Raw genomic sequence first — 115,343 nt, 5'->3', positions numbered from 1 at the left:
AGTGCAGCAGCTGATAAAATAGTTGAGAGGATAAAAGCTATCATAAGCCAAGGTGAGTAGATATCATGTTAAAAAGATTATTTATCGAAAATATTGCTATAATTGATAGACTTGACATTGAGTTTGACAAAGGTCTTACTATACTGACAGGTGAGACTGGTGCCGGCAAGTCTATTATCATTGACTCTTTATCGTTACTTTTGGGAACAAAATTTAAAAAAGAGATTATAAGAACAGGATGTTCAAAGGCCTGCGTGTCTGCAATTTTTGAAATTGAGAAAAAAAATGTTCTTGATACACTAATTCAAATGGGAATTTCTCTTGAAGACAATTTTTTGATTGTTAGCCGTGAGGTGTACAGCAGTGGCAAAAACATCTGTAGAGTTAATAATCAGTTTGTATTGCTCTCATCTTTAAGAGAAATAACTAAGCACCTCTTTGAAATTCATGGACAGAATGAAACTCATCTTTTGAATGATAAAAAAATTCAACTTTTATACATAGATAGATTTTGCGGGAAAGAACTTGAAGAGTTAAAAACTGAGTATAAGGATTTGTACCGTGACTATCAAGAGAAAAAAAGGCTTTATGAGCAGATAATAACAAGAGAAGAAGAACGGGCAAGACAGCTTGATTTATTAAATTACCAAATAAATGAAATCGAAAATGTGAATCCTCAAATATCTGAGGATAAAGAACTTGAAAAAAGAAAAGAGATTATTCAAAACAGCTGGAAACTTAAGCACAACAGTGAAAAAATGCTTGATACTATTAATAATACAATTATAGACTCTCTTGAGATGTGTATCAGACTTGCTAACGAAAATTCAAGGTATGACAAAGAATTTGAGACAATATCTGAAAGACTTAACAACGTGTATTATGAAATCGAGGATATCTTGTTGTCTATATCCAAAAAAAGTCAGAGCTACGAAGTGAATAAAGATGAGATAGAACAAATAGTGGACAGACTTGATAAAATAAACAGATTAAAGAAAAAATATGGAAGTACAATTGAAAAGATATTAGAGTATAAAGAGAAATTATTAGAAGAGAGGGAGAAAATTAGAAATAATAGTAAGCAAGTTCTTGATTTAAAAGAGTATTTGAACAAAACTAAAGAAAAACTTGATGAAATTTCTGAGAAGATGTCGGATATTAGGCGAAGAAAATCTGAGGAGTTTGAAAAAAAGGTATTAGAGATACTTTCCCAGCTTGAAATGAAGAATGTAAGTTTTTATGTTAAATTTCTGGAAAGAGAGCTTTACGAAGAGGGAATTGACGAAGTAGAATTTTTGATATCAACAAATGTTGGTCAGCAACCAAGACCTCTTTCTTCTATTGCTTCAGGCGGGGAACTTTCGAGAATAATGCTTGCAATAAAGTCTATTGTGGCAGAAAAAGACGATATAGAGTTGATTATCTTTGATGAGATAGACAGCGGGCTGAGTGGAGTTGTTGCCAACAAACTTGCAAAGCTCTTAAAAGAGCTATCTAAAAAACACCAAATCATCTGTATTACACATCTGCCGCAAGTTGCTGCTGCCGCAGATACTCACTATTATGTATATAAAGAAGTTAAAGATAACTTGACAATCTCAAATATTAAAAAGCTGGAAGGAAATGAACAGCTAAGAGAAATTGCCAGAATGTTTTCAGGAGAAAATGTTACAGAAAATTCAATCCTTCATGCAAAACAGCTTAAATCTCAGTTTGTTTGAGATACCAAAGAATATTTTTAGTGAATAGTGGAGAGGATAATTTATTAGAAATTTTAATTTAAGGTGCAAATTAAATTGAAAAAATTGGCATGTGGACTTTTGCTTTTTTATATTTTAATTACCATCTTTTTTGTCATTTATCTTTATATTACTCCTGATTGCCTAACATGTTACAGCTCAGACAAAGCTATTACTATCAAAACACCTATTTTTATTAGCCTGAATCTAAGTCCCTCAAATGTTCAAAATAAAACTCAAACAAAATTTCTTTACAAAACAAATAAAATTTATATCCCAAAGAAGATTACATCAGTATTTTTTGAAATAAAAATTGGGGTAATACCGCTCAAAAGAGTAAAAATCTCTATTCTCGAATCAAATAGAGTTTGGGTTTCTGGAAAATTTGTTGGAATTAAGCTCATGACAGATGGAATACTTGTGATTGGATATTCTTATGTAAGTAGTAGTAATAATTCCACTTCACGAGTTCCTGCAAAAGAAGCAGGTATCCAAATAGGCGATAAGATTATATATGTAAATGGACAAAAGGTAAAAGACTGTAGTCAACTTTTTAGAATTATAAACTCATCAGGTGGTAAGTGCTTGACTTTTGTAATCAAAAGAGGTCGAGTGTACAAACAATATAAGGTAAAACCGCTTTTAAGTAACGAGGGTGTTTATAAAATAGGATTGTGGGTCAGAGATGGTACAAGCGGCATCGGAACAGTTACTTTTGTAGATAACAACAAAAAAGTATTTGGTGCTCTTGGTCATGGTATTTCAGACATAGATACAGGTATTCTCCTTGATGTAAAAGAAGGACAAATTTATTCAGCTGAAGTAGTTGACATAAGAAAAAACAATAGAAGTGAGATTGGCGAAGTTGTAGGCAATATCAATGAAAACTGTGTAGTTGGAGATGTAGTTGCTAATTCTATATATGGTATTTATGGTAAAGTAATTCAAAGTAATTTTTGGAATAATCTCAAAAGCATAGAGGTTGCACGTCTTCAAGATGTCCATAGAGGTAATGCATATATTTTAAGCGAGATTTCAGGAAATGTTGAAAGGTTTGAAATAAAAATAGAAAGAATTCTCCCTCTTTACAAGAATTCAACGAAAGCATTTGTTGTAAAAGTTACTGATAAAAGGCTTCTCCAAATTACATCTGGTATTGTTCAAGGAATGAGTGGCTCTCCAATTATACAGGATAACAAACTTATAGGAGCTATTACCCATGTTTTTTTGAAAGAACCAGAAAAAGGGTATGGTGTTTTTATTGACAATATGCTAAATATTACAAAAAGCATCAAATAATTTTATTGAAAAATACTAAAAGGAAGTTTAGGCTAGCTGTTGAATTTTTATGTATATAACACATCAAAAAGAGGGAGATATATGGAAAAGTTGAAGGTAGTGATTGCAGATGATAATAGACAATTTAACATGCTTTTAACAGAAGTTTTTAATTCCCAGCCAGATTTTTTGGTAGTTGGTAATTCATATGATGGTGTTGAAACCTTGAAAGTTGTGGAAGAAAAAAGACCAGACCTTTTGATGCTTGATATCATAATGCCATACCTTGATGGAATTGGTGTAATAGAAAATCTATCGAGTGTGGAAAAACGTCCAAACATAATTGTTATCTCTGCAGTCGGCCAGGAAAATATTTCACAAAAAGCAATTAACATGGGGGCGTTGTATTACTTTGTAAAACCCTTTGATTTGAATATTATGATAGAAAGAGTGAGACAACTTTTATTTAGCTCATCTTCGAAGTCAGAAGCTGTAGATATAAATTTTTCGAAATCTGTAGAGAAAAAATCTATAAATGAAGTAGATTTGGAAACAGAGGTCACGGAAATTCTTAAAGAAATTGGTATTCCTGCACATGTAAGAGGATATCAATTTTTAAGGGATGCAATTGTATTAGCAACTATGGATGCTGATCTTTTAAATGGGATTACAAAGGTTTTGTATCCAATGATTGCAGAAAAATATAACACAGCACCAACCAGGGTAGAAAGAGCAATAAGACATGCAATAGAGATTTCAGCAACAAGAGGTAAGGCAGAAACACTTTACAAATATTTTGGATATTCCACCTCACAGGATAAAGGAAAACCTACTAACGCTGAATTTATAGCCATGATAAGCGACAAGTTAAGGCTTAAGATAAAAAAGTCCTCCCAGGCAAAATAAAAAGAATTTAAAAAAGGATAATTTACATACACTTTTATAGAGCAATTATTTTGATATAGAAAGCTTTAGTTTATGAAAAAAGGATTAATATATTCAGCAATCATCTTGACAGTAGGTTCACTTTTTGCAAAGTTTGTTGGTGTATTTTTAAAACTTCCTCTTATAAATATTGTTGGTGACTATGGGATAGGGTTGTATCAGCTGCCTTATCCCATTTATACTACTGTTTTGACTTTTACAATGACAGGTTTTTCGCTTGCAGTTTCAAAACAAATTTCCTATTATCATGCTGAAAAAAATTACAGGGCTTGCAAAATAACATTTTACACAGGTTTGATTATTATATCATCTGTTTCTTTCTTATTTTCTCTTTTATATGTAGTTTTATCTAAAAAAATAATAGAAATCTTTAAATGGCCACAAGAGGCTTATGTTCCTTATTTGTCTTTGGCTCCTGCATTATTTCTTGTTTCTGTTCAAGCATCATACAGAGGGTATTTTAACGGTATCAAAAAGATGACTATTGTGTCGATATCCCAGATAATAGAATCTTTAGGACGAGTTTGTTTCGGACTTTTGTTTTGTATTTTGCTTTTAAAAAAAGGGGTGCAATTTTCAGTTGCAGGGGCACTTGCAGGTAGCAGTATAGGTGCTTTATTTTCTTTAATGTATCTTGTTTTTGCTTTGCAAGAGGATGAGGTTATAAACAGTTCAAAAAATGATGCCAAAAATAAAGAAGTTTCTCGAGATATAATCTACGAGTCTAAAAACATTCTTTTACTTACTATTTATTTTTCACTATCGTCTTTTTTAATGTCAATAATATCAATTGTTGACTCTTTGCTTTTTCCATATTTTATGCATCTGAGAAGATATGACGATAAAATAATTTCACAGCTTTTTGGAATATTTTCAGGCAAGGCAATGACTCTTATACACGTACCACTTACATTCAGTGTGTCGATGGCTGTTAGCATAGTTTCATATGTGGTAGCAACTAAACAGCAAAAAGAGAAAAGAGAACTCATTTGCACTGCTTTTGAGTACATCATTCTTGTGACAGTTCCTTGTTGTGCAGCATTTTACTTTTTCTCTGATACCATATTTAAAATTGTATTTTTCAACGCTGCTACAGGAGATAGTGTTCTAAAAATTTCTGCTTTTCTTACCATCTTAATCTCTCTTGTTCAGTTTACAACGTCGGTGCTGCAAGCAACTGGACATTTTATAGCACCTGTAAAAAGTATACTAACAGGTGTGATTATAAAGATTATATGCATGTTTGTGTTTGTCGTGATATACAATCTAAACATATCAGGGCTTGTCTTAGCTAATATCATATGCTACTTTATGGTCTTTGTGATAAACTTAGATAAGTTAAAATCTTTTGGTTTTGCCCATTTTAATATGTTAAAGATGTTTTATATTGTCCTTTCAAGTGCTATAATGGTTATTGTAGGCAAAGCAGTACTTAGCGTGCTCAAAACCTCTGTCTTTATCGAAGGTGTAGTTATGATAACTTGTTGTACATGTATATATTTCATGTGTACCCTTATGTTTGGTATATTGAAAGTTTCAACAATAAAAGAATTTATATTTGAGGTGAAAAGAAAATGAAGATAGGAATCATTGGCTGTGGGAACATGGCAAGTTCAATCGCACATTCAATTAAACAATCTATTGGAGCTCAGCTTTTTTGTTATGATATAGACACTGACAAGGCTAATAGATTTTCCCAAGTTTATGGTGCCATTAGGATGAATAATGAAATTGAGACTGTAGAAAGCAGCAGCATAATCATAATTGCTGTAAAGCCAAAAGACATCTTTGATGTACTTGAGAAAATAAAAGATGGCATCTCTGAAAAGATAATAGTTTCTATTGTAGCGGGGATTTCGATTTCAAAAATTAAAGAGGTTATAGGGGACAAAAAGATAGTGCGAGTAATGCCGAATATAAATATAAGCGTACAGAAAGGCGTTATGGGAATATGTTTTTCTGAGGAAGTGACTAATGATGAGAAAGAAAAAATAATAAACCTTTTTAAAAGTATGGGTGAAGTTATAGTTACTTATGAGAAATATATGGATGCAATAACAGCCATATTTGGGAGTGGTCCAGCATTTGTTGCTCACTTTATTGAAAGCTTTGTAGATGCAGCAGTTAAACTTGGATTTCCAAGACAAGAAAGTTTAAACTTAATCTTAACATTATTTGAAGGTACTGTTGTTAACATGAAAAATAATATGTTAACTACACAACAGATAAAGGATATGGTAACATCCCCTGGGGGTACAACAATTGAAGGACTTGTAGAGTTTGAAAGAAGAGCGGTAAAAGGAGCAATAATAGATGGAATACTCAAGGCATTTGAAAGATCTAAAAATATATTGTAGGTGTAAAAAGTGATGAAAGAAGTGACAATTTACACCGACGGTGCTTGCAGCGGAAATCCTGGACCAGGCGGATGGTGTGCTATTCTTATATATAAAGGAATCAAGAAGGTCTTAAAAGGCTTTGAAATGCAAACAACCAATAATCGAATGGAGCTCAAAGCGGTGGTAGAAGCTCTAAAGGCTTTAAAGGAACCGTGCAAAGTGATAATCTATTCAGACTCTGCTTATATTGTAAATGCTGTTAATCAAAATTGGATAGAAAAGTGGCAAAAGAATGGATGGAAGACATCTGAAAAGGAAGAGGTTAAAAATACCGATTTATGGAATGAGCTTATAGAACTTCTGAAAATTCACAAAGTAACTTTTGAAAAAGTAAAGGGTCATGCTGACAATGAACTAAATAATCTTTGTGATAGAATTGCAAGAAGTATGATAAAAGGGGAGCAATAAGATAAAGTGTTCGAAATAAAAAAAGGGATTGTGACAAGAAAAATAAATACCACAGAGTTTTGCCAGTATGTTGAAGTAAAATATCAAGACGGCGATGTTGGTATAGCTATAAATTTTTTAGATATAAATCACGATGTAAATGAAGGGCAGGAGATTTTAGTTAATACCACAGCAAGAATGCTTCAGCTTGGAACTGGCGGATATGATTATATTCTGCCTTTTGATACTTTTAAAAATAATTCAAAAGGTCATATCATGAAGCTCAGATATACACCATTGCAATTTTCTGTACTAACAGAAGAAGAAAAAAATCCTGACCTATTTGATAAAGTTCCAAATTTTAATGATATAATTGTTATTGTATGTGAGCTTCACAGCATGCTTTTGCCTCTATGTGTTTATCTTAAAGAAAAAGTAAAAAAAATTAATATTTCTGTTATATTAAATGACTGGGGAATGTTAAATGCAAAGCTTTCGCACAATTTAGAGTTTTTAAAGGAAAACAAATTCGCGGACTACATAATAACATGTCAAGAAGCATTCAATGGTGATTTTGAATGTATAAACGAAATAAATTCTCTAATTTTTTCCCAAAGCTTGGGATGCGATGTTGCTATTATTTCTCCTCTGCCTGGAATTGTGGGGACAGGAACAAAATTTGGATTTACAAGTTATAAAGCTGTACATGTTATTGAGGATATAGTTAGATTTGGCGGTAAAGTAGTGTTTCCTGTAAGAGTTTCAAAAAATGAAAAAAGACAGCGGCATAGATTTATAAGCCATCATTCTCTTACAATACTAAATTATGTGAATTGTTCTGTAGAAATTCCAGTTTTTGATTTTGAAGATAAAATCTTTTTTGCGAAAATCCATAAGACATTAAACAATTACCATGCAAAGCACAATGTGGTTGTTGTGAAAGAAATAGATAAAATGATAGTTGAAAGATATAAATCAATTATGCTCACAATGGGAAGAAGCTATGAGCAAGATTGTGAATACTTTTTAGAACTCTTTGCTACAGCAGAATATGTCTCAACAAAACTTAAAAGGAGATGAAGATTAAAGATGGAATTTTATGAAAAGACTATAGATTCTACATTGATATATGATGGTTCATTTATATCATTAAAAGTAGATAAAGTTTTACTTCCAAATGGCAATATCTCTCAACGTGCTATTGTACTTCACTCGGGTGCAGCTGTAGTAGTTCCTGTTGATGATGACAATAATGTCATCCTTGTAAAACAGTTTCGAAAACCAATTGAAAAGGTAATAATAGAACTTCCTGCAGGCAAACTTGATAAAGGTGAAGATCCACTTGAATGTGCCAAAAGAGAGCTTGAAGAAGAAACAGGTTATAAAGCAAGAGAATTTATAAAACTTACCGAGATTTATACAACGCCAGGATTTTCAAACGAAGTGATACATGTGTACCTTGCAACAGATCTTTACAGAGGAGAGGCTCATACAGATGCTGATGAGTTTGTGGAAGTACTAAAAATTAAAATGACTGATGCTATTCTGATGGTAAAAAAAGGAGAGATTAAGGATGCAAAGACAATAATAGGACTTCTTTTTGCAAATATGTATTTGCAGGAGCAAGGCTTGAAGAAATGAGGGTATATGCCGATTTGCACGTGCACATTGGATTTTCTAATGGAAGGTATATAAAGGTACCTTCTTCAAAAACCCTTACACTTGAAAACATTATAAAAACAGCAAAAGATGAAAAAGGACTCAATGTAATTGGTGTTGTCGATTTTTTATGCAAGGATGTAATTGATGAAACTGATAAGCTATTAGATAAAGGGAAGCTTGAATTGAAAGATGGAAACTTGTATTCTGAAGGGCTTTTGATAATACCTGCAGCTGAAATTGAATTGAGGTTTTGTTCAAATGATTTTCACTGTCTTCTTTTTTTTGATGACTATGAAAAATTAAAGGACTTTAGAAAAATAATTAAAATCTACTTTAATCAAATTGATTTTAGCTGTCCAGTTTTCAAAGGCCGAATTGATGATTTTGAAAAGATTGTATCATCATTTGAGATTTTAACTGTGCCTGCTCATGCATTTACACCATACAAAGGTTTTTATTCAGCAGCAAAAAATATTGAGGAAGTTTTTGAAAATTCAGAAATTTTTTCAATTGAACTTGGTCTTTCTGCTGACTCTTACATGGTAAATGCTCTTTTTGATGTTCATAGAAGGAGTCTTCTTTCTAACTCGGATGCTCATTCTTTAAAAAATATTGCAAGAGAATTTAATGAAATTGAAGTTGAAAATTTTTCCGCAAATGATGTTATAAAAAGTATAAAGGAAAACAAAATAATTGCAAACTATGGCATAAATCCTAAACTTGGAAAATACCACAAATCGTATTGCAAAGAATGCAACAGTTCATTTAATTTGAAAAGCCAAGATTTAATATTATGTCCATTTTGCAAAAGCAATGATATTGTAATTGGTGTTGAGGACAGGATTTCATGGCTTTGCAAAATAGAAAATCCTGTTGAAAAACCACCTTATTTTTACACTTTCCCTTTTGAACTTATACAGGGATTTGGACAGAAAACAATCCGAAAAATAATCGATGTTTTTGGCAATGAGATAAATTTTATTAAATCTCTAAATAATGGTGCTTTTAGAAGTTATAATATTGACAAAAATATAGCTCAAAAACTTGAAAGATTTATAAATCAAGACTACACTATTAAATTTGGTGCTGGAGGACATTTTGGAAGGGTCATATTTGAATAAAAATGGGTGATGATATTATGGTTGACAAAGAGATGCTTAAAAAGAATATTGAAGATGTAATGAACAGAATAGAAAAGGCCTGCATCAGAAGTGGTAGAAATCCCAGTGAGGTCAGTTTGCTTGGTGCAACCAAAGGGGTAGATGTCCAGACTATAAAGCTTGCGAACCAGTATGGTCTGAGAATTTTTGGTGAGAACAGGGTACAAGAATTTTTACCAAAGTTTCAAGAACTTCCTTATCTTGAATGGCATTTTATAGGAAGGCTTCAAACAAACAAGATTAAATACATTTACGATAAAGTAAGTCTCATTCATTCAATTGACAGCCCTAAGCAAATTGAGGAACTTGAAAGAAGATGTGCAAAAGCAGAAAAAATGTGCAGCGTGCTTATAGAAATAAACATAGGTGGTGAAGAGTCAAAGGGTGGAATTAATCCAGAAAAAGTAGATTATTTAATTGAAAAAATCATAGATTCTCCGCATATTATTCTCAAGGGTTTTATGACTATACCTCCAATTGAAGATGATGACATGAAATTGAGAGGTTATTTTAGAAAGATGAAAGAAATCTTTGAAAAATACAAGAAATTAAATTATAATAATGTTAACATTGAAGTGCTGTCGATGGGTATGAGTAATGACTTTGAAGTAGCAATAGAAGAGGGTGCTACCTTAGTTAGAATAGGAACCAAAATTTTTGGAGATAGACCAAAAAAATAATAAGGGGAGGTTCTTTGGTCATGTTTGATAACCTACAAAGAAAATTTTTAAACCTTATTGGCATTGAGATTGAAGAGGAGGACAAGCCTCAGGACATTTCAAAAACAAAAGAGGAAAATGCAAAACCAAAGCATGAGACTCCAAAGGTAGTAACAATCGGAAAAGCAAACCAGACAGAAGTTACAGTTTATAATCTCAAACTTTTTGATGAGGTTGTTAAAGTTTGCGATGCCCTGAGAGAAAACAAGATAGTCGTTTTCAATTTGGAACAAGTAGCAGAAGAGCATATTCAAAGAATAATTGACTTTGTAAGCGGGTCTGTTTATGTTCTGGATGCAAAGATTCATAAAGTAAGTAAGAAGATATTTGTTGTTGTTCCAAGGAGCATTGATTTAGAGGTTGATGAACAGCTCAAAGAAGAGTTCAGGTCAAAAGGTGTATTTGCATGGTTGAAATAATCAAGACAAAATTTTTGGGGGAGTTTTATGATAAGATTTTTATTTGGACTTGCAGACAAGGCAATTTCGTTTGTTGAATTTTGTATAATAGTTGATGCAATTTTGTCATGGGTAATAGTCGACCCATACAATAAATACAGAAGGATATTAGGTACTATTGTGAATCCCATTCTTGACCCTGTGAGAAGGGTAGCTTTACGGTACATTCGGATAGGTTTTATTGACTTTTCACCTATGATTGCTATAATTCTTTTAGAAGTTTTTAGATGGCTTTTGCGGCTACTTCTCATAATATTGATATAAAAAATGGGGCAGCAAGCTATGACTTATATTCCTGAAGAAAACAAATATGAAGTGCTGAAACTCAAAAACTTGATAGAAAAGTTACGCTGGGGAATTGAATATTCTGACTTTCTTACACCGTTTGCAATAAAGTACGCAGTCGAGGTCCTATTAAAAAATCAAAATCATATTCTACACAAAAGTTGGGGCGGGTATGTAGGCAGCGAAAGAAATATATTAGCTCTTTTTAGCAGAGATTTTGAAGAATATGTAGAAAATCTCACATACCCAATACAAAAAATTTTAATTGAAGCTAAGAATAATCTTTCTCACAGACAAATTTTGGGCAGTCTTATTGGAAACGGACTCAAAAGAGACAAGATAGGTGACATTCTTGTAAAAGAAAATAGCGCGCTTGTATTTGTAAAAGATGAAATTGCAACATATATTGTAACAAATATAGATAAAATAGGTAAAGTGAATGTAAAATGTAGTTTGATTGAAAACAATCAAATCGATATAAACTGGTTTATTAACAACAACAGTAAAAGAATTGTTTTTACTGTTGCATCACTCAGAGTTGACAGTGTAATAAGCCACGGTTTTGGAATATCGAGAGAAGAAGCAACAGATTTAATCAGACAGATGAAAGTGGCAGTAAACTGGATATACATTGATAAACCTTCATATCCTGTAAAAGAAGGAGACTTAATCTCTGTTGGTCACCATGGACGATTGAAAATAGATAAGGTATTGACCCAAACTAAAAAGGGAAGAATTAGTATAGAAGTTTTGAGATTTTCATAATTTTTATGCGGAGGTAAAATATTGATGTTAACCCCTCAAGATATTGAATCTAAGACCTTTAAAAGGGTATATATTGGTGGGTACAGTATCGAAGATGTAGAAGAGTTTTTGGACCAAGTTTTGAAAGATTATGAGGCTTTGTATAAGGAAAACTTAGAGCTCAAAGACAAGATTGCACTTTTGAATGAAAACATTCAAAACTATAAGACAATTGAGGAGACTCTTCAAAACACATTAATTGTTGCCCAGTCAACTGCAGAGGAGATTAAAAAGGTGGCATACCAAAAAGCTGAGACAATAATCAAAGAAGCCGAGATGAAGGCTTCTAAAATGATAGAAGAAGCAAATAGCAAAGTTTTACAAATAACATATGAATATGGTGAGCTTAAAAAGAGATATCAACTTTTTCTTAACAAGTTCAGGAATTTACTACAAACTGAACTTAGCGCACTTGAAATGGTAGACAAAGAACTACAAAACGACTAATATTTTTGGCAGGGGGATGAAACACAAGATGGACTGGAGTCAAACATTGAACTTACCAAAAACTGATTTTCCAATGAGAGCAAACTTGGCACAAAGAGAACCTCAATTTTTGATGTTTTGGCAGGAAAATGATGTTTTCAAAAAGATGCTCGAAAAAAATAAAAATAATAAAAAGTTTATTCTTCATGACGGACCACCTTATGCAAACGGCGACATTCATTTAGGACATGCCCTGAACAAAGTTTTAAAAGACATTGTAAACAAGTACAAATCATTGCAGGGCTATTACACACCATATATTCCTGGGTGGGACACACACGGTCTTCCAATTGAACAACAGGTTATCAAAAAGTTTGGTGTAAACAGACACGAAGTGGATCCAGTAGAGTTTAGGAAAAAGTGTAAAGAGTTTGCCCTCAGCTATATTGACATCCAAAGACAACAGTTCAAAAGACTTGGCGTGTTTGGTGAATGGGAAAATCCTTATATGACTTTAGATCCAAAATTCGAAGCAAGGCAAATTCGAGTATTTGGAGAAATGGCTAAAAAAGGATACATCTACAAAGGTTTAAAACCTGTTTATTGGTGTCCGTCGTGTGAAACTGCATTGGCAGAAGCAGAGATTGAATATCAGGAAGACAGGACATACTCTATTTATGTTAAGTTTGAAGTAGAAAATGACAAAGGATTGTTTTCAAATTTGCCCATAGGAGATAAAAAGGTATACATTGTAATTTGGACAACCACAACGTGGACCCTTCCAGGCAATTTAGCAATTGCACTAAACGCCGATTTTGATTACAGCTTGGTTGACGTTGGGAATGAAATCTTAATTGTGGCATCTGAGCTTGTAGAAAGAGTAATGAAGACAAATAAAATTGACCAATATCGTGAGATTGCAAGGTTTAAAGGCAAGGATTTAGAATATGTAAAATGCAAACATCCATTTTTAGGTAGAACTTCTTTAGTAATTTTAGGCGAACATGTAACTTTGGAAGCAGGAACTGGCTGTGTTCACACAGCACCTGGTCATGGTGAAGAGGACTTTGAGGTCTGTCAAAGATATAATATTCCTGTAATTGTTCCGGTTGACAATAAAGGATATTTGACAAAAGAAGCTGGCAAGTTTGCAGGGCTTTTTTATGAAGACTCAAACAAAGAAATTGCAAAGGAGTTAGAAGCTTCAGGTCATCTTTTAGGTGTTGAAAAGATAACTCACCAGTATCCTCACTGCTGGAGATGTAAAAATCCTGTTATATTCAGAGCAACCGAGCAGTGGTTTGCATCTGTTAAAGGGTTTAGAGAAGAGGCACTGAAGGCGGTTGATGATGTCAAATGGGTGCCAGAGTGGGGAAGAGATAGAATTTACAATATGATTGCAGACAGACAAGACTGGTGTATCTCAAGGCAGAGAATCTGGGGTGTGCCAATTCCAATCTTCTATTGCAAAAATTGCAGGAAAGAGCTAATAACAGATGAGACAATTGATTATATAGCAAAGATATTTGAGAAAGAAGGTTCTGATGCTTGGTTTTCTAAGGATGTCAAAGAACTTTTGCCAGAAGGTACAAAGTGCCCTGTTTGTGGATGCATGGAGTTTGAAAAAGAGACTGACATTATGGATGTGTGGTTTGACTCAGGATCTTCTCATGCTTATGTCTTAGAGAGCAGAGAAGATTTAGAGTGGCCATGTGATATGTACTTAGAAGGAAACGACCAGTACAGAGGATGGTTCCAGTCATCCCTTCTGACAGCTGTTGCAACAAAGGGAAGAGCACCATATAGAATTGTTCTGACACATGGGTTTGTTGTTGACGGCGAAGGGAAGAAAATGTCAAAGTCAGAAGGCAATGTAATATCGCCGTTTGATATCATCAATGAGTTTGGAGCAGATATCTTAAGGCTTTGGTGTGTCTCTGCTGACTACACAACCGATATGAGAATTTCAAAGGATATTATAAAACAGCTAACAGAAATTTATAGAAAGATAAGAAACACAGCAAGATTCTTGCTTGGCAATCTTTATGACTTTAATCCAAAGACAGATAAGGTAGGATGTGAAAACCTGAAAGAAATTGACAAGTGGGCATTACAAAGGCTATATAAGTTGATTGAAAAGGTGACAAAAGCTTACGAAGAATATGATTATAATCAGGTATATCATCTTGTTCATAACTTCTGTGTAATTGACATGAGTAATTTGTATCTTGACATAAACAAAGATAGACTTTATGCATCAAAAAGTGAAAGCCTTGACAGAAGATCTGCACAGACAGTCATGTACGAAATACTGGTTGCCCTCACAAAACTTATTGCACCAATTTTGTCTTTCACAGCAGAGGAGATTTGGCAAAATATTATTTTTAAAGAAGAAGACGCTGAATCAGTATTTTTGACAAGCTGGCCAAAGGTTAACGAAAGCATATTAAAAGATGAAACCTTGAAAGAAAAGTGGAACAAAATAATTGAAATAAAGGACATTGTTGCAAAACAGCTTGAGATTGCAAGAAATGAAAAGCTTATTGGAAGTTCTTTAGACAGCAAAGTAAAGATTTTTGCAAAAGGTGATGTAAAAAGATTCATAGAAGAAAACAAAGACATTATCCAGGAAGTGCTGATTGTTTCTCAACTTGAGGTTGAAGAAGGCGATAGCGACCAGATTAAAGTAGAAGTTTACAAGGCTGATGGTTCAAAGTGTGAACGATGTTGGAAATTCGATACAATGGTTGGAAAGAACGAAGAAAATTTAAATGTATGTCCAAGGTGCTATGAGGTCGTAAAGGGCAAATAACATAAAAAAGATAAAGCCGGTATTATAAGAAGTGCCGGCTTGTCTTTTATTTTATAAAATTTACAAAAAGGATGGGTAGGATGGAAGATAGGATTTACTTAAATTTGAAAAGGGAAGAAAAAAACATTCCTATTGTTTTTGTTGAGGAAGTTGAAAAAATTGGAGAACATATTGCATATTTTAACTACTCAAATCTTGTAATATTTACTGACAAGATGGTCTACAGACTCTACAAAGGTTTTATTGATAGCCTTAAACCTGCTTACCTTTACCTTTTTGATGAAGGTGAGGAGTCAAAGTCAATAGAGTCTTACCTGAAAGCCATTGATTATCTTTTGGATAGCAATGTAGACAGAAGAGCATTGTTTGTTGCAATTGGTGGAGGGGTTGTTGGTGATGTAGTAGGGTTTGTAGCATCTACATATAAACGTGGTGTGAGGCTCATTCACGTTCCAACAACTCTTCTTTCAATGGTTGATAGTAGTATTGGCGGAAAAACAGGAATTGATTATAAATCTTATAAGAACCAGATTGGAACATTTTATCAGCCTGAAATGATAATCATATGTCCTAAGTTTTTAGAAACATTGCCAAGAAGAGAGATTTTATCTGGTTTAGGTGAAATAATAAAATATGGTTTCACTTTAGATAAGAGTATATTGATTAAAAAAGATAAATTTGAAAACGACGTTTTTAAGATTTTTCAAGATAAAATACTTGCTATGCAGTTGATAAAGAAATCTATTAACTGTAAAGTTAAAGTTGTTGAAAAGGATGAAAAGGAATCACTTTTGAGAGAAGTTCTGAATTTTGGCCATACTGTAGGCCATGCATTAGAGACGTATTACAATTACTATTTTTCTCATGGGATATTTGTTATTTTGGGAATGATTGCTGAGATGATACTTTCGAATATGATATTTAATTTTGATTTGTCAAACGTAGATCTTTTAATAAGAATTTTTGAGAAGAATAGTATAAAACTTCCTCAAAGATTTGAGAAGAGCCAAATTATCTCAATTATGAAATATGACAAGAAGAATATTAATGCTTCTATAAGAATGGTTTTATTAAAAGATGTATGTGATTATGTTTTAGGTTACGAAGTTAATGAAGATATTTTATATGAGGCACTTGATAGGTTCGAAAAAATTGTTTTATCTTAAAATGCCTCAGTCTGACATAGTCAAGAAGAAGCTCCCTTGTCTTGGCTATATAGCTTACAAATTATAAAAAACAAATGCCAAGAAAAGGGAGCTTCTTTATGTGTTAATTCTGATTTCTGCATCGTTATAGATTGTCAAATATGAATCATATTTCTCTTATGACTCTGCGTCAAAAGTTTTAAAAAACTTTTCAAAAACCTCTTTACAAATTGGTTTTTACTATTGTAAAATATATGTGTAATCACAATTGTAAAAGGGGAGCGAAGTAAATGAAAAAGGATTTATTAAAGCCATCAGAAGCTGAGTTAGAGGTGAGGTTAAAAAAAGACATCAAATGGGTTTGAAAAAAGGTTTTATCAATAAAAATTGTTTTTATTAATAAATTTTAATAAAGAAAAGAAATTGAAATTAAAAGAATTGTAAATATGTTTAGCATAAATCACTATGTTTTGAAAATATATGTGCAAAAGAGGGATGATAGCTATGTTTTGTTGTAGCTTTGATACTTCTTAAACATCTAAAAAAAACACTGAAAGAGTATATTTTGGGTTTAGAAATTTGAATTAAAAAAATAAAAAAAAGAGTGTTTTCTCATAAAAATAAGAGATAAAATGGGAAAATTTTGCATTATATTATCTCTGCTGTTAATTTTTAACATTAATCTTTCATCAGATAAAAGCTTTTCTGAAATATCGAATTCCACAAAAGACACTAGCAATTTTTCAAATATCAACTCACAGTCTGAGCTACCCGATAAAGAACTATTAATTATATCTAATAAAAAATCTGAAATAAAATAATATAGATATATTAATTTGCTCCTCACTGAGTTAAACAATGTTAAAACAAATGTGGAAACAGCTAATTCACAATCAAAGATAGAAAACATAATAAAAGATTTTGTTAATGAAATGGAAGGAAATAAACTTATGGAAACCTCTCTCTTGGAAAGAATAAGATTATATTCAAAACAACCGTAGTTTTTCAGAATTTAAGCCAATGTCTCAAATATTAATAAATTCGACAATTATATCGCTAAATCCTGTTTCAGAGTTGCAAAAGAATGATTATTATTGTGGACCAGCTGCAGCCAACAATTGTCTTAAAGCTTCTAACATATATTATAAAAGAAGTAATCCGTCGATTGCTGTATCTCAAGATAATTTGGCTCAAGATTTGGGAACAACAACGGATGGTACACCATTTGACTCCCGCTGGGAAAGAGTTATGAGAGATTGGTCAGGTATTGTGCATGTAATAAAATGGTCTCCTTCAGAAATAGAATTATGGAATTACGTAACAAGTGATATTCTATTTGGATATGGTGTTATTGCTGATATTCATATGGTTGCAGGTAGCTATCATCTACCTGGTTATGATAGACAAAAAGAATATTGGCATTATATTGCATTAATTGGTTATGACCCAGTAAATCATCAAATTTATTATTCAGATTCCTCTAAATACAATAACGGTTGTAAATTGACTGATAATTATAGCGAATTCGTTAAGTTATGCAAAGACAGAGGTATTGTCTGGTAATTTTAAATTAGATCAAATAAATCACAGAAACGAGGAGAATTAAAAATGTTTAACATATCAAAAACTGCGAAAAAAATATTTATTTTAATAGCTGCTTTTATTTTACTTTCTTTTCTTAGATTCATTGGTAGTCAACCATTGTTGCAAATAGCATATAGTAAAGATCTTTTTGAATATCTGCCTAAAAAAGAAGAAAATTTTAATAGTATTCTTTTGAAAACATTTAAAAAGAAAAAAGATGAAAATTTGATTATTGCTATTGACTCAAACAGATTTATTGGGCTTTCTAATAATGAAGATGCATATTTTATTAAAGACTTAAAGAAAAGACATACAAAGTTGATACACAAAATTACTGAAAAGAACTTTTTGAGCATTTCTGAAAACTTTGATGGAAGATATTTCTATTGGATGGAAGGAGAAAGAAAAAAGGGATATTTATATCTAAGTTGTAATTGGAAGTTATATGGATATGATATTAATACCAATACAATCTGCTTGATTGATAAATGTAATGAAGCAAGTATTTCCGCTAATGATGATATAAGAGCTAAAGCAAGTGTTATGTGGAGAGATATATTTGCTCACAATGGCAAAGTTGTTTATTTAAACTATGAAAAGGATAAAATGGGAATTATCTATTTAGTTATAAAATTATTTGATATGAAAACAAAAAAATATTCCATAATTGAAAAAATACCTGAAAAAGAAAATAGATTAATATACCCTCCATCTATTTATGGTGATAATATAGTTTGGTGTATATCAAATATTATAGAAACTCATACAATGAGGACAGAAAGTGGAGAAATATACTTATATAATATCGAAAAAAAGAAAAAAATAAAAATCTCTCCAAATAACGAACTTGTAATGCCAAGGATTTATAAAAATTATGTTATTGCTCTTCGACATATAAACGGAATAATTTCTCAAGATCAAATAGTTTTATGTGATATATCAAAAGCTCCATTTAAATGGAAAGTAATAGTATATCCTGAATTGTATTCTATGAAAAAATCAAGTGTGGTTACATTTGCAGACCCATATATTTCTGGAGGATATTTATCTTGGTATGGTAATTACTTGAAAGATGGTATTTATATATTTTTATTAAAAGAACTAAAATATTACAAAATTCCTTATTTAAAACCTCAAAAAGGATATTCTAATTATGTTATGTTATATTCTGAAACTCCTTCTACTAATTTATTTATTAGAAACTATTTGAAAGACAATACTAACGACAAATATAGTGAGTATTTAATTTTGAATTGAATAACCAGCAATTGTAAATTGATAATGATAATTGGTTAAGATAATAGGGGCTGTCCAAAAAGATGAATGGACAGCCCCTCTATTTACACTCTCAATGGCATTTGTGTAAAAAATACACTTCCTTAATTTCTTAGGGTATTTCATATGAGCAAGATAAATACTCTGTTTTTTTTTCTAATATTGCTTTGATAAATCGAAGATATTTTGAAAGGTATTCATTTACAAAATTTTTTAAATTTCAATACAACTAAGATGTGTCATCTAAAAAATATAAAACATTAGTTAAGTTTAATCTTTTGAAAAAACTTAAAAACTTTCAAAAACCTCTTTACAAATTGGTTTTTACTATTGTAAAATATATGTGTAATCACAATTGTAAAAGGAGAGTGAAGCAAATGAACAAAGATTTATTAATGCCATCAGAAGCTGAGTTAGAGGTTATGAAAGTTTTATGGGAAGAAGGAAAGCCCCTGAGTGCACCAGAGATAGTGCAAAGGTTAAAAGAAAAAGACATCAAATGGGAAAAATCAACTATCTACACCTTGATTGACAGGCTTGTAAAAAAGAAAGCGATAAAGCAAGAGAAAAAGGATAAACTTTACCACTACAGTCCTTCTATTAGCAAAGAGGAATACGCAAAGATAGAAACAGCAAGGGTATTGAATAAGCTATTTAATGGCTCTGTAAAAGATTTAATAGCAGCATTAGTTGAAAGTGGAAACTTAAAAAAAGAAGAGCTTGAGGAGATTAAGAAGTTATTAGGAAAAGAGGAGTAGAGATGAGATGAATATAGAAGTTATATTCAAATGGATTTTAGTAATGACAGTAGGTGGTAGCATAGCTGTTTTGATATTTGCTATTTTGAGCAAAATCTTTAAAGAGCATTTGAGCGCAAGAGCAATGTATTATATTTGGATGATAGGGCTTTTTTGTTTTACCATTCCATGGAATGTATTGATTAAATTTTGTAAGAAAGATAGTAAAGTACTAAATCAGAGTATTATATTAGGCAACAGCAGTCATATGACCTCAAAATTAAATAACAACAATGCATTGAACTTACAACTAACAGAAAATACAGCACAAGGTGGGGCTTTAACTGCCCTGCCTTATAAAAATATTAGTTATTTTAACCCTGAAAAATTTGTAGAATTTATTGGTTATGTTTGGTTTGTAGGTGCCATAGTATTTTTTGCATGGTTTTTGATAAGGTATATTTGGTTTAAAATGATACTTACAAGAAGTTCTCGAGAATGTTCAAATGAATATTGCAGGAGAATGATTGAAAGGTATTGCAATTTAAGAAAAATTCCAAAAAAGATAAAGATATTAGAAAGTGATATTATACAAACACCTATGCTAATCGGAATAATTACTCCGATCCTAGTAATACCTACAAAGGACATAGTAAGAGAAGATTTAAGATTAATTATAAGACATGAACTTGTACACTTCAAGAGAAAAGATGTACTTGTTAAATGGCTAAGCAAATTAATAAATGCACTTCATTGGTTTAACCCCTTGGTATATTTTGCTGTTTTAAAGCTAAATAGAGAATGTGAATATTCATGTGACGAAGAAGTAATAAGAAAGCTTAAGAAGGATGGCAAAAGAAGGTATGCAGAGGTACTTTATAACACACTTTTGGTGAGTATAGGCAGTGGAGCCGGCGCGGCATTTGGTCTGGTAGGTAGAAAAGAAAGCATTGTTGAGAGATTTAGGTTTATTATGAGTTGGAAGGTAAGGAAAATGAGCAAAGGTGCTAAGGTTTTTGTTGTGGTGTTAGTATCAACAACAATATTCTTAAGTGCATTTGTTCAAATATGGGCAAAAGATATTTTGAGTTTTGATAGCGATGAGATAGAGGCAATCAAATCAACTATAGAAGGATTTTATGAAACACAGTACAAAGCTTATCTTCAAATGGAGTATATAGATATAACACCGTACTTGGATATGTCAAAGATACAGAATCATAATAAAGTTGTTGCATTAAAAATGTTAGTATTCAGAAGAAAATATATAGACGAAAAAAAGTACTGTTATGTTGAGAAGAGACATTTTCCATATGAACTTCATTATAAGAACATAGAGCTTGATGGCAACAAAGCCAAGGTAGTTATTGACTTAGAGATAAAACTAAAAGAAGCATATCCGCCGTTTATTTCATATGGAGAAAATATTTTTGAATTAGAAAAGCAGGATGGGACATGGAAATTAACAAAGCATATCTATGACAAATGGGCCTTAATGCATTATGAATTCTCTACTGACCAAAAATTACCAGAATCTGATTATGAGCAGATAAAAAAGCAAATAGATAGGGAGTTTGGAATTAAGTAATAATTTGTATGATATTAGATAAATGGAGGCGAAAAGTTATGTCGTACATTCTTATTTTCAATAGTTCCTGATTAAACAGAAAATAATAGTTTCAAAAAAATTTATTATTTAATTTAATCTGAAAATCATATAGAACTAAAAGAAGTGGGATATTTTAAATGAGAAAAATTGTATTGATTTTATTATGCTTCATTCTAATAATACCAAATTCCATTGCCTATGCAAACTTATATTTTTTAAAAAACTCTGAAGAAGATAACATAAAAAACATTATCGAATCTTTTTACAATACTCAGTACGATGCATATTTACAAATGGAATATAAGGATATAACACCTTACCTTGATATGACTAAAATACAAAATCAAAACAAAGTAATAGCTCTGAAAAATTTAACAGCAAGAAGAAAGTATATTTATCAAAAAGGTTACTGTTACATCGAAAAGAGACGATTTCCATTAAAGTTCAATTACAAAGCAATTGATATAAACGGTAATCAAGCAAGCGTCATATTAGAAATAAAATTAGATGGACAGAATGCATATCCACCTTTTATTTGTGGTTGCGAAAATATATTTAAGTTAATAAAAATGGAAGATGGCTGGAAAATTACAGAACATGATTATGAAGATCTAAGTTTCTATGAAATTTCAAAAGAAAAATTAATAAGAGAATTTCAACCGAAAGAATTAGCTGAAATGATTGATCAAGAATTTTCTCCTGATTTGAAAAAAGAATATAAAAACTTCAGTGATGTTGAATTGAAAAACAATGTTGGAATTCTCAGTTTGCCAGCAGTAAATCATTATTATAGTACATCAAGGGCTGTTGAATATGCAAACAAATATGTATTTAACCGTAATACCAAGTTTTATGATGCAACCGCTGGAGGAGGAGATTGCACAAACTTTGCATCTCAGGTTTTATGGTATGGATTTGGAGCAAATGATACTATGAATGATATATTAAACAAAGTGATGATGGTTCCTGGTTCATATGAAGAAGGGTGGTATGCAGGTCCTGGTGGAGGCTCACGAAATTGGGAGAGTGTTGAAGCTTTCTGGACTTATATGACAAGCTTTAAGTCCATTGATACACCTGGACCACGCGTAGTTGTAGTAGACAGTGTAAATTCATTAGATAATGGAGGAATAATGCAAATTGATTATTATAACGATGGGAGATTTGATCATACTGCAATTCTTGTAGACAAAATTACACGGAAATTTGCACAACATACTGAAAATTGTTATTGCTATTATTCTGATTATGTAGGTAATAAAAGATTTTTTAATCCATATTATTTTAGAGAAATAGAATAAGAATACAACAAATACAATCTTATTTCCCACTATCTTCAAAGATTGCACACCTTCAGAATAGAAATTTGATTATGAATATTTTCCACTGTTTATTAATGTTTTTCTGAAGGTGTGCTTTTATTAAGAAATTAAGAAATTTTAAAATGGGAGGCGAATACATTGAAGATAAAAAAAGTTATTCCATATATTTTATTATTCACACTAATGATGCTAAATATAAGCGGGTGCACAAGAAAGGATTTTACAAAAAAAGAAGATGAATACACTAAAGCTCAAAAAATAGCTGTTTCAGCATTGTCAGATGCTTTTTATATGGTTAAAAATAAGAATTTTAATGTACTTAAATATAAAAAACATGGTAATTGGTATCTATTTTTATTTTATATGACTACCGATAATTCACCCCAATATTTGTTATGTTTGGTTGAAAACAATAAAGCGTTATGGTATGCACCTGCTGATCCAGCAATGAGTATGGGATTTGGAGTAAATCGGGTCAAATACAAAGGTAAAAGCATTTATTTTTGTAACTTAAATACTTCCACTTGGATACCATCAACAGGCGCACGAAAGCCTACTAATTACACCAAAATTCTATTTGAATTTGAAAATGGGACAAAACTAATAGAAAATGTAAAAGGTGATAAGGGATATATTGTTATTGTAGACGGTTATAAAAAGCTAAAAGACTTAATCTTATATAACGCAAAAGGAGAAATAGTAAATAGATACGAAGATATAGGTTATGACTGTTATGAGTGTAAGGTAGTTGGGTTTAAATTAAAATAACTCTTACTTTTAGATTAATTACCAAAGTTTAAAATATATTCAGGGATACTTTTTAAAGTTTGTTTCATGTTTAAAAAAAAATCAAACTAAAGGATTATATATGAGGTTTTATATATATAGCTTTACAAACTAAATGATCTGAAAAATATTTTAAAACTTCTTTACAAGTTAATTTTTCAGATGTATAATATAGGTGTGACTACAAATGTAAAGTAATATCAAAATATGAGTAAAAAACATTCTTGCCATTAGGAGTTAAACTTGAAGACTTTGAAAATTTTGATTGTTTCAAATAACATAGGCTTTAACCTTCTTGAGCGCTTAAGAGGGTGTGCAAATAAAAATAAAGGAGGGCATTTACTATGAAAAATTTCAAAAAAATAATAACTTATTTGACAGTTTGCAGTCTGGTTCTATTATCGATTTTATCTTTTTCAACTGGCAAAAGCAAAGCACTTGGGAGTGGAGAAGAAAAAGACAAACTATGGTTTTCAAACTTTGAAAAAGTTGTTAGTATTCCAGTGTCTGAAAAAGGGATTGAATATGTTTCTGACATGACTGGGACAGGGGGACCAGATGCTTTTGATGTCAAAGGTGATAAAGTATATGTTGTTGATAATGCGCATCACAGACTTTTAATTTACAACAAGATTTCCGGTGAATATGTTGAAGAAGTTAAGCTTCCTGAAAGTATAATATGGGTGTCTGATATATCAGTTGATGAGAAAGGAGATTTATATTTATTGGGTGGAAGTTATAATGGAAACTATCTTGTAATGATAACAAATGGCAAAATTAGAATTAGTAGCTTGCCGGATACACAGCAAAGAGGTAGTTGTATAACAATTTCAGGTTTTGGTTCTGACGAAAATGGACCATATGTTGTATATGCAGATTTGAAAGAAACAAGAACATTGAAATTTGGGAATGGAACAGACAAGACAAATAGCTTGGATGCAGGAAAACCAGAGAGTGTTACAGTTGTTGAAGAGAAAAAAGGCTCTTTAGCACGTGACAAAGCTATATGGAAACTCAATATTCAAGGTATGAAACGTTTAGGTGGTCAGGTTATAACACCAAATGGAGAGGTCGTGACTGTTTCTTTTCCTTCACAATATCATTTAGGAACAAATAGTTATGTAGGAACAATTGGCAATATAGTATATTGGAAACTAGAAGATGGCAAAAGCTATGCAATTGTAGGTTATAATAAAAAAACTGGGGAGATAGATAGAGCCATTAAAATATCTTTAGATGTTTATAGTGCTATTCCTAAAAAGGGCTTTTTAATAGAAGGCAATGATGTTTATGTTTTAATACCATCTCAAGAAAATGTCTATGTACTTAAAGTAGCTTATTGGCAGTCAGCTGATGAATTCATAAAAGAATTAGAAGGAAATCATGATAATTTAAAAAATTCGTCAGGAGGAAATTTAAATGAACATGCGAAAAACTTAGCTACAATTGATGGAGAGAAAAAAATTACTTCTTCTGTTGTAACAGTACCAAGGTCTCAAATGATTTCAACAGCACAGAGCTATCAATGGCACCAGTGGTACTGCAGCATAGTAAATTATGATGGTTCTAATTTGAGTGCAAGCAATCGACAATATTGGCAAAGACCTTGCTTTATAACTAATTATAATACAAATTATTATCAAGTTCCTTATTGCTGGGGCGGTTTTAGTTCATTATCTGGTTTTGACAATGAAATTCAACAAGGATATGCAGCTGGAAATGTTAATACAAACGCACCCGGTTATATAGGTGGAACAACGGGTGTTGACTGTTCTGGATTTGTATGCAGATGTTGGGGGTTATCAAGGCATTATCATACTTCAGAATTCCCCAACATAGCTAGACAATTAAATAGTTATTATGAATTATAGCAAGGTGATATTTTATTAAAAAATAGTAGTGGTTCTGGGCATGTTAGATTATTCTACACGTCAAATTCATCTGGTCAATTTGTGGTTTATGAAAGTACTATATCGATAGTTAATGGCAACTATACTGATAGAGTTATATCTATGGGATATACGTTTAATGAGTTAGTTAGTAATGGTTATCAAGCATATTCACCCTATTAATTAAAAATTGATGATAGTATTCTTGGAGGAAAATTCATGAAAGAGAAATTAAATATGTGTGGTAAAATAAGTGTAAAGTTTAATATCTTTGTATATGTCTCTATATGCTTAATAATTATAGGCATGATTTTTTTTGTTATAAATGCTCTAATAAGAAATTCTTCAGAACATATATAGGCTATATTGAAAGGTTTGATAAAACCGAAAATGGAGATTTTTTTGCTTTATTTTATGGCAAAATCAGGCACAGTAGTGGCAAAGAAGATTTGCTTTTCAAAGTCAAAATGAGCCGCAATAAAATAAAAGGTTTAGATTATTTTCCTGTACGCTTATTTGCATGGGGAAGAAATCAGGTAGCTTATTGTGGTGAGGATTTGAAAGAGTTAATTTTGGTTGATTATAAAACCAAAAAAGAAGTTTATCGAAACCCAATGCCAGAAATGATAAAATATATCAGCGCTAATAAACAAACAGGTGAGTTTGTTATTGCCACTGAAAAAAGACTGTATCTTTTGAAATCAGAGTATGTTCCAAAAAACAAAATATATACTTTTTCACTAAAACAAGTTGCAAGAGGTTCATTTTGCTGGCCAGTTCTTTCACCAAACGGAAAGTATATTGCGTGTGGTGAGATGGATAACAAAGAAAATGATGCTGCTACATCACTGGTTGTAATTGACTTGAACAAAAACAGTAAGAAGAAGCTACTTTCCGAAAGATTTGGAGATTTACCAATCAATAATGTATATAGAATTATTTACTCTATTACATGGAGCAGGGATAGCAGATATGTTGCAATCAGTACTTCAACTCCTGCTGATCCATCATATATTTGGGTTTCAGTTGCTGACGTATTAACAGGGAATGTAACAGAGTTTACGAAAAATACAGGGCTGTGCTCTCCGCCTGTAAATTCTTTTTCAGAAGATAAATTTATTTTCTCACAGGGAAGTCCTGGATATAAAGAATTTGGTGACTATTCAAATATTAGAGACCCTTTTAGAGCAAAATTAGTGCTATTAAATATTAAAAATGAAAGTTTAGAATATATTAGCGAAATTCCAAAAAATATAAATACCTACTGGCCTGTTGTTGGTTTAAATGGAATATACTTTACTGATAAAGGCGGATACTTTTCAAGTCAAGAAGGGTGTTCAATATACAAGCTAAAAAGCAAAAGAGTAATTCAGTTACTTAAAGTTAGAGGAAATTTGGTGAGTTATGATACTATTCGAATATATTAGAACTGACAAACAACTATTATTAGTCGCCACTATTATTAATTGTTGCTTGAAAAATCGCTTATTATCCATTTGTTTTTAATTTTCTCAACCAAGAGAACCATTTTTTTAATATCACCATAAGGGTCAGCTGGATTTATGGTGTAAGAGTCTGTGAAGCAGTACACAAAATAAAAATATCCTTTTTTGTACCAAATAACGGTTTGCTTGGGGTCAGCAGGTTCTACCTTATAGTAACAGGTATAAGTATCTTGTGTAGGTTTGGGAAAGAGTATTTTTAGGACTTTCTCAGATACAAATGAATATATATCTTTGTTTGAAGCAAGGCCAAGGATGCTTTTGTGATTGGCTTCATTTAGCACAGCTTTAATAATTTTATAATGTACTTGCCTTTCTGCTTTTACTTTACTTATGTTGCTGTCCACAGTTGAGTTGTTTATATTCTTTTCTTCAACAACGGGTAAAACTGAGATGATATCTGCTATAAATTTCTTTTTGTTTTTTATAATATGAATTCTCTCGGAGCTATTGTCTTCTAGCTTATGCTTATTTAAGATTGTGTCAGCCTTAATGTGAGAGATTTTTAAACTAATACTTAATAATACCAATGATCCAATGAGAATTAAAGAAAATATTACCATTGAATTACGAAATATTTTTTGCATTTGGTTAATCCCCCTTAGTTTTACTTTATATTAATTCCTCGAAAACTTAGTTTATAAATATTATACTACATATGTAGATGAAATGCAATTGTAAGCAAAAAAACAAGAACATTATTTCAAGTACTAATTCTTTATAACTACAAAAAATAAACGGGGTACTCAATTCTTACAATACCCCGTTTTTTACAGACTACTTTTCTTTGAGTTTTGAGATATTCTCCTCAAACGGTGGAAAAATAATACCCTTATCTGTAATTATAGCAGTAATGTTCTCGGCCGGTGTTACATCAAATGCAGGATTAAAAACCTTCGATTCATCCGGAACAATCTTTTTACCATTGAAAAATCTTATTTCATCTTCGCTTCTCTCTTCAATAGGAATTTCTAAGCCTGATTTTATATTAAAATCAATGGTTGATACTGGTGCTGCAATGTAAAATGGAATGCCATGCTGTTTTGCCAAAACAGAAAGAGAGTAAGTTCCAATCTTATTTGCTGTATCTCCGTTTAAAGCGATTCTGTCAGCCCCTACTATAACACAGTCAATCTTTCCAAGTTTCATAAGATAACCTGCCATGTTATCACAAATAACTGTATTGGGAATACCATCTTCAGAAAGTTCAAATGCTGTGAGCCTTGCCCCCTGCAAATACGGCCGTGTCTCATCTACATAAACATGAATATTCTTGCCGGTAAAGTGAGCTTCACGTATAACACCAAGTGCAGTTCCATACCCACCTGTTGCTAAAGCTCCTGCATTGCAGTGAGTAAGGATATTTGCACCCTCTTTTATAAGTGTATTTCCATGCTCGCCAATCTTTTTATTGATACTTTTGTCTTCATCCTCTATTTTCCTTGCCTCTTGTAGCAGCACACTATAAATTTGACTTTGAGAAAGATTTCTTGCCTTTTCAAAAATCTTTTTCATCCTCTCAAGTGCCCAGAAAAGATTTACAGCTGTTGGTCTTGAGCTCGCAAGATAGTTTATAATCTCATAAATTTTAGTGGACTCCATATTCTTTTCAATTATCTCCTTAAAGCCTAAAACAACTCCATATGCAGCAACAATTCCAATAAGCGGTGCCCCTCTTATAATCATATCCTTTATTGCTACATATGCATCCTGATATGTGCTACAAACAAAATGCTCTTTTTCAAATGGCAGCTTTCTCTGGTCGAGCACAATGAGCTTATCATTTACAAACTCAAAGTGTTTCATTTTCTTCTTACTCCTCACAGACAAAATTTACATCAATCTTTTCAATCATTCTGTATATAAGCTTTTTTACTTTGTCATTGTTTTCTCTAAAGACTCTGTAAACTTCTTCTTCAGTCACAGGCTTTATATCATCTCTACCTTCAAGACCCGCATCATAATCAGTAATTAACGAGATGTTGACATAGCAAATCCCAAGCTCCTTTGCAAGAATTACTTCAGGATACTGTGTCATATTGATAATATCCCAGCCCATGCTTGAAAACCATCTGCTCTCAGCAGTTGTGGAAAATCTCGGACCTTGAATCACAACAACTGTTCCCTTTTCATGCACGGTAATTCCGAGCTCTTTTGCAGACTCAATTGCAATCTTTCGCAGGTATTCACAGTACGGCTTTGCAGCAGATATATGCCTTACTTCAGGTCCTTCAAAGAATGTGTCTTTTCTTCCCCATGTCCTGTCAACAAACTGGTCACACACAACAAAGTCACCAGGTTTTATCTTAGGCTTTAAGCTTCCTGACGCTGTTGGTCCAATTATCTTTTTGACTCCAAGCATCTTCATTGCCCAAATGTTTGCTCTGTATGGAATTAAATGAGGTGGATATTGATGATTTTTCCCGTGTCTTGGCAAGAAAGCTACTTTTTTGCCTGCAATCTCAACCAAAGAGATTTTGTCGCTTGGTTTTCCGTAGGGTGTTTCAAGTTCTATCTCTTCAACATTGTCTTCTAAAGAGTAAAAACCCGAACCGCCAAAGACTCCTATATCAGCTCTGTATTCCATCTCTTCTTACCTCCAAGAATAAAAACTTTTGCATTTCAAAAAAATTATATAAATAAAATGTGCAAAAATCAACAAAATAATTTATTGAGAAGGTGAGACGATGTCAAGAGATGAATTTGAGGAAAAGTTAAATGATTTTATCTTAAAGCTTGAAAGAATGAATTTTAGCTACTATATAGAATATTTGAAAAACCCGAAGAAGATAATTTTTACAAACTTTTTATCGGGTGCTGCACGGGGATTTGGAACAGCTTTTGGCTTTTCTATTTTGGGTGCTCTTCTTTTATATATACTTAACGCTATCGTAAAGTATAACCTTCCTGTAATAGGTCGGTATATTGCTGAAATATTGAAATTTGTAAAGTTTTATATGCATTAAAAAACTTCAGTAAAAGGAGAGATTTATATTGCAGCCAGCTGAGATTGAAATGCTGAAAAAATTGCTTTTAGAAAAAAAATCCGAAGTAGAAGAGTATTTAAAAAATACTAAAGAAAATCAGGTTGCAAACTTTAGCTCAATGTATTCAAATGAGGTATCAAACTATGACAATCATCCAGCTGACATTGCATCAGACCTATTTGAAGCGGAAAAGAACATGAGCTTGAAAGCTGACATGAAAAGGAAACTTAAGCTGATTGAAAAAGCACTCTCCAAAATTGAAAAGGGAAACTTTGGCTACTGTATGTCCTGCAAAAAAGAAATTCCTATAGAAAGGCTTTTGGCAATACCTTATACAGAATTTTGTATAGAATGCCAAAAAGATATTGAAAATCAAGAAAATTATCGAACAGACCAAAGACCAATCGAAGAAAAGGTGCTGGGCAAACCTTTCAATGACAAGTTTCCAAGTCAAGGGGAAGAAGAACATGATGGCACAGATATGTGGAGTATCCTTGAGATGCACTCAACAAGCAACGGTCCGCAGGATGAGCTTGTATCTGACGGAAGGAAGTTTTATAAAAAGATAAATGACATTGATGATTCAGTTGAAGATGTGGATAAAATCTCAACTGACGATGCTAAAAAATGGTTATAAAGCTTTTTGTGTTTTGCTTTTCAGTAGTTGATATATTATAATAAAAAAAGAATATTCACAGATACGCATTGATAATTAAAAAGGTGAGAAAGAATTTGGTTTACTGGATTATAATTGTGTTAACTTTTGTGTTAGACCAGTTAACAAAGGCAAAAGCTGAAAACGTTTTTGTAGATGGCTCTGTCAACTTACTGGGTGGAATTTTGTCGCTTACCTATGTGCAAAACAGAGGCGGGGCTTTTTCAATCTTAGAGGGAAAAAGAAGATTTTTTATAATGGTTTCAATCGTCCTTATTTTATTTTTGTGTTACATGATGTTCAAGTCAACAAACAACTTTTACAGATTTTCTTTTTCGCTGATAGTGGGAGGAGCGATAGGGAATCTCTTTGATAGGATTGCTAAGGGTTATGTGGTAGATTTTATAGATATAAAAGTCATACCTGTTTTTAATATTGCTGATTTCTTTATAACCTGTGGCGTGCTTCTTTTGATATTTTTGATACTAAAAGAAGGAGGCGAAGAGTTATTTCTGAAGAAAAAACCTTAACAGTAATAGATTTTGATGGACGACTGGATAGGTATCTTTCTGAGGCTCTTTCTAAAACCCGCAGTTTTGTACAAAAGATAATAGAAGAAGGAAATGTATTGGTAAATCAAAGACAAGTTTTAAAACCTGCATATAAAGTTAAAAGTGGAGATATAATCAAAGTTGTCATTCCTGAGCCTAAACAGCTATCCCTTGTTGCTCAAGATATAGATATTGAAGTTGTGTATGAAGATGAACACTTAGCGGTAATAAACAAACCGCGGGGGATGGTTGTACATCCCGGTGCAGGCAATTTTGAAAATACTCTTGTAAATGCACTTTTGCACAAGTTCAGTGGGAGACTTAGCAGTATAAACGGGGTTATAAGACCCGGGATTGTCCACAGGCTTGACAAAGACACATCGGGACTTTTAGTTGTTGCTAAAACAAATGAAGCACATATTAAACTTTCTGAAGCTTTAAAATCTCATCAAATAAAGAGGATATACTATGCTTTATGTGAAGGTGTGTTAAAAGAAGACAGTGGTGTAGTTGATGCACCGATTGGGAGGCATCCTGTAAATAGGCTAAAAATGGCTGTTGTTCCCAATGGGAAAGAAGCAGTTACTTACTTTGAGGTTTTAGAAAGGTTTGACAAATACAGTTTTGTCAAACTTAGACTAAAAACAGGAAGGACTCACCAGATAAGAGTGCATATGTCGTATATAGGTTATCCTTTACTTGGAGACAGTACTTATGGAAGAGCAAAAAATGAGTTTGGAGTTCAAGGTCAGGTTCTTCATGCAGGTGAAATTGAGTTTGTTCATCCAATAACTTTAAAAGCGCTGCATTTTTCGGCTGACTTACCAGAATACTTTGTAGAGATTCTAAATATGCTGAGGAACAGAAACAATAAATAGCATATATACTATTGATAACCATAGACAAACTGTACATTTTGGTGTTATAATAGCTAAGAAAAGCTAAGAAAAAATAAAAAATTAAATAGGTGGCTTGATGAGAATTTAAGACCTTTAAGCTGGCCCTGTGAGGCGGCAAGGTTTAAATAAGAGAGGTTGAGAGTATTAGCATGTAAAAAAAGCTTCTTGCCCATTCACAGGCAGGAAGCTTTTTTTGTGCCAAAGGAGGTGCTGTATTTTGGAAAAAATTAAAGAAATTATGGATGCAAATCAAATGCGAAGGGCTTTGGTCAGGATTTCTCACGAGATACTTGAAAAGAACAAGGGTGTTGAAAATCTTTGCCTTGTTGGAATTCAGCGAAGAGGTGTAACTCTGGCAAAAAGGTTACAAGAAAACATAGAAAAAATAGAAGGTGTAAAGCTTCCTCTGGGCATTCTTGATATCACATTTTACAGGGATGATTTGAGCCTTCTATCAGAACACCCTACGGTTAACTCTACAAGGATTGATTTTGATATAAACAACAAGAAGATAGTTTTAGTAGACGATGTTCTTTTTACAGGTAGAACAGTAAGAGCAGCAATTGAAGCTTTAATGGACATGGGAAGACCAAAAATGATTCAGCTTGCAGTGTTGATTGACAGAGGACACAGAGAACTTCCAATTAGGGCTGACTATGTAGGAAAAAATGTTCCAACTTCAAGAAAAGAGATTGTTCACGTTCTTGTTGATGAGTTTGACAACGACAACAGAGTAATAATTGAACAGCTTGATAGGGAAATATAACTTTAAAAGAAAGGAGAAAGCTTTAAAAATGAACAGAGTTGTTCAGGTTGAAGAAAAGCTCCCATTTTTAAAAACTTTGCCTTTGAGTCTTCAACATCTTTTTGCCATGGTTGGCGCAACAATCTTGGTTCCTATTCTGGTAGGACTTAATCCAACTGTTGCTCTCTTTACAAGTGGTGTGGGGACCATAATATATATTCTTGTAACAAAAAACAAAATACCTGCATATCTTGGATCTTCCTTTGCATTTATCAATCCTATTATCACAGTCTCTGCTTCGCTTGGAGGAAAAGAATATGCTCTTGCTGGATGCATTGCATCAGGTGTTGTATATCTGATAGTAGCATTTCTTGTTTACCTGTTTGGAACAAACTGGATTGACAGACTACTGCCACCCGTTGTTGTAGGTCCCGTTGTGATGATTATTGGACTTTCTCTTGCAAGAGCAGCAGCTGTGAAATCAGCAGGACTTTTTAAAGAGGTTATAAAAGATGGCCAGATTTTGGAAGTTGCTGTAAATGTCTTAAAAAGTCCTGTTTGCTGGGTTTCTATATTTACATTACTTGTTGCCGTGTTTGGCTCTGTTTACTTTAAAGGATTTTTTAAAGTCATACCTGTTTTGATTGGACTTGTAAGTGGATATCTTTTTGCATATGTGCTTGACTTGATTGGTATGAACACAAATCTTCTTAACTCGTTCTATCCAAATGGCAAATATATTCCGTTTTTGAACTATGAAGTTATCAAGAATGCAAAGTGGCTGGGGCTTCCTCAGTTTACATTTCCTAAATTTTCACTCTCTGCTATTTTATCAATTGCTCCAATTGCCATAGTTACAATAACAGAACATATTGGACATCTTCTTGTGACAAACAATGTTGTGGGAAGAGATTTTACAAAAAATCCAGGACTTCACAGGTCTTTAGCAGGAGATGGGCTTGCAACAATTGCTGCAGGTTTTCTTGGAGGTCCTCCTAATACAACATATGGTGAAAATATCGGCGTTATGGCAATAACAAAGGTGTACAGCACATGGGTAATCTTGTGGGCAGCAATACTGGCAATCTTGCTTTCGTTTGTCCAAAAGCTTGGTGCTCTTATTCAGGTAATTCCTTCACCAGTAATTGGGGGAATCAGCATCCTGCTGTTTGGTGTTATTGCTTCATCTGGTTTGAGAATGATGATTGAAAGCAAGGTGGACTTGTCTCAAACACGCAATCTTGTAATTGCTTCTGTGGTTTTAATAATTGGTGTTGGTGGAACAAGACTCAAATTTTTCAACATCGAGTTTGAAGGAATGGCTCTTGCTACATTTGTCGGAATAATTTTAAATCTTCTTTTGCCAGAGTCAAAAGAACTCAAAATTGCAAAGGCAAAAGAAGTTTTAGAACCAAATAATTAAGGGTAGGGGTATTTTCCCTACCTTTTTTGTAAACAGTTGGAGGTGGATAAATTGAAACATTTGCTTGGGCTAAGAGAGCTTTCAAAAGAGGACATAATAAAAATACTGAATCTTGCAAAAGATATGAAGACAATTTTAAAGAGCGAAACAAAAAAGACTCCTCATTTGCAGGGGTATTCAGTTGTAACTCTGTTTTATGAAAATAGCACTAGGACACGAACATCATTTGAACTTGCAGCAAAGTTTATGAGTGCAAATACAACATCAATCTCAGTGCAAACCAGCAGTGTGCAGAAAGGAGAATCTTTGCTTGACACTATAAAAACTTTGGAAGCTCTAAAAACAGATGTGTTAATTGTCAGACATTCTGTCTCTGGTGTGCCGCATTTTATTGCTAAAAACTGCTCATTTTCGGTCATAAACGCTGGTGATGGAATGAACGAGCATCCAACTCAGGCACTGCTTGATATGTTCACAATAAGAGAAAGGCTTAGAACAATTGAGAAGTTGAAGATAGCAATCATTGGCGATATTCTTCACAGCAGGGTTGCAAGGAGCAACATCTGGGGGCTTTCCAAGTTTGACAACCAAATCACAGTGTTTGGACCACAAACTCTTATTCCTCCTTATATTGAAAACTTTGCTTATGTTGCATCCTCTTTAGAAGAGGCAGTCTCAGGAAAAGATGTTATAATAGATTTGAGGATTCAGCTTGAGAGACAAAAACGGGGCTTTATAACCTCAAAACAAGAATATTATAAGTTTTATGGATTAAATGAAGATATAATGAGGTATATTTCAGGCAGCACCCTGATAATGCATCCTGGTCCTGTCAACAGGGGAGTTGAAATTTCTTCAGAGGTGATGCAGCTACCAAATTCTACAATTGAAGAACAGGTTACAAATGGAATTGCTGTTAGAATGGCAGTTTTATACCTTTGCACGCGCAAGGAGGGAATTTATAGATGATGATATTGATAAAAAATGCACAGATTATAAATAGTATTGACGATAAACTTGAAAAAGCTGACATACTGATAGTTGATGACAGAATAGAAAGAATTGGTAAAGACATAGAAGAAAATCCAGATAAGATGACTATAATAGATGCAAGCGGCAAGTACGTAATGCCAAGTTTTACCGATATTCACTGTCATTTACGAGAACCTGGTTTTGAGTACAAAGAAGACATAAAGAGCGGCAGCAGAGCTGCTTTAGCAGGAGGATTTACAACCATCTGCTGTATGCCAAACACAAACCCTCCTGTAGACAACAGAGCAATGGTTGCGTATATAAAATACCGTGCTAAAGAGGTCTCACCAATTGAGGTTTTACCTGTTGGGGCTATAACAAAAGGACTTTTAGGAGAAGAGCTTGCAGAGATAGGATTTATGAAACAAGAAGGGGCTATTGCTATCTCAGACGATGGAAAGAGTGTTATGAACGCAAACATTATGAGAAATGCTCTTTTGTACTCAAAAGATTTTTCGATACCTGTCATTTCACACTGTGAGGATACAAACTTATCTGAAGGAGGACAGATAAATTTAGGATATGTGTCAACAATCACGGGACTTAGAGGAATTCCACGCGAGGCAGAATCAACCATCGTTGCAAGAGATATTCTTCTTGCAAAAGAAACAAAAGCACATCTTCATATAACCCATGTGTCCACCAAAGAATCTGTTAGACTTATAAAAATGGCAAAAGAGTGGGGTGTAAATGTCACGGCTGACACATGCCCGCATTATATAAGTCTTACAGAAGATGAGGTGCTTGGATTTAACACAAACGCAAAAGTAAACCCTCCTTTGAGAACACAAGAAGATATTGAAGCTTTAATTGAAGGATTAAAAGAAGGTGTAATTGACTGTATAACAACAGACCATGCCCCGCATCATAAAGATGAAAAGAATGTCGAGTTTAACCTTGCCGCAAGCGGTACAATTGGGTTTGAGACTGCATTTTCTGTGCTGTTCACATACCTTGTCGAGAAAAATGGGTTTGATATTGGGAAAATAGTAGAACTTTTGAATCACAATCCTAGAAAAATAATTGGATTTTATCCATATTTTGTAAAAGAAGGTGAAAAAGCCAACCTTGTAATTGTGGACTTAAAGAAAAAGTGGGAAGTCAAAGAAGAAAACATTGTGTCAAAGTCGAAAAATAGTGTGTTTTTGGGAAAACTTTTGACTTCTTATGTTGAGACAGTAATATACAATGGGAAGATATTAAAAAAGGACGGTGTTTTAAGTTGTTGAACTTCTCTGATAGGCTAATTGAGATTATAAAAAAGAAAAGCAGTGTTCTTATAGCAGGAATTGATACGAGTATTGAAAATATACCAGATTATTTTATCAAAAGATTTTATGACAAAGAAAAAAGCGAGATTGACAATTTGAAAACTATCTTGTTTGAATACAATCGAAGAATTATCGATGCAGTGGAAGAAAATGTGGTTGGGGTAAAGTTTCAAGCAGCATTCTTTGAACAGTACTCTTACCATGGATTTGAGGTTTTGCATAAACTTTGTGAATATGTAAAAAACAAAAAGCTTGTTGTAATCTTTGATGGTAAAAGAAACGACATTTCAAGCTCTGCAAAAGGATATTCAAACGCTTACCTTGGCGAGACACTCATTTTTGGTAGAAAAATGAGATTTTTTGAGTTTGATGCAATCACTACAAACCCTTATCTTGGTCAAGACGGGATAAAGCCCTTTGTTGAAGACTGCGAAAGATTCAAAAAAGGTTTGTTTGTGCTTGTTAAGACTTCCAATCCTTCTTCTGCCGAGTTTCAAGACCTGATTGTAGAAGATAAATACCTTTTTGAACTGGTAGCTGAAAAAGTTTATGAATGGGGGAAAAACTGCAGAGGAAAAGAAGGTTACAGTGATGTTGGTGCTGTTGTAGGCGCAACCCAAAAAGAAGCTGCTAAAAGAATAAGAGAAATCTTGCCAAACTCTTTCCTACTTGTACCTGGCATCGGTGTACAGGGAGGAAAAGTAGAAGATTTGAAATATTTTGTAGATAGCAACAACATGGGCATAATAGTAAATTCGTCGCGTGATATAATCTATGCATACAAAAATTATCTTCATTCTGATTTTGAAAAGAGTAGCTATTTAGCTTCAAAGAGTATCAAGGAAAGTATAAACGCAGTAATCTCCTAAAGAAATAAAATCAAAAGAGGTGAGACTTTAAAGTGCCACTGAGAAAAGATATCAAAAAGGTTTTGGTTATTGGTTCAGGACCGATTATAATTGGCCAGGCAGCTGAGTTTGACTATTCAGGAAGCCAAGCTTGCAAGGCATTAAAAGAGGAAGGCATTGAAGTTGTCCTTATAAACTCAAACCCAGCAACAATTATGACAGACAAAACAATGGCAGACAGTATCTATATTGAGCCTATAACTTGTGAAATAATAGAAAAAATAATTCAAAAAGAAAAAGTTGACTCTATATTACCAACACTTGGAGGGCAAACAGGACTTAATACCGCTGTTGAACTTTACAAAAGCGGAATCCTTGACAAATACAATGTCAAGGTAATTGGAACAAACATTGAAGCTATTGAGTTTGCAGAAGATAGACAACTTTTCAAACAGCTGATGATAAAAATTGGCGAACCTGTGGTTCCAAGTGAGGTTGTAAACTGCGTAGAAGATGGTCTTGCGTTTGCAAAGAAAATAGGCTTTCCTGTTATAATAAGGCCGGCATATACCCTTGGGGGAACTGGCGGTGGTATTGCAAACAATGAAGAGGAGTTTGTAGAGATTGCAAGAAGAGGTCTTTCTTACAGTCCTGTACACCAAATACTTGTAGAGAAAAGTATAAAAGGGTGGAAAGAGATAGAGTATGAGGTTATGCGAGACTCAAACGGATGCCTGATTACCGTGTGTAATATGGAAAATATTGACCCGGTCGGAATTCATACAGGCGATAGCATTGTTGTTGCACCATCGCAGACACTTTCTGATAAAGAATATCAAATGTTAAGGTCATCTGCTCTCAAAATCATAGATGCTCTGAAGATTGAAGGAGGGTGCAATGTCCAGTTTGCCTTAAATCCTGATAGCTTTGAATATGCAGTGATTGAAGTAAATCCAAGAGTCAGCCGCTCATCTGCTTTAGCTTCAAAAGCAACAGGGTATCCAATTGCCAGAATTGCTGCAAAGATTGCGCTTGGCTATACACTTGATGAAATAGAAAATGCTATTACAAAGATGACATACGCAAGTTTTGAACCCGCTCTTGACTATGTTGTTCTGAAAATTCCACGCTGGCCGTTTGACAAGTTTACTTATGCAAACAGAAAACTCGGTACACAGATGAAAGCAACTGGAGAGGTTATGGCAATCGGAAGAACGTTTGAAGAAAGCCTTTTAAAAGGTATAAGGTCTCTTGACATAGGGCTGGACTACTTAGACCTTCCAGAACTAAAAAGTTTAGATAACGAATCTCTTTCAGAACTTATAATGGAGGCTGATGATAGAAGAATTTTTGCACTTGCTGAGGCTATAAGAAGAGGATATGAAGTAGAGTACCTATACCAAATCAGCAAAGTAGATAGATTTTTCCTCCACAAGATTAAAAATATAATTGAGATGGAAGAAAGAATAAGAAAAGAGAAACTAAACAGCAGTATACTTCTTGATGCAAAGAAGATGGGGTTCAGTGACAAGACGATTGCAAATATCAAAGGGATATCTGAAAATGATGTGAGAAGTTTGAGAAAAAACCTAAATATAACACCGGTATATAAAATGGTTGATACATGCGCAGCAGAATTTGAAGCAAAAACTCCATATTATTATTCAACATATGAAAGAGAAAATGATGTAGCAATATCACAAACATCAGATACACAGAGAAAAATTGTTGTTTTGGGCTCAGGTCCGATTAGAATTGGTCAGGGAATTGAGTTTGATTATACTTCTGTACACAGTGTTTTTGCACTCTCAAAGCTTGACATAAAATCTGTGATTATCAATAACAATCCAGAAACTGTAAGTACTGATTTTGATACTTCAGATATGCTCTTTTTTGAACCTCTCACAAAAGAAGATGTGTTAAATGTCATTGAGACAGTGAAGGCAGAAGGTGTGATAGTCCAATTTGGTGGTCAGACAGCTATAAAACTTTCTCAGCAGCTTGCAAAAGAGGGTATCAAGATTTTTGGTACAAGCGCAGAGGGAATAGATATTGCCGAAGACAGAGAAAGATTCGACAAAATCTTGAATAAGCTTAACATCAAAAGACCTCCAGGCTTTACATGTTATACACTGAAAGAAGCCCTTGAAATAGCAAACTCATTGGGATATCCTGTGCTTGTGAGACCATCATATGTTCTTGGTGGACAGGGCATGAAAATTGCCTTTGATGATGACGATATAGTAGAGATGCTCAGCTATGCAAAAAATCTCAATGATCATCCTATCCTCATTGACAAATATATCGTCGGGAAAGAAATAGAGGTTGATGCTATATCTGATGGCGAAGATATCTTAATTCCAGGAATAATGGAACATATTGAAAGAGCAGGTGTTCATTCGGGAGACAGTATTTCCCTGTATCCTGCAAGGAATATTTCAAAGTATATTGAAGAGAAAATTGTCGAATACACGCTCAAAATAGCAAGAGAACTTGAATGCAAAGGACTTATGAATGTGCAGTTTATTGTTCAAAACGAAGAACTTTACGTCATCGAAGTAAATCCAAGAGGCAGCAGAACAGTGCCGTTTTTGAGCAAGGTAACTGGCGTTCCCATGGTTGAGCTTGCAACAATGGTAAGTTTGGGATATAGGCTGAAAGATTTGGTAAACACAGTTGGGCTTTTGCCAAAAAAAGATTTCTATGCCTTTAAAGTTCCTGTTTTCTCATTTGAAAAACTTCCTGATGTTGAAGTATCACTTGGTCCTGAGATGAAGTCAACAGGTGAGGTTATGGGAATTTCGAAAGACTACTATGTTGCTCTTTACAAAGGGCTTGTTGCAAGCGGTACAAAGCTCCCACTAGAAGGTGGTGTACTTTTTACTGTTGCCGACCCTGACAAAAATGAAATCATCCCAATTGCTGAGAAGTTTGAAAAGCTTGGATTCAAGATATACGCAACATCAAAGACAGCAAAACATCTGAATTTTTATCAGGTTGCGGCAAATCATGTTAAAAAAGTGTCTGAAGGAAGTCCAAATATAATAGATCTGATTAGAAATGGAGAAATAAATATTGTCATCAATACTCCTACAAAAGGAAGGCAGCCGCAGAGAGATGGTTTTTTGATAAGAAGGTTTGCTGTGGAAAATAAGGTTCCAATCTTCACTTCAGTTGACACTGCAAAGGCTGTAGTTGAAATTATTGAATTTCTAAAACAAAAAAGAGAACTTGACATATTTAACATAGGAGAGATTGATAATGAAGCTATTAGACGTTGAAATTGAAGAAAATGTAAAGATTGCAAATGATATATTTCTTCTATCCTTTGAATCTGAATATTTAGCAGAAAATTTTAAACCGGGCAATTTTGTGAATATTCTAATTGATAAAGAGAGCATCTATCCTCTTTTGAGAAGACCTTTTAGCATCTCTTTTGTTGAGGGAAAAAGGGTTTATATTGGTTACAAAGTGGTAGGTAAAGGTACAAAACTTCTTTCTCAAAAATCAAAAGGAGAGGTTATTGATATCTTGGGTCCACTTGGAAATTCATTTTTGACAGACACATTCGACGGTAAGGTTGCTGTGATTGGAGGGGGGGTCGGGATTTTCCCTCTTCTTGTCCTCTGTAAAGAGCTCAAAAATAGAGGTAATAAAGTTGATGTATTTCTTGGATTCAGAGATTTAAACTCAATGTTTTTGGTAGAAGGATTTAAGGACATTTGTGACAATACCTTAATAGCAACAGATGATGGCAGTAGAGGTTATAAAGGGAGTGTTGTTGAGCTTTTTAAAGCCAATGTTTCAAATGAAGAATATAAGGTTGTTTTTTGCTGTGGTCCGAAGCCTATGTTAAAGGCGATTAAAAATCTTAATCTTCCTGTAAAATGTTATGCCTCTTTAGAGGAAAAAATGGCGTGCGGGATAGGCGCATGTCTTTGCTGCAGTATAAAAGGAAAAGATGACAAAATGTATCATGTGTGTTCAGATGGCCCTGTTTTTGATATAATGGAGGTTGAGATTGAATGAATTTAGAAGTTGAAATAGCGGGGATAAAACTCAAAAACCCTGTTATTGCAGCATCAGGCACATTTGGTTTTGGTCGTGAATATTCAAAGTTAATTGACATAAGTGAATTTGGCGCTATCTGTACAAAGGGCATCACCTTAAAAAAGAGAATTGGCAATCCGCAGCCAAGACTTTGTGAAGTGTATGCAGGAATAATAAATTCTGTTGGTCTTGAGAATCCCGGAGTTGAAGCATTTGTAAATGAAGAGCTCCCTTTTTTAAAAGGCCTTGATACCAAAATCATTGCTAATATAAACGGTTTTACCAAAGAAGAGTTTGTTGAGCTTACAAAAATATTAACTTCACTTGTAGATATGATTGAAGTAAATTTATCTTGCCCGAACGTGAAAGAAGGCGGAATGGTCTTTGGTAAAGACCCAAAAAAAGTCTATGAGATAACAAAGTCTGTAAGGAATGTGGCAAGCTGTCCAATAATTGTTAAACTAACACCAAATGTCACAGATATAACCCAGTTGGCAGTAGCTGCAGAAAATGCAGGGGCTGATGCAATTTCGCTTATAAACACTGTATCTGCTATGGCAATTGACATTGAAACAAGAAAACCCCTGATAAAGATGGTAACAGGTGGACTTTCAGGTCCTGCTATAAAGCCAATTGCAGTTAGAATGGTTTATGAGTGTTTCAAGAAAGTTAGAATACCCATTATTGGCATGGGAGGAATTATGAATTACAAAGATGCCATTGAGTTTTTTATTGCTGGAGCAACTGCCATTCAGATAGGTACTGTAAATTTTATAAATCCTAAAGCTGTTTGTGAAATAAAAGAGGGAATTGAGGCTTATCTTGAAAGAAAGGGTTTTAATTCCATAAAAGAGCTTGTAGGTAACATAAATATCTGAGGTGAAAACAAAATGTTAAAGACAGTTGTATATCTTATTCGCCATGCAGAGGCAGAGGGAAATTTTATAAGAAGGTTTCATGGTATTACAGATTCTAATGTAACAGAAAAAGGTAAATTGCAAGCTCAAAAACTTGCAGAAAGATTAAAAAATGTCCATTTTGATGTAATTTATTCAAGTCCTCTGAAAAGAGCCTTCTATACTGCAAGCAAAATAGGAGAGGGAAGAGATATAAAGATTATAGTAAGAGAAGATTTGATAGAGATAAACGGTGGAGATTGGGAAGACAGGTGCTGGGATGAACTTCCATTGCTTTATCCAACGGAGTATGAAATGTGGGAGAAAATGCCTCACAAGCACTGTATGCCAAATGGCGAAAGTATGTATGAACTTTTCTTGAGAGCAAAATCTGCTTTTGAGGACATTGTAAAGTCAAATGTTGGTAAGAGAATATGTATTGTAACCCACGGAACGTTAATCAGAGCTCTTCTGACCTATATAAAAGGATATGAATTTGAAAGACTCAATGAAATTTTATGGCAGGACAACACAGCTATAAATATAATTGAGTACAAAGAGGGAAAATATCACCTTGTTGTTGAGGGTGACTGGTCCCACCTTGGCGAGGAGCTTTCAACAATCGCTTACCAGGATTGGTGGCAACAGTTTTTAAAGGAAAGAGGAATTGAAAAACAAGATATTACTATTATTGAAAGGAGAGAGAGTTATGAATAAAGAAGCTTACATTCAAATGTTTAAAGACACAGATGCTCTTTTGGAAGGACATTTTCTTTTGTCCTCTGGAAAACACAGTGCAAAGTACCTTCAATGTGCAAAAGTATTGCAATACCCAAACTTAGCAGAAATGATCTGCAGGGACCTTGCACAACACTTTAAAGATCAACAAATTGACGTCGTTATAGGCCCTGCGTTGGGAGCAGTAACACTTTCATACGAACTTGCAAGACAGCTAAATTGCCGTTCTATCTTTGCAGAAAGAGAAGACGGAATAATGAAACTTAGAAGAGGATTTAAGATTGAAGAGGGAGAAAAAGTTTTGGTAGTTGAAGATGTCATAACAACAGGCGGGTCTGTAAGAGAGATAATTGAGATTGTAAAAGAATACAGTGGGGAAGTTGTAGCAGTTGCTGGCATTGTAGATAGAAGTGGCGGAAAGGTAGACCTTGGCTATCCTTTAAAAACCCTTCTTACACTGGAAATTGAAACTTTTGAGCCTGAAGAGTGTCCGCTTTGTAAAGAAGGTATACCTATTGTGAAGCCTGGAAGTAGGAAAAAATAAGTTGGGATATGCATAATTGAAATTATTAATCCAAAAAAGTAATATTGACAGTTAATTGATAAAAGTGATAGAATGTTATAAATATTAGTTGGAAACATGGAGGATATATAAAATTTGAGAATATGTCCAAAATGTAACGAGTTAAATGGTGAAAACAGAACAGAATGTTGGAAATGTGGAGCTATTTTAGGTCCAGTAGATAAGTACAAAAAAATTTGTCTGAAATGTGGGCGAATATACCCTCAGAGAGCAGAAATTTGCGATGAATGTGGAGGAAAACTGGCAGTATATAGTGAAGATACTAATTACAAATATAGTAAAACTAATAATAGTGTTTTTTGGTTATACATAGTTTCAATATTGTTTCCAATTATCGGTATTATATTGGGTTGCATCTATATAGCAAGAAGGGAAGATAATTTGGGAAAATCTTTGATTATAACAAGCATAGTCGTTATACTTATTTCAATCTTTATAAGTTTGCTCTTTGTCAGTTGTTCTCCTAACTTTTGATTTTTTGATAAAAAATCAGCATAATAAAAAATGCAGGGTCTTTTTAAAAACAACGTTGCTGGACAAGATAGCCCTGCATTTTTTTATTTTTAATATTTTTTCAAATCAACCACCTAAATAAGCTTTTTTAACCTCGGGATTTGCTGCAATCTCTTTTGCATCTCCAGATAAAACAATTTTACCTGTCTCTATTACATACGCCCTGTCTGCGATTGAAAGTGCCATGTGGGCATTTTGTTCAATCAAAAGTATAGTTGTACCTTGTGAGTTTATTTCTTTTATTATCTTAAAAATCTCAGTTACAAGTATAGGTGCTAAGCCCATTGAAGGCTCGTCAAGAAGCAGAAGCTTTGGTCTTGACATTAGAGCTCTTCCAATTGCAAGCATCTGCTGCTCTCCACCGGAGAGAGTACCTGCTAATTGGTTCTTTCTTTCATATAACCTTGGAAATCTCTCAAACACCTTTTTCAAATCTTCTTTTATTCCTTGCTTGTCTTTTCTCAAGTACGCGCCAAGCTCTAAGTTTTCAAGAACAGTCATTTCTGGGAATACACGTCTGCCTTCTGGTACGTGTGAAATACCAAGCTTGACTATTTCCATAGATGACTTTTTTGTTATATCAATATCTTCAAAATAGATTGAACCTGTACGAGGCCTAATAAGACCAGAGATTGTTTTGAGCAGGGTAGATTTTCCTGCACCGTTTGCACCAATTAACGTAACAATCTCACCTTTTTGAACATCTAATGATACTGAAAACAAGGCCTGTATGGCTCCATAGTAAACATCTATTCCATTTACCTTAAGCAAACTCTAAATCCCCCTCTCCAAGGTAGGCTTCTATCACACGAGGGTTGTTCTTGACCTCAATAGGAGTTCCGACAGCTATAACTTCTCCATAGTCAAGAACATAGATTTTCTCACATATGTCCATTACAACCGACATGTCATGTTCAATTAAAAGTATAGTCAAATCAAACTTCTCTTTTATAAATTTAATAAGATTCTTTAGCTCCTGTGTTTCTTGAGGATTCATTCCGGCTGCTGGTTCGTCTAATAAAAGGAGTTTTGGTGATGTTGCAAGTGCACGAACAATTTCAAGCTTCCTTTGTTCACCATAGGGCAGATTTTTAGCAAGTTCAAATCTTTTTTCATAAAGTCCAAAGATTTTTAGAAGTTCTTCAGCTTTTTTATGATTTTGTTCTTCTTCTTTCAAAAACTTTGAGGTTCTGAAAATTGCATCGAAAAGGTTATAACTAATGTTCTTATGAAAAGAAATTTTCACATTGTCAATTACACTGAGTTCCTTAAACAATCTTATGTTCTGAAAAGTCCTTGAAATCCCCAGCGCAGAAACCTGGTATGTCTTTTTATAAGTTATATCGTAGTTTGAAAATTCTATCCTGCCAGTATTAGGATTATATATACCTGAAATCACATTAAACACTGTGGTTTTCCCAGCACCATTGGGACCAATAAGCCCGATTATTGCACCTTTTTCAATATCAATATTGACATTGTTCAGCGCTACAATTCCTCCAAAATTGACTGTCACATTTTTTATCTTAAGCATTTTTCTCACCACCAATTGGTATAAGCTTTGAAAGTCTTATTTCTTTTGTCCCCATAAGCCCTTGAGGCCTAAATAACATAATTATTATCAAAATAAGAGAATATAAAACCATTCTCACTGCAGGATAATCTTGTAACAAAGCTGAAATTATTGTTAAAACTATAGCAGAGATAATTGAACCTGATATGCTTCCAAGTCCACCCAAAACAACTATCACTAATATGTCAATTGATTTAAAGAAGTTGAACATATCTGGCTGTATAAATCCAAAAGAACCGGAATAAATTGAGCCTGCAACACCTGCAAAAAAGGCACCTATCATAAATGCCAGAACTTTATATAAAGTTGTGTTGATTCCCATAGCTTCTGCAGCTATCTCATCTTCTCTGATGGCAATCATGGCTCTGCCAAACGACGAGTTGATAATATTTAATATAACCACTACACTTAAGACTGTAATGACAAAATATCCGGTCCAGTCAATTCCTTGTGGTATATCACTTATTCCACTTGCGCCACCCAAGTAATCTATATTTTGTATTATTACTCTTATAATCTCTCCAAAACCAAGTGTAGCAATTGCAAGATAGTCACCCCTCAACCTCAGTACTGGAAGGCCAATAATAAGACCACATATCATTGCAAATAACCCACCAATTAAAACGGTAAGATAAAAAGGCACCGGTTTTTCAAGAGTGGTTAAAACTGCAGTTGTATATGCTCCAATTGCCATAAATCCTGCGTGTCCAAGGGAAAACTGACCAGTGATACCATTTATTAAATTTAAACTAACGGCTAAAATAATATTCAACATTATCAAAAAGAGGTTTAGTTTGATATAATCATCTATAATGCCAATCTTCATTAAAAGCGTTATTATTAAATACAAAACAATTATAAATGCAGAATATACCAGAAGTCTCTTTTTCATCTTTCCCTACACCTTCTCTTTTATATTTTTTCCAAGTAGGCCTGAAGGTTTTATAATCAAAATCAATATCAAAAGGGCGAATGCAACTGCATCTTTGTACATAGAACTGCCGTATCCACTTACAAGAGTTTCAATAATACCAAGGGAAAATCCACCGAGCATTGCACCAGGAATGATACCAATTCCACCAAACACAGCGGCTATAAAAGCTTTGAGTCCAGGCAAAACACCCATAAGAGGGTTTATAGTGTTATAGTAAAGTCCTACTAAAACACCAGCTGCTGCAGCAAGAGCAGAGCCTATTGCAAATGTATATGAAATTGTAGTGTCAACGTTTATACCCATCAATCTTGCTGCATCCATATCTTGAGATACCGCTCTCATTGCTTTTCCTATTTTTGTCTTTTTAACAACGAAGTTTAGAATTATCATCAAAAGTACTGTAATAATTAGAAGGTATATCTGTTTGTTGTTTACCACTATTCTACCTTGGAACAGATGATAATTTTTTTCAGCAACAAGTCTTGGAAAAACTCTTGAATCAGCTCCCATTATAATTTGCATCAAATTCTCTAAAAGTAGCGAAACGCCAATTGCTGTTATTAATGCTGAAATTCTTGGTGAATTTCTCAAAGGCTTGTAGGCAAATTTCTCAATAAGCATTCCTAAAATACTACAGAACCCCATAGAAACAATCAAAGAAGGTATTAAACCCAGTTTCAAATATGTAACACTCAGATACGCAATATATGCGCCAACCATAAAAATGTCACCATGGGCAAAATTTATAAGCTTAATTATTCCATAAACCATTGTATAACCAAGGCTTATAAGAGCGTAGACACTTCCCAATGTTATACCATTTATTAATTGTTGGATAAAAGTGGACAATTTGCTTTTCACCTCTTTCAAAATCTTTAAACTCATTTACAACAAAATGGGAAATAATAACATAACGGAAGGGGCTTACTACTCACGCATACCCCTTCCGGTTTTTGCTTGTAGTTATTTATGGATTGAGTTTTTGTTTAAATTTCTGAACACCATTCTTTAGCTCAATAATAACAGCAGATTTTTCAGCATTGTGATATTTATTTATGTTAATAATTCCTGTGACACCAACAAAGTTCTTTGTATTTTCAATCGCTATTCTCAATCTTTCTCTATCCTTTGCTAAACTGTCAAACTTCAAATTAGCCCTTTTGAGAGCATCTGCAATGAAATATCCAAGATCATAACCAAGAGCAGCGAATGCATTTGGTTCTTGCTTGTATTTTGCCTTAAACTTCTTTATAAACTCTTGAACCTTTGCATCTGTATCTTGAGAAGAATAATGAGCAGAGAAAAACACGTTGTTAGCATTATTTTTGCCAGCCTTTTCAACAACTTTTGGATCATCAAAACCATCTGCACCAAGTATAGGAATATTCATTCCAAGTTCACGAGCCTGTTTTATGATAAGACCTGCTTCATCGTAATAAACAGGAGCAAACAATACATCTGGTTTTTTGTCTCTTATTTTTGTAATTATACTACTAAAATCTTGTTCACCCTTGCCAAATGCCTCTTGAGCAATAACTTTTCCTCCATTTTTCACAAATGTATTTTTGAAGTTCTTAAATAACCCTTTGCTATAATCCGATGTTGCATCATAAATTATAGCTGCTTTTTTAGCTTTTAAAGTTTTCAATGCAAAGTTAGCCATTACATTTCCTTGGAATGAGTCGTTAAAACACGTTCTGAAAACATATGTCTTTGTTTTACCAGTTTTCTCATCAACTGTGACAGTATCATCAGTTGCTGAAGGTGAAATTATTGGAACTTTATGCTTTGTTGCAGCCACTGCAGCTGACTTTGTGGCACCTGAAGTTGCTGGTCCTAAAATAGCAAGCACATTCTCTCTCACAGCAAGTTTCGTTGCAACATTTTGAGCTTCGGTTTTGTCAGATTTGTTGTCAATAACTACAAGCTCAATCTTCTTTCCAGAAATGCCGCCTTTTTGATTAATTTCATCAATTGCAAGCTTTATACCTTCGAGTTCTTTTTGTCCATATTGAGCAACTGCCTGTGAAAGTTCTAAATCTACACCTATCTTAATAACATTTTTAGAAGACGCAAATGATACAGCGAATATTGAAAGCAAAAATGTTAACAAGACGATAAGCGAAACAACTCTCTTCACAAAAGTTCACTCTCCTTCTGAAAATCTTTATATGTATTTTGCCTTCATAGTTTATAGTATAAAATATCTTTAAATTGAATACAAGTATTCAGATTGTTTTTATGTTGATATTATAGACATCATTACTCTCTTGTTGTAAAATTAATATACCAGAGGAAAACCATGGGGTAGGGGTGAGTAATATGTACTTTAAGTCTGCAGGACCTCATAATACTCTAAAGACAGTAGAGCTTGCGATAAAAACTGCTAACGAAAGAAATATTAACCATATTGTAGTGGCTTCGTGTAGCGGAAGTACAGCTAAACTTCTAAAAGATTGTGGGAAAAATGTTGTCGTTGTAACACACGTAAATGGTTTTTCTGAACCTGGAAAAATGGAAATAAGCCAGGAAACTATTGAAGAGCTTAAAGCAATAGGATTTAAGGTCTATACGGGCACACATGTTTTGTCAGGTGCTGAAAGAGGAATATCGAGAAAGTTTGGTGGAATATATCCAGTTGAAATCATGGCACATACACTTAGAATGCTCGGACAAGGCGTAAAGGTTGCAGTAGAGATTTCTGTTATGGCCTTAGATGCAGGACTGATACCATATGGTGAAGATATAATTGCGATTGGCGGAACATCTGAAGGTGCAGACACTGCTGTAATTATAAGACCTTCACATGCAGCTTCTATATTTGAAACAAAGATTAAAGAAATAATTTGCAAACCTTATGAATTTTAAGAAGCCACATAGGGTTGTTAAACAAGAAAAAGAAAAAAGGTTGACATGATAAAAAGAAGAGAAGTATAATAGATTTAAGAAAATATAATTGCACAAAATAAAAATTTTGTGCAATGAAGGGAATGAGAAAATGGATTTCTCGGGTGTCCCACCTTTTGTAGTCGATTTTTTAAACTATATGATTACAATCAAAAACAAATCACCAAATACAATTAAAGAATATTACTATGACTTGAGAACTTTTCTAAGATATCTAAAAGCAAAAGATTTGAATATTTTAAGCCAAATCGAAAAGATTGATGATCTTGAAAATATCGATGTAAGCAGCTTTGAAATTGAAAAACTAAAAACCTTAACTCTTAGCAATCTATATGAATATTTTTCTTTCCTTGCAACACGCTTTAACAACGGTCCTCATGCAAGAGCCCGAAAAGTTGCCTCAATTAGAAGCTTTTTTAAATACCTTTACAGCAAAGCCAAACTCATTTCTGATAACCCCGCAAAAGATTTAGAATCGCCAAAACTTGGTAAAAGAAATCCAAGATATCTTACACTTGAGGAAAGCAAAAAGCTACTTTCTACAATTGACGGTGAAAATAAAGAAAGGGATTTTGCAATAATTACCCTTTTTCTAAACTGTGGTCTTAGACTTTCAGAACTTGTAAATATAAACCTTTCAGATATAAAAGAAGATATGCTAAGAATTGTTGGTAAAGGAAACAAAGAAAGAATAATATATTTAAATAAAGCATGTAGAGAAGCTATCGAAAATTATTTAAAAGTTCGCCCTACAGAAGGTGTAAGGGACAAAGATGCCCTTTTCTTGAGTGAGAGAAAGAAAAGAATTAGCAGAAGAACTGTTCAATACATTGTTGAAAAGTATGTGAAAATGGCAGGTATAAATCAGAAAAGGATTTCTGCCCACAAGCTTCGTCACACGGCAGCAACACTTATGTACAGGCACGGCAAAGTTGATATAAGGTCTCTTCAGACTATCTTGGGTCATCAAAGTATCTCCACAACAGAGATTTATACTCATGTAAATGACGATGACATCAAAAAAGCCTTTGAAAAAAACCCCCTCTCAGGAGAAAACCAAGATACTCAACAAAGCTCCTGACAGGGGGGCTTGTTTTATCTTTCACACAAAAGTTTGTATGTCTTCACATCCACAAATTTTAATACTTGCCCAGGATACACCATTGCTTTTTCCAATTTATTTACTTTTCGTATAAAAGAGATATAATCGCGAATGTCTACGCTATCATCAACAAAATCCTTTGAAATTGTCCACAGCGAATCTCCCTCTTTTACCTTCACAAATATCCAATTTATATTCTTTTCTTTATCAATTCCCTTCCCTTCTCCAATCGAAATCATTAAAACCATTATAACAAATATCATTAAAAGAAACAGTGCAATACCAAAACGAAACTTATTTCTTATAACAACCTTTGTTCTCATAAAATATTCATTCTCTCCGATAAAATGTTCTATATAAAGGATATCAAACAAATGTTTATATGTCAAGAGGTGAAAACAAAAAAGGATTTACTACTTTTATTTTCCCAAAATACTGACCAGAATTTAAATCTTCACTCCATACTACTGAACATCCCAAATTTATAGCGCTGCAAAGTATTAAAGCATCCCAAAAAGATATTTTATATCTTTGTGAGATCTTGATAGCTTCTAAAATATCTTTTACTTCAATTGTAGCTACCTTCCATAAACTTAAGTCTGATATGATTTGAAAAGCGCTGTCAAAACTTAAAGGATTTTTAACCTTTTTTGTAATAACAACAAAAAATTCTTGAAGAACTTGAGTGCTCAAGGCACCATTTCTTTCTTTCCAAAGTTTCTCCACAATTTGTTTAGCTACTACGTGCTTTTCACATGCAGATTTATCATAAGCATAGACCAAAATATTTGTGTCAACAAATTGATAGTTACTTTCTTTCATATAAATCTTCTCTCCTCCACGTGATTGTTCCACCTGTTCCAAGGTCAAATCCTTCTTCTAAAAGTTTAAGATGTTGTAAATAGATTTTCTGATATGACTCTTCTCTATTTACAAGTTCTTCTAACAAGCTTGTGAGCAGCGCAGAAATAGATGTATTTCTTTCAACAGCAATATGTTTTATCTTTTGAATTAGTTCCTTAGGAAGAGACAAAGTAATGTTCTGATATTTACGCATACTATTTCACCTCCACGTAAAATAGTGTATCACATATTTACGTGAAATTCAACATTAAGTTTGGATGTATTATTCACCAATCAATTATGTGATAGGAAATGTAAGTATAAAAATAGGGTGGAATATACAATTCCACCCTATGTCCTCTTCATCTATCTTTTAAAACCCAAAATACTCTTTTGCATTATAATAACAAATGCCCTGAACTATTTTGCTAAGTGTTTCCAAATCATAAGGATATTCGCCGTTTTCTACCCACTTGCCAATCAAATTGCAAAGAAGTCTTCTAAAGTATTCATGTCTTGCATAAGACAGAAAGCTTCGAGAATCTGTTACCATTCCAACAAATCGGCTCAAAAGCCCAAGATTTGCAAGGTCTTTCATCTGCTGAAGGTTTCCGTCTTTGCTATCATTGAACCACCAAGCTGCACCAAGTTGCATCTTGCCAGGAATTCCACCACCTTGGAAAGATCCCATGATTGTTGCAAGAACATAGTTGTCTTTTGGATTTAAAGAATACAAAATTGTTTTTGGCAAAGAGTTTTCTTTCTCTAATGAATCAAGTAATTTAACAAGTGCAATAGCTACTTGATTATCATTTATTGAATCATATCCTGTGTCAGGCCCCAAAATATTGAACATTCGTGTGTTGTTGTTTCTCAGAGCATTTATATGAAGCTGCATTGCCCAGCCAAGATTTGAATAAACTTTCCCTAAGAACCTTAATGTATACGTTTTATATTTCGCAACTTCAATTTCTGTTAGTTTCTCACCGGCTAAAGCTTTTTTGAAAATATTAGCTACTTCATCAAAAGATGCATCGGCAAAAACCATATCGTCAATAGCATGGTCTGAGATGCGACACCCCACAGAGTGGAAAAACTCTGCTCTTGCCCTTAAGGCATTTAAAAACTCATCATAGCTTTCTATCTTTTTTCCATAAACTTTCCCAAGTTTTTCTACCCACGGGATGAAGGTTTCTCTTTCGATATTCACACCCTTGTCAGGTCTGAAAGTAGGATAAACTTTGACATTGAAGTCTTTATCTTCTTTCAGTTTTAAATGATACTCAAGTGTATCAACAGGGTCGTCTGTTGTGCAGATTAATTCTACATTGGACTTTAAAATTATATCTCTTGCACCAAGATCTTTTAGAACTTTGTTTGTCTTTTCCCAAATGATAGGTGCAGATTTTTCATTCAATATATCATCTATTCCAAAATATCTTTTAAGTTCTAAATGTGTCCAATGATAAATTGGGTTTCCTATTGCCATTGGAATGGTCTTTGCCCATGCCAAGAACTTTTCATAGTCATCTGCATCTCCTGTTATATACTTTTCTTCAATTCCGTTTGCTCTCATAAGCCTCCACTTGTAATGGTCTCCTCCAAGCCAAACCTCTGTTATGTTTTTAAACCTCTTATTTTCATAAATTTCCTTTGGGTTTAAATGACAGTGGAAATCTACAATTGGCATATACTTTGCATATTTTTCGTACAGCACTTTAGCAGTCTGGTTATTCAAGAGAAAGTCCTCATCCATAAATCTTTTCATCTTTCCAAACCTCCTTGAAACTTGTTTCAACACAATTTCTAAAAGATTCAAACAAAATTCACAACAAAATCAGTTTGAATATATTATAAAATGAAAAGAGGGAAAGTTCAACACTTCCCCTCTCTCTTTATTCCATTGTGAATCCAAAAACTTATCTTTGGACTTTTGTGGAGTTACTTTTTCTTCAAGTTAAAAAATGCGTTCATTCCAGGATATACGGCAATGCTGCCAAGCTCCTCTTCAATTCGTAAGAGCTGATTGTATTTTGCCACTCTGTCTGTTCTTGACGGTGCACCTGTCTTTATCTGACCAGCATTTACCGCAACAACAAGGTCAGCAATTGTTGTATCTTCTGTCTCACCAGACCTATGAGATACAACCGCAGTGTAACCTGCTCTGTTTGCCATCTCAATTGCTTCTAAAGTTTCTGTAAGTGTTCCTATCTGGTTGAGCTTAATTAATATTGAGTTTGCAACACCAAGCTCAATTCCCTTTGCAAGCCTCTTTGTATTTGTAACAAACAAGTCATCACCAACAAGCTGAATTTTGTTACCAAGTGCTTCAGTGAGCATCTTCCAGCCTTCCCAGTCCTCTTCTGCAACACCGTCTTCAATGGAAACTATTGGATATTTCTCAACAAGCTTTACCCAGAACTCTACCATTTCTTCTTTTGTTCTAACTTTACCTTCTCTTTCGAAATGATACTTTCCATCTTCTTCATTGTAGAGCTCTGATGTTGCAGGGTCAAGTGCAATTGCAATGTCCTTACCAGGAGTATAACCAGCTTTTTCTATTGCTTCAACAATCACTTCCAATGGCTCTTCGTTAGACTTCAAGTTTGGCGCAAATCCGCCCTCATCACCAACTGTTGTGTTGTATCCTCTTGCTTTGAGCACATTTCTCAAGTGATGGAAAGTCTCAGCACACATCCTGAGTGCTTCACTAAAAGATTTTGCACCAACAGGCATAATCATAAACTCTTGCAAATCAACCGAGTTGTCAGCATGTTTACCACCGTTTAAGATGTTCATCATTGGAACAGGCAAGTATTTTGCGTTGACACCACCAATGTATTGATACAGTGGAAGGCCAAGTGCGTTTGCTGCTGCCTTTGCAACTGCTAAAGATACACCCAAAATTGCGTTTGCACCAAGCTTGCTCTTGTTCTCTGTTCCATCAAGCTCAATCATAAGTCTGTCAATCTCAACTTGGTTAAGAGCATTCATTCCAATAATCTCTGGTGCAATAACCTCATTCACATTTTCAACTGCTTTGAGAACACCTTTGCCCATATATCTTTTTTTATCACCATCTCTGAGCTCAACAGCCTCAAATATACCTGTTGATGCACCCGATGGAACAGCAGCTCTACCTACAAATTCATCATTTACAATAACCTCTACCTCAACAGTTGGGTTTCCTCTTGAATCAAGAATTTCTCTTGCCTTTACAGCTGTAATTGAAAGATCAACTTTCATTCGTTTATTCCTCCTTCTGAATATTTTTTGCAGTCTCTATAAATGAATTTATTTAATAATAAGCGAACTTCCTTTCATCTCTGAAGGCTTTTCTAACCCTAAGATGTCTAAGATTGTCGGAGCAATGTCTGCTAAAATTCCGTCATCTCTTAATTTAACATTGCCATACCCAACAAGATACAAAGGCACCTTATTTGTTGTATGAGCTGTATGAGGCTCGCCTGTCTCATAATCAATCATCTGCTCGCAGTTACCATGGTCAGCAGTTATTATTGCAACGCCGCCTTTTTGCAACACTTTATCCACAACTTTTCCTATGCAGCTATCTACAGCCTCAACAGCCTTTATAGCAGCCTCTAAAATGCCTGTGTGCCCTACCATGTCACCATTTGCATAGTTGCAGATTATTACATCATATTCATCTTTTTCTATCCTCTCAAGCAAAGCTTCGGTTACCTCATAAGCACTCATCTCAGGTTTAAGATCATATGTTGCCACCTTTGGTGATGGTACCAAAACCCTGTCTTCTCCGACATTTGGTACTTCCACACCGCCGTTGAAGAAGAAGGTGACATGAGCGTACTTTTCTGTCTCAGCAATTCGAAGTTGTTTTAACCCTAACTTGCTGAGGTATTCTCCCAAAGTGTTTGTTAAGTTCTCTGGTTTGAAAGCAACATAACAGTTCTTTATTGTCACATCATACTGGGTCATGCATACAAAGAACACTTCAAAATATCCCTTTTTCCTTTCAAACCCGTCAAACTCAACATCACAAAATGCTCTTGTGATTTGTCTTGCTCTATCGGGTCTAAAGTTAAAGAAAATAATACTGTCATGTTCATTTATTGTTGCGACAGGCTTCCCGTTTTCAAGTACAACAGTCGGAATTACAAATTCATCAGTATTACCTTTTTCATACGACTTTTCAACCGCCTCTAATCCTGAGTTTGCATATTCACCTTCACCAAAAACCATTGCATTATAAGCCTTTTCTACTCTTTCCCACCTTTTGTCTCTGTCCATTGCATAGTATCTGCCCATCACTGTTGCAATCTTGCCACAACCTATTTCTTTCATCTTCTGTTCAAGCTCTTCAATATAAATTTTTGCGCTTGAAGGTGGGACATCACGCCCATCTAAAAAACAATGAACATATACTTTTTCAAGATTATGCCTCTTTGCAAGCTCTAAAAGTGCATAAAGGTGAGTGTTGTGACTGTGGACACCGCCATCTGATAAAAGCCCCATTAAATGCAGGGATGAATTGTTTTTTTTGCAATTCTCTATTGCCATTAAAAACTCTTCTTTTTCAAAAAAGTCACCATCTTTAATTGACTTTGTTATCCTTGTGAATTCTTGATACACAATTCTCCCAGCACCTAAATTTAGATGACCTACTTCAGAATTTCCCATCTGACCTTCAGGAAGACCAACGTCCATGCCACTGCTGCCAATCAAAGTATATGGGTAATTCTTTTCGTAATGGTCAAGGTTGGGGGTCTTACCCAAAGCAACGGCGTTTCCCTCTTGCTTTGGATTATAACCCCAACCATCCATGATGATAAGAACAACAGGTTTTTTCATCATCTTATTCCCCTTTACTTGCCATAATTAGTAGTGTAATATCTTTGCAAATTCCTGAGCATTAAGGCTTGCACCGCCAACTAAGCCTCCATCAATCTCTGGCATATTGAAAATGTCAGCTGAATTTGCAGAGTTTACACTACCACCATACTGAATTCTCACTTTCTGGGCAGTATCTTCATCGTAAATCTCTGCAATTACACTTCTGATAACCCCAATTACTCTATTAGCCTCTTCAGGTGTTGCATTCTTACCTGTGCCTATTGCCCAGATAGGCTCATATGCAATGACAACCTTTTCAACATCTTCTTTTGAGACACCATTTAGTGCTATCTTGACCTGAAGCCTTACAAGCTCATCTGTAATACCATATTCTCTTTGCTTAAGTGTCTCACCAACACATACAATAGGCTTGATACCGAACTTGAGCGCTGCTAACACTTTCTTGTTCACAATCTCATCAGTTTCGCCAAAGTACTGCCTTCTTTCAGAGTGACCAATTACCACATATTCAACTCCAACTTCCTTTAACATGGGACCTGAGATCTCACCTGTATATGCACCTTTTTCTTCATAGAACATGTTTTGTGTTCCAAGTTTTATATTTGTTCCTTCTATTGCTTCTTTGACATAAGGAACAAGAATTGATGGAGCACAGATAACTACTTCTGCCTGAACATCATCAATATATTTTTTCAGCTCTTCAACAAACTCTTTCGCCTCAATAGGAGTCTTGTTCATCTTCCAGTTTGCTGCGATTATCTTTTTTCTTGGATTTTTATCAAGAAGACATGCAATACCTGGTAAAACTTTGCCTTCCAAGAACTCTAATGAAGCACCGCCACCTGTTGAAATATGTGTCATCTTATCAGCAAACCCCAGTTTTTCAACAGCAGCCGCAGAGTCTCCACCACCGATAATTGCAATTGCGCCATTTTCTTCAACTGCTTCAGCAACAGCTCTTGCGATAGCTTCTGTTCCCTTTGCAAAGTTTGGAAATTCAAATACACCCATTGGTCCGTTCCAAACAATGGTCTTTGCCTTCTTTATCTCTTTTGAGAAAAGCTCAATTGTGGTATTCCCTATGTCCATACCCATCATATCGTCTGGCATTGCATCTGATGGTACGTACATAAACTCTGTATCATTTTTAAACTCTTTTGCTACTATGCTTCCAACAGGCAGCAGAAGGTTTACTCCTTTTTCCTCTGCCTTTTTCATTATCTCTCTTGCAACATCAAGCTTATCATCTTCGCATTTTGACTTCCCGATTTTATATCCTTTTGCCTTCAAGAAGGTATAAGCCATTGCACCGCCAATTAAGAGGCTATCAACCTTTTCAAGAAGATTTGTAATAACCCCAATTTTGTCAGATACTTTTGCGCCACCCAAGATTGCAACAAAGGGTCTTTGCGGATTTACAAGAGCATTGCCAAGCATTTCTATCTCTTTTTCCATCAAAAATCCAGCAACTGCTGGTAAGAACTCTGCGACACCTGCTGTTGATGCATGTGCTCTATGAGCTGTACCAAATGCGTCATTGACATAAATGTCTGCAAGCGATGCTAAGGCCTTTGCAAATTCTCTATCATTTTCTTCTTCTTCTTTGTGGAATCTGACATTTTCAAGAAGAACTACATCTCCTTCTTTCATTTGCTCAACACATTTTTTCGCATCATCGCCTATAACGTCTTTTGCAAGAACAACTTCTTTGCCGAGAAGCTCAGAAAGTCTTTTTGCAACAGGAGCCATCGAGTATTTCGGGTCAAATTTGCCTTTTGGTCTTCCCAGATGAGATACTAGTATTACCTTTGCATTATGGTCAATAAGATACTTTATTGTTGGAAGAGCCTCTTTTATTCTTCTATCATCTGTAATATTACCATTTTCATCCTGCGGAACGTTAAAGTCGACTCTTACTAAAACTCTTTTATTAGAAACATCTATATCTCTTATTGTTTTTTTATTAAACCTTGGCATGTTTCAATCACCCCAAAATATATTTTTCAAATCAAGACTGGTCCGGAAGATATTTGCTGTCATACAATCTTTCCCGGACCAGTCTTAGAAGCTGTTTCTTTATTTAAATTATAGTCCTTTGTTTACAATATAGTTCAAAAGATCAGCAACTCTGTTTGAGTAGCCCCATTCATTATCATACCATGCAACAACCTTTACAAGTGTATCCTCGATAACCATTGTTGAAAGTGCATCAACTATTGAAGACCTTGGATCGCCTTTGTAGTCAACAGAAACAAGTGGCTCTTCACTGTATCCTAAAATACCCTTTAATTCGCCTTCTGCAGCAGCTTTCAAAACGCTGTTTACTTCTTCCTTTGTTGTTGGCTTTTCAACCTCAAACACAACGTCTGTAACAGAAACAGTTGGTGTTGGAACTCTGAGTGCAAAACCGTTAAGTTTTCCTTTGAGGTGTGGAAGAACAAGTGCTACCGCCTTTGCCGCACCGGTTGTTGTTGGAATAATAGAAAGCGCTGCAGCTCTTGCTCTTCTTAGATCCTTGTGAGGAAGGTCCAAAATCTGTTGGTCATTTGTATATGAGTGAACTGTTGTCATAAGACCTCTTTTTACCTTGAAATGCTTGTCAATAACCTTTGTAACTGGTGCTAAACAATTTGTTGTACAGGATGCATTCGAAATTACATGGTGCTTAGCAGGATCATACATCTCCTCATTTACACCCATAACAATTGTAATATCTTCATCTGTCGCTGGAGCTGTGATAATTACCTTCTTTGCACCTGCTTGAATATGCTTTTCAGCATCCTGCTTCTTTGTAAATCTACCTGTTGACTCAATTACAACCTCAACTCCTAAATCTTTCCATGGTAAGTTTGCTGGGTCTTTTTCAGCTAATACCTTTATCTCTTTGCCATTGACAATTATTGATGTGTCTGTATAATCAACTGTACCATTAAAAATACCATAACAAGAATCATACTTTAAAAGATGTGCTAACGTCTTTGGATCTGTCAGGTCGTTTACCGCAACAACTTCAAACTCATTTGGATATTTCGCTAAAATTGCTTTAAAAGCATTTCTACCAATTCTTCCAAAACCATTAATACCAATCTTAACAGCCATCTCAACCTACCATCCCTTCATTATTTTTTTTATTTTTACACTGCAAAAGCTGCCTGCTCTTGCAGTGTTTTTACCAACATGCCGTTTATTTTACTTTTCTAAACTTATAATTCTTTTAGCAATACCTTCGTCAATAACAAATATAGTAGTGTTTTTTATCTCCCCAAGCGATAAAATCGCTTCTGCTTTGTGTGACCCACCTGCAACTCCTATCATATATTTAATGTTTTTTATTTTTTCAAGTTTTATACCTATTGTAGTGGTTGAATACACAATCTTGCCAGATTTATTAAAATAATACCCAAATATTTCGCCGATTGCTCCAAACTTTTCAAGTTTTTCTATTAAATCCTCACTCAACTTCCTTCGTTTAGCCATTTCAATTGCATTTCCTATCCCAAATATAAGCATATCTGCACTGTTAATATCATTCAGAACTTCTTGAACCTCTTCTTTTTTAATCAAAAGATTATAAACCTCTTCATCCATTGTATCAGGTAAATGAAGAAGCTTATAACTACCGTTTATCTTTTTTGCTAAGTTTGCCGCAAGTGTATTTGCCTGCTTTTCTACTTCCTGCCCTATCCCGCCTCTAGCTGGAACAACCAATATGTCTCTAAAAGAACACGCTGGGAAATTGTCAACAACCTCTTTTACTGTTTGTCCACCTGTCACTGCAATTATCTTTACATTTTCTAACAACGACATGACAACCTTGCTCGCCAAAATTCCAATCTCTTTTAGTACGTAATGGTTCAAATCAGCATCTCCTGGGACAATGTAAACATCTTTTGCTCTTAAAATTTCTTTTACCTTTGCTCTTACTTCTTCTAATCCCTTTATATCATATACTATGTTAGAAAGTTTTTCAAGAATCTCTTTACCTTCATTTGTTAAAAACATGCCATTTTCAGTTACATTTATGAATCCTAAATTTCTTAATATGTCTATTTCATTTCTAACAAATCTTTCAGTGAGACTAAGTCTTTCTGCAAGAACTCTTCGGCCAATTGGTTGATAATAGCTAATATTTTTGAGAATCTCATATCTTCTTTCAATAATTTCAACAATTTCAGGAGCAATTTTATTTATAGATTCAAAATAACTTTCCATAACTCTCTCATTCTCCAGTGGGACAAATTTATCCACATACCTTGCTTTTTAGTCCCAATAATATTATACCATTTTTTTATTTCCATTCAAGTGTATACATACAAAAAAAGCAGAGGAAGGCATTTTTTTGCCTTCCTCTACTCCTCTTCACAATAGTTTTATTTATCAATAAATGCCTTCATCTTTGATTTTACTTGAGCCTGTGCTGCAGCAAGTCTTGCAATTGGTACTCTGAATGGTGAACATGATACATAGTCAAGCCCTACGTTGTGGCAGAACTCTATGCTGGATGGATCGCCACCATGCTCACCGCAGATACCAAGTTTGATGTCTGGTCTTGTTGCTCTTCCAAGTTCTGCAGCCATCTTTATGAGTTTGCCAACACCTTTTTCATCAAGTCTTGCAAACGGGTCTGTTTCGAATATCTTCTTTTCAAAGTAGTCATTTAAGAACTTACCAATGTCGTCTCTGGAAAAACCAAATGTCATTTGTGTCAAGTCATTTGTACCAAATGAGAAGAACTCAGCTTCTTTTGCAATCTCATCAGCAGTAAGTGCTGCACGTGGTACCTCAATCATTGTCCCAACTTTGTATTCAATCTTAACACCTTTTTCTTCCATAACTTTTTCAGCTGTCTTTACGATAATATCTTTAATGTATTTTAGCTCTTTGAGTTCACCAACAAGAGGAACCATTATCTCAGGAACAACATCAATACCTTCATTCTTTACATTGATTGCTGCCTCGATAATAGCCCTTGTCTGCATCTCAGCAATCTCTGGATATGTTACAGCCAAACGGCAACCTCTGTGTCCAAGCATTGGGTTGAGCTCGTGTAAGCCCTGTACAATTGCCTTGAGTTCTTCAAAGGTGATGCCCATCTGTGCTGCAAGTTCTCTTATAGCATCATCTTCCTTCGGCAAGAATTCATGAAGTGGTGGGTCTAAAAGTCTTATTGTAACAGGGTAACCTTTCATTTCTCTGAACAGTGCTTCAAAGTCTCCTCTTTGCATTGGTAGAAGCTTCTCAAGAGCTTTTCTTCTTTGATCTTCTGTTCTTGCAACAATCATCTCTCTCATTGCAGGAATTCTATCTTCTTCAAAGAACATATGCTCTGTTCTGCAAAGACCAATACCCTCTGCACCAAACTTCCTTGCCTGTGCAGCATCTCTTGGTGTATCTGCGTTTGCTCTAACTTTAAGTTTTCTTATCTCGTCAGCCCATTGCATAAATGTTGCAAAATAACCTGTGAGCTCTGGTTCTTTTGTTGGAAGTTCTCCAGCATATACGTATCCTGTTGAACCGTCAAGTGAAATCCAATCCCCTTCACGATAAACTTTTCCATCAGGTGTAGTGAAATATTTCTCTTCTTCGTTTATAGTAATGTCGCCACATCCTGCAACACAGCATTTACCCATACCTCTTGCAACAACTGCAGCATGTGATGTCATACCACCTCTTGATGTCAAAATACCCTGAGCTGCAACCATACCTTCAATGTCCTCTGGAGATGTTTCTGTTCTAACAAGAATAACCTTCTTCTCTCCTCTTTCAACAGCAGCTTTTGCTTCTTCAGCTGTGAAATAAATCTTACCTGTTGCAGCACCAGGTGATGCAGGAAGACCCTTTGCAATTGGTTTTGCAGCTTTGAGTGCATCTGGCTCAAATGTCGGGTGAAGTAGTGTATCAAGCTGTTTGGGGTCAACTTTTAACATTGCTTCTTCTTTTGTGATAAGACCTTCTTCCACCATATCAACTGCAATCTTAAGCGCTGCCTGTGCAGTTCTCTTACCATTTCTTGTCTGAAGCATATAGAGTTTGCCTCTTTCGATAGTAAACTCCATATCCTGCATGTCTTTGTAATATGTTTCAAGCTTCTTTGCAATGTCAGCAAGCTGCTGGTAAACCTCTGGCATTGTCTCTTTCAAAGCAGAGATTGGCTGTGGTGTTCTGATACCTGCGACAACGTCTTCACCCTGTGCGTTCATCAAGAACTCACCATAAAGCTCTTTTTCACCTGTTGCAGGATTTCTTGTAAATGCAACGCCTGTACCAGAGTCGTTGCCCATGTTGCCATATGCCATCATCTGAACGTTTACTGCTGTTCCCCAATCGTGTGGGATCTCGTTAAGTCTTCTGTATACAATAGCTCTTGGGTTGTTCCAGGACCTGAAAACTGCTTTTACCGCTTCTAAGAGTTGAACTTTGGGATCTTGTGGGAAATCTTCACCTTTTTCAGCTTTATAAAGATCTTTGTACTTTACAACAACCTCTTTTAAATGCTCAGCTGTCAAGTCTGTGTCGTATTTTGCACCATACTTTTCTTTGACTTCATCAAGTATCTTTTCAAACTTGTTCTTTTCAATGCCCATAACAACGTCAGAGAACATCTGGATGAATCTTCTGTATGAGTCGTATGCGAACCTCTCATTGTTTGTAAGCTTCGCCAACCCTTCAACAACTTCATCATTGATACCAAGGTTGAGGATTGTATCCATCATACCTGGCATTGAAACTCTTGCACCGCTTCGAACAGAGACAAGAAGAGGATTGCTTGGATCACCGAATTTCTTGCCTGTGATCTTCTCTAGTTCAGCAAGTTTTTCAAAGATTTCTTCTACAATCTCATCTGCTATCTTTTCGCCTTCTTCATAGTATCTTGTACAAGCTTCTGTTGTGACAGTAAATCCAGGAGGAACAGGGAGTCCAAGATTTGTCATCTCAGCAAGATTTGCTCCTTTTCCACCAAGAAGTTCTCGCATGTCTTTGTTTCCTTCATAGAACATGTAGACGTATTTCTTTTTACTCAATTAAAATCCCTCCTATGTGAAATTTATTAGGGAAGATATATAAAGGTGAAACTTGGCATGTTACAACATAAAATATTATAGCATATTTTTGCAGTTTGAGAATATATTTTGTTTAAAACTTTACCTCAATTTTTTCTTCAAGGTAAGGAATTATTTCTTTTATATGCACCCTCACTTGCTCCATGGTATCTCTATCTCTTATCGTAACAGTTTCATCTTCTAAAGTCTGATAATCCACCGTGATCCCGAATGGTGTTCCTATCTCATCTTGGCGTCTGTATCTTTTGCCAATGCTACCACTCTCATCGTATTGAACAATCCACTTGTATTTAAGCTCATTGTAAATTTCCCTTGCTTTTTTCACAAGATCTTCTTTTTTCATAAGCGGGAACACAGCAGCTTTTACAGGCGCAATCGCAGGATGAAGGTGAAGTACTACTCTAAAATCATCTTCCTCTATCTGCTGGTATTCATATGCATCAATTAAAAATGCAAGTAAAGACCTGTCCACACCCGCAGATGGCTCAATTACATATGGAATATACCTTTGTTTTGTCTCATCATCAAAGTATGTTAAATTTTCGCCACTGTATTTTTGATGCTGTGTCAAGTCAAAATCGGTTCTGTTTGCAATACCTTCAAGTTCAGACCATCCCATCGGGAATAAATATTCAATGTCCACACATGCTTTCGCATAGTGTGCAAGCTCATCCTTACCATGTTCACGAACTCTCAAGTTCTCCTTTCTTATTCCCAGCTTGTAATACCAGTTTATCCTTTGCTCAATCCAGTGTTTGTGCCAGTATTCGTCAGTCCCTGGCTTTACAAAATACTCTATTTCCATCTGCTCAAACTCTCTTGTCCTGAAAATAAAGTTACCAGGCGTAATTTCATTTCTAAACGACTTACCAATCTGAGCAATCCCAAAAGGAAGTTTTTTTCTCATAGTCTGTTGTACGTTAATAAAGTTTACAAAAATACCTTGTGCTGTTTCAGGTCTCAAATACACTACTGCAGACTCGTCCTCCACAGGACCCATAAATGTTTTGAACATAAGGTTGAACATCCTTGCCTCAGTAAGTTCACCGCCGCATTCAGGACATTTGTATTCTTGTAACTGGTCTACTCTCCATCTTTTTTTGCACACCTTACAGTCAGCCATAGGGTCGGCAAAATTACTCAAGTGTCCGCTTGCTTCCCACACCTTTGGGTTCATCAAGATGCTCGAGTCAAGCCCCACAACATCGTCTCTGAGCTGGACGTTTGCTTTCCACCACAGTCTTTTTATATTATTTTTCATCTCAACACCAAGAGGACCATAGTCCCAGCAGCTATTAAGTCCACCGTATATTTCGCTTGATTGGAATATAAATCCACGACGTTTGCAAAGGGCAACTATTTCATCCATTGTCACCATATTGCTCTTACCACCTTCAAATTTATTATTTTAATCACAAGTCGAATTTATTTTATTGTATAAACCTAAAAAAATCAAGAATTTTGATATCTTTTTGTAATACCATTTTAATATATGGTAGCGTTATTGTCTTTATCTTGTTATTTAAAGACCTGTCAAGCGAAATCTTGTTAAGCTTTTTTAAGTTGGTTGCTGCAATAACCAAAATACTCTTTACAGTTTCAATCTCAATTTCTATATCATTCTCCTCTTTACAGTTTTCACACGTAAGACCACCATTTTTGAAAGAAAAGAATGTTCTTATAATCTCCTTTTTTTCACATTTAACACACTGAGTAAACTGAGGAAAGAAGCCTGTATATATTAAAATTTTTATTTCAAATATCCTGCTGACTACTTCAGGGTCTTTTCCTTTTTTCAAAAGATAAAGAGAATTCAAAAGAAGCCTTAAGACTTCTTCGTTTTTTTGTTCAAATTCTAAAAAATTGTCAACAAGTTCAATAAGATATCCCGAATAAATTGCAAGATTTACATCTTGAGATAGTTCAAAAAATGATTCAATCAAAGAGGCTGAAGAAATTGAATATACATCCTTTGTCTTTTTTATAACAAACTCACAGAACATAAGCGGCTGAGAACAAGCAGATAAAGCACTCAATAATCTTCTACAATTTTTCGACAAAACTTGAATTTTTCCTAAATCACTTGTAAATAAAGTTAAAATCTTACTTGACTCTTCAAAGTTTGTCTCTTTTATTACAATTCCTTTAGTTTTAATTAATTTCATCTAATCATCAGACCTCTTTAAGGTTATAACCAAACATTTTCATTGCAGAGACGTCATCTCTCCAGTTTTTCTTAACTTTTACCCATAGCTGAAGATTTACTTTTATTCCGAATATCATTTCAAGCTCTTGACGTGCTTGTATCCCAATTTTCTTCAGCATCTGACCGCCTTTACCAATAATTATTGCTTTATGTGAATCTTTTTCACAATAGATTGTAGCTTCAATATCCAGTATATCCTTATTTTCTCTTTCTGCAAATTTCTCAATGGCAATTCCAACACCGTGCGGTACTTCTTCAGAAAGATTCAGTAAAATCTTTTCTCTTATAATCTCTGCCACAATAAAGCTTTCTCTCACATCAGTTGTCATCTCATCAAGATAATACTTTGGCCCTTCTGGAAGCAACTCTTTTATTTTTTCAAGAAGCAGGTCGCAATTATACCCATTAATTGCGGCTATGTCAATTATAGATTTAAAATTCAGCTTTATGGAGAAAATACTTTTAAGTATTTCTATATTTTCTTTTGAAGCAAGGTCAGATTTGTTCAAAACCAAAATTTTGGGAGTTTCTACTTCCTTTAGTTTTTCTATTATTGCTTCATCCCATGGGCCAATTCCATTGTCAATTGCTTCTACAATATACAAGATCAAATCTACTTCTTTCAAAGTCTTTTCAGAAACCTTTACCATATACTCACCCAGCTTGTTCTTTGGGGGATGGACGCCTGGCGTGTCGATAAATATAATCTGAGCATCTTCTAATGTTAGGATACCCTTTATACTGTTTCTGGTTGTCTGTGGCTTGGGAGAAATAATAGAAATCTTTTTGCCAACAAGGTAGTTCATAAGAGTAGATTTACCAACATTAGGACGTCCAATTAACGCAACAAATCCGGATTTGAATGCCATAAACTATATCACCTCTACTATATTGTGATATAATTGTTTTAAAAACATTAGCAACCTAAATTCTTACTAAAATTATCATATCATATGTTAAAAAATTTTAACAGGAAGGATGAGAAAACACTATGAAGTTAATATACGTGGTCAAAAAAGAAGATTTGAACATGACATATAAACAGATATTGCAAAAAAGACTCTCTTTTTCTTCAACTCTGATGAGCAGATTAAAGGCACATGGTCAAATAAGATTTATCCCCCCAATCTATTCGATTCATCAATATCCACAAGAAAATGCTGTAATTGAAATTGATTTGATATCTTACAAGTCAAACATAGTTGCTGTTGAAGGAAGCATAGATATATTGTATGAGGACAACTTCTTTTTATTTGTAAACAAACCTTCCGGTTTACCTTCACATCCATCTAAAGGCCATTACTTTGATACAATCGCAAACTATGTTGAGTATTATTTAAATTCCAAAAACCTTACAACACATATAGTAAATAGGTTAGATAAAGATACATCTGGAATAGTTTTATTTGCTAAAAACTCTTACTTTCACAGTATCGTTTCATATGAGTTTGAAAAAAGACGAGTTGATAAGACATATATTGCAATTGTTCACGGTATACTCCCAAAAAAAAGCGGGTTTATTGAAAAACCCATTAAACGTTCGCAGCATGGAATTAAAAGAGAAATTCATCAAGATGGCTATTTTGCCTCCACATATTATGAAGTTATTGATTCTTTTGGAAACTTCTCAGTTTTAAAGTTAAAACCAATAACAGGCAGAACACATCAGTTAAGAATTCATTTAGCATCAATTGGTTATCCGATTGTAGGGGATTGCATTTATGGAGAAGAAAAAACACAAAATACCCCTTTACTTCTTCACGCTTATTCAATAAGATTCAATTTCAAATTAATTAACAATAAAGTTTATGATATTACTTCTCCACTACCATATTATTTTCACGAATTTGCCGGGAAACACCTTGAGATTTTATGTTCATAACAAATTTTTCTATTCTGTCTAATGCTTGTTTTATGGTTTCAATCGAATAGGCATACGAACATCTTATAAATCCCTCTCCTGACCTCCCAAATGCAGTGCCTGGTACAACTGCTACTTTTTGTTCGTACAAAAGCCTTTCTGCAAACTCCTCAGAAGGAAGACCGGTAGACTTTATTGATGGAAAAACATAAAACGCCCCTTTTGGTTCAAAACACTCAAGTCCCATCTTGTTAAATCTACTCACCATGTAACGCCTTCTTCTGTTATACTCCTCTCTCATTTTCTCAACCTCTGAAAGCCCATTTTTAAGTGCTTCAATTGCAGCATATTGAGAAAATGTAGGAGCACTCATTATAATGTACTGATGTACCTTTGCCATTGCTTTAATAAAAACCTCATTAGCAGCAACAAATCCTAGTCTCCAACCTGTCATGGCAAAAGCTTTTGAAAAACCATTTATCACAATAGTCTTTTCTTTCATTTCAGGGAAATTAGCAATTGAAACATGACTTCCTTCATATGTAAGTTCAGCATATATTTCGTCTGAAATTACTATGATATCTTTATCCTTCAGTACATCAACAATCTCTTTTAAATCATCTTTTGTCATAATAGCACCTGTTGGATTGTTAGGATAAGATAAGATAATAGCCTTAGTTCTGGAAGATATTCTTGGTAAAATATCTTCTGCCCTTAGTTTGAAATCATTTTCTGGTTTTGTTTCAATCTCAACTGGTACACCACCTGCAAAAATTACACATGGTTTGTATGAAACAAAGCATGGTTCAGGAATCAAAACCTCATCACCAGGATTTACTATACTCCTTAAAGCAATATCAATTGCTTCGCTTGCTCCAACAGTTACTAAAATCTGATCTCTGTAATTCGGATAGTCAAGGTCAAATCTATCTTTCAAATACCTACTAATCTCTTTTCTCAGCTCCAAAAGCCCGAAGTTGGAAGTATAATGGGTATGTCCTTCTTCAATAGAATATATTCCCATTTCGCGAATGTTCCACGGAGTTACAAAATCTGGTTCACCAACTCCAAGTGAAAGAGCATCTTTCATCTCAGATACAATATCAAAAAATTTCCTAATACCTGAAGGCGGAACACTTTGAATACTTTTTGAAATGTATTTTTCTAAATTATTCACGGTGTTATAACCTCCCTGTCGTCCCTTTCGCCATCTTCAAGTATCACACCTGCATCTTTATATTTTTTCATTATAAAGTGGGTTGCTGTTGAAAGAACATATTCAAGCGGTGCAAGTTTAGAGCCAACAAACTGAGCAATATCTTTCATGCTCTTGCCTTCTACAACAACATGTAGGTCATAATCTCCCGAAAGCAAATACACAGCCTTTACCTCAGGAAACTTGTAAATTCTTTTAGCAATAGCATCATAACCAAATCCTCGCTGAGGAGTCACTTTTACCTCGACTATTGCTTCAACAACTTCTTTTTCTGTTCGTTCCCAGTTTACAATTGTGTGATATTTTACAATAACTTTATCTTGTTCAAGCTTTTTTATAATCTCTTCAATTTTTTTCTTATCTTCGCCAAGCATTACTGCAATTTCTTGAGCAGAGAGTTTTGGATTTTGTTCTAAAATCTCTAAAACCTTTATTTCTACATTCATCACTCTTCCTCCTTTGCAAGATGTCTCAAAAATTCTATCAATAACCCTTTCTCCCTCATACTTTCAATTACCTCATGGTTTATAATAATTCCTGCAGGTATTATCAACTCATCGTCCACATAAAAGTCTTTTTGCAATTTTTTAGCTGGCAAATACTCGTTATCTTCTATAAATCTTTCTATTTCTACTATCAAATTGAAAATTCTTTTTATGATATCTTCTTTGTATTTTTCAAAATATTTAATATGCTGAATTATACTCTCTTTAATCTTTTCAAGTTCATCTAAGGTTTTTGAATATTCTATTTGAACCTCTTGTGCTTTTCTGGAATAGTATTCTTCCCATTCGCTTACAAAAAAGTCCTCAATAAAGACTTTATAATATTCTATATCTTTTATATGTAAATTAGATAAATTCTTTTTAAGCCTTTCTATCTCCTTAGCAAGTTTCTGGTTTTCCAAAATTAAAAATTCTATCTCCTTATCAAGCTTAGAGATTAAATTCTCAAAACTTTGGGCAAGATTTTCAATATAACTTCTCACTTGAGACTTTGAAAAGCCAAAAAAAGAGGTTGGAAGAATCATTCATGTTCCCCCTCTTTTATATTTGCAATTATTACATCCTCACCAATCACAACAATATCATCCCATGGAATTACTGTTGACTCCCACCTAAATCCTCGTTTCTTTTTTAGTTCAATGCTCAGTATATTTCCTTCATCGTCAATTACCAACTCCAACGACTCAGAACTTCCAACAATTTTGCCTGACTGCTGACATACAACAGGTTTTGAATTTTTTATTTCGCTCAAAAGCATACTGTTACCCTCCTACCTTTTTTACACACCACTTGAACCAAATCCTCTGTCTGCTCTGGATGTTGTTGATAGCTCTTCTGCCTCTTCAATCTTTTCTACTCTTTCAAACTTTGAAACTACCATCTGAGCTATCCTATCTCCTCTCTTTACTACAAAAGGCTCCGTGCCCAAGTTAATTAATATTACTCCTATCTCCCCTCTGTAATCACTATCGATTGTTCCAGGAGAATTTAAAACAGTAATGCCATGTTTTAAAGCAAGACCACTGCGAGGTCGTACCTGTGCTTCATATCCTTCCGGAAGTTCAATGTAAAGACCTGTTCGGATAAGCTTTATCTCACCGGGGTTTATAATCTCTTCTTTTTCAACACACGCGAACAGGTCCATTCCTGCCGCCCCGCTTGATATATATGCTGGAAGCGGCAGATCCTTTGCATCCTCTGCTCTTTTTACCTTCAAGACCATAAATGCATTCTCCTTTCTAGTACGTCAATACTCTTTGATCAAAGATTTTTAAATCAATCTCTTTTTTATTTCCAACAACAGCAACTGAAAATTCTTTTGACAAAACTTCTTTTGCTGTGTTAATCACCTTTGTATGGTCAATTGAATCTATAATCCTTGTAATGTGTTCAAGTTCCATAATTTTGTTTAAAAGTAACATATTTTTCCCCATGTTCGACATTCGGCTGCTTGTATTTTCAAGCCCAAATATAATACTTCCCTTTATCTGCTGTTTGGCAACCTCAACCTCATCAAGTAAGATTTCACCCCTCAAAAACAGACGCAGTTGTTCCATGATTTCTTTGTACACCGCTGAAATATTTTTTGGGTTTGTTCCCGCATAGACAATGAGAACTCCAGCATCTTTGAATGTACTTACAAACGAAGTTATGCTGTATACAAGTCCTAATTCCTCTCTTATTCTTTGGAAAAGTCTTGAACTCATCCCTCCACCAAGAATATTAGACAAAACTAAAAGCTCATAAACCTTTTCATCTTCCTGCCCAAAACCTTCAAATGTGATAGCCAAATGAGCTTGGTCAATTTTCTTGTTTTTAATAACAAAACCTCTATTAAAACTCGGTTTTGAAATAAAATTAAAATTGCCTTTTTTATTATTTACACTCTTCCAATCTCCAAAATACATCTCTGCAAACTTTACAAGTTTTTCTTCTTCAAAGTTGCCAGCAACAGATATTACAATATTCTGAGGAATATATCTTTCTCTCATATAATTTTCAATTTTGTTCTTATCTATCTTTTTTACAGTGGCTTCTCTTCCAATTATGGGATATGAGAGTGTTTGATTCCCCCATATCAAATCATTAAGTGACTGATATAGTATCTCTTCAGGATCCTCTTTTGTCATATTGATTTCTTCAATAATTACTGTTTTTTCTTTCTCTATCTCTTCTACACTAATGACAGGATTTAAAATTAAGTCTGATAATATATCAAAACCTTTTTGCAAAAACTCATCTAAAATCCTTACATAAAAACAAGTATACTCCTTTGCAGTAAAAGCATTTATCTGTCCACCAATTGATTCAATTTCATATACAATTTCTTTCGAGCTTCTGTTTTTTGTGCCTTTAAATAGGATATGCTCGATAAAATGGGAAATTCCATTACTCTTTTTTGTTTCATACCTTGAACCAGCCAAAACCCAAATACCTATACTCACAGTTTTAACTGTATCAATTTTTTCATATACAAGTCTTATACCATTTGAAAGCGTATAAAGCTTTACCACAAAAAGGTAACCTCCTTAGCAACCAATATCGTTATCACAACAACATTCCCAACATGCAATTATCTGACATATTGTACAAATGTCGCAGTCATTATGCCTCCTATATCCCCTATTGTATGCTGACCATTCATAATTTCTTGAAGCCATTTCAAACTGTTCTTTTGCACGCCTGTACTCATAGTTCCCAGGGTCACGATTGTAGGCTTCAATAAAGTATCGGTATGCTTGGTTTATCCATCCTCTTTTTTGATATATTATTCCCATCAAATAGAACCATTCTGCGTCATTTCGAGGGTTTTGATTTAGTATACTTTCTGCTTGAGCTATATTACCCTGCATAATCAAGTCTCTCACCTGTTGGTAAAGAGAAGTTTGATCGTATGTAGAGTATTCATAGTTTGAATATTGATCATTCATAAGGATATTATATGCTTCATTTATCTCTTTTAACTTTTCTTCTGCAAGTTCTCTTAAAGGATTGTCCTTAAACTTATCTGGATGGTATTTTTTTACAAGTTCAAGATAAGCTTTTTTTATTTCTTCCTTTGAAGCACCTTTTCTCACACCCAAAACCTCATAAGGGTCTCTCATTGCTCCTTCAACTCCTTAAAGAAGTTTGTTTTAAAACGCTCTAAAACCTGCTGTGTTTTTGAGTACATACCAACCTGAACAATGTTGTTTAGTATTGAATTATTGTACCCCTTAACATAGTTACTTAATATAGCAAGATAATTTTCCAAACTAATCTTCAAAATACTGAGTTCGTATTCAAAAAGTCTTTTATCTTGCCTACACTTTTCAAAGTGGTACTTCAGACAATTATATCTCTTTTTCTTCACATCATCAATATAGTCGTCAATAGCGTCAATGATGTATACCCACACACCTGTATAATATCCAATTTGTCTCAAAAATTCTTGGTCATTGTATGCAAATATTTCTCCCAAGATATTACCAAAATTGTGCGCAAGTTCATCTATACTTTCACAGCCATTTTTCTCAAGGGATATTTGTCTTTTAAATAATTCCTTTATCTTCTCAAACGTTGCCCTGTGTGATTTTGTTATCTTATTTATATACAATTTCAAAATGTTATAAGGGACATAACTTAATAAATTCTTTTCATCAAGAATGTTATCATAAAGCTTAAAAAAACTCAAAAGAATCATCTGATTGCTCACATATTCCAAGATTTCATTAGATTTTATAAAAAGCCTTTTCTTGATTGGGTGAACAAAACATCTTGTTTTTCCTAACTCATCTTTGACATTAAAATGCTCTTTTAGCACAAGATACAAAAAAACAAAATCATAGTTAAGAAATACCCGCGGAAGATTTCCTACTTTTTTAGTCTGAAGACATACACCACAGTAAACTGCATTGTAATATTCATATTCTCGCATTTTTAGTTCTGGCTTATAAGGAACAACATATCCAAACACTAAATCTCTTTTTCTCCCTTTTTCTTTTACTCCTTATGTTTTTATAGTAGCAAAAATGATTGATAATGTTAAGCAAATTTTAGTTGATTTTTTCTTGAAGAGTAATTAATATTATTGTGATAGCACATCATATTTTAGGAGGAAAGAAAATGGGTTATAAATACTGTCCGAGATGTGAACTGAATAGAATCCCAGAAGACCAAGATTTGTGTCCTGTGTGCAAAAAGGATTTAGAACAGCTAAAAAAGGTTACAGAGGCAAATATGAAGCTATGCCCATACTGTCATGAAGAGTATATTCCAGAAGACCAAGACATGTGTGAGTCTTGTTTTGAAGAAAGACTGCTCACTGGAGTTGTGGATGATTCAGAAATTGAAGAAGAAACAATCAAAGAAGAAACTGGCTCAGAGTTATTTGAAAATGATTTTGTAGACATAGAACCAGATATTCTAAGTCAGTTACCTGATGAAGAACTTGACCTTGTGGACGCACCATTAGACTTAGAAGAATTAGAAGTGGAAGAAGAAATATTATTGGATGATGAAGATATAAAGGAAGAATCAGAGAACTATGAAGAAAAAACCGAGATTGAAGATGAAAATTCCTCACCTGAAGAAGAGACAAATAGCAAATCAAAAAAGGAAACAAAATCCGAAAAGAAAAAAGGAAAAAAGAAAAAATAAATGAGGCAGTGCATTTCCTTTGCACTGCCCTTTTTATATCTCCTTTTTATTTTCTTCGGCAAGTTTTAGCCTGTTTAGTGCTCTGTACAGCGCTGCTTTGTACCTTTCAAATTCATCAGGAGGAAGTTTTTGCTCAAGTCTCTTTTCTGCCCTCTCTTTTGCCAAAAGCGCTCTTTGCTTGTCTATCTCCTCTGGCCACTCTACAGCATCACTTAATATTGTTGCCTTATTGTTTTTCACTTCAAGCAAACCACCAGCAATAGCTGCTTCTCTCCACCTTCCATCTTTTTTTATCCTCAACTTTCCAATGCCAATAGGCACAACAATAGGCTGATGGTTCGCCATAATACCTATTTCGCCATCTATTGTTCGTAAAACAATCATTTCAACCTTGTCTTTAAAAAAGACTCTTTCAGGCTGGAGAACCTCTAATTCAAATTCAGCCATCTTTAAATTCACCTCAAGATTTATTTGCCTTTTATGTCTTTTTCGTAGTTTTCATATACCTCATCTATCGTTCCTACCATGTAAAAATACTGTTCAGGAATATGGTCCATCTTCCCTTCAATTATCTCTTTAAACCCTCTTATAGTGTCTTTTAACCTCACATATCTTCCAGGTCTTCCTGTGAAAGCTTCAGCCACAAAGAATGGCTGGGATAAAAATCTCTGAATTTTTCTTGCTCTGTAGACAATTAATTTATCTTCCTCAGATAACTCATCCATACCCAAAATAGCAATAATGTCCTGAAGCTCTTTGTATCTTTGAAGTATTTGCTGGACAGTCCTTGCAACATAATAGTGTTCTTCTCCCACAATTCGCGGGTCAAGTATACGTGAGGTTGAATCAAGAGGGTCAACTGCAGGATATATTCCAAGCTCAGCAATCTGTCTTGATAAAACTGTTGTTGCATCTAAATGTGCAAAGGTTGTAGCAGGTGCCGGGTCTGTAAGGTCATCGGCAGGCACATATATAGCTTGTACAGAGGTAATTGATCCTCTTTTTGTAGAAGTTATTCTTTCCTGTAATGCACCTACCTCGTTTGCAAGTGTTGGTTGATACCCAACTGCCGAAGGAATTCTTCCTAAAAGAGCAGACACTTCAGAACCTGCTTGGATGAACCTAAAAATATTGTCAATAAACAGAAGAACATCTTGCCCTTCTACATCTCTGAAATACTCAGCCATGGTAAGCCCGGTCAGAGCTACTCTCATTCTTGCCCCAGGCGGCTCGTTCATTTGGCCAAACACCAATACAGTCTTCTCTATAACACCAGACTCATTCATCTCAAGCCAAAGGTCGTTACCTTCTCTTGTCCTTTCACCAACACCTGTGAAAATTGAAAAACCACCGTGCTCTGTTGCTATATTTCTTATAAGCTCCATTATAAGGACAGTCTTACCAACCCCTGCACCACCAAAAAGTCCTATCTTACCACCTTTTGCGTACGGAGCTAAAAGATCAATGACTTTTATACCTGTCTCAAAAATTTCAACTGCAGGTACCTGTTCTTCAAACGACGGTGCACTTCTGTGAATGGGCCAGTAATCTGAAGCTACTACTTCCCCTTTATTGTCAATAGGCTCTCCCAACACATTAAATATTCTGCCAAGCGTCCCTCTCCCTACAGGTACTTTAATAGGTCCACCTGTGTCTGTTGCTTTTACACCTCTTCTAAGTCCGTCGGTGGAACCTAATGCTACACATCGAACAGTGTCATTTCCAAGATGTTGGGCAACTTCAGCAACAAGTTTTTTACCATCAAAGTTAATTTCAATAGCATTGTTGATGGCTGGTAAACTTTCATTCTCAAATCGTATATCAATAACAGGTCCTATAATCTGGACAACATATCCTACATTTTGTTCCATTTTTGACTACACTCCCTCAATCAAAATAAGATTGTTAAAAATATCATTTCAAAGCAGCAGCACCACTTATAATTTCTGAAATTTCTTGAGTGATCACAGCCTGACGTTCTCTGTTAAGTTTTAAAATAAGTTTTTGTATCATCTCATCAGCACTTTTTGTGGCATTGTCCATTGCAGTCATTCTTGCCGCAAGTTCACTTACATATGAATCCATCATAGCACCAAAGATAATTCCCTTGATATATTCGTAAATAACAATGTCAAGCACAGAAACTGGGTCTGGCTCATAGATTATCATCTCATCGCTTTTGTCTTCTTCTATACCAAATTCTGTTTTGTCAAGAGGCAAAAGCTTTTTTATAGTAACTTCTTGCCTTATTGTTGAAACAAGTTTTGTGTAAACAATATAAACTTCATGAATTTCACCTGTATAATATTTTTTTACAACTCTTTGAGAAATGAGTCTTGCAAGTTTTACAGAAACAGACTGTGTCTGGTAATTAAAACCTTCATCAACCTGATACCCATGGCGAACTAAAAAGTTTCGTCCCACCATACCGATAGGGAAAAACATTACATCCGCTTCTTTTGCTAAATTTTCATATAAACTGGTTGTACTTCTCAGAACGTTGGCATTGTATCCTCCACATAAACCTTTGTCGCCACTGATAACTATAACCCCAATCTTTTTTTTTCCCTCTTCATATGATCCTTCAAAAAGAATGTGCGGGGTTTTTACTCCATGCAAAATCAAGTCTTTCATAAACTCATTTACCTTGTCAAAATAAGGTCTTGTATTATCAAGTTTATCTCTAAGCCTTTTCATCTTTGATGCAGAAATAAGATACATTGCTCTTGTTATCTTTTTTGTTTCATTGACGCTTCTGATTCTTGATTTTATCCATCTCGTTTTGTTCGCCATCTTGTAATCTCACCTACTTGTTACTCTTAAATCTCTCTTTGAACTCTTCTATGACCTTCTTCAAAAGTTCCTCTGTTTCAGGTATTAAATCCTTTGTCTCTTTTATAGAATCAAATATCTGGGTATAGTTTGCTGATATATACTGTACAAGTTTTTCATTAAATTCCCTAACCTTTGAAACTTCTATATCCATCAGATAACCATTTACAGCACTGTACAAAATCACAACCTGATACCATACAGGAAGCGGCTGGTATTGTGGCTGTTTTAACGTCTCTACAATTCTTTGCCCCTGAGCAAGTCTTTCTCGCGTTGACTTATCGAGTTCTGAACCAAACTGAGCAAAAGCTTCAAGCTCACGGTACTGAGCAAGATCAAGTCTGAGCCTTCCTGCAACCTTTTTCATTGCCTTTATTTGGGCATTACCACCAACTCTTGAGACGGAAATGCCAGCATTTATCGCAGGCCTAATACCTGCATAAAATAGCTCACTTTCAAGGTATATCTGCCCATCTGTAATTGAAATGACATTCGTAGGAATATATGCTGAAACGTCACCTGCTTGAGTTTCTATTATTGGCAGTGCGGTAAGAGATCCTCCTCCACGCTCAGCATTCAGTTTTGCTGCTCTTTCCAAAAGTCTTGAATGCAAGTAAAACACATCGCCAGGGTAAGCTTCTCTCCCAGGTGGACGTCTTAGTAAAAGAGACATTGCTCTGTATGCAACAGCGTGTTTAGAGAGGTCATCGTATATAATGAGTGCATCCTTGCCCGACTCCATAAACTCTTCTCCCATCGCACAACCTGCATATGGAGCTAAGAATTGAAGAGGAGCTGAGTCACTTGCTGTTGCACTCACAACAATGGTATAATCCATCGCACCGTATTCTTTTAAGGTATGAACTATCTGAGCAACTGTAGATGCCTTTTGCCCAATTGCTACATAGATGCAATAAACACCTTGATCTTTCTGGTTTATAATCGTATCTATTGCAATTGCAGTTTTACCAGTTTGCCTATCACCAATTATAAGCTCTCTCTGCCCTCTTCCGATAGGAATCATAGCGTCAATTGCCATTATACCTGTCTGAAGAGGAGTTTTAACAGGTTCTCTTTCAATTACACCAGGAGCTATTCTCTCAACAGGTCTGAATTTTTTGGCATTGATGGGCCCAAGACCATCTATGGGTTGACCCAGAGCATTTACAACTCTTCCTAAAAGTTCTTCTCCTACAGGTACTTCAACAACTCTACCTGTCCTTTTTACAATGGTGCCTTCCTTTATTTCCTTATCATTCCCAAGTATAACACAACCAACATTATCTTCTTCTAAGTTGAGAGCCATTCCAAAAACTCCATTTGGAAATTCTAAAAGTTCCCCAGCCATGCAGTTGTCAAGGCCATGTATTCTCGCAATACCGTCACCCGCCATTATGACAACGCCAACATCACTTGTTTCAATCTTTTTTTCATAGTTTTTTATCTGATCCTTTATTATTGAAGCAATTTCATCTGGTCTAATTGTTACATCAATCATTTGATATCTCACCCCTACAAAATAGCTATCTTTACAAGCTCTTTTCTCATTGAATCAAGAGCACCCTTTATTGAAGCATCAATTTCAATGTTATTAAATAATAGCTTTATCCCACCAATTATACTTTTGTCAACCTTTACAATGAATCTTGGATTTTTGACTCCATACTTTCTCAAAAGCCATTTAGAAATTTTGGTTAACACATCGCTTCCAATTTCATGAGCAACAATAACCTGCACATCTACATTGCCTACAATTTTGTCATACATCTGTTTGTAATAAATAGGTATATAAGGAAGAATTATTTCCCTGCGTTTATCAATGAGAATATAAAGAAGGTTCAAGATATAACTATCAATGTCATCACCAAGGAATACTCTGATTTTTTGTTTCTTTTCTGAACGCTTCATTTCTAAATCGAACCAAATATTGTTAAATTCATTATTACTTTTAATAATCTCAAATAATTTGAACAAATGTTCATAAAATTTCTCCAGCTTTCCTTCCTCTTGCCCAAGCTTTATAAGAGCTTCTGCATATCTTTTTGCTGGCAACATCTTTAAGCAACCCCTGCCTCATCAAATATATTCTCAACCATCTTCCTATTTTCCTCCGTATTCAAATTTTTCTCAATAACTCTCGATGCAGCAAGAAGCGCAATTGAAACAAACTGATTTTTGAGTTCGTTTATTTGCTTCTTCTTTTCAATCTCAAATTGTCTGAGAGCATCTTCAATAATTCTGTTAGCTTCAAGCTTTGCATTTTCAATAATTTCGGCTGCTTGTTTTTGTGCCTCTGAGGTTGCGCTTTCAACAATTTCATTTGCCCTTTCATACGCCTTAGAAATTATGTTTTCATATTCTTCTTTCATCTTTATCGCTTCTTCTTTTGACTTTGCTGCAAAATCAAGCTGTTCTTGAATCATCTGGGATCTTTTCTCTATAAATTGTGTAACTCTTTGGAAGAAAAACTTTTTGTATACAAAGTAAAGTATCAAAAAGTTTATAATTGCCCAAAAGAATATATTTTCAAAAATCTCAAGGTTAAACATTTTATTCTATCATCTCCTTCTTAGCCTCGTTCACAAAAAATTGTTTCTATCTTAGTAAAATTCAAACACTGAAAAGAGATGACGCTCCCCACAGACATGGAGAGCGCTTATTTAACCTTTAAAACTAATAATATTGCAATAACAAAACTGTAGATAGCAACTGCCTCTGCAAGAGCTGCACCAAGGAAAAAGATCGGCATAATTCTTCCTTGTGCTTCTGGTTGGCGTCCAACTGCCTCGGATGCTTTTGCAGTTGCAATACCAATACCAATACCAACACCCAAGCCTGCCAGCATCGCTATACCAGCTGCTAATGCAGTCATCTAAAAACACCTCCAAAAATAATAGATTATTCTTCCAAGGCTTCGTAAAGGTAAATTAAGGAAAGAAATGTAAAGATTATTGCCTGTAAAACTCCATCAAATATATCAAAATATAAACTTGCTAATGCTGGAATACCAACAGGAGGTATATGGGACTTTATAAGGCCATGGTAAATGAGCTCCATGATGGTAGTCCCAGCAAGAATATTACCAAATAATCGGGCAGACAGAGAAAGAGTTCTTGTGAAATAGTCCAAAAACTTAAACGGGAAAATGATTAGGATGGGTCTAAAGTGATCTAAAAACCATCTAATTGGATTTTTAAGTATTATTGTAGAGATTATCAACACTAAAATAGACATCACGCCAAAACTTGCAGTAACATTCAAGTTACTTGTTGGTGGCTGAAAACCGAAAAGCCCCAACAAATTCATACTTAGCAAGAACAAAAACAGAGTTCCTAGATATGGCGAAAAAATACGCCAATAATGACCTAAAAAATTTTTAGTTATCTTATTCATAGAATCAACAATAAATTCAGCAATCATTTGTTTTTTCGTGGGCACAAGCTTCATATTAGATGTTAAATAAAAAGCAAGAGCAATCAAAAATAGCATCACAGCCCACATTTCAACAACTGCAACTCTCACAGGTATACCTTTCCCAATTGGAATGGTAAATAAAACCTTCAATACACCTTCGCCCATTTTTCTCTTCACTTCCTTGAGATCTTTTTATAGTAAACATAGGCAATACCAAACGAGATTAACAACACTATAGGATAGCTTATAAGAAGAACTACAATATACAAAACTTTTGTGACATTGTAAATGAATAAAAATGAAATTAAAAAAATCAACAGAATAACAATCAAATAGTGACTTACAAGGTAGACTATAGCAAATTGTTTTGAAAGAATCCTTTCAACAACTTTCGCTAAGGTATAGATTGTACAAAAAAGCAAAACACTCACTGCTACTGAAATTAACAAAACATCTGCCATTTTTGAATATATATAAGCTAATACACAAGCACAGATAGATAAGTATAACTAACTTTAAACTCAAGCTTACCAAATAAGACTTCATTTCTTTTCTCTACTTTCCAAAGAGGAAACTTATAAATATGTTACACCCTTCTGTGAGAAATTTCAAGCCCATCAAAAAAATTTTTTGCTATTCCCATTCAATTGTGGCAGGAGGTTTTGAAGTAATGTCATACACCACCCTGTTGACCTTTTTCACACTGTTTACAATCTCATTTGAAACTCTCTCTAAAATCTCGTAAGGTACTTTAGCCCAGTCAGCTGTCATCCCATCAATGCTTGTAACAGCTCTTAGAGCAACTGTGTAATCATACGTTCTTTCATCACCCATTACACCAACACTTCTCATATTGGTTAATATCGCAAAGTACTGCCATATTTCATTGTCAAGACCACTCTGTTCAATCTCTTTTCTAAAGATCCAATCAACCTCACGCAATATCTCCAACTTTTCCTGCGTAACCTCTCCAATTATCCTTATTGCAAGACCGGGTCCGGGGAAAGGCTGTCTTTTAACAATCTTTTCAGGTATTCCTAATTCTATTCCTACCCTTCTTACCTCATCTTTAAATAGCTCTCTGAGAGGTTCAATTATTTGTTCAAATCTTATTTTTTCAGGAAGACCACCGACATTGTGGTGGCTTTTTATAGTTGCAGCCTTGCCGACCCCGCTCTCAACAACGTCGGGATAAATTGTCCCCTGAACCAAAAACTTTATATCGCCAAGTTTTTCTGCTTCCTCTTCAAATACCCTGATAAACTCTCTTCCAATGATCTTCCGTTTTTCCTCTGGGTCAGTAACACCTTTTAAAGCATCTAAGAATCTATCTTTTGCATCAACCTTGATTACATTCATGTCAAATTGATCTTTAAAAACACTCATAACTTCCTCAGCTTCGCCTTTTCTCAAAAGACCATGGTCAACAAATATGCAATAAAGATTTTTCCCTATCGCTTTGTGAACAAGGACTGCTGCAACAGAAGAGTCAACACCACCTGAAAGAGCACATACCACTTTTTGGTTACCTACAATACTTTTTATCTCATTAACCTTTTCCTCAATAAATGATGAAGTTTTCCAATCACCATGGCAATTACATATGTTAAATAAAAAGTTTTCTATAATTTTCAGACCATACTCAGTATGAACAACCTCAGGATGAAACTGAACACCATATATTTTTCTGGTATCATTACCAAATGCTGCAATTGCGCAGTTTTCGGTAGATGCCAAAGCTTTAAACCCCTCTGGAAGTCTTTCCACAAAGTCTGTGTGGCTCATCCAACATATAGAGTGTTCAGGTATTCCGCTGAATAGAGGAGAAGAGATGTCGTATTTTATATGCGTCTTTCCATATTCTCTAAATAATGCTCTTGACACTTTTCCACCTAAAATATGAGCAATCAGTTGGTTTCCATAACATATTCCAAGTATTGGAATACCACTTTCAAAAAGTTCTCTGTCAATCATAGGAGCGTTTGGTTCGTATACACTTGATGGTCCTCCTGTAAATATAATTCCTTTTGGATTTCTACTAACTATCTTTTCAAGAGGTGTGTCGTATGGCCAAATCTCACAGTACACCCCACATTCTCTTACTCTTCTTGCAATAAGCTGGTTATACTGACCACCAAAGTCCAGAACTATCACAATCTCATGTTGCAAACCTTCTCATCCTTTCTTTATAAAAGTTATTAAATGTGATAATACAGAAACACCAGTAAAGGAATTGTTATGAGCGAAAAAATGGTTGTTATGAATATAGTTCGGGTTGCATAGTGGCTATCACCGTTATACCTGTAAGAAAGCACAGAGCTTATTATGGCTGTTGGCATTCCTGTCTGAAGTACAATTATGAGTCTTGTAAAATTGTCTATTAGCAAATATCTTGTAAAATATATAATACCAAGCGGCAATAAGACCATTTTAAATAGTGTTATTGCATAGGCTGACGAAGTTTTTAATGTCTCTTTAAAGGATACTTCTGCAAGTAAACATCCTATAAAAAACATTGAAAGATAAATTGTGGTTTTTCCAAAAGGATTTAAAGCATCATAAATGGTCAAAAACACCTTGTCATATGAACTTTCTATGCCAGGCGGCAATATTCCCTTTATCAGATAAATAATAAATGCCAAAAACACAGCAATGGAATTTTCATTTATAAAACCAAATTTAGCTTTCTCATGATTGTGCCTGTTTATTATCGAAAGTCCTAAGGACCAAGCCAAAAAATCATGCATGATATTGTAACTTGCAGCAAAGAAGACTCCTTTTTCACCAAAAATAGAATATAATAAGGGGAAAGACAAAAATCCTGTGTTGCCAAAAGCTGAACAAAAAATATGAGTATAAAATGTTTTTCCTTTTAGTTTAAATAAAACCCCTGTTATATAACCAAGTAGAAGCAAAATCATAATTCCCACAAAAGCTGAAAGTATCAAAATAAATACATTTTTTACTACTTGAGAGGAATAAGGTTTGCTACTTATTGTTGTAAAAAGCAAAATGGGCGCTGTTACTTTTACAATAAGTTCACTTACAGAGTCTTTTACTGTATTTGAAAATAGATTTAGCTTTGTTCCTATAAATCCTATAAATATAACAGCGAAAAGAAATAGTATATTTTTCAAGAGAACCAGAACTTCATCATTCATTGCTGCCAAAACCCTTCTAATTTAAATGTGCTTTTTAAATGTTCAAACTTTATTATATAAAAAAAGAGTGCCTTTTTACAAGGCACTTTATTCTGTGATCTCTATTTCTTCAACTTCTTGGGAAGTGTTAGCAAGTGAATTGAGTTTTTCTTTCATCTTGTTCATCACTTCTTTTGCAACATCAGCAGAGTACTTTTCCATTGCAAAAACAGGTGTTGTGGTAGGAGTCGATGCTTTTACTATCCTAATTATTTTTAGCTGTGGTTTGTCTTGAGTGGTAGGACGAACCTTTGAGCCCATCAAAATGTAATCAGCATATCCCTGTTTGAATACTCCAATTACCAATTCTTCATATGGCTGCGATAGAATCTTTGAAGACTCTGAGGCTTTAATCTGCATGGGAATAATCTGAGTTTTTCCATCTTTGCCTGTGGTGTATAACTGGTCCAGATTCGAAAACACTACATTTGCACCTTCAACAGGAAGACCAGTTTTGCTGTCAACAACCATAACTTGTAGATAACCTTTCAAACCCTCAGTTTTAGAGACTTGCTCAGATACTGGTACAGATGATTTTTTTTCGACTTCTGTAGAGGTTAATTTTGAACTTTCCAAGCTTTTGTTGGAGATTATCCCTACCAAAGCAATAACAAATATAGCTAAAATTGTAACAGCTAAAAACCTGTTTGAAACCTTACTGAGCATATTTTATTATCTCCTTTGCCAAATAATGTTTCTACTAAAATATATTATTCAAGTGTATTTTCTATCACTACTTGTTTACCGAAAAAATATTAGGGTATAAATATCTTTGAATACTAAAATTCATCTTCAGAAGTGGAGGGAAAAATAATGCACACAAAGCTAAAAGATGGAATATACTCAGTTGGCGTACAAGATCCAAATTTGAGAATATTTGATATTGTGATGTATACAAAATATGGGACTACCTATAATTCTTATTTGATAGTTGACAGCGGAAAAATAGCTTTAATTGAAAATGTGAAATATAAATTTTTTGACCAATTTTTAAGCAACATAAAAGAGGTTATCTCACCAGAAAAAATAGACTACTTGATAATAAACCACACAGAACCTGATCATTCGGGGTCTATCGAGAAACTTTTAGAGATAAATCCCAACATAAAGATCTTTGGTAGTAGTGCAGCAATAAAATTTTTGAAAAAGATTACAAATAAGGACTTCCAATTTCAAGTTGTAAATCACAACGACCAGATTTCACTTGGAAATAAAACTTTAAAATTTATCTCTGCTCCTTTTTTGCACTGGCCTGATTCCATTTATACGTATTTGGTTGAAGACAAAATTCTTTTTACCTGTGACTCATTTGGCTGCCATTTTAGTACAGAAAATCTTGATATAAACTGGGTTGTGCAAAACCAAAAAGAAGATTTTATGGATGCCTACAAGTATTATTACGACGTTATTATGTCACCGTTTAAAAGTTATGTTTTGCAAGCAATAGAAAAGATAAAAGATTTAGAAATTGATATAATCGCTCCAGGACATGGTCCTATATTAACAAATTATAAAGAGGAATTGATTTCGTTATATAAATCATGGTCTGAAAAGCTTTCAGAAAAGCCGTCTAACCCCTATGTTGTGATAATATACGTATCAGCGTATGGATACACAGAAATGCTTGCAAAAAAGATTGCAGAAGGTATTGAGAAAAGTGGTGTAGATGTCTTTGTATACAACGCAATTGAGCATAAACTTGAAGAAATTGTAGAGAAAATTTATTTTGCAAACGGTGTGTTGTTTGGTTCACCTACCATAAATTCTGATGCTCTGCCACCTATTTACGATATACTCACGAGATTAAATCCAATTGTTCACGGCGGAAAGGTAGCAGCTGCATTTGGTTCATACGGATGGAGCGGTGAAGCTGTTCCAAATATTGAAAGCCGTCTTAAGCAGCTAAGATTAAAAGTTGTCCAACCCGGGTTAAAGGTGAATTTCAAACCAAATGAAGATGAGTTAAAAAAATCTTTTGAATTTGGTATACTATTTGCTGAAAAAATAAAAGAATAAAAAGCTGGTGCATATGCAATGGAAAAGTATGATATTGTTGTAATTGGTGGGGGACCTGCCGGTTTAACCGTTGCAGAACAGATAAGAAAAGAAAACAAGAATATGTCAATCTGTATCTTAAGTGAAGAAAAGGTTTTGCCTTACTATAGGTTAAGACTTGGATATTATCTTCAAAATCCTATAGATGAAAAGTTCTTCTTGAAATCATCAGAATGGTATCAAGTGAACAATATAAAATTGATGTTGAACAGTAAGGTTGAAGAATGTAACTTAAAAGAAAAATTGGTGGTTTCACGGAGTCAAAATATAATGTGGGACTATCTTGTTATTGCTTCAGGCTCAAAACCCTACCTTCCTGAGCAGTTGCGAAATGAAAACCTGTATAACTTTGTATTCACATTTAGAAGCTACGAAGATTTGCTTTCACTTAAAAAAAGACTGTTATTAGCTGGTAAAGTTGTAATTGTTGGTGCTGGACTTTTGGGATTAGAACTTGCATCTGTACTTGAGGGTAAGGAAATAACAATAGTTGAGTTGAGCAAAAGAATATTACCGAAACAGTTAGACGAAGTTGCCTCTTTTCTTTTGGAAGAACACATTGTAAGAAAAGGAATTAAGATAATTTTGGATAATAAAATTGAAAGTGTTGAATCTTATCAAAACGGTTTGAAAATAACACTATCAAGTGGGCAGACTATTGAGTGTGATATACTCATTTTTTCGGCTGGAGTGGTTCCAAATACTGAGTTTATAAATTTACAGGAAGATATACTAAATAGCAAAAGAGGTATAGATGTTAATTACAAGATGCAGACTAAGCTTACCAATGTGTATGCTTGTGGTGATGTTGCATATATTGATGGTCAAAATCCTGGAATATGGACGTTTGCTTTAGAGAGTGCAAAAATAGCTGCAAAAAATATTTTGGGATTTGAAACCTTCTATCAAAACATGCCTTTGCCATATTTCTTAAAAGCGTTTGGAATTGAAATTGTCTCTGCAGGTGATATGCAAAATCTGCAAAATGCAAATATAGTTGAATTTTTAGATAAAAGCAGAATGATTTACAAAAAATTTGTACTAAAAAACAATAAGTTAACTGCTTACCTTCTTTTAAATGACACCAAAGCACATTTGCAACTTTCTAAGTTTTTGAATAATCATGTTGATATGAAGTTAATAGAAAACTTTTTGAAATAAAAGCGGAGCTAAGAAAAATGCTCCGCCTATTTTTTAGCATAAATTCTCTCTTTCAGGATTTCTTTTAAAAACATTCCTGTATATGACCTTTCGCACATAGCCACTTCCTCTGGACTGCCGAACACAACTATCTCGCCACCTTTATCTCCACCCTCTGGCCCTAAATCAATTATATAATCTGCAACTTTTATAACATCAAGATTGTGTTCAATTACAATTACTGTATTGCCCATATCAACAAGACGCTGAAGAACAGCAATTAACTTATTAACATCATCCATATGAAGACCAGTTGTAGGCTCGTCCAATATATACAGGGTTCTTCCAGTTGCTTTTTTAGAAAGTTCTGTCGCGAGCTTTACTCTCTGCGCTTCTCCACCAGATAAAGTGGTAGAAGGCTGACCCAGTTTTATATAACCAAGCCCTACATCATAAAGTGTCTGAAGCTTGGATTTTATCCTCGGTATGTTTTTAAAAAATTCGAGCGCCTCTTCCACTGTCATTTCAAGCACATCGGCAATAGTCTTATCCTTATACTTTACTTCTAACGTTTCTCTGTTATACCTCTTACCTTTGCACACATCACACGGTACATACACATCAGGTAAAAAATGCATTTCTATTTTAATAATGCCATCACCTGAACAAGCTTCGCACCTTCCGCCTTTCAAGTTGAAGCTAAATCTTCCTGCCTTATAACCTCTGAGCTTTGCCTCAGGCGTTTGGGCAAAAATTTCTCGTATATAATCAAAAACACCTGTATAAGTTGCAGGGTTCGACCGTGGAGTTCTTCCTATAGGAGACTGGTCTATATTTATAACCTTATCAAAGTGTTCGAGACCTATTATCTCTTGAAATTTACCAGGCTTTTCTTTAGACTTGTTCAAAATCGCACTTGCTGCTTTGTAAAGTATTTCGTTTACAAGGGTACTTTTGCCTGAGCCTGAAACACCAGTTACGCAAGTAAAAAGCCCAACAGGAAAGCTAACATCAATGTTTTTAAGGTTATTTTCCGATGCACCCTTGATAGTAAGCCATCTACCATCAGGTTCTCTTCTTTTCTCAGGTATCTCAATTTTTTTCTTCCCAGAAAGATACTGTCCAGTAATAGATTCTTCACATGAAATTACATCATCCAATGTTCCCGCTACAACCACTCTCCCACCATGTTCGCCTGCTCCTGGTCCAATATCCACGATAAAATCAGCTGACCTTATTGTGTCCTCATCATGTTCCACAACAATCAACGTGTTACCAAGATCTCTTAGTTTTTTGAGAGTTTTTATTAGTTTGTGATTGTCACGCTGATGCAATCCTATACTCGGTTCATCAAGAATATATAAAACTCCAACAAGTCCAGACCCTATCTGGGTAGCAAGTCTTATTCTCTGCGCTTCACCACCAGAAAGTGTGCCCGCTGACCGTGAAAGAGTTAGATAGTCAAGTCCCACATCTATTAAAAAGTCCAGTCTTTCCACAATCTCTTTTATTATCGGCTGTGCAATTACTTTATCTTTTCCTTGAAGGTTTAACTTCTTAACAAATTCTTTCACTTGTAATACTGTCATGTCAGCAATATCTGCTATAGACCTACCCTCTATTAAAACTGCCAAAGCCTCTTTTTTAAGTCTTTTTCCTTGACAATCAGGGCATGTAAATGTACTCATATACTCTTCAATTTCTTGCTTGACATATTCTGACTGGGTCTCTTTATATCTTCTTTCAAGATTATTTACAAGCCCCTCATACTTTGCAAAGTATATACCACGTGGAGTATAAATTTTTATTTTCTCATCACCTGTTCCATATAAAAAGATATCCAAAATTTTTTTGTCCAGTTTTTCAACAGGAGTGTTTAAACTGAAATTATACTCTATTGCAAGTGACTCCAAAATCATTCTTGCATATGAATTCGTCTCAGTAAAGTTCCATCCGTTTATCGCAACCTTACCTATAGGAATAGATTTATCTGGAATTAATAGGTCAGGATCAACTTTTTGCAAATAACCAAGGCCCATACACGTTGGACATGCACCATATGGTGTGTTAAAAGAAAAAAGACGTGGAGTTATCTCTTCATATGAAACTCCACAGTTTACACATGCAAAGTTTTGTGAAAACACAATCTCATCTCCATCAACAATAGATACAGTTACAATCCCCCCTGCGAGCTGGAGCGCTGTTTCTATTGAACCCGCAAGCCTTGATTCTATTCCCTCTTTTACAATGAGCCTATCTACAATGACGTCAATACTATGTTTTTTGTTCTTATCAAGTTTTATCTCCTCTTCAAGCTCATACACAATACCGTCTACTCTAACTCTTGCAAACCCACTTTTTCTCAGTTCCTCAAACAGTTTCTGGTACTCACCTTTTCTTCCCCTTACAATTGGTGCAAGTATTTGAATCTTTGTACCCTCTTTAAGTTTCAATACTTCGTCTACCATCTGGTCAACTGTTTGCTGTGAAATAGGTTCCCCACACATATAGCAATGAGGTTTTCCAACTCTTGCAAACAAAAGTCTCAAATAGTCGTAAATCTCAGTAATTGTCCCCACAGTTGAACGTGGATTTTTAGAAGTTGTTTTTTGGTCAATTGAAATAGCCGGAGAAAGTCCTTCAATGTATTCTACATCTGGTTTTTCCATTATTCCCAAAAACTGTCTTGCATAAGAAGAGAGAGATTCTATATATCTTCTCTGTCCTTCAGCGTAGATTGTATCAAACGCCAAAGATGACTTTCCAGAACCAGAAAGACCAGTAAAGACTATGAGTTTGTCTCGTGGAAGTACCAAATCAACATTTTTGAGGTTGTGTTCTTTTGCACCTTTTATAACTATACACTCTTTTGACATTTTCATTTTCTCCTCCAACCAACAAAACCATTAAAGAAATTTTCTGAGTTCAAATATTTTGTCTCTCACTTTTGCAGCCTTCTCAAACTCAAGTTCTATAGCAAGCTTTTTCATCTCCTGTTCAAGTTCCTTGATATATTCTTCTATTTCTTCCTTTGTCATATTTTCTACAATGTCTTTCTCCACAACTTCATATTTCTCTTCCTCTTCAGCCACAGACACGGTAGCTTCAATTATCTGCCTTATACCTTTTCTTACAGTTTGAGGTACAATACCGTGTTTTTGATTGTATTCTATCTGAATTTTCCTACGTCGGTTTGTCTCATCAATGGCTCTTTGCATAGCGTTTGTTACTCTATCTGCATACATTATAACCTTTCCATCAACATTTCTTGCAGCACGTCCAATCGTCTGGATAAGCGAAGTCTCTGACCTCAAAAAACCTTCCTTGTCAGCATCCAAAATAGCAACAAGTGATACCTCGGGAAGGTCAAGACCTTCTCTGAGCAGATTTATCCCTACTAAAACATCAAACTTCCCAAGTCGTAAATCTCTTATAATCTGCATACGCTCAATTGTGTCTATGTCTGAATGCATATATCTAACTCTGATTCCCACATCTTTTAAATAGTCAGTAAGGCTTTCAGCCATCTTTTTAGTAAGTGTAGTAATGAGAACTCTCTGGTTCTTTTCCACTCGTTTTCGTATTTCACCAATTAGATGGTCAATCTGACCTTTTACAGGATGAACCTCAATTTCTGGGTCAACAAGCCCTGTCGGTCTTATAATTTGTTCAACAATGCGTGAAGATTTTTTGAGTTCATACGGCCCGGGTGTTGCACTTACAAAAATTACTTGGTTGATTTTTTCTTCGAATTCTTCAAATGTCAATGGTCTGTTGTCGTATGCTGATGGAAGTCTAAAACCATATTCAACAAGGGCATCTTTTCTTGCTTTATCGCCATTGTACATAGCTCTTACTTGAGGTATAGTAACATGTGACTCGTCAATGAACATTATGAAATCCTTCGGAAAATAATCAAGCAAAGTATACGGTGGACTTCCTGGTGGCCTGCCAGTTAAGTGTCTTGAGTAGTTCTCTATTCCTTTGCAAAAACCCATTTCCTGAAGCATCTCTATATCATAACGCGTTCTCTGCTCTAACCTCTGAGCTTCAACAAGCTTCCCCATACTTCTTAGCTCTTTTAGCCTCTGTTCAAGTTCTTCTTCTATACTTTTTATCGCTTTTTTCAACTTCTCTGCTGTTGTTACATAATGAGATGCTGGAAATATTGCAACATGGTTCCTTCGCCCAATTATTTCACCTGTCACAACATCAAACTCTGTAATTCTTTCTATCTCATCCCCAAAAAATTCTATTCTTATCGCCCTCTCTGTAGTAGATGCAGGGAAAACTTCAAGTATGTCTCCTCTTACTCTAAATCTGCCTCTTCCAAAATCGATATCATTTCTTTCATACTGCATTCTTATAAGCTCTCTTATGACCTCGTCTCTGTCTTTTATCATGCCAGGGCGCAAAGAGATGGTAAGGTTTAAATAGTCCTCGGGACTACCCAAACTGTAGATACAAGATACACTTGCCACAATTATAACATCTCTTCTTTCAAATAAAGCAGACGTAGCTGAGTGTCTGAGCTTATCAATTTCTTCATTTATAGACGAATCCTTTTCAATATATGTGTCAGTTTCTGGAATATATGCTTCAGGCTGATAATAGTCATAGTAGCTTACAAAGAATTCAACTGCATTTTCTGGGAAAAATTCTCTAAACTCACTACAAAGCTGTGCTGCTAAAGTCTTGTTATGTGCCAGCACAAGCGTGGGTCTTTGAACATTCTCAATGACTTTTGCCATTGTAAATGTCTTGCCAGACCCAGTAACACCCAAAAGAGTCAGAAATTTTTCGCCTTTTAAAATGCCTTCCGTTAACATCTCTATTGCTTTTGGCTGGTCACCAGTTGGTTTGAAGTCAGAAACAAGCTTAAATTTCTTCATCTCAAATCACCAAATTTTATTTTATCTCATTAATCAACAATTTTCAAACGTATGTTTGGAAAATCTGTGTCGCGTTTTCATCAATAATCTGTATTTTTAAATGCTTTTGGATAAAGTTTTTTGTACATCTCATAACTTTTAAAAACTCTTTTTACAAAATAGTTTGTCTCTTTAAAAGGAATTTCTGTTATTTCAATAGTGCTTCTTTTTCTAATCGAAAGCCACTTATTTACATTTGTCATACCAGCATTGTAAGCTGCAACTGCAAGCTTTGTATCGCCAGAGTAGTAGTCTATAAGATATTTTATATACCACGAACCAAGTCTTATATTGTAATCAGGATTATAGAGGCTATCTTCTACATATTCCGTTTTAAGCTTTTGAGCAATCCACTTCGCAGTTGAAGGTGAAAGCTGCATGAGTCCAACGGCGCCTTTTCTCGAAACTGCATACTGGTTAAAGTTACTTTCAGATTTTATTATTGCACATATCAAATATGGGTCTACCCCTATTTCACTGCTATATTTACTTATACTTTCAGAAAATTTCAGTGGATATATTTGCTTTAGGACAAAAAAATAAAATCTTTCAAAGAATAAAAGAAAAACAATTAGCAAGACTATTATAATAACCTTCTTCTTCAAATCAACCCATCCTCTTTGAGATATTTTCTTATTACACTTTTTAACTTTTCAATGTCAAAATTATTCACTATAACCCTGTTGGCAAGATCCTTATAGTTCTCTAATATTTTCTGCCTTTCTAAAAAAAATTTTATCTCCTTTTCGTCCCACCCATTTCTTTTTATTATTCTTTCAACCAACAGGTTTTCTTCTGCCTCCACAAACCATACAACAGAGCAGATTTTGTGGAGACCTACCTCAAATAAAAGTGCAGCATCTATAACAGTAGGGTATTCTCTAAAGACCTCAAAAACTAAGTAGCTTACCCTCTCAAAAATGAACGAATGAGTTATCTTATTTAAAATCTCAATACGTGATTTGTTAGCAGTAACTAAAGCTCTTAACCTGTTTCGGTCTATTCTCCCTGATACCAATATTTCCTCCCCAAAAATGTCAGCCAATTTCTTCTTGAGTTCTTCGTTCTCTTCCAAAAGTATATGATATTCTTTGTCAACATCAATTACCTTAAATCCGTAACTTTGTGCTAATATGCTACTGATGGTACTCTTACCTGAACCCATCTTCCCTGTAATTCCCAAGACTTTATTTTGTCTCATACCAGTTCAGACCCTCTTTTACCTCAACTACCAGAGGCACTTTTAAAGCTACTGCATTTTCCATTTCTCTTTTTACAATTCTTTTTACTATATCCTTTTCTTCGTATGGAGCTTCAATTAAAAGCTCATCATGTACCTGCATAATTACTTTCGATTTAAGATTGTTTTTTTTAAGTTTTTGATACACCTTAATCATCGCCAATTTCATGATATCAGCAGCGCTGCCCTGAACTGGCGAATTCATTGCAATCCTTTCGGCATAGCTTCTTGCATTCCTATTTGCAGATTTTATGTCCTTTACATATCTCCTTCTGCTAAATAAAGTCAAAACATATCCGTTATCACGAGCAAATTTGATAATATTATCTAAATACTCTTTAACTTTAGGATAACGCTCAAAATACCTGTTTATAAATTCTGCAGCTTCTTTCCTGGAAATCTTAATATCCCTTGCAAGACCATAATCAGAAATTCCATAAATTATACCAAAATTTACTGCTTTTGCTTGACTTCTCATCTGTGGAGTAACATCAGCTATGTCTACTCCAAAAATCTCAGCTGCTGTCTGTGAATGGATGTCAACATTGTTTTTGAAAGCATTTATAAGTCTTTCATCTTCAGAAATATGGGCAAGTATCCTCAACTCAATTTGGGAATAATCCGCATCAATCAGTACATGCCCTTCTTCAGCTACAAAAACTTTTCTTATCAACTTTCCCTCGTCATATTTCACAGGTATATTTTGCAAATTAGGATCGCTACTCGCAAGCCTTCCTGTTGCTGTACCTGTTTGAATAAATGTTGTATGAACCCTGCCGGAAGAAGGATTTATTGCCTGGAGTAATCCCTGACAATAGGTTGTTAGTATCTTGGTATACATCCTGTAGTCCAGAATAAGAGGAACTATTTCATGTTTGTCAAAAAGCTCTTCTAAAACCTCGGCATCGGTGGAGTATCCTGTTTTTGTCTTCTTGATCACAGGAAGTTTTAACTTTTCAAATAAAATGTAAGAAAGCTGTTTGGGCGAGTTTATATTAAACCACTCACCTGCAATTTGGTATATCTGCGTTTCAAGTTTTAATATTTTGCTTTCAATCTCCTTGGTATACTGGAGCAGGACATCTCTGTCTACCTTAAACCCTGCTTTTTCCATCTCGTATAGAATTGGAATAAGAGGACGTTCTATGTTTTCATACACAAACCTGCATGAATTTAAATCAATCAATCTTGAAAGTTCATCCCATAATCGTTTTAACAGGACTACCGAAACCATCTTTTTATCCTTTTTAACAGCTTCTATATCGGTGTTTAAGTAGGATACAAACAATGTTTCTATATTATATGAACTCCTTGTACTATCAAGAACATAAGAAGCAATCATTACATCCTCACAATTTTTAACATTATTCGTATCTTTCAAATTAAGTTCATGAAATATACTTTTTAAATCATATACGATTTTCACGGCTTCGCTTTGTAAAATTTTTTCTATCATATGTCTATCTTTGGTTACAAACACAGTATTACTTTCTTGATCATACAAATAAAAACACTTTTCATCCGGTACAAACATTAATGGAATCTCTTTTGCTATTATTTGTGAAATGCTTTCAAGCTCTTTTTTCTCTACGTCAGGGATATCAGTTCGTTGCTGAACAAATTCAAATTGAACCACTTCTGATAGCCCTAGCCGTTTTATTATGCTTTTGAACTCCAACTGGACCAAAATCTCATATAGCCTTTCCTTGTTCCATTCTTTTGTTCTCAAATCTTCAAGTTTAACATTTAGTGGTAAATCACATACAATTGTTGCTAAGCGTTTGGACAAAAATGCCATGTCTTTTCCTGCTTCCAACTTTTCACGGATAGAACCCTTAATTTTATCTAAATTTTGGTATATTTCTTCCAAAGATGAGTATTCCTCCAAAAGCTTCTGCGCACTCTTTTCACCAATTCCTTTTACCCCGGGAATGTTATCCGATTGATCTCCAACAAGAGCTTTATAATCAGGCACTTGATTTGCCCAAACCCCATATTTTTCTTTAATATTTTCCACAGTGTACAAATCTTCTACTGTTTTATCAAATTTTGTTGAAACAATCTTCACAACTACATTTTTGTCGAGCAACTGAAGAGTATCTCTGTCACCTGTGATAATAACAATATCCAAACCAGTATTTTTAAACTTATTCACAAGTGTGCCAATTACGTCATCTGCCTCAAATCCTTCAAACTCAACAATTGGAATGTTGAGGGCATAAAGAATTTCTCGAACATAAGGAATTTGTACTTGAAGGTTATCTGGCATAGGTTTTCTGTTAGCTTTATATTCTTCGTACTCGCTTTTGCGTGCCTGTCTTCCTTTTTTATCAAACGCAACCGCAACATAATCAGGACTCTCTTGCTCTAAATATTTTAATAACACATTTACAAAACCATAAATAGCGTTTGTCGGGATATTGCTCAAAGTTGTTAGTTCAGGAAGAGCAAAAAAAGCCCTATATAAAATACTATTTCCATCAAATATAACTAATTTCATCTTCTATCTTCCCTTTCAATAATTCTTAGAAGTTCTTCTTTTTTTAATGAATAGTTGTTTTTATAAAAACGTTCATGCTCAAAATCATAGTACAGAAACAATAAAGCCTTTAAATCATTACTTGTTTTATAGTAACTTAAATCTTCATAGTAGTTGAAGAGAAACCTGTACAGCTCATAACAAATATATATTGTTAGGACTTCATTTGGATACATCTCATTTTCAAATTTTCTATCAAACTCTTCTATGTTTCTCAAAGTTTCATCTGTGAAAAATTTGTATTTATTCATAACGTACCATTCTATCTCGTCGATGAGCTTCTCAATTGAAGCATTTATTTCTGCTCCTAACAAAGAACAAAGTTTTATATAAAGAAGTAAAATATAGGGTAGATGATAATAAGTTTTCACTGAGGTCAACATAAGATTTTTATTGTAAAAGTTAAAATAAATGCTTTCTTTTGTAGCTAATATTTCTATGCTTTCTTTAAGATTCAAAATTTCACTTTTCTTAAGCCCGTTTAAAATCTTTAAATAATAAAAACTTGAGGATTGCAACGATGATGTATAAGAGAGCTCGAAATTTTCAAGTTTTCTAGGCAGATATAAAAAACAAAATTTTAGCATCTTTGCTGGAATAATAAGAGATAACTGATGTCTTCTTGCAATATCCATCTTTGAATACCTCGTAATATCTATTGTACAGACACAATTTGGTTTGTTTGCTGATTCTATATTAATCCCAACTTCAAAAAATTTCAATTTGGAATCAAAGTTTTCAATACAATCATAAATTGAACTTCCTTTCTGTACCTTGACTTCTATTTTTATATTTGAACCTTTTTTCATTTCAGAGACTGATAGCAGATTTTGATAACAAAAGCTATCTGCTGCTTCATCTATCCAAAACGAATGGTAGAATCCAATACACAAAAGTCTTTCTTTTAATTTTGTTGCAAATCTTAAATATCTTTCATTTAGTTCTAAAATACCATAAACTTTTAACAAAAAAAACGAATTTTTAACTCTCAAAAGTATCATCTGTATATTTGAATTATTGCACACAAGCCCTTTTTTTCCTCTTTGAAGCCTTGGCATAAAAATAAGTTCATTGTCTTGAAGGTCAAAAGCCACTCCTATATTATTGACTTTACAATTGTCAGTAAAAGAAAAATTTACTGAAAAACCATTCTCATTTTTTATAATTTCATAGGAAACCTTTTTCAAACCTCTGTCAGCTTGTGTAAAAACATCGTTCAGAAAAATATAGGAAGAAGTATCTATGAACATTCTTTTTAGTACCTCTTTTATGTTCCTATAGGATTATTATATACCATAAAAACGCCCTAAGTCATCCCAACAAACTGCCAAAGATGACTTAGGGCACCCCAATTACTCATCAAAATTATTTTTTCTCAAACATGTCCTTGCCAACTCCGCAAATAGGACAGACCCAATCGTCAGGGAGATCTTCAAACTTTGTTCCTGGCGCAATACCATTTTCAGGGTCTCCATTTTCAGGATTGTACTCGTAGCCGCATATACTGCATACCCAAATTTCCACTTTAAACATTCACTCCTTTTTCAGAATTTAAACTGTCAAATAATTTATACCTCATTTTTCACTTCTTAAAACACAAAGCTTAATCAATCTCTTTATCCCCTATATCAGTTCGATAGAAGATATTTTCAAAATTAATTTTTCTGACCTCTTCATACACCTTCTCTTTCGCTTCTTTTAACGTCTTTTCTTTTCTAACTACATTCAAAACTCTTCCACCAGCAGTTTTTATCTTACCATTTTCCTTTTTTGTATTTGCATGAAACACTATTGTCCCTTTATCAAGATTTTCAAATCCGTTTATTTCAAAACCAATATCATATTTGTCTGGATACCCCCTTGATACAAGCACAACACACAAAGAATATCCTTCATCAAATTTAGGTTCAATACCTTTTAAGTTCCCTTCTCTTGCCTTTACCATTATTTCAATAAGCTCACTTTTCATAAGTGGCAAAATTACCTGGGCTTCTGGGTCTCCAAAACGTGCATTAAATTCTAAAACCTTTGGCCCCTCTTCTGTAAGGATAAGCCCTCCATATAATACTCCTTTGAAAGGCCTTCCTTCTTTCCGCATACCATATACTGCTCTGAGCATTATGTTTTCTAAAATATCCTCAAAAACTGCCTTATTTACCAGTTTGGACGGGGAAAAAGCTCCCATTCCACCTGTATTTGGTCCTTTATCACCATCAAATGCCTTTTTATGGTCTCTTGCTGTTGTAAGAGGAACAATATCCTTACCATCAGAAACAACAAATACTGAAACCTCTTCACCTATGAGGTAATCTTCAATAACTACCTTGTTACCTGCATTTCCAAAAACTCTTTCTTTCATAATGAGGTCCAAAGCTTCTACTGCCTCTTGATTAGTGTTTGCAATAATAACACCCTTTCCAAGAGCAAGACCATCTGCTTTTATAACAATTGGATACTTAGATATTTGATTTACAAACTTATATGCATCTTCATAGTTGGTGAACACCTCATATCTTGCAGTTTCAATTCCATATTTCTTCATTAAATCTTTTGCAAAAGCTTTACTGCTTTCTATCATTGCAGCATCTTTTGTAGGTCCAAACGTCTTTATACCAAAAGACTCAAGATAGTCAACAATCCCGTCAGCCAGAGGATTGTCAGGACCAACAACCACAAAATCTATTCTTTTTTCTAAACAAAAGTCCTTTACCTTGTCAAACTCATTTACTTTAATATCAGCACACTCAGCTATATCGCTTATTCCTGCATTTCCTGGAATGCAGAACAAATCTTTGTATCCTTCATTGTATATCTTCCATGTAATAGCATGTTCACGTCCACCATTTCCTATAATCAGTATTCGCATGGTTAAAATTCCACCTCTTTCTTAATGTCTAAAATGTCTCATTTCTGTGAATATCATGGCTATATTAAACTTATTTGCCATCTCAATAGAATCATTGTCTCGTATAGAACCACCTGGCTGGATAATAGCACTAATTCCTGCTTTGCCTGCAGTTTCAACACTATCTGAAAACGGGAAAAATGCATCGGATGCAAGCACCGCTTCTTTTAAATCAAATCGTGACCTTGAAATTGCATGTTCCACCGCCCATATTCTATTCGTCTGGCCCATTCCAATGCCTATGGTCATTTTATCTTTTGCTACTACTATAGCATTTGATTTTACATGTTTTACAACCTTCCAGGCAAAGATTAAATCTTCCAGTTCCTTTTCTGAAGGCTCTCTTTCTGTAACAACCTGAAATCCGTCTTTGAAAAGCATTTTATCCTTTTCTTGCACTAAAACGCCACCATTTACAGATTTTATATCGTAGAAAGCATTAGTTTTTTCTAAAGATGCTAATTTTAAAATTCTCAAATCTTTTTTGGAGCACAGGATAGAAAGAGCATCCTCGTCAAATTCCGGAGCAATCACAATTTCAAGAAAAATCTTTTTGAGCTGGTCTGCTGTATCCTTGTCAACTTTTCTGTTGAAAGCAACAATGCCGCCAAATATTGATACTGGATCGCTTTCATATACCTTTTTGTAAGCTTCATAGATATTTTCCGCCGATGCTACCGCACATGGGTTGTTGTGCTTTATAGCAACACATGTAGGTTCATCAAATTCCTTCAAAAGTTCTATAGCACTGTCACTGTCAAGTATATTGTTATATGAAAGTTCTTTGCCATGAAGCTGAGTACAATTTACAATATTAGAGGTTTCGATGAATGGTAACGATATCTTATAAAAACATGCCTTTTGGTGTGGATTCTCACCATATCTTAAGTTCTGCAAAAGTTCAAGTGGTACCGTAAAGTGCTTCGAAAACGACTGGTCATTTCGTACATATTTGAAATAGTTAAAAATCATTGAATCATAATATGAAGTGTATTCAAAAACTTTTGTGGCAAGATAAAATCTCGTCTCAAAAGAAACCTCTCCATTTTTTTCTATTTCCATTGCTACTGTATCGTAATCTTCAGGGTCAACAATTACTGTTGTATATTTAAAATTTTTTGCAGCAGCTCGAATCATGGTAGGTCCACCTATATCTATATTTTCTATAACATCATCAAGTGTAACATCTTCTTTGAAAATAGTCTCTTTAAATGGATAAAGGTTAACCACAACCATGTCGATTGATAGAATATCCAACGCCTTTAAAGTTTCCAAGTGTTCTCTATTATCCTTTATCGCAAGAATCCCTGCGTGAATATTCGGATGAAGAGTTTTTACTCTACCATCCAAAATTTCAGGAAAACGGGTCACTTCAGAGATGTTTATAACCTCAATCCCATTTTCGGTCAAATACTTCATAGTACCGCCTGTTGAGATAATGTCATATCCAAATTCTTTAAGCTTTTTAGCAAATTCCACTATCCCGTTTTTATTGTAAACACTTATAATTGCCCTCTTATTCATATTTCAATTCCCACCTTTTTTAAGATTTCTTTATCCTTTATGATAACTTTTCTGCCTACAACTTCTATCTTATCCTCACAAAGAAGCTTTATAGCTAAAGGATATATCTTCCATTCAATCTCTTCAAGTACCCTCTTTTGAAGAGTCTCTGGAGTATCATCTTCCCTTACATATATAGCCTTTTGCAAGATTATTGGGCCACCGTCAGGCACTACATCAACAAAGTGTACTGTTGCACCTGTTACCTTCATTCCATACTCTAACACACTTTTGTGTACGTTTATTCCATACATACCTTTTCCTCCAAATGCCGGGAGCAAAGATGGATGAATGTTTATAATTTTGTTTCTAAATTCTTCTACAAAATACTCTGAAAATATATAAAGGAAACCTGCTAAAACGATGTAATCAATTTTTTGACTTTTAAGAAAGTTTACTAAATATTTTTCATACTCCAAAGAAGAGGGAAAATCTCTCCTGGATATATAAATTGCTTGAATACCGTTTTTTCTTGCCCTTTCAAGCGCATATGCATCTTTTTTGTTGGATATGACACACGAGATAGTAGCTGGTATCTCTCCAATTTTTATCTGATCGATGATAGCCTGAAGATTAGATCCAGAACCTGAAACAAATACAGCCAATTTTTTCATTTTAAAACAACTCCGTCCTCACCTTTTTGAATTACGCCTATTACCCATGCATTTACTTTCTCTTGTTCTAAAATCTTCAATGTCAAATCCACATTTTCTTCAGAAACTATTAGAACCATACCTATTCCCATGTTAAATGTTGAAAACATCTCTCTTTCTTCTACTTTTCCACATTCCTGAATCAACTTAAATATAACAGGCACTTCCCAGCTGCCTTTTTCAATAACAGCAGAATAACCCTTTGGAAAAGCACGAGGTATATTTTCAAAAAATCCACCACCTGTTATATGAGCTATTCCTTTAACATTAACATTTTCAAGCACTTTCAAAACAGGTTTTACATATATCCTTGTAGGTTTCAGGAGTTCTTCTCCAAGTGACACCCCAAGCTCTTCATATATCTTTTCAAGCACTTTGGGATTTTCGTCTATCCCAAAAACCTTTCTCACAAGTGAGTAACCATTGCTGTGAACACCATTTGAAGCAAGTCCAATTATAATATCTTCTTGGTTCACATCTTTTCCATACACCGCTTTTTGCTTTTCTACAATTCCAACTGCAAACCCTGCCAAATCGTATTCATCGTCTTTGTAAAAACCTGGCATCTCGGCAGTCTCCCCACCTACAAGCGAGCATCCAGCCATTTTGCAACCATCAGTAATGCCTTTCACAATATTTGCGACCTTGCTACTGTTTAGTTTGCCACATGCAATATAGTCTAAAAAGAAAAGTGGTCTTGCTCCATGGCATAGAATATCATTGACACACATGGCAACACAATCTATTCCAACAGTGTCGTGCTTATCAAGATAAAATGCAATCTTCAGTTTAGTACCAACTCCATCTGTGCCAGAAACTAAAATATATTCAGAACTTCCAATATTCAAAAGATACATACTCCCAAAACTACCTATGTCAGTGATAACATTTGAATCAAAAGTTTCTCTCGCTAAGCTTTTAATCAAATTCACTGCTCTGTAACCTTCTTCAATGTTCACTCCCGCATCTTTATAAGTGGTCATTTTTCAAACACCCTCTTCAAGAATATATTTATTAAAATTTTCTGGTATCTCGGTTACATACTCTCCGTTAAAACATGCTGTACAAAACTGATTGATCTTACCCTCAAAGACCTCATTCAGACCATTTAAACTCAAGTACTCCAATGAATCTGCTCCCAAAATCCTTGCAATTTCTTCAGTTAAATAATTTGCTGCTATCAACTCTTTCCTGTCAGGTGTATCTATACCGTAGTAACAAGGGAAAACAACTGGAGGAGAACTTATTCTCAGATGAACCTCTGTTGCCCCTGCATCTCGCAGCATTTTTATAATTTTTCGCGAGGTTGTTCCCCTTACGATAGAATCATCAATTAAAACAACTCTTTTACCTGCCACATTGTTTTTTAAAACATTGAGCTTTATTTTCACAGCTATTTCTCTCTGTGACTGCTCAGGTTTTATGAACGTTCTTCCTATATATCTATTTTTTATAAACCCTTCAGAAAATGGAATACCAGCTTCTTCAGCAAAGCCAATAGCAGCAGTTGTCCCAGAATCTGGCACACCAATCACAATATCACAGTCCACATAAGACTCTTTACAAAGTTGTCTCCCAAGTCTCTTTCTTATTTCATACACGCTAATTCCTTCCAAATATGAGTCAGCTCTTGCAAAATAGATAAATTCAAACACGCATAAGTGTTTAGTGCAATTTTTATATTTTTTGCTCTTAATACCATTTCTACTTACCGAAATTATCTCTCCTGGTTCGACATCTCGAATATATTCCGCTCCAATAGTGTCCAGAGCACATGTTTCTGAAGCAAAACAAATACTATTGTTTATCCTCCCCATTACAAGTGGCCTTAGACCATAAGGATCTCTTACTGCAATAAGTTTATTTGGTGTTAAAATCAGAAGAGAATATGCCCCTTTAATTTCATCCATAGTTTTTAAAATAGCTTCTTCGATATTTTCGGATTTTATTCTGTTACGTGAAATCAAACTTGCAATAACTTCAGAATCAATAGTTGTCTGAAAGATTGCACCTTCCTGCTCAAGTTTCTCTCTAATTATATGCGCATTAACAAGATTGCCATTATGGGCAAGAGCCATATGACCTTTTCTGTATTTTATAACAAGTGGCTGAGCGTTTTCCCTGTCACTTTTGCCTGTTGTTGAATACCTCACATGACCAATTGCAGAATATCCTTTGAGATGATTTAGCACAACCTCATTGAATACTTCATTGACAAGACCACTATCCTTGTGATAAATAATATTCCCTGAATCATTTACTGCAATACCACTGCTTTCCTGGCCTCTGTGTTGAAGCGCATAAAGTCCAAAATAAGTAATCTTTGCAACATCAAGTTTACCATCTGAAGAATATATGCCAAATATTCCGCAATGGTCTTTAAAACTCTCTTCTACCTCTTTAAAGCACATGGTATTGCCTCCTGATATATTCTCTCAACCTCTTTTAGGTCCAAATGAATCTCTTTATTATTTATCTTACCATTTATCACAAACTCGTTAGTTACTCTTCCTATCACAGTAAACTCAATATCATCTAATATATTCTGTATTTTGCTTAAATTACTTTCTTGAAATGTAACAATAAACCTTCCCGGTGTTTCACTGAAAAGATAAAAATCTTCTCTTAATTCTGTTTTAATTTGCAACTCAGCGCCCTTTGAACCTCTTAATGCACTCTCTATAAGAGCAATTGCAAAGCCTCCATCTGAAATATCATGAACAGAGTTAAAAAGACCTTCTCTGATACATTCTAAGACCTTGTCACATACTTTTTTATGAAGCTTCAAATCGAGTTTGGGCACCCTACCAGAAACTATTCCTTGATAAAAACTTAAATATTCACTTGCTCCAATATCATCTGCGGTTTTTCCAATGACTGCAACTAAATCACCTTCATTTTTGAAAGAAATATCAACAGCTTTTTCAATATCGTCAATAATACCTATCATCCCAATTACAGGCGTAGGGTAAATAGCTCCTTCTTCTGACTGGTTATAGAATGATACATTTCCACCAGTCACAGGTGTTTCAAAATGCTCGCATGCAACTTTCATTCCTTCAATTGTCTTGACAAACTGGTAGTAAATTTCCGGATAGTGCGGATTTCCAAAGTTAAGTCCATCTGTGATTGCAAGTGGCTTTGCCCCAACAGCCACAATATTTCTATAACTTTCTGCCAACACAAGCTGAACTCCTTCATATGGATTTAAATAACAGTATCTACCGTTGCTATCTATTGTGACAGCAATACCTTTTTTGGTTCCTTTTATTCTCAGAAGACTTGCATCATGGCCTGGTCTTATGACAGTATCTGTTCTGACCATATGGTCATATTGTCGATATACATATTCTTTGCTTGCAAGGTTAGGATTTGAAATCATCTTGCAGATTGCCTCGTTTAAATCATTTGGTTGTGGAATTGAATATATATCAAATTTTTCAGACTCTTTTATTATCGCTGGCTCTTTTATTTCTCTAACATAAGCAGGCGCATGAGCAAGTGCCTTTGCAGGAACTTCAGCAATTACCTTGCCATTGTCAAGAACTCTGAGCATACCGTCATCTGTTACCCTTCCAATCTTTACTGCATGAAGTCCCCATTTCTCGAATATTTTATATACTTCTTCTTCCTTTTCTTTTTTAACAATGACAAGCATTCTTTCTTGAGACTCTGAAAGCATAATCTCAATTGGGTTCATACCTTCTTCTCTTTTTGGCACAAGCGCTACATCTATTTCGATTCCTGTTCCCGCTCTTGCAGCTGTTTCACACGTCGAAGAAGTAAGCCCTGCTGCACCCATGTCCTGAATACCAACCACAGCATCCGTCTGAAAAAGTTCTAAACACGCTTCTAAAAGGAGCTTTTCCATAAATGGATCTCCAACCTGCACAGCAGACCTTTTCTCTTCTGATTCAGCTGTAAGATCTGTTGACGCAAATGTTGCTCCACCCATTCCATCTCTGCCTGTTGTATGACCAACGTAAAATACAGAATTGCCTACCCCTTGTGCAACTCCTCTAAATATTTTATCTTTTTTCATGATACCGACACACATAACATTGACCAAAATATTGTTCTTGTAAATAGGGTCAAACGTAGTCTCCCCGCCTACAGTGGGAATACCTACACAGTTGCCATATCCTGCAATACCAGCTACAACACCTTCAAACAAATATTTTGTTCTGCTGTCATTGAGGTTACCAAACTTAAGTGAATCCAAAAGAGCTATTGGTCTTGCTCCCATTGTAAATATATCTCGTATTATCCCACCAACTCCTGTTGCTGCACCTTCGTACGGTTCCACTGCTGATGGATGATTGTGACTTTCCACCTTAAAACATACTGCGTATCCATCACCAATGTCAACAATCCCTGCATTTTCCCCTGGACCTTGAAGGATATGTTCACCATTTGTAGGAAGATTCTTCAAAAACGCTTTTGAGTTTTTATAGCCACAATGCTCAGACCACATAACTCCAAAAAGGTTAATCTCCAGCTCATTCGGTTCTCTCCCCAGAATTTCCACAATCATCTTGTACTCATCGTATGTCAGGCCCACTTCTTCATAAAGATGTTTTTTCAAAATTTATCACCTCGATTTCAAATAATTGACAATGCTTAAAAACACTTTTTTACCATCTTCACAACCAAGAATTTTCTCACTGCTTCTTTCAGGATGAGGCATGAGTCCAAAAACATTTTTTTCCTTGTTACATATACCTGCTATGTTTAGAACAGAACCATTGGGATTTGTTTCATCGCTGACATTTCCATATTTATCACAATACTGCAAGATAACTTGTTGATTTTGAATCATTTGTTTTAATGTTTCTACATCCACTACATAGTTACCCTCGCCATGGGCAATAGGCAGGTTTATTATTTCTCCTTCTTTGTAAAGATTAGTAAAAGGAGTATTGTTATTTACTACTTTTACATACTGGTCGCTGCAAATAAACTTAAGGTTTTTGTTTCTTATCAGCGCACCTGGCAGAAGATGACTCTCAGTAAGTATCTGAAACCCATTACATATCCCTATCACTAGTCCTCCATTGTGCGCAAATTCCTCTATCCTTGGCAATACTTTTGAAAACCTTGCTATTGCTCCAGCTCTCAAATAATCCCCATACGAAAATCCGCCAGGCAAGATTATACAGTCAAACCCCGTTAATTTTTCATCACTGTCATGCCAGATATACTCGACATCCTCATTTATTACATCTTTAATGACATGGTAACAATCGCCATCACAGTTAGAACCCGGAAATACTACAACGCCAAACTTCATCTCTTACTCCTCCGAAATATTAAACTTGTACTCTTCCATGACAGGGTTGCATAAAAGCTTTTCACACATAAGCTTTACCTGCTGTTTTGCTTTTTCAATATCTGTTTCGTTCAAATATACCACAATATACTTTCCCATTCTGACTTTTTCTACATTATTAAATCCCAAGCTCCTTAAAGAATTTAACACAGCAATACCTGGTGGATCTGAAATTGATTTTTTTAAATATACAAAGATTTCTGCTTTGAGCATTTCTATTTCTCCTTTCAAGTAAATATTTTCGTACTTATTTACTTTTTGTTCAAGCTAAGCCTTTTTAATATTTCCATATATGCCTCTTCAACATTTCCAAGGTCTCTTCTAAATCTGTCCTTATCCAGTTTTTCCTTAGTTGTAGTATCCCAGAACCTACAAGTGTCTGGAGAAATCTCATCAGCCAAGATTATATCTCCCTTATACCTACCAAACTCAAGTTTAAAGTCAATAAGGTCAATGTTAACTTGTTTTAGATAATTTCTGAGCACATCGTTAATTTTAAAAGAATACTCTTCAATCTTTTTTATCTCATCCTCGGTTGCAAGTTCCAAAGCTAAAATATGGTATTGATTTACCTGTGGGTCGTGAAGAACATCATTTTTATAACAGAACTCTAAGATGGGTCTTTTCAAAATTGATCCTTCCTCAAGTCCCAGTCTTTTGCATAGAGAACCTGCAGCTATATTTCTCACAATAACCTCAACTGGAATTATTCGTACCTTTTTAACAGCTGTTTTTCTCTCATCAATCTGTTCAATAAAGTGGGTAGGAATTTTGTTGGACTCTAATATTTTAAAGAAATGGTTTGACACTAAGTTGTTAACAATTCCTTTATTATTAATTATACCTTTTTTTGCTCCGTCAAAAGCTGTTGCATCATCTTTGTACTCAATTACAACAACCTCTGGGTTTTCAGTTTCATAAACTTTTTTTGCTTTACCTTCATATAGAAGATTTGTAATAACATAACTCATATTAAAAGCCTCCTGATTGATATTTTAAATCTTAAAACTTTATTTGAAAAGTAGTAATGTATATTTATGCAATTCCTGGATTTTTAAAGGGGAGCAATCTGTATGCTCCCCTTTTTCTTTTAGTGTGCGATAATTATAAATCTTAAAATGAAGAGTATAGCAAGAATATATGTTATTGGATGAACTTCTTTTGCTTTTCCTCTTAAAAGTTTAACCAGAACATAGAATATAATACCTGCTGAGATACCATTTGCGATGCTGTAAGTAAACGGCATAATTACAATTGTCAAAAATGCTGGAAGAGCTTCTTCGAAATCATTAAAATCAATCTTTTTGATAGAGCTTATCATCATAACACCAACAGCAATCAACGCTGGTGCAGTTGCCTGGGATGGCACAAGCCCTATAAACGGCGCAATCACCAATGCAAGGATAAACAAAATACCTGTGACCAATGACGTGAGACCTGTTCTTCCACCCTCTTCTATACCAGCTGCACTTTCGATATAAGTTGTAACTGTGGATGTTCCAAAGATAGACCCAATAATTGTTGCAACTGCGTCAGACATCAATGCCCTGTCCATATTTGAAATATCTCCTTTTTCATCAAGCATCCCAGCCTTATCAGCAAGACCTACAAAGGTTCCTATACTATCAAACATGTCTATAAGAGTAAATGTTAATATCACCGCAAAAAGACTAAGAAGAACCGCACCTATGCTGCCTCCTTGACCATGTGCTGCAAATAGTCCTGAAAAATCAAAGTTAAATGCAGAAACTTTAAATGCTTCCATCGAAAATTTAAATTTTGACAAATCTACAATTTTTAAGGGAAAACTTATTATAGTTGTTACAATTATTCCAATAATAATTGCACCTTTTACTCTTTTGGAAATTAAAATTCCTATAATCAAAAGTCCTACGAGAGCAACAATTGCACCACGAGAAGATATTATTGCCGAGTTTATATCAGGATTATTCGTTAAAGACTTGAAAGCAGATGTAAAATCGCCAAACTTGGGAAGCTTAGAACTTGAGTCAATTACTACTATTCCACTATTTATAAATCCAATAAAAGCTATAAAAAGTCCAATACCAGCTGTCATAGCGTGTTTCAAAGATTGAGGAATTGAACGAACTATAGCCTGTCTGAGACCAACTGCCGTAATAATAACAAATATAATACCTGATATAAATACTGCTGCTAATGCCTGCTGTGGAGTATATTTCATTTGAAGGCATACTGTGTAGGTAAAAAAGGCGTTAAGACCCATCCCAGGTGCCAGTGCAAATGGAAGATTAGCATAGAGTGCCATTATAAGTGTTCCAACTGCCGCACCAATACATGTCGCAAAAAATACAGAATGCTTATCAAGTCCAGTTGTACTGAGAATAGAAGGATTGACAAATATTATGTATGCCATTGTGATAAATGTAGTAAAACCCGCTAATACCTCTGTCTTTACATCAGTTCTTCTTTCTTTGATCTTAAAGATATTTTCTAACACAAATATACCACCTTTCTACGAACATTTTTTAAATATTATATCCGAATGTTTGATATTCACAAGTACATATTATCAAAGTAAAAGGCTTTATGTCAATAATTAATTGTGAACAAAATTAAAATATTTCAGAATAATATTCGGAATGATAATACACAAAAAAACAGGTCACACCTCTTTTATAAAAGATGTGACCTTGTTTATTGTTCCCAAGACTTACTCTAGTCATTAGTAGTTGTATCAACAGGTGTACCTAAGGTTACTTTGAAATCTTTTGTCTGTCCATCACGTAGAATTTTTATAGTTATTACGTCACCAATTTTGTGATTTGAAAGTATTGATTGAATATCTGAAAATGTAGTAACTTTCTTCCCATCTATCTGCAAAATTATATCTCCTTCTTTCAAACCTGCTTTCGCTGCTCCTGTGCCTGGATAAACTTTTGAAATATACATACCCATAACGTTACCAGATCTATCATAATACTCCATTACAGATATACCTATGGTCGGCCTTAAAACCTTTTTATATTTCATCAAATCATTTATAATCGGCTTCACATAATTTATTGGTATAGCAAAACCCATTCCTTCAACACCTGTTTGAGAAATTTTCGCAGTGTTAATACCAATAACCTCACCACTGCTATTTACAAGGGCTCCACCACTGTTACCTGGGTTTATTGCTGCATCAGTTTGAATTAGAGGAATCTGAATGCCGTTCCCCATATCAAGCTTCCTATTAACTGCACTTACAACACCAAATGTAACTGTTCCTGCAAATTCTTGTCCCAAAGGATTTCCTATTGCAACTACAAATTCTCCTACTTTTACCTTAGAGGAGTCCCCGAGAGGAGCAACAGCCTTTACATATTTGGAGTCAATTTTCAAAAGTGCTATGTCACTCAATGCGTCAGTTCCAATGATTGTAGCTGGCACTTCCTTTTCGCCTGATAAAATTACAGTGACAGACTTAGCACCTGATACTACATGGTTGTTTGTTACAACATAACCATCTTTACTAATTATAACCCCAGACCCTTCACCTATAGTGATTTCTTGTTCCTCATCTGTCCACCAGTTATAAGCTGTTCCCTTGTTTTTAATTCCAACAACAGCTGGACCAACCTTCTGCGCCACATCTGTTACAAATGAACTGTTACCTGAATTGAGTATAACTGTCTTTGTAATAGGTTCTGTGGCAGTTGAATTATTCAAGTTGAAACTGTTCAACGTAGAATTAATATCATTTTTAAAATTGTTAAAATTAACACCAAAATATGCCATAAAAAATATTGACATTAAAATGGCGCCAATTAAACCACCTACAAGCCCTGCAAATATATAATCTTTTATTGACCTTTTCTTTCTTATTGTTTTAGGAATCTCAAAATTTATAGGACTGTAGGATGGTTGAAAGTTTGGGGTTTCGAAATCAAATTTATCTGTCATTTTGCTTCACCTCTCACTTTGTTTTTTCACTTATAATTCTACCCTCTGTTTTTGAAAAAATTATTAACGAATTGTTAATAAATAATAAAAACTATTTTAAATCAAGTGTAAATGTAAACTTGGAACCTACACCTTCCTCGCTTTCAACCCAGATATTCTGTTTATGGAGCTTTATAATCTCTTTTACAATTGAAAGCCCTAACCCAACTCCATTTTCAAGACTTCTTGATTCATCAACTTTATAAAACCTTTCCCAGATAAGCTTTTGGAGCTTTTCAGGAATGCCCATACCTGTATCTTGTATTGTTATATAAGCTTTACCATTTACTACTTCTGAATATATATATATCTTTCCACCAACCTTGTTATATTTTATAGCATTGTCAAGAAGATTATGCACCACCCTGCTTATCAAGTCTTTATCTGCTTTGACAATAAGCTCTTCATCAACTTGTAGAGTTACATCTATCTCTTTTTCTTCAATTCTTTTCTCAAACTTAATTAGCTCCTCTACAATTACAGAATAAATCTTAAATTCGCTCAAGTTAAGATTTATTTTCCCCCACTCGAGCCTTGACAATTCCAAAAGTTGATTTATCAAGTTATTAAGTTTTATAACTTCCTCTTTTACAAGGGTTAGATAAAAATCTTTTTTGTCATCTGGAATAGTCTTATCTAATATACCTTCTACAAACCCTCTTATAGAGGTAAGAGGAGACCTGAGCTCATGTGACACGTTAGAAATAAAGCTTTTGCGCATCATTTCTAAATTTTCTAATTTTTCTGTCATATAATTAAAAGATGAAATAAGTTCGCTAATTTCATCATCACTGTTGTTTGGAATAGGAATTTTTTGTGAAAAATCACCTTCAGCTATTCTTCTTGAAGCCTGTGCAAGCTTTTTAATAGGTGTGATAATCCTTTGAGTCAGTGCATATGTTATTATCAGAACAACTAAAACTTCAAATAGTGTAATAAGCCAAATAATTCTGTTATATATCTTTAATGTTTGTCTTATTTCATCAGTTGATGTGATAAGAAGCAATCCCGAAACAACGTGGTTATTTATCACTACTGGATATCCTATCACAAGATATTCTCTTTTTATCATATCTCCTATGAGAAGCTTTTTTACTGCTATTTCCCCTCCAAAGACTTTATCTCTTATTTTTTGCAAACTCAGGTCATCTATATATACCTTTTCATCAGAGTTTAATATCACATTTGCATTTTTATTAATCAGCAGAATTGAAGCATTTAAATAATCTCTCAAAAATCTAATCTCAAATCTTAATCTGTCCTGTTCTAAAAAGCCTGTTATATACCAAAGTGCAAGGCCAGTTGCAATCTTTTCAGCTTCACGCACAAGCTGAGTCTGTTTTTGAGTAATAAAATAGTTTTCCGTAAGGTTATTGAGCACTGTCCCAAAAATTAAAAATCCAACTGCAATTATGACTGTATATATCACCACAAACTTGAAATATATAGATTTCAATTTTTTCACTTCCTCAACAAAGCCTAAATTTCAAACTTATAACCCACACCCCATACAGTCTTTATCTTCCAAGGATATTTGTCTTTTTCTATCTTTTCTCTTATTCTTTTAATATGCACATCAACTGTACGAGTATCACCTACAAAGTTGTAACCCCATATATGGTCAAGAAGCTGTTCTCTTGTAAATACTTTGTTTGGATGTGATGCTAAGAAATACAAAAGTTCAATCTCTTTCGGCGGCATATCTATTACTTTATCTTCAAGTTTCACCTCATATGTAGTGAGATTTACTGTCAGATTTGGATATACAACAACCTTTTCATCATTTATTTCACCCTGTGTTCTTCGAAGCACCGCTTTTATTCGTGCAATTAGCTCTTTGGGATCAAATGGTTTTACAATATAATCATCTGCTCCCAGCTCTAATCCGAGTACCTTATCAAATGTTTCGCCTTTTGCAGTAAGCATTATAATTGGAATGTTACTAATTTTTCTGATTTCTCTACAGACTTCATATCCATCTTTTTTTGGTAACATAATGTCCAATATTACGAGGTCGGGCATTTCATTTTTGAACATAGCAATTCCATCCATACCATTGTGAGCAACTACTACCTCAAACCCTTCTTTTTCTAAGTAGAGTTTTATTACCTCACATATCTTTATATCATCATCAATGACAAGGATTTTCATCCTCTTTCTACCTCTCCTCTACACAACTTTATATATTTCATCTATCGGCAGCTCATTGATATAAATTCTCTCTCCACTTTTAGAAATAAATTCTATACTTTGATTTTCCACAATTTCTCCTACTATACAGCATTCAATGCCATTTTCCAAAAGTTTTTTTACCAGTTCATCTGCCCTGTTTGTCGTAATTAGCATACTTCCACTTGAAATAAGCTTATATGGATTTAAATCAAAAAAAGCACATACTTTCTGAACTGCATTACTGAGATTTATCATATTTTCATATATAATCGCTCCTTTATTAGATGCTCTGCATACCTCATATATAGCTCCAAAAAGTCCACCTTCAGTAATATCATGCATACTTGAGGCATATTCTCTTGCTATCATCCCTTCCTCTATAACACTTAATTTTTCTATAAAGCTTTCTACTTCCTTTTCCTCATAACTATTTAGTACATTTTTAAGCTTTTCTTTGTACTTGCTGTATAGAATAAAAGTCCCTTCTAAACCTATCGTTTTTGTAATAACAATTTTATCTCCTGGTTTTGCTCCTCCTGTAGAAATAAGGAGATTTTTCTTAACTTTTCCAAAGCCCGTTGAAACAATCAATGGTCTTGTAACTGCAGTTGTCACTTCACTGTGACCACCTAAGAGATGGATGTTTAATTTATTGCAAGCATCTCTTATTTGAGATAATATATACGCAAAATCATCCTCAGTACTTCCAGGCGGAAGAAGCACAGTAGTAAGTATCCCAACAGGCTGAGCTCCAGCTGCCGCCAAATCGTTACATGCAACAATAACTGATAAAAAACCACTCATACTGTTTCCAGCAGTAATAGGATCCATCGTAAGAACAGCTATTTCTCCATCAATGTCTACAGCAGCACAATCTTCCCCAATATTAGGAAGTAACAAGATGTTCCTGCTGGACTTTAAGTTACTAAAAACATGTTTCTTAAGTATCTCTACAGATATTTTTCCTATATCCAAAAAAAGACCCCCTTTTTCTTTCAAATTAAAATACTCTATCAGGCAAAAATATATCAAACATTCCTACCACAAAAGAAGTAATTAAGTTTGCTATAATGGGTACTTTAATACCCGGTACCGACATATTACCAAAATACAAAATTGCAAACGTCACCAAAAAAGCAATTATTCCCCTTCCTATTGGGGTTTTATACAGCGTTGTTATTCTCTCAATTATATATGTTATCACAGATATTGCTGCAATTAAAGCTATTCCTATCATCCAATTGCTAAATACAAAATTAGGGTAGATTAACTGCATTAAAAGCATCATAAAAGAAGCAACAACAAATCTTACAATTATGCCAAGCCAGCTTGCATATCTTCTTTCAGTTCTTTCACTCATAACAAAAGCACCTCCTATTTGTAGGTTAACCAGTTTGTAATACGTTTATTCACGGGAGGTGCTTCTGAGTCTTTTATATTCATTTACATATTTCAATATATACATTACAAGTGCAAAAATAGCAATAATCAGTGCCAGTATTAAAATATAGAAAGAAATCTGCCACCTTAAAATCAACGAAAAAATTGCTATGTAAAACAAAAAAGTTGAAATTTTCCCGTAGATATTGGCAGAAACTACTATTTTTATTTTCCCATATAAAAGAGCTGAGCCCAATATCATAAAAATCTCTTTTGCAAGTACAATATAAAAAACCCATGGTGGTATATATTCTTTTAAAACAAGGCACCACAAGACTGTAAGTATCATTAACTTGTCCGCAAGCGGGTCAAATAGCTTTCCAAATTGTGTAACCATATTATATTTTCGGGCAATGAAACCATCTAAGATATCTGTGAGACCCGACAGCAAAAATATAATAAGTGCTAATATATAGTTATATTTTAAGTGAGAAAAAAACACTGCAGTAAATATTGGTACTAATAAGAATCTTAAAATTGTGAGAATATTTGGAAGATTCAATAACTACACCTCTTTTTCTTTTGTCACTTTTATGATTTTATCATATTTCAAAGATAATATCTATATCACATCATTAAGTTGCACTTTCCTCTTTCTCAACTCTTTCAAGCTTAAATATTGAAACCTCATAAGCAGTTCTTGTCTCCACTCTACCATCTTCCAATTTCTTTTGATAATCTCTACTTTGTACTCTTCCCCATATTTTTATATTATCTCCTACTTGAAAAGTGCTTGCAAAACGAGCATTTCTGCCCCAAGCAATGCAAGGTATATAATCTGATTTTCCATACAACCTATTTACCGCAAGTAAAATATCTGTTATTTCTCTTCCCAAAGGTGTAGTACGGTATTGAGGTTTCTTACATACATATCCGTTTAAGAATATCTCATTGATATTTTTTGAAGGATCAATGTTCTCAATATTTTTAATGTCCCTTGCAAATACTGTTAAGATAAGTTTATTACCAACATTTGATGGATTGTTGTATGACCTAAACTGTCCTAATACTTCTACCAAGCTACCTTCTTTTAGATTTACATTAATTAAAAGTCTATCAGAAACTGTCACAACTAAAATATCTTTTTGCTGAGAAAGTCGAGGAACTTCGATTTTAAATGTAAAAAATTTTTCACTAAAACTCACATGACTAAAACTAAGTGAATTTAAAACCTTCCCACATAAGTAAACTCTATTGTTTTCTAATGGATTTCTAGCCATAGAACCCACTCATCCTTTCGTACTTTATTCGCCTATTTTTATACTATTCAACAAAGTAAGTTTTTAGACATTTAAATTAAAACCACACAAACTTTTTAAAGTGGCAGTAACTGCACAAACAGACAAACCTCCTTCTTCTTTTTGGAGCATATTTTCTTTAATTTCTTTATCGGCAATAATATCGCCATCAATTGTTTCAACAGCTCTCTGAAAAAAAAGGTTTAGGCTTATCTTATTGTCATTGCCATAATCAAGATGAGTTATATTTATGGTGTTTTGAGAGGAAAAACCTATGTCCACAATCTTGCTATAAGAATTTCTTAATACTGTGGGCAAGCTATTATCTACGAAGATTAAAATTTTCTGATGTTCATCAAAAATGCCGTCCCAATCACCTAAAATCTCATTCTGAAGTACAACAACCAATTCACAATATTTAATAACATTTTGTGGACAATTAAAATAAAAAATGATATAATCAAATGGAAGATTAAAGCTTGTGAGCAATTTTGTAATTTTCTCGGTGTTGTTTTTTTCATTCGCTAAATCTATCTCTAATATTTTTTTACCCTTTTTTTTTGCAAAATCAACAAAGTCAACTTTAAATATCTCTTTGTATAATAGATTCTTATATAATACACCTATTTTTACCATTTTATTTTTCTCCCCACCCTTTTTTGCTGTATATATTAGTGTGACCACTCTTATTTTAATTATTAAGTCACCTTATTATTCTTTTCTGAACACCCTGATGATCAATATAATATCCGTCTTTGTATATTAGTTCAGATACTGTCACAAATTCATATCCTTGTTTTGTAAGTGTATTTAAGATTATCGGTAGAGCATATTTTGTATTTTTTGCATTATTGTGGAATAACACAATAGAACCGCTTTTTACTCTTTTCAATACTCTCTGTGCTATATCTTGTGCAGACAAATCTTTCCAA

113 protein-coding genes (2 of these 113 running past the window's edge) are annotated in these 115,343 nt (G+C 34.4%); 46 read left to right on the top strand and 67 right to left on the bottom strand.

All coding sequences use genetic code 11. The annotated features are described in order from the left end of the window. The 25 genes from CaldiYA01_RS05890 to CaldiYA01_RS05770 form a co-directional block, all read left to right on the top strand. Positions 1–60 carry the end of an arginine repressor gene (locus CaldiYA01_RS05890; RefSeq protein ID WP_013290515.1) on the top strand. Its footprint begins 399 nt before the window's first position, so 60 of the gene's 459 nt are visible here — the last part of the coding sequence; its start codon lies off the left edge, out of view; the stop codon is at positions 58–60. 5 nt (positions 61–65) lie between these two features. Then, positions 66–1,721, top strand: a complete 1,656-nt coding sequence (gene recN, locus CaldiYA01_RS05885) for a DNA repair protein RecN (protein WP_207182536.1) — start codon at positions 66–68, stop codon at positions 1,719–1,721. A gap of 75 nt (positions 1,722–1,796) precedes the next feature. Continuing rightward, positions 1,797–3,038 carry a SpoIVB peptidase gene (gene spoIVB, locus CaldiYA01_RS05880; protein ID WP_207182534.1) on the top strand — a complete coding sequence of 414 codons (1,242 nt, stop codon included), beginning with the start codon at positions 1,797–1,799 and terminating at the stop codon, positions 3,036–3,038. A gap of 81 nt (positions 3,039–3,119) precedes the next feature. Then, entirely contained in the window at positions 3,120–3,923 is an 804-nt protein-coding gene (gene spo0A / locus CaldiYA01_RS05875) for a sporulation transcription factor Spo0A (RefSeq protein WP_207182532.1), read from the top strand. Positions 3,924–3,995: 72 nt separating this feature from the next. After that, complete coding sequence (locus CaldiYA01_RS05870) at positions 3,996–5,540, top strand: putative polysaccharide biosynthesis protein (protein ID WP_207182530.1); 1,545 nt, start codon at positions 3,996–3,998, stop codon at positions 5,538–5,540. After that, positions 5,537–6,319, top strand: coding sequence for a pyrroline-5-carboxylate reductase (gene proC, locus CaldiYA01_RS05865; RefSeq protein ID WP_207182528.1), 783 nt, complete (start codon positions 5,537–5,539; stop codon positions 6,317–6,319). Before CaldiYA01_RS05870 ends, proC begins: the two co-directional genes overlap by 4 nt. Positions 6,320–6,331: 12 nt before the next feature. Next, entirely contained in the window at positions 6,332–6,769 is a 438-nt protein-coding gene (rnhA, locus tag CaldiYA01_RS05860) for a ribonuclease HI (RefSeq protein ID WP_207182519.1), read from the top strand. A gap of 6 nt (positions 6,770–6,775) precedes the next feature. Further along, the gene (locus CaldiYA01_RS05855) at positions 6,776–7,828 is read left to right on the top strand and encodes a DUF3866 family protein (RefSeq protein WP_207182516.1); all 1,053 of its coding nucleotides are present in this window, start codon (positions 6,776–6,778) and stop codon (positions 7,826–7,828) included. 9 nt (positions 7,829–7,837) lie between these two features. Next, positions 7,838–8,389, top strand: a complete 552-nt coding sequence (locus CaldiYA01_RS05850; protein ID WP_207182513.1) for an NUDIX domain-containing protein — start codon at positions 7,838–7,840, stop codon at positions 8,387–8,389. Next, positions 8,386–9,531, top strand: coding sequence for an endonuclease Q family protein (locus CaldiYA01_RS05845; protein WP_207182511.1), 1,146 nt, complete (start codon positions 8,386–8,388; stop codon positions 9,529–9,531). The genes CaldiYA01_RS05850 and CaldiYA01_RS05845 overlap by 4 nt, the downstream gene beginning before the upstream one ends. 17 nt (positions 9,532–9,548) lie before the next feature. Beyond that, the gene (locus tag CaldiYA01_RS05840) at positions 9,549–10,250 is read left to right on the top strand and encodes a YggS family pyridoxal phosphate-dependent enzyme (RefSeq protein WP_207182509.1); all 702 of its coding nucleotides are present in this window, start codon (positions 9,549–9,551) and stop codon (positions 10,248–10,250) included. Between the two features lie 20 nt (positions 10,251–10,270). Beyond that, positions 10,271–10,708 (top strand): cell division protein SepF, encoded by a 438-nt coding sequence (locus tag CaldiYA01_RS05835; RefSeq protein ID WP_207182507.1) that lies wholly within the window; start codon positions 10,271–10,273, stop codon positions 10,706–10,708. Positions 10,709–10,735: 27 nt separating this feature from the next. Next, positions 10,736–11,011: a YggT family protein gene (locus CaldiYA01_RS05830; protein WP_207182505.1), complete on the top strand. Its 276-nt coding sequence runs from the start codon at positions 10,736–10,738 to the stop codon at positions 11,009–11,011. Positions 11,012–11,014: 3 nt separating this feature from the next. Continuing rightward, positions 11,015–11,797 (top strand): YlmH family RNA-binding protein, encoded by a 783-nt coding sequence (locus CaldiYA01_RS05825; RefSeq protein ID WP_207182502.1) that lies wholly within the window; start codon positions 11,015–11,017, stop codon positions 11,795–11,797. 24 nt (positions 11,798–11,821) lie between these two features. After that, positions 11,822–12,283: a DivIVA domain-containing protein gene (locus tag CaldiYA01_RS05820; protein WP_207182501.1), complete on the top strand. Its 462-nt coding sequence runs from the start codon at positions 11,822–11,824 to the stop codon at positions 12,281–12,283. A 28-nt stretch (positions 12,284–12,311) separates the two neighbouring features. After that, positions 12,312–15,074: an isoleucine--tRNA ligase gene (ileS, locus tag CaldiYA01_RS05815; RefSeq protein WP_207182499.1), complete on the top strand. Its 2,763-nt coding sequence runs from the start codon at positions 12,312–12,314 to the stop codon at positions 15,072–15,074. A gap of 80 nt (positions 15,075–15,154) precedes the next feature. Next, positions 15,155–16,240 carry a 3-dehydroquinate synthase gene (gene aroB, locus CaldiYA01_RS05810; protein ID WP_207182493.1) on the top strand — a complete coding sequence of 362 codons (1,086 nt, stop codon included), beginning with the start codon at positions 15,155–15,157 and terminating at the stop codon, positions 16,238–16,240. A 999-nt stretch (positions 16,241–17,239) separates the two neighbouring features. Beyond that, positions 17,240–17,782, top strand: a complete 543-nt coding sequence (locus CaldiYA01_RS05805; RefSeq protein ID WP_238480608.1) for a C39 family peptidase — start codon at positions 17,240–17,242, stop codon at positions 17,780–17,782. Positions 17,783–17,827: 45 nt separating this feature from the next. Beyond that, positions 17,828–19,060: a hypothetical protein gene (locus CaldiYA01_RS05800; protein WP_207182491.1), complete on the top strand. Its 1,233-nt coding sequence runs from the start codon at positions 17,828–17,830 to the stop codon at positions 19,058–19,060. A 395-nt stretch (positions 19,061–19,455) separates the two neighbouring features. Continuing rightward, a complete protein-coding gene (locus tag CaldiYA01_RS05795) occupies positions 19,456–19,836 on the top strand; it encodes a BlaI/MecI/CopY family transcriptional regulator (protein WP_207182488.1) in 381 nt (126 codons plus the stop codon). Positions 19,837–19,843: 7 nt separating this feature from the next. Continuing rightward, on the top strand, positions 19,844–21,403 hold the full coding sequence (locus tag CaldiYA01_RS05790; RefSeq protein WP_207182486.1) for a M56 family metallopeptidase: 1,560 nt from the start codon (positions 19,844–19,846) through the stop codon (positions 21,401–21,403). Positions 21,404–21,561: 158 nt separating this feature from the next. After that, a complete protein-coding gene (locus tag CaldiYA01_RS05785; RefSeq protein ID WP_207182484.1) occupies positions 21,562–22,725 on the top strand; it encodes an amidase domain-containing protein in 1,164 nt (387 codons plus the stop codon). Between the two features lie 159 nt (positions 22,726–22,884). After that, positions 22,885–23,514 (top strand): hypothetical protein, encoded by a 630-nt coding sequence (locus tag CaldiYA01_RS05780; RefSeq protein WP_207182482.1) that lies wholly within the window; start codon positions 22,885–22,887, stop codon positions 23,512–23,514. A gap of 362 nt (positions 23,515–23,876) precedes the next feature. Beyond that, positions 23,877–25,403, top strand: coding sequence for an NHL repeat-containing protein (locus CaldiYA01_RS05775; RefSeq protein WP_207182480.1), 1,527 nt, complete (start codon positions 23,877–23,879; stop codon positions 25,401–25,403). 575 nt (positions 25,404–25,978) lie between these two features. After that, the gene (locus tag CaldiYA01_RS05770; RefSeq protein ID WP_238480607.1) at positions 25,979–26,848 is read left to right on the top strand and encodes a hypothetical protein; all 870 of its coding nucleotides are present in this window, start codon (positions 25,979–25,981) and stop codon (positions 26,846–26,848) included. A gap of 35 nt (positions 26,849–26,883) precedes the next feature. On the opposite strand, the gene CaldiYA01_RS05765 is transcribed toward CaldiYA01_RS05770, so the two are convergent. The 3 genes from CaldiYA01_RS05765 to CaldiYA01_RS05755 form a co-directional block, all read right to left on the bottom strand. Then, the gene (locus tag CaldiYA01_RS05765; RefSeq protein ID WP_207182478.1) at positions 26,884–27,510 is read right to left on the bottom strand and encodes a hypothetical protein; all 627 of its coding nucleotides are present in this window, start codon (positions 27,508–27,510) and stop codon (positions 26,884–26,886) included. Positions 27,511–27,700: 190 nt separating this feature from the next. After that, positions 27,701–28,729 (bottom strand): S-methyl-5-thioribose-1-phosphate isomerase, encoded by a 1,029-nt coding sequence (gene mtnA / locus CaldiYA01_RS05760; protein WP_207182477.1) that lies wholly within the window; start codon positions 28,727–28,729, stop codon positions 27,701–27,703. A 7-nt stretch (positions 28,730–28,736) separates the two neighbouring features. Continuing rightward, a complete protein-coding gene (locus CaldiYA01_RS05755; protein ID WP_207182475.1) occupies positions 28,737–29,510 on the bottom strand; it encodes an S-methyl-5'-thioadenosine phosphorylase in 774 nt (257 codons plus the stop codon). 100 nt (positions 29,511–29,610) lie between these two features. Between CaldiYA01_RS05755 and CaldiYA01_RS05750 the strand changes: the two genes are divergently transcribed. The 15 genes from CaldiYA01_RS05750 to CaldiYA01_RS05680 all read left to right on the top strand — a co-directional run bounded on the left by CaldiYA01_RS05750 (position 29,611) and on the right by CaldiYA01_RS05680 (position 44,075). Beyond that, the gene (locus CaldiYA01_RS05750) at positions 29,611–29,889 is read left to right on the top strand and encodes a DUF5665 domain-containing protein (RefSeq protein WP_015907832.1); all 279 of its coding nucleotides are present in this window, start codon (positions 29,611–29,613) and stop codon (positions 29,887–29,889) included. A 28-nt stretch (positions 29,890–29,917) separates the two neighbouring features. Further along, on the top strand, positions 29,918–30,547 hold the full coding sequence (locus CaldiYA01_RS05745; protein WP_207182467.1) for a TraR/DksA C4-type zinc finger protein: 630 nt from the start codon (positions 29,918–29,920) through the stop codon (positions 30,545–30,547). A 95-nt stretch (positions 30,548–30,642) separates the two neighbouring features. Then, the gene (gene lspA, locus CaldiYA01_RS05740; RefSeq protein ID WP_207182465.1) at positions 30,643–31,095 is read left to right on the top strand and encodes a signal peptidase II; all 453 of its coding nucleotides are present in this window, start codon (positions 30,643–30,645) and stop codon (positions 31,093–31,095) included. Next, entirely contained in the window at positions 31,074–31,994 is a 921-nt protein-coding gene (locus tag CaldiYA01_RS05735; RefSeq protein WP_207182746.1) for an RluA family pseudouridine synthase, read from the top strand. Before lspA ends, CaldiYA01_RS05735 begins: the two co-directional genes overlap by 22 nt. Positions 31,995–32,232: 238 nt before the next feature. Continuing rightward, positions 32,233–32,781 carry a bifunctional pyr operon transcriptional regulator/uracil phosphoribosyltransferase PyrR gene (gene pyrR / locus CaldiYA01_RS05730; protein WP_207182458.1) on the top strand — a complete coding sequence of 183 codons (549 nt, stop codon included), beginning with the start codon at positions 32,233–32,235 and terminating at the stop codon, positions 32,779–32,781. 28 nt (positions 32,782–32,809) lie between these two features. Continuing rightward, a complete protein-coding gene (gene uraA / locus CaldiYA01_RS05725) occupies positions 32,810–34,183 on the top strand; it encodes a uracil permease (protein WP_207182457.1) in 1,374 nt (457 codons plus the stop codon). 51 nt (positions 34,184–34,234) lie between these two features. Beyond that, a complete protein-coding gene (locus tag CaldiYA01_RS05720; protein WP_207182456.1) occupies positions 34,235–35,152 on the top strand; it encodes an aspartate carbamoyltransferase catalytic subunit in 918 nt (305 codons plus the stop codon). Next, a complete protein-coding gene (locus CaldiYA01_RS05715) occupies positions 35,152–36,444 on the top strand; it encodes a dihydroorotase (RefSeq protein ID WP_207182744.1) in 1,293 nt (430 codons plus the stop codon). Before CaldiYA01_RS05720 ends, CaldiYA01_RS05715 begins: the two co-directional genes overlap by 1 nt. After that, positions 36,438–37,355 carry an orotidine-5'-phosphate decarboxylase gene (pyrF, locus tag CaldiYA01_RS05710; RefSeq protein WP_207182455.1) on the top strand — a complete coding sequence of 306 codons (918 nt, stop codon included), beginning with the start codon at positions 36,438–36,440 and terminating at the stop codon, positions 37,353–37,355. Before CaldiYA01_RS05715 ends, pyrF begins: the two co-directional genes overlap by 7 nt. Positions 37,356–37,387: 32 nt before the next feature. Next, positions 37,388–40,615: a carbamoyl-phosphate synthase large subunit gene (carB, locus tag CaldiYA01_RS05705; RefSeq protein ID WP_207182454.1), complete on the top strand. Its 3,228-nt coding sequence runs from the start codon at positions 37,388–37,390 to the stop codon at positions 40,613–40,615. Next, a complete protein-coding gene (locus CaldiYA01_RS05700) occupies positions 40,596–41,363 on the top strand; it encodes a dihydroorotate dehydrogenase electron transfer subunit (protein WP_207182451.1) in 768 nt (255 codons plus the stop codon). Before carB ends, CaldiYA01_RS05700 begins: the two co-directional genes overlap by 20 nt. Then, a complete protein-coding gene (locus CaldiYA01_RS05695; protein ID WP_207182450.1) occupies positions 41,360–42,262 on the top strand; it encodes a dihydroorotate dehydrogenase in 903 nt (300 codons plus the stop codon). The genes CaldiYA01_RS05700 and CaldiYA01_RS05695 overlap by 4 nt, the downstream gene beginning before the upstream one ends. Positions 42,263–42,274: 12 nt before the next feature. Then, positions 42,275–42,997 carry a histidine phosphatase family protein gene (locus CaldiYA01_RS05690; RefSeq protein ID WP_207182444.1) on the top strand — a complete coding sequence of 241 codons (723 nt, stop codon included), beginning with the start codon at positions 42,275–42,277 and terminating at the stop codon, positions 42,995–42,997. After that, positions 42,990–43,562, top strand: a complete 573-nt coding sequence (gene pyrE / locus CaldiYA01_RS05685; protein ID WP_207182442.1) for an orotate phosphoribosyltransferase — start codon at positions 42,990–42,992, stop codon at positions 43,560–43,562. The genes CaldiYA01_RS05690 and pyrE overlap by 8 nt, the downstream gene beginning before the upstream one ends. Positions 43,563–43,676: 114 nt before the next feature. Beyond that, positions 43,677–44,075: a zinc ribbon domain-containing protein gene (locus CaldiYA01_RS05680; protein WP_207182440.1), complete on the top strand. Its 399-nt coding sequence runs from the start codon at positions 43,677–43,679 to the stop codon at positions 44,073–44,075. 105 nt (positions 44,076–44,180) lie between these two features. Here the strand turns inward: CaldiYA01_RS05680 and CaldiYA01_RS05675 are convergent, their stop codons facing one another. From CaldiYA01_RS05675 to CaldiYA01_RS05655, 5 genes are all read right to left on the bottom strand, one after another. After that, the gene (locus CaldiYA01_RS05675; protein WP_013403238.1) at positions 44,181–44,885 is read right to left on the bottom strand and encodes an ABC transporter ATP-binding protein; all 705 of its coding nucleotides are present in this window, start codon (positions 44,883–44,885) and stop codon (positions 44,181–44,183) included. Beyond that, positions 44,878–45,648, bottom strand: coding sequence for an ABC transporter ATP-binding protein (locus tag CaldiYA01_RS05670; RefSeq protein WP_207182437.1), 771 nt, complete (start codon positions 45,646–45,648; stop codon positions 44,878–44,880). The genes CaldiYA01_RS05675 and CaldiYA01_RS05670 overlap by 8 nt, the downstream gene beginning before the upstream one ends. Then, entirely contained in the window at positions 45,641–46,579 is a 939-nt protein-coding gene (locus tag CaldiYA01_RS05665) for a branched-chain amino acid ABC transporter permease (RefSeq protein ID WP_207182435.1), read from the bottom strand. Before CaldiYA01_RS05665 ends, CaldiYA01_RS05670 begins: the two co-directional genes overlap by 8 nt. A gap of 6 nt (positions 46,580–46,585) precedes the next feature. Beyond that, positions 46,586–47,470 carry a branched-chain amino acid ABC transporter permease gene (locus CaldiYA01_RS05660; protein WP_207182433.1) on the bottom strand — a complete coding sequence of 295 codons (885 nt, stop codon included), beginning with the start codon at positions 47,468–47,470 and terminating at the stop codon, positions 46,586–46,588. A gap of 118 nt (positions 47,471–47,588) precedes the next feature. After that, a complete protein-coding gene (locus CaldiYA01_RS05655) occupies positions 47,589–48,761 on the bottom strand; it encodes an ABC transporter substrate-binding protein (RefSeq protein ID WP_207182431.1) in 1,173 nt (390 codons plus the stop codon). A gap of 182 nt (positions 48,762–48,943) precedes the next feature. On the opposite strand from CaldiYA01_RS05655, the gene CaldiYA01_RS05650 reads away from it, so the two are divergent. Together CaldiYA01_RS05650 and CaldiYA01_RS05645 are read left to right on the top strand one after the other, a co-directional pair. Then, entirely contained in the window at positions 48,944–49,489 is a 546-nt protein-coding gene (locus tag CaldiYA01_RS05650; RefSeq protein WP_207182429.1) for a pyruvate kinase alpha/beta domain-containing protein, read from the top strand. 130 nt (positions 49,490–49,619) lie between these two features. Continuing rightward, entirely contained in the window at positions 49,620–50,609 is a 990-nt protein-coding gene (locus tag CaldiYA01_RS05645) for a tyrosine recombinase XerC (RefSeq protein WP_207182426.1), read from the top strand. 14 nt (positions 50,610–50,623) lie between these two features. Here the strand turns inward: CaldiYA01_RS05645 and CaldiYA01_RS05640 are convergent, their stop codons facing one another. The 13 genes from CaldiYA01_RS05640 to era all read right to left on the bottom strand — a co-directional run bounded on the left by CaldiYA01_RS05640 (position 50,624) and on the right by era (position 66,442). Continuing rightward, on the bottom strand, positions 50,624–50,953 hold the full coding sequence (locus CaldiYA01_RS05640) for a LysM peptidoglycan-binding domain-containing protein (RefSeq protein ID WP_207182424.1): 330 nt from the start codon (positions 50,951–50,953) through the stop codon (positions 50,624–50,626). A 55-nt stretch (positions 50,954–51,008) separates the two neighbouring features. Further along, positions 51,009–51,452 (bottom strand): PIN domain-containing protein, encoded by a 444-nt coding sequence (locus tag CaldiYA01_RS05635; RefSeq protein WP_207182415.1) that lies wholly within the window; start codon positions 51,450–51,452, stop codon positions 51,009–51,011. Further along, positions 51,439–51,687, bottom strand: coding sequence for a DUF6364 family protein (locus tag CaldiYA01_RS05630; protein ID WP_207182413.1), 249 nt, complete (start codon positions 51,685–51,687; stop codon positions 51,439–51,441). The genes CaldiYA01_RS05635 and CaldiYA01_RS05630 overlap by 14 nt, the downstream gene beginning before the upstream one ends. A gap of 159 nt (positions 51,688–51,846) precedes the next feature. Beyond that, positions 51,847–53,241: a glucuronate isomerase gene (gene uxaC / locus CaldiYA01_RS05625; RefSeq protein WP_207182411.1), complete on the bottom strand. Its 1,395-nt coding sequence runs from the start codon at positions 53,239–53,241 to the stop codon at positions 51,847–51,849. Positions 53,242–53,414: 173 nt separating this feature from the next. After that, complete coding sequence (gene eno / locus CaldiYA01_RS05620; RefSeq protein WP_207182403.1) at positions 53,415–54,719, bottom strand: phosphopyruvate hydratase; 1,305 nt, start codon at positions 54,717–54,719, stop codon at positions 53,415–53,417. A 48-nt stretch (positions 54,720–54,767) separates the two neighbouring features. Continuing rightward, positions 54,768–56,306 (bottom strand): 2,3-bisphosphoglycerate-independent phosphoglycerate mutase, encoded by a 1,539-nt coding sequence (gpmI, locus tag CaldiYA01_RS05615; protein WP_207182401.1) that lies wholly within the window; start codon positions 56,304–56,306, stop codon positions 54,768–54,770. 24 nt (positions 56,307–56,330) lie between these two features. Next, complete coding sequence (gene tpiA, locus CaldiYA01_RS05610; protein ID WP_207182399.1) at positions 56,331–58,283, bottom strand: triose-phosphate isomerase; 1,953 nt, start codon at positions 58,281–58,283, stop codon at positions 56,331–56,333. Between the two features lie 108 nt (positions 58,284–58,391). Further along, positions 58,392–59,405, bottom strand: a complete 1,014-nt coding sequence (gene gap / locus CaldiYA01_RS05605; protein WP_013403223.1) for a type I glyceraldehyde-3-phosphate dehydrogenase — start codon at positions 59,403–59,405, stop codon at positions 58,392–58,394. A 90-nt stretch (positions 59,406–59,495) separates the two neighbouring features. Further along, entirely contained in the window at positions 59,496–60,518 is a 1,023-nt protein-coding gene (locus CaldiYA01_RS05600; protein ID WP_207182397.1) for a sugar-binding transcriptional regulator, read from the bottom strand. Positions 60,519–60,676: 158 nt separating this feature from the next. Beyond that, positions 60,677–63,328 carry a pyruvate, phosphate dikinase gene (ppdK, locus tag CaldiYA01_RS05595; protein ID WP_207182395.1) on the bottom strand — a complete coding sequence of 884 codons (2,652 nt, stop codon included), beginning with the start codon at positions 63,326–63,328 and terminating at the stop codon, positions 60,677–60,679. A 112-nt stretch (positions 63,329–63,440) separates the two neighbouring features. Next, positions 63,441–64,736, bottom strand: coding sequence for a glycine--tRNA ligase (locus CaldiYA01_RS05590; RefSeq protein ID WP_307729599.1), 1,296 nt, complete (start codon positions 64,734–64,736; stop codon positions 63,441–63,443). A gap of 61 nt (positions 64,737–64,797) precedes the next feature. Next, complete coding sequence (gene recO, locus CaldiYA01_RS05585) at positions 64,798–65,532, bottom strand: DNA repair protein RecO (RefSeq protein ID WP_207182391.1); 735 nt, start codon at positions 65,530–65,532, stop codon at positions 64,798–64,800. A gap of 7 nt (positions 65,533–65,539) precedes the next feature. After that, positions 65,540–66,442, bottom strand: a complete 903-nt coding sequence (gene era, locus CaldiYA01_RS05580; RefSeq protein ID WP_207182389.1) for a GTPase Era — start codon at positions 66,440–66,442, stop codon at positions 65,540–65,542. A 122-nt stretch (positions 66,443–66,564) separates the two neighbouring features. Here era and CaldiYA01_RS05575 point away from each other — a divergent pair, with 122 nt between their 5' ends. Further along, the gene (locus CaldiYA01_RS05575; RefSeq protein ID WP_207182387.1) at positions 66,565–67,455 is read left to right on the top strand and encodes an RluA family pseudouridine synthase; all 891 of its coding nucleotides are present in this window, start codon (positions 66,565–66,567) and stop codon (positions 67,453–67,455) included. Here the strand turns inward: CaldiYA01_RS05575 and CaldiYA01_RS05570 are convergent. Genes CaldiYA01_RS05570 through CaldiYA01_RS05535 form a run of 8 tightly spaced genes read right to left on the bottom strand, consistent with a single transcriptional unit; the run spans position 67,388 to position 73,111 of the window. After that, positions 67,388–68,611 (bottom strand): aminotransferase class I/II-fold pyridoxal phosphate-dependent enzyme, encoded by a 1,224-nt coding sequence (locus tag CaldiYA01_RS05570; RefSeq protein WP_207182385.1) that lies wholly within the window; start codon positions 68,609–68,611, stop codon positions 67,388–67,390. The two genes, CaldiYA01_RS05575 and CaldiYA01_RS05570, sit on opposite strands and share 68 nt — an antisense overlap. Beyond that, on the bottom strand, positions 68,608–69,096 hold the full coding sequence (locus tag CaldiYA01_RS05565; RefSeq protein WP_207182381.1) for an Lrp/AsnC family transcriptional regulator: 489 nt from the start codon (positions 69,094–69,096) through the stop codon (positions 68,608–68,610). Before CaldiYA01_RS05565 ends, CaldiYA01_RS05570 begins: the two co-directional genes overlap by 4 nt. After that, on the bottom strand, positions 69,096–69,680 hold the full coding sequence (locus tag CaldiYA01_RS05560) for a hypothetical protein (protein ID WP_207182379.1): 585 nt from the start codon (positions 69,678–69,680) through the stop codon (positions 69,096–69,098). The genes CaldiYA01_RS05565 and CaldiYA01_RS05560 overlap by 1 nt, the downstream gene beginning before the upstream one ends. Then, positions 69,677–69,913: a PRC-barrel domain-containing protein gene (locus CaldiYA01_RS05555; protein WP_207182377.1), complete on the bottom strand. Its 237-nt coding sequence runs from the start codon at positions 69,911–69,913 to the stop codon at positions 69,677–69,679. The genes CaldiYA01_RS05560 and CaldiYA01_RS05555 overlap by 4 nt, the downstream gene beginning before the upstream one ends. Positions 69,914–69,934: 21 nt before the next feature. Beyond that, positions 69,935–70,378: a dUTP diphosphatase gene (gene dut, locus CaldiYA01_RS05550; RefSeq protein WP_207182370.1), complete on the bottom strand. Its 444-nt coding sequence runs from the start codon at positions 70,376–70,378 to the stop codon at positions 69,935–69,937. Positions 70,379–70,394: 16 nt separating this feature from the next. After that, complete coding sequence (locus CaldiYA01_RS05545; protein WP_207182368.1) at positions 70,395–71,669, bottom strand: M16 family metallopeptidase; 1,275 nt, start codon at positions 71,667–71,669, stop codon at positions 70,395–70,397. A 15-nt stretch (positions 71,670–71,684) separates the two neighbouring features. Further along, on the bottom strand, positions 71,685–72,260 hold the full coding sequence (locus CaldiYA01_RS12465; RefSeq protein ID WP_207182366.1) for a J domain-containing protein: 576 nt from the start codon (positions 72,258–72,260) through the stop codon (positions 71,685–71,687). Beyond that, positions 72,257–73,111 (bottom strand): DUF5685 family protein, encoded by an 855-nt coding sequence (locus CaldiYA01_RS05535; RefSeq protein ID WP_207182358.1) that lies wholly within the window; start codon positions 73,109–73,111, stop codon positions 72,257–72,259. Before CaldiYA01_RS05535 ends, CaldiYA01_RS12465 begins: the two co-directional genes overlap by 4 nt. A 149-nt stretch (positions 73,112–73,260) precedes the next feature. Between CaldiYA01_RS05535 and CaldiYA01_RS05530 the strand changes: the two genes are divergently transcribed. After that, positions 73,261–73,794, top strand: coding sequence for a hypothetical protein (locus tag CaldiYA01_RS05530; RefSeq protein ID WP_207182356.1), 534 nt, complete (start codon positions 73,261–73,263; stop codon positions 73,792–73,794). A gap of 33 nt (positions 73,795–73,827) precedes the next feature. On the opposite strand, the gene atpC is transcribed toward CaldiYA01_RS05530, so the two are convergent. The 12 genes from atpC to CaldiYA01_RS05470 all read right to left on the bottom strand — a co-directional run bounded on the left by atpC (position 73,828) and on the right by CaldiYA01_RS05470 (position 83,906). Beyond that, positions 73,828–74,241, bottom strand: coding sequence for an ATP synthase F1 subunit epsilon (gene atpC, locus CaldiYA01_RS05525; RefSeq protein ID WP_207182354.1), 414 nt, complete (start codon positions 74,239–74,241; stop codon positions 73,828–73,830). A 20-nt stretch (positions 74,242–74,261) separates the two neighbouring features. Beyond that, positions 74,262–75,665, bottom strand: a complete 1,404-nt coding sequence (atpD, locus tag CaldiYA01_RS05520) for a F0F1 ATP synthase subunit beta (protein ID WP_207182352.1) — start codon at positions 75,663–75,665, stop codon at positions 74,262–74,264. 43 nt (positions 75,666–75,708) lie between these two features. After that, the gene (gene atpG / locus CaldiYA01_RS05515) at positions 75,709–76,587 is read right to left on the bottom strand and encodes an ATP synthase F1 subunit gamma (protein WP_207182346.1); all 879 of its coding nucleotides are present in this window, start codon (positions 76,585–76,587) and stop codon (positions 75,709–75,711) included. Between the two features lie 13 nt (positions 76,588–76,600). Then, on the bottom strand, positions 76,601–78,124 hold the full coding sequence (gene atpA / locus CaldiYA01_RS05510; protein ID WP_207182339.1) for a F0F1 ATP synthase subunit alpha: 1,524 nt from the start codon (positions 78,122–78,124) through the stop codon (positions 76,601–76,603). Positions 78,125–78,138: 14 nt separating this feature from the next. Beyond that, entirely contained in the window at positions 78,139–78,681 is a 543-nt protein-coding gene (gene atpH / locus CaldiYA01_RS05505) for an ATP synthase F1 subunit delta (protein ID WP_207182337.1), read from the bottom strand. Between the two features lie 2 nt (positions 78,682–78,683). Continuing rightward, positions 78,684–79,175, bottom strand: a complete 492-nt coding sequence (gene atpF / locus CaldiYA01_RS05500; RefSeq protein ID WP_207182333.1) for a F0F1 ATP synthase subunit B — start codon at positions 79,173–79,175, stop codon at positions 78,684–78,686. Between the two features lie 107 nt (positions 79,176–79,282). After that, positions 79,283–79,498: an ATP synthase F0 subunit C gene (gene atpE, locus CaldiYA01_RS05495; protein ID WP_013430253.1), complete on the bottom strand. Its 216-nt coding sequence runs from the start codon at positions 79,496–79,498 to the stop codon at positions 79,283–79,285. A 26-nt stretch (positions 79,499–79,524) separates the two neighbouring features. Continuing rightward, positions 79,525–80,205, bottom strand: coding sequence for a F0F1 ATP synthase subunit A (locus CaldiYA01_RS05490; RefSeq protein WP_207182331.1), 681 nt, complete (start codon positions 80,203–80,205; stop codon positions 79,525–79,527). 8 nt (positions 80,206–80,213) lie between these two features. Further along, positions 80,214–80,501, bottom strand: coding sequence for a hypothetical protein (locus CaldiYA01_RS05485; protein ID WP_238480606.1), 288 nt, complete (start codon positions 80,499–80,501; stop codon positions 80,214–80,216). A gap of 172 nt (positions 80,502–80,673) precedes the next feature. After that, positions 80,674–82,209: a glutamine-hydrolyzing GMP synthase gene (guaA, locus tag CaldiYA01_RS05480; protein WP_207182328.1), complete on the bottom strand. Its 1,536-nt coding sequence runs from the start codon at positions 82,207–82,209 to the stop codon at positions 80,674–80,676. Between the two features lie 29 nt (positions 82,210–82,238). Then, on the bottom strand, positions 82,239–83,201 hold the full coding sequence (locus CaldiYA01_RS05475; protein WP_207182327.1) for an AEC family transporter: 963 nt from the start codon (positions 83,199–83,201) through the stop codon (positions 82,239–82,241). An 87-nt stretch (positions 83,202–83,288) separates the two neighbouring features. Further along, positions 83,289–83,906: a hypothetical protein gene (locus CaldiYA01_RS05470; protein ID WP_207182325.1), complete on the bottom strand. Its 618-nt coding sequence runs from the start codon at positions 83,904–83,906 to the stop codon at positions 83,289–83,291. A gap of 147 nt (positions 83,907–84,053) precedes the next feature. Here CaldiYA01_RS05470 and CaldiYA01_RS05465 point away from each other — a divergent pair, with 147 nt between their 5' ends. Beyond that, positions 84,054–85,256 carry an FprA family A-type flavoprotein gene (locus CaldiYA01_RS05465; RefSeq protein ID WP_207182322.1) on the top strand — a complete coding sequence of 401 codons (1,203 nt, stop codon included), beginning with the start codon at positions 84,054–84,056 and terminating at the stop codon, positions 85,254–85,256. A gap of 18 nt (positions 85,257–85,274) precedes the next feature. Then, positions 85,275–86,456 (top strand): NAD(P)/FAD-dependent oxidoreductase, encoded by a 1,182-nt coding sequence (locus CaldiYA01_RS05460; protein ID WP_207182320.1) that lies wholly within the window; start codon positions 85,275–85,277, stop codon positions 86,454–86,456. 26 nt (positions 86,457–86,482) lie between these two features. On the opposite strand, the gene uvrA is transcribed toward CaldiYA01_RS05460, so the two are convergent. From uvrA to pdaB, 26 genes are all read right to left on the bottom strand, one after another. Then, positions 86,483–89,311: an excinuclease ABC subunit UvrA gene (gene uvrA, locus CaldiYA01_RS05455; protein WP_207182742.1), complete on the bottom strand. Its 2,829-nt coding sequence runs from the start codon at positions 89,309–89,311 to the stop codon at positions 86,483–86,485. A gap of 30 nt (positions 89,312–89,341) precedes the next feature. Beyond that, the gene (uvrB, locus tag CaldiYA01_RS05450; protein ID WP_207182318.1) at positions 89,342–91,327 is read right to left on the bottom strand and encodes an excinuclease ABC subunit UvrB; all 1,986 of its coding nucleotides are present in this window, start codon (positions 91,325–91,327) and stop codon (positions 89,342–89,344) included. A gap of 80 nt (positions 91,328–91,407) precedes the next feature. After that, complete coding sequence (locus CaldiYA01_RS05445; RefSeq protein WP_207182316.1) at positions 91,408–91,971, bottom strand: lytic transglycosylase domain-containing protein; 564 nt, start codon at positions 91,969–91,971, stop codon at positions 91,408–91,410. Then, positions 91,968–92,567: a dephospho-CoA kinase gene (coaE, locus tag CaldiYA01_RS05440; protein WP_207182313.1), complete on the bottom strand. Its 600-nt coding sequence runs from the start codon at positions 92,565–92,567 to the stop codon at positions 91,968–91,970. The genes CaldiYA01_RS05445 and coaE overlap by 4 nt, the downstream gene beginning before the upstream one ends. Then, positions 92,554–95,106 (bottom strand): DNA polymerase I, encoded by a 2,553-nt coding sequence (polA, locus tag CaldiYA01_RS05435; protein WP_207182292.1) that lies wholly within the window; start codon positions 95,104–95,106, stop codon positions 92,554–92,556. The genes coaE and polA overlap by 14 nt, the downstream gene beginning before the upstream one ends. Beyond that, on the bottom strand, positions 95,103–96,395 hold the full coding sequence (locus tag CaldiYA01_RS05430) for a hypothetical protein (RefSeq protein ID WP_207182290.1): 1,293 nt from the start codon (positions 96,393–96,395) through the stop codon (positions 95,103–95,105). Before CaldiYA01_RS05430 ends, polA begins: the two co-directional genes overlap by 4 nt. Before the next feature lie 115 nt (positions 96,396–96,510). After that, positions 96,511–96,669: a rubredoxin gene (gene rd, locus CaldiYA01_RS05425; protein ID WP_013430239.1), complete on the bottom strand. Its 159-nt coding sequence runs from the start codon at positions 96,667–96,669 to the stop codon at positions 96,511–96,513. 79 nt (positions 96,670–96,748) lie between these two features. After that, on the bottom strand, positions 96,749–98,011 hold the full coding sequence (purD, locus tag CaldiYA01_RS05420) for a phosphoribosylamine--glycine ligase (RefSeq protein WP_207182288.1): 1,263 nt from the start codon (positions 98,009–98,011) through the stop codon (positions 96,749–96,751). A 21-nt stretch (positions 98,012–98,032) separates the two neighbouring features. Continuing rightward, a complete protein-coding gene (gene purH, locus CaldiYA01_RS05415) occupies positions 98,033–99,574 on the bottom strand; it encodes a bifunctional phosphoribosylaminoimidazolecarboxamide formyltransferase/IMP cyclohydrolase (protein ID WP_207182286.1) in 1,542 nt (513 codons plus the stop codon). After that, complete coding sequence (purN, locus tag CaldiYA01_RS05410) at positions 99,571–100,227, bottom strand: phosphoribosylglycinamide formyltransferase (RefSeq protein ID WP_207182284.1); 657 nt, start codon at positions 100,225–100,227, stop codon at positions 99,571–99,573. The genes purH and purN overlap by 4 nt, the downstream gene beginning before the upstream one ends. Next, positions 100,224–101,249 (bottom strand): phosphoribosylformylglycinamidine cyclo-ligase, encoded by a 1,026-nt coding sequence (gene purM / locus CaldiYA01_RS05405; RefSeq protein ID WP_207182283.1) that lies wholly within the window; start codon positions 101,247–101,249, stop codon positions 100,224–100,226. The genes purN and purM overlap by 4 nt, the downstream gene beginning before the upstream one ends. Positions 101,250–101,252: 3 nt before the next feature. Next, positions 101,253–102,677, bottom strand: coding sequence for an amidophosphoribosyltransferase (gene purF / locus CaldiYA01_RS05400; RefSeq protein WP_207182282.1), 1,425 nt, complete (start codon positions 102,675–102,677; stop codon positions 101,253–101,255). Further along, on the bottom strand, positions 102,659–104,851 hold the full coding sequence (purL, locus tag CaldiYA01_RS05395; RefSeq protein WP_207182277.1) for a phosphoribosylformylglycinamidine synthase subunit PurL: 2,193 nt from the start codon (positions 104,849–104,851) through the stop codon (positions 102,659–102,661). Before purL ends, purF begins: the two co-directional genes overlap by 19 nt. Before the next feature lie 6 nt (positions 104,852–104,857). Further along, positions 104,858–105,556, bottom strand: coding sequence for a phosphoribosylformylglycinamidine synthase subunit PurQ (gene purQ, locus CaldiYA01_RS05390; RefSeq protein WP_207182269.1), 699 nt, complete (start codon positions 105,554–105,556; stop codon positions 104,858–104,860). A 3-nt stretch (positions 105,557–105,559) separates the two neighbouring features. Continuing rightward, a complete protein-coding gene (gene purS / locus CaldiYA01_RS05385) occupies positions 105,560–105,808 on the bottom strand; it encodes a phosphoribosylformylglycinamidine synthase subunit PurS (protein ID WP_207182267.1) in 249 nt (82 codons plus the stop codon). 38 nt (positions 105,809–105,846) lie between these two features. Continuing rightward, a complete protein-coding gene (purC, locus tag CaldiYA01_RS05380; protein ID WP_207182265.1) occupies positions 105,847–106,566 on the bottom strand; it encodes a phosphoribosylaminoimidazolesuccinocarboxamide synthase in 720 nt (239 codons plus the stop codon). A 119-nt stretch (positions 106,567–106,685) separates the two neighbouring features. After that, positions 106,686–108,074, bottom strand: coding sequence for an NCS2 family permease (locus CaldiYA01_RS05375; RefSeq protein ID WP_207182264.1), 1,389 nt, complete (start codon positions 108,072–108,074; stop codon positions 106,686–106,688). Positions 108,075–108,292: 218 nt separating this feature from the next. Next, a complete protein-coding gene (locus CaldiYA01_RS05370; RefSeq protein WP_207182263.1) occupies positions 108,293–109,522 on the bottom strand; it encodes a S1C family serine protease in 1,230 nt (409 codons plus the stop codon). Positions 109,523–109,613: 91 nt separating this feature from the next. Then, positions 109,614–111,026, bottom strand: a complete 1,413-nt coding sequence (locus CaldiYA01_RS05365) for a sensor histidine kinase (protein ID WP_238480605.1) — start codon at positions 111,024–111,026, stop codon at positions 109,614–109,616. 14 nt (positions 111,027–111,040) lie between these two features. Beyond that, positions 111,041–111,712: a response regulator transcription factor gene (locus CaldiYA01_RS05360; protein WP_207182261.1), complete on the bottom strand. Its 672-nt coding sequence runs from the start codon at positions 111,710–111,712 to the stop codon at positions 111,041–111,043. An 18-nt stretch (positions 111,713–111,730) separates the two neighbouring features. Beyond that, the gene (locus CaldiYA01_RS05355; RefSeq protein ID WP_207182260.1) at positions 111,731–112,708 is read right to left on the bottom strand and encodes an AIR synthase family protein; all 978 of its coding nucleotides are present in this window, start codon (positions 112,706–112,708) and stop codon (positions 111,731–111,733) included. 25 nt (positions 112,709–112,733) lie between these two features. Further along, entirely contained in the window at positions 112,734–113,093 is a 360-nt protein-coding gene (locus CaldiYA01_RS05350; protein ID WP_207182259.1) for a phage holin family protein, read from the bottom strand. 45 nt (positions 113,094–113,138) lie between these two features. Beyond that, a complete protein-coding gene (gene pgsA / locus CaldiYA01_RS05345; protein WP_207182251.1) occupies positions 113,139–113,675 on the bottom strand; it encodes a CDP-diacylglycerol--glycerol-3-phosphate 3-phosphatidyltransferase in 537 nt (178 codons plus the stop codon). A 73-nt stretch (positions 113,676–113,748) separates the two neighbouring features. After that, entirely contained in the window at positions 113,749–114,393 is a 645-nt protein-coding gene (locus CaldiYA01_RS05340) for a single-stranded DNA-binding protein (protein ID WP_207182249.1), read from the bottom strand. Positions 114,394–114,456: 63 nt separating this feature from the next. Next, entirely contained in the window at positions 114,457–115,047 is a 591-nt protein-coding gene (locus CaldiYA01_RS05335) for a hypothetical protein (protein WP_207182247.1), read from the bottom strand. A 67-nt stretch (positions 115,048–115,114) separates the two neighbouring features. After that, a protein-coding gene (gene pdaB / locus CaldiYA01_RS05330) for a polysaccharide deacetylase family sporulation protein PdaB (protein ID WP_207182246.1) crosses the window boundary here: on the bottom strand, positions 115,115–115,343 show its final stretch. It continues 539 nt past the right edge of the window; the window shows 229 of its 768 coding nt (coding positions 540–768); its start codon lies off the right edge, out of view — the gene reads right to left on this strand; it ends in the stop codon at positions 115,115–115,117.

The sequence above is a fragment of the Caldicellulosiruptor diazotrophicus genome, assembly GCF_017347585.1.
GTDB classification, from domain to species: Bacteria; Bacillota; Thermoanaerobacteria; order Caldicellulosiruptorales; family Caldicellulosiruptoraceae; genus Caldicellulosiruptor; species Caldicellulosiruptor diazotrophicus.
This window is presented reverse-complemented; position numbering and strand designations above follow the sequence as displayed.

Bases quoted from the DNA above. Each gene is read 5' to 3' on its own strand.
- recN (WP_207182536.1), top strand. From the start codon at position 66: ATGTTAAAAAGATTATTTATCGAAAATATTGCTATAATTGATAGACTT.
- spo0A (WP_207182532.1), top strand. From the start codon at position 3,120: ATGGAAAAGTTGAAGGTAGTGATTGCAGATGATAATAGACAATTTAAC.
- CaldiYA01_RS05870 (WP_207182530.1), top strand. From the start codon at position 3,996: ATGAAAAAAGGATTAATATATTCAGCAATCATCTTGACAGTAGGTTCA.
- proC (WP_207182528.1), top strand. From the start codon at position 5,537: ATGAAGATAGGAATCATTGGCTGTGGGAACATGGCAAGTTCAATCGCA.
- rnhA (WP_207182519.1), top strand. From the start codon at position 6,332: ATGAAAGAAGTGACAATTTACACCGACGGTGCTTGCAGCGGAAATCCT.
- CaldiYA01_RS05850 (WP_207182513.1), top strand. From the start codon at position 7,838: ATGGAATTTTATGAAAAGACTATAGATTCTACATTGATATATGATGGT.
- CaldiYA01_RS05845 (WP_207182511.1), top strand. From the start codon at position 8,386: ATGAGGGTATATGCCGATTTGCACGTGCACATTGGATTTTCTAATGGA.
- CaldiYA01_RS05840 (WP_207182509.1), top strand. From the start codon at position 9,549: ATGGTTGACAAAGAGATGCTTAAAAAGAATATTGAAGATGTAATGAAC.
- CaldiYA01_RS05835 (WP_207182507.1), top strand. From the start codon at position 10,271: ATGTTTGATAACCTACAAAGAAAATTTTTAAACCTTATTGGCATTGAG.
- CaldiYA01_RS05830 (WP_207182505.1), top strand. From the start codon at position 10,736: ATGATAAGATTTTTATTTGGACTTGCAGACAAGGCAATTTCGTTTGTT.
- CaldiYA01_RS05825 (WP_207182502.1), top strand. From the start codon at position 11,015: ATGGGGCAGCAAGCTATGACTTATATTCCTGAAGAAAACAAATATGAA.
- CaldiYA01_RS05820 (WP_207182501.1), top strand. From the start codon at position 11,822: ATGTTAACCCCTCAAGATATTGAATCTAAGACCTTTAAAAGGGTATAT.
- ileS (WP_207182499.1), top strand. From the start codon at position 12,312: ATGGACTGGAGTCAAACATTGAACTTACCAAAAACTGATTTTCCAATG.
- aroB (WP_207182493.1), top strand. From the start codon at position 15,155: ATGGAAGATAGGATTTACTTAAATTTGAAAAGGGAAGAAAAAAACATT.
- CaldiYA01_RS05805 (WP_238480608.1), top strand. From the start codon at position 17,240: ATGTCTCAAATATTAATAAATTCGACAATTATATCGCTAAATCCTGTT.
- CaldiYA01_RS05800 (WP_207182491.1), top strand. From the start codon at position 17,828: ATGTTTAACATATCAAAAACTGCGAAAAAAATATTTATTTTAATAGCT.
- CaldiYA01_RS05795 (WP_207182488.1), top strand. From the start codon at position 19,456: ATGAACAAAGATTTATTAATGCCATCAGAAGCTGAGTTAGAGGTTATG.
- CaldiYA01_RS05790 (WP_207182486.1), top strand. From the start codon at position 19,844: ATGAATATAGAAGTTATATTCAAATGGATTTTAGTAATGACAGTAGGT.
- CaldiYA01_RS05785 (WP_207182484.1), top strand. From the start codon at position 21,562: ATGAGAAAAATTGTATTGATTTTATTATGCTTCATTCTAATAATACCA.
- CaldiYA01_RS05775 (WP_207182480.1), top strand. From the start codon at position 23,877: ATGAAAAATTTCAAAAAAATAATAACTTATTTGACAGTTTGCAGTCTG.
- CaldiYA01_RS05765 (WP_207182478.1), bottom strand. From the start codon at position 27,510: ATGCAAAAAATATTTCGTAATTCAATGGTAATATTTTCTTTAATTCTC.
- mtnA (WP_207182477.1), bottom strand. From the start codon at position 28,729: ATGAAACACTTTGAGTTTGTAAATGATAAGCTCATTGTGCTCGACCAG.
- CaldiYA01_RS05755 (WP_207182475.1), bottom strand. From the start codon at position 29,510: ATGGAATACAGAGCTGATATAGGAGTCTTTGGCGGTTCGGGTTTTTAC.
- CaldiYA01_RS05750 (WP_015907832.1), top strand. From the start codon at position 29,611: ATGTCAAGAGATGAATTTGAGGAAAAGTTAAATGATTTTATCTTAAAG.
- uraA (WP_207182457.1), top strand. From the start codon at position 32,810: ATGAACAGAGTTGTTCAGGTTGAAGAAAAGCTCCCATTTTTAAAAACT.
- CaldiYA01_RS05715 (WP_207182744.1), top strand. From the start codon at position 35,152: ATGATATTGATAAAAAATGCACAGATTATAAATAGTATTGACGATAAA.
- CaldiYA01_RS05700 (WP_207182451.1), top strand. From the start codon at position 40,596: ATGAAGCTATTAGACGTTGAAATTGAAGAAAATGTAAAGATTGCAAAT.
- CaldiYA01_RS05695 (WP_207182450.1), top strand. From the start codon at position 41,360: ATGAATTTAGAAGTTGAAATAGCGGGGATAAAACTCAAAAACCCTGTT.
- CaldiYA01_RS05690 (WP_207182444.1), top strand. From the start codon at position 42,275: ATGTTAAAGACAGTTGTATATCTTATTCGCCATGCAGAGGCAGAGGGA.
- pyrE (WP_207182442.1), top strand. From the start codon at position 42,990: ATGAATAAAGAAGCTTACATTCAAATGTTTAAAGACACAGATGCTCTT.
- CaldiYA01_RS05670 (WP_207182437.1), bottom strand. From the start codon at position 45,648: ATGCTTAAGATAAAAAATGTGACAGTCAATTTTGGAGGAATTGTAGCG.
- CaldiYA01_RS05665 (WP_207182435.1), bottom strand. From the start codon at position 46,579: ATGAAAAAGAGACTTCTGGTATATTCTGCATTTATAATTGTTTTGTAT.
- CaldiYA01_RS05650 (WP_207182429.1), top strand. From the start codon at position 48,944: ATGTACTTTAAGTCTGCAGGACCTCATAATACTCTAAAGACAGTAGAG.
- CaldiYA01_RS05645 (WP_207182426.1), top strand. From the start codon at position 49,620: ATGGATTTCTCGGGTGTCCCACCTTTTGTAGTCGATTTTTTAAACTAT.
- CaldiYA01_RS05640 (WP_207182424.1), bottom strand. From the start codon at position 50,953: ATGAGAACAAAGGTTGTTATAAGAAATAAGTTTCGTTTTGGTATTGCA.
- CaldiYA01_RS05635 (WP_207182415.1), bottom strand. From the start codon at position 51,452: ATGAAAGAAAGTAACTATCAATTTGTTGACACAAATATTTTGGTCTAT.
- CaldiYA01_RS05630 (WP_207182413.1), bottom strand. From the start codon at position 51,687: ATGCGTAAATATCAGAACATTACTTTGTCTCTTCCTAAGGAACTAATT.
- uxaC (WP_207182411.1), bottom strand. From the start codon at position 53,241: ATGAAAAGATTTATGGATGAGGACTTTCTCTTGAATAACCAGACTGCT.
- eno (WP_207182403.1), bottom strand. From the start codon at position 54,719: ATGAAAGTTGATCTTTCAATTACAGCTGTAAAGGCAAGAGAAATTCTT.
- gpmI (WP_207182401.1), bottom strand. From the start codon at position 56,306: ATGATGAAAAAACCTGTTGTTCTTATCATCATGGATGGTTGGGGTTAT.
- tpiA (WP_207182399.1), bottom strand. From the start codon at position 58,283: ATGCCAAGGTTTAATAAAAAAACAATAAGAGATATAGATGTTTCTAAT.
- gap (WP_013403223.1), bottom strand. From the start codon at position 59,405: ATGGCTGTTAAGATTGGTATTAATGGTTTTGGAAGAATTGGTAGAAAT.
- CaldiYA01_RS05600 (WP_207182397.1), bottom strand. From the start codon at position 60,518: ATGGAAAGTTATTTTGAATCTATAAATAAAATTGCTCCTGAAATTGTT.
- CaldiYA01_RS05590 (WP_307729599.1), bottom strand. From the start codon at position 64,736: ATGGATGAAATAGTTGCCCTTTGCAAACGTCGTGGATTTATATTCCAA.
- recO (WP_207182391.1), bottom strand. From the start codon at position 65,532: ATGAAATTAATTAAAACTAAAGGAATTGTAATAAAAGAGACAAACTTT.
- era (WP_207182389.1), bottom strand. From the start codon at position 66,442: ATGGCATTCAAATCCGGATTTGTTGCGTTAATTGGACGTCCTAATGTT.
- CaldiYA01_RS05575 (WP_207182387.1), top strand. From the start codon at position 66,565: ATGAAGTTAATATACGTGGTCAAAAAAGAAGATTTGAACATGACATAT.
- CaldiYA01_RS05565 (WP_207182381.1), bottom strand. From the start codon at position 69,096: ATGAATGTAGAAATAAAGGTTTTAGAGATTTTAGAACAAAATCCAAAA.
- CaldiYA01_RS05560 (WP_207182379.1), bottom strand. From the start codon at position 69,680: ATGATTCTTCCAACCTCTTTTTTTGGCTTTTCAAAGTCTCAAGTGAGA.
- CaldiYA01_RS05555 (WP_207182377.1), bottom strand. From the start codon at position 69,913: ATGCTTTTGAGCGAAATAAAAAATTCAAAACCTGTTGTATGTCAGCAG.
- dut (WP_207182370.1), bottom strand. From the start codon at position 70,378: ATGGTCTTGAAGGTAAAAAGAGCAGAGGATGCAAAGGATCTGCCGCTT.
- CaldiYA01_RS12465 (WP_207182366.1), bottom strand. From the start codon at position 72,260: ATGAGAGACCCTTATGAGGTTTTGGGTGTGAGAAAAGGTGCTTCAAAG.
- CaldiYA01_RS05530 (WP_207182356.1), top strand. From the start codon at position 73,261: ATGGGTTATAAATACTGTCCGAGATGTGAACTGAATAGAATCCCAGAA.
- atpC (WP_207182354.1), bottom strand. From the start codon at position 74,241: ATGGCTGAATTTGAATTAGAGGTTCTCCAGCCTGAAAGAGTCTTTTTT.
- atpD (WP_207182352.1), bottom strand. From the start codon at position 75,665: ATGGAACAAAATGTAGGATATGTTGTCCAGATTATAGGACCTGTTATT.
- atpG (WP_207182346.1), bottom strand. From the start codon at position 76,587: ATGGCGAACAAAACGAGATGGATAAAATCAAGAATCAGAAGCGTCAAT.
- atpA (WP_207182339.1), bottom strand. From the start codon at position 78,124: ATGATTGATGTAACAATTAGACCAGATGAAATTGCTTCAATAATAAAG.
- atpH (WP_207182337.1), bottom strand. From the start codon at position 78,681: ATGTTGCCAGCAAAAAGATATGCAGAAGCTCTTATAAAGCTTGGGCAA.
- atpF (WP_207182333.1), bottom strand. From the start codon at position 79,175: ATGTTTAACCTTGAGATTTTTGAAAATATATTCTTTTGGGCAATTATA.
- atpE (WP_013430253.1), bottom strand. From the start codon at position 79,498: ATGACTGCATTAGCAGCTGGTATAGCGATGCTGGCAGGCTTGGGTGTT.
- CaldiYA01_RS05490 (WP_207182331.1), bottom strand. From the start codon at position 80,205: ATGGGCGAAGGTGTATTGAAGGTTTTATTTACCATTCCAATTGGGAAA.
- CaldiYA01_RS05485 (WP_238480606.1), bottom strand. From the start codon at position 80,501: ATGGCAGATGTTTTGTTAATTTCAGTAGCAGTGAGTGTTTTGCTTTTT.
- CaldiYA01_RS05475 (WP_207182327.1), bottom strand. From the start codon at position 83,201: ATGAATGATGAAGTTCTGGTTCTCTTGAAAAATATACTATTTCTTTTC.
- CaldiYA01_RS05470 (WP_207182325.1), bottom strand. From the start codon at position 83,906: ATGCTCAGTAAGGTTTCAAACAGGTTTTTAGCTGTTACAATTTTAGCT.
- CaldiYA01_RS05465 (WP_207182322.1), top strand. From the start codon at position 84,054: ATGCACACAAAGCTAAAAGATGGAATATACTCAGTTGGCGTACAAGAT.
- CaldiYA01_RS05460 (WP_207182320.1), top strand. From the start codon at position 85,275: ATGGAAAAGTATGATATTGTTGTAATTGGTGGGGGACCTGCCGGTTTA.
- uvrA (WP_207182742.1), bottom strand. From the start codon at position 89,311: ATGTCAAAAGAGTGTATAGTTATAAAAGGTGCAAAAGAACACAACCTC.
- uvrB (WP_207182318.1), bottom strand. From the start codon at position 91,327: ATGAAGAAATTTAAGCTTGTTTCTGACTTCAAACCAACTGGTGACCAG.
- coaE (WP_207182313.1), bottom strand. From the start codon at position 92,567: ATGAGACAAAATAAAGTCTTGGGAATTACAGGGAAGATGGGTTCAGGT.
- polA (WP_207182292.1), bottom strand. From the start codon at position 95,106: ATGAAATTAGTTATATTTGATGGAAATAGTATTTTATATAGGGCTTTT.
- CaldiYA01_RS05430 (WP_207182290.1), bottom strand. From the start codon at position 96,395: ATGTTCATAGATACTTCTTCCTATATTTTTCTGAACGATGTTTTTACA.
- purD (WP_207182288.1), bottom strand. From the start codon at position 98,011: ATGCGAATACTGATTATAGGAAATGGTGGACGTGAACATGCTATTACA.
- purH (WP_207182286.1), bottom strand. From the start codon at position 99,574: ATGAATAAGAGGGCAATTATAAGTGTTTACAATAAAAACGGGATAGTG.
- purN (WP_207182284.1), bottom strand. From the start codon at position 100,227: ATGAAAAAATTGGCTGTATTTGTTTCAGGTTCTGGATCTAATCTTCAG.
- purM (WP_207182283.1), bottom strand. From the start codon at position 101,249: ATGACCACTTATAAAGATGCGGGAGTGAACATTGAAGAAGGTTACAGA.
- purF (WP_207182282.1), bottom strand. From the start codon at position 102,677: ATGTGCTTTAAAGAGGTAGAAGAGAGTTTTAAAGACCATTGCGGAATA.
- purQ (WP_207182269.1), bottom strand. From the start codon at position 105,556: ATGAAGTTTGGCGTTGTAGTATTTCCGGGTTCTAACTGTGATGGCGAT.
- purS (WP_207182267.1), bottom strand. From the start codon at position 105,808: ATGCTCAAAGCAGAAATCTTTGTATATTTAAAAAAATCAATTTCAGAT.
- purC (WP_207182265.1), bottom strand. From the start codon at position 106,566: ATGAGTTATGTTATTACAAATCTTCTATATGAAGGTAAAGCAAAAAAA.
- CaldiYA01_RS05370 (WP_207182263.1), bottom strand. From the start codon at position 109,522: ATGACAGATAAATTTGATTTCGAAACCCCAAACTTTCAACCATCCTAC.
- CaldiYA01_RS05360 (WP_207182261.1), bottom strand. From the start codon at position 111,712: ATGAAAATCCTTGTCATTGATGATGATATAAAGATATGTGAGGTAATA.
- CaldiYA01_RS05350 (WP_207182259.1), bottom strand. From the start codon at position 113,093: ATGAGTGAAAGAACTGAAAGAAGATATGCAAGCTGGCTTGGCATAATT.
- CaldiYA01_RS05340 (WP_207182249.1), bottom strand. From the start codon at position 114,393: ATGGCTAGAAATCCATTAGAAAACAATAGAGTTTACTTATGTGGGAAG.
- CaldiYA01_RS05335 (WP_207182247.1), bottom strand. From the start codon at position 115,047: ATGGTAAAAATAGGTGTATTATATAAGAATCTATTATACAAAGAGATA.